At 54.2% G+C, this 114,552-nt stretch carries 108 protein-coding genes, 11 tRNA genes and 1 pseudogene (1 of these 120 cut by a window edge); 61 read left to right on the top strand and 59 right to left on the bottom strand.

Features of this window, described 5'->3' with window-relative positions; translation table 11 throughout:
- The first annotated feature begins 419 nt into the window (after positions 1-419).
- Positions 420-3,119: a cation-transporting P-type ATPase gene (locus tag FD744_RS07605; protein WP_160867889.1), complete on the top strand. Its 2,700-nt coding sequence runs from the start codon at positions 420-422 to the stop codon at positions 3,117-3,119.
- Position 3,120: 1 nt separating this feature from the next.
- Here the strand turns inward: FD744_RS07605 and FD744_RS07600 are convergent, their stop codons facing one another.
- Entirely contained in the window at positions 3,121-4,122 is a 1,002-nt protein-coding gene (locus FD744_RS07600; RefSeq protein WP_160867888.1) for an AI-2E family transporter, read from the bottom strand.
- Between the two features lie 63 nt (positions 4,123-4,185).
- Positions 4,186-5,289, bottom strand: coding sequence for an AI-2E family transporter (locus tag FD744_RS07595; protein ID WP_160867887.1), 1,104 nt, complete (start codon positions 5,287-5,289; stop codon positions 4,186-4,188).
- 182 nt (positions 5,290-5,471) lie between these two features.
- Between FD744_RS07595 and FD744_RS07590 the strand changes: the two genes are divergently transcribed.
- Positions 5,472-5,711 carry a DUF1272 domain-containing protein gene (locus FD744_RS07590; protein ID WP_034828297.1) on the top strand — a complete coding sequence of 80 codons (240 nt, stop codon included), beginning with the start codon at positions 5,472-5,474 and terminating at the stop codon, positions 5,709-5,711.
- On the opposite strand, the gene FD744_RS07585 is transcribed toward FD744_RS07590, so the two are convergent.
- A complete protein-coding gene (locus FD744_RS07585) occupies positions 5,684-5,851 on the bottom strand; it encodes a DUF523 domain-containing protein (RefSeq protein WP_160867886.1) in 168 nt (55 codons plus the stop codon). The two genes, FD744_RS07590 and FD744_RS07585, sit on opposite strands and share 28 nt — an antisense overlap.
- A 214-nt stretch (positions 5,852-6,065) precedes the next feature.
- Between FD744_RS07585 and FD744_RS07580 the strand changes: the two genes are divergently transcribed.
- From FD744_RS07580 to FD744_RS07570, 3 genes are all read left to right on the top strand, one after another.
- On the top strand, positions 6,066-6,554 hold the full coding sequence (locus FD744_RS07580; RefSeq protein ID WP_160867885.1) for a hypothetical protein: 489 nt from the start codon (positions 6,066-6,068) through the stop codon (positions 6,552-6,554).
- A 102-nt stretch (positions 6,555-6,656) separates the two neighbouring features.
- A complete protein-coding gene (locus FD744_RS07575; protein ID WP_160867884.1) occupies positions 6,657-7,157 on the top strand; it encodes an RcnB family protein in 501 nt (166 codons plus the stop codon).
- Between the two features lie 108 nt (positions 7,158-7,265).
- On the top strand, positions 7,266-8,093 hold the full coding sequence (locus FD744_RS07570; protein WP_097117446.1) for a Cof-type HAD-IIB family hydrolase: 828 nt from the start codon (positions 7,266-7,268) through the stop codon (positions 8,091-8,093).
- 159 nt (positions 8,094-8,252) lie between these two features.
- Here the strand turns inward: FD744_RS07570 and FD744_RS07565 are convergent.
- Positions 8,253-9,565 (bottom strand): annotated as a pseudogene (locus tag FD744_RS07565) (iron-containing alcohol dehydrogenase).
- 125 nt (positions 9,566-9,690) lie between these two features.
- On the opposite strand from FD744_RS07565, the gene gntT reads away from it, so the two are divergent.
- Positions 9,691-11,007, top strand: coding sequence for a gluconate transporter (gene gntT / locus FD744_RS07560; protein ID WP_045816524.1), 1,317 nt, complete (start codon positions 9,691-9,693; stop codon positions 11,005-11,007).
- A 47-nt stretch (positions 11,008-11,054) separates the two neighbouring features.
- Here gntT and FD744_RS07555 read toward each other — a convergent pair whose 3' ends face one another.
- Positions 11,055-12,137 (bottom strand): malate/lactate/ureidoglycolate dehydrogenase, encoded by a 1,083-nt coding sequence (locus FD744_RS07555; protein WP_058960811.1) that lies wholly within the window; start codon positions 12,135-12,137, stop codon positions 11,055-11,057.
- 108 nt (positions 12,138-12,245) lie between these two features.
- Positions 12,246-12,491, bottom strand: a complete 246-nt coding sequence (locus tag FD744_RS07550) for a hypothetical protein (protein ID WP_008103719.1) — start codon at positions 12,489-12,491, stop codon at positions 12,246-12,248.
- Positions 12,492-13,490: 999 nt separating this feature from the next.
- Here FD744_RS07550 and pagP point away from each other — a divergent pair.
- The 3 genes from pagP (at position 13,491) to FD744_RS07535 (ending at position 15,161) form a co-directional block, all read left to right on the top strand.
- Positions 13,491-14,012, top strand: coding sequence for a lipid IV(A) palmitoyltransferase PagP (gene pagP, locus FD744_RS07545; RefSeq protein ID WP_082678124.1), 522 nt, complete (start codon positions 13,491-13,493; stop codon positions 14,010-14,012).
- A gap of 150 nt (positions 14,013-14,162) precedes the next feature.
- On the top strand, positions 14,163-14,372 hold the full coding sequence (gene cspE / locus FD744_RS07540) for a transcription antiterminator/RNA stability regulator CspE (RefSeq protein ID WP_034829024.1): 210 nt from the start codon (positions 14,163-14,165) through the stop codon (positions 14,370-14,372).
- A 357-nt stretch (positions 14,373-14,729) separates the two neighbouring features.
- On the top strand, positions 14,730-15,161 hold the full coding sequence (locus tag FD744_RS07535; RefSeq protein ID WP_034829026.1) for a GNAT family N-acetyltransferase: 432 nt from the start codon (positions 14,730-14,732) through the stop codon (positions 15,159-15,161).
- On the opposite strand, the gene FD744_RS07530 is transcribed toward FD744_RS07535, so the two are convergent.
- Entirely contained in the window at positions 15,139-16,494 is a 1,356-nt protein-coding gene (locus FD744_RS07530) for a PLP-dependent aminotransferase family protein (RefSeq protein WP_160867882.1), read from the bottom strand. The genes FD744_RS07535 and FD744_RS07530 overlap by 23 nt on opposite strands.
- Before the next feature lie 135 nt (positions 16,495-16,629).
- Here FD744_RS07530 and FD744_RS07525 point away from each other — a divergent pair, with 135 nt between their 5' ends.
- The 6 genes from FD744_RS07525 (at position 16,630) to tatE (ending at position 21,319) form a co-directional block, all read left to right on the top strand.
- Positions 16,630-17,589, top strand: a complete 960-nt coding sequence (locus tag FD744_RS07525) for an ABC transporter substrate-binding protein (RefSeq protein ID WP_160867881.1) — start codon at positions 16,630-16,632, stop codon at positions 17,587-17,589.
- Between the two features lie 2 nt (positions 17,590-17,591).
- Positions 17,592-18,386 (top strand): deaminated glutathione amidase, encoded by a 795-nt coding sequence (locus FD744_RS07520; RefSeq protein WP_034829032.1) that lies wholly within the window; start codon positions 17,592-17,594, stop codon positions 18,384-18,386.
- Positions 18,387-18,407: 21 nt separating this feature from the next.
- Positions 18,408-19,295 carry an ABC transporter substrate-binding protein gene (locus tag FD744_RS07515; protein ID WP_160867880.1) on the top strand — a complete coding sequence of 296 codons (888 nt, stop codon included), beginning with the start codon at positions 18,408-18,410 and terminating at the stop codon, positions 19,293-19,295.
- Complete coding sequence (locus tag FD744_RS07510; protein WP_160867879.1) at positions 19,292-20,242, top strand: amino acid ABC transporter permease; 951 nt, start codon at positions 19,292-19,294, stop codon at positions 20,240-20,242. Before FD744_RS07515 ends, FD744_RS07510 begins: the two co-directional genes overlap by 4 nt.
- Complete coding sequence (locus FD744_RS07505; protein WP_160867878.1) at positions 20,239-21,009, top strand: amino acid ABC transporter ATP-binding protein; 771 nt, start codon at positions 20,239-20,241, stop codon at positions 21,007-21,009. Before FD744_RS07510 ends, FD744_RS07505 begins: the two co-directional genes overlap by 4 nt.
- A 106-nt stretch (positions 21,010-21,115) precedes the next feature.
- Entirely contained in the window at positions 21,116-21,319 is a 204-nt protein-coding gene (gene tatE, locus FD744_RS07500; RefSeq protein ID WP_034829040.1) for a twin-arginine translocase subunit TatE, read from the top strand.
- Between the two features lie 132 nt (positions 21,320-21,451).
- On the opposite strand, the gene lipA is transcribed toward tatE, so the two are convergent.
- The 13 genes from lipA to leuS all read right to left on the bottom strand — a co-directional run bounded on the left by lipA (position 21,452) and on the right by leuS (position 34,986).
- Complete coding sequence (lipA, locus tag FD744_RS07495; protein ID WP_034829042.1) at positions 21,452-22,417, bottom strand: lipoyl synthase; 966 nt, start codon at positions 22,415-22,417, stop codon at positions 21,452-21,454.
- A 176-nt stretch (positions 22,418-22,593) separates the two neighbouring features.
- Positions 22,594-23,244 (bottom strand): lipoyl(octanoyl) transferase LipB, encoded by a 651-nt coding sequence (lipB, locus tag FD744_RS07490; protein WP_160867877.1) that lies wholly within the window; start codon positions 23,242-23,244, stop codon positions 22,594-22,596.
- 69 nt (positions 23,245-23,313) lie between these two features.
- Positions 23,314-23,577, bottom strand: coding sequence for a DUF493 family protein YbeD (ybeD, locus tag FD744_RS07485; RefSeq protein WP_034829045.1), 264 nt, complete (start codon positions 23,575-23,577; stop codon positions 23,314-23,316).
- 159 nt (positions 23,578-23,736) lie between these two features.
- On the bottom strand, positions 23,737-24,948 hold the full coding sequence (gene dacA, locus FD744_RS07480) for a D-alanyl-D-alanine carboxypeptidase DacA (protein ID WP_034829047.1): 1,212 nt from the start codon (positions 24,946-24,948) through the stop codon (positions 23,737-23,739).
- A gap of 122 nt (positions 24,949-25,070) precedes the next feature.
- Positions 25,071-26,171, bottom strand: a complete 1,101-nt coding sequence (gene rlpA / locus FD744_RS07475) for an endolytic peptidoglycan transglycosylase RlpA (protein ID WP_097117438.1) — start codon at positions 26,169-26,171, stop codon at positions 25,071-25,073.
- 10 nt (positions 26,172-26,181) lie between these two features.
- Entirely contained in the window at positions 26,182-27,294 is a 1,113-nt protein-coding gene (gene mrdB, locus FD744_RS07470) for a peptidoglycan glycosyltransferase MrdB (RefSeq protein ID WP_160868002.1), read from the bottom strand.
- 8 nt (positions 27,295-27,302) lie between these two features.
- Positions 27,303-29,207 carry a peptidoglycan DD-transpeptidase MrdA gene (gene mrdA / locus FD744_RS07465; protein ID WP_160867876.1) on the bottom strand — a complete coding sequence of 635 codons (1,905 nt, stop codon included), beginning with the start codon at positions 29,205-29,207 and terminating at the stop codon, positions 27,303-27,305.
- A 34-nt stretch (positions 29,208-29,241) separates the two neighbouring features.
- The gene (gene rlmH / locus FD744_RS07460; RefSeq protein WP_038648318.1) at positions 29,242-29,712 is read right to left on the bottom strand and encodes a 23S rRNA (pseudouridine(1915)-N(3))-methyltransferase RlmH; all 471 of its coding nucleotides are present in this window, start codon (positions 29,710-29,712) and stop codon (positions 29,242-29,244) included.
- A gap of 3 nt (positions 29,713-29,715) precedes the next feature.
- The gene (gene rsfS, locus FD744_RS07455; protein WP_038648315.1) at positions 29,716-30,033 is read right to left on the bottom strand and encodes a ribosome silencing factor; all 318 of its coding nucleotides are present in this window, start codon (positions 30,031-30,033) and stop codon (positions 29,716-29,718) included.
- 91 nt (positions 30,034-30,124) lie between these two features.
- On the bottom strand, positions 30,125-30,769 hold the full coding sequence (gene nadD, locus FD744_RS07450; RefSeq protein ID WP_097117437.1) for a nicotinate-nucleotide adenylyltransferase: 645 nt from the start codon (positions 30,767-30,769) through the stop codon (positions 30,125-30,127).
- A complete protein-coding gene (gene holA / locus FD744_RS07445; RefSeq protein WP_160867875.1) occupies positions 30,762-31,793 on the bottom strand; it encodes a DNA polymerase III subunit delta in 1,032 nt (343 codons plus the stop codon). Before holA ends, nadD begins: the two co-directional genes overlap by 8 nt.
- Complete coding sequence (gene lptE, locus FD744_RS07440; RefSeq protein ID WP_058960800.1) at positions 31,790-32,389, bottom strand: LPS assembly lipoprotein LptE; 600 nt, start codon at positions 32,387-32,389, stop codon at positions 31,790-31,792. Before lptE ends, holA begins: the two co-directional genes overlap by 4 nt.
- Positions 32,390-32,403: 14 nt before the next feature.
- Entirely contained in the window at positions 32,404-34,986 is a 2,583-nt protein-coding gene (gene leuS / locus FD744_RS07435) for a leucine--tRNA ligase (protein WP_160867874.1), read from the bottom strand.
- Between the two features lie 343 nt (positions 34,987-35,329).
- Between leuS and FD744_RS07430 the strand changes: the two genes are divergently transcribed.
- A complete protein-coding gene (locus FD744_RS07430) occupies positions 35,330-35,812 on the top strand; it encodes a zinc ribbon-containing protein (protein WP_058960798.1) in 483 nt (160 codons plus the stop codon).
- 74 nt (positions 35,813-35,886) lie between these two features.
- Here the strand turns inward: FD744_RS07430 and FD744_RS07425 are convergent, their stop codons facing one another.
- From FD744_RS07425 to miaB, 9 genes are all read right to left on the bottom strand, one after another.
- Positions 35,887-36,612, bottom strand: a complete 726-nt coding sequence (locus FD744_RS07425; RefSeq protein WP_034829065.1) for an amino acid ABC transporter ATP-binding protein — start codon at positions 36,610-36,612, stop codon at positions 35,887-35,889.
- Positions 36,613-37,290 carry a glutamate/aspartate ABC transporter permease GltK gene (gene gltK / locus FD744_RS07420; protein WP_058960797.1) on the bottom strand — a complete coding sequence of 226 codons (678 nt, stop codon included), beginning with the start codon at positions 37,288-37,290 and terminating at the stop codon, positions 36,613-36,615.
- Positions 37,290-38,030, bottom strand: a complete 741-nt coding sequence (locus tag FD744_RS07415; protein WP_034829069.1) for an amino acid ABC transporter permease — start codon at positions 38,028-38,030, stop codon at positions 37,290-37,292. Before FD744_RS07415 ends, gltK begins: the two co-directional genes overlap by 1 nt.
- A 161-nt stretch (positions 38,031-38,191) precedes the next feature.
- Complete coding sequence (locus FD744_RS07410; RefSeq protein ID WP_058960796.1) at positions 38,192-39,085, bottom strand: glutamate/aspartate ABC transporter substrate-binding protein; 894 nt, start codon at positions 39,083-39,085, stop codon at positions 38,192-38,194.
- Positions 39,086-39,524: 439 nt separating this feature from the next.
- Positions 39,525-41,051: an apolipoprotein N-acyltransferase gene (lnt, locus tag FD744_RS07405; RefSeq protein WP_160867873.1), complete on the bottom strand. Its 1,527-nt coding sequence runs from the start codon at positions 41,049-41,051 to the stop codon at positions 39,525-39,527.
- 4 nt (positions 41,052-41,055) lie between these two features.
- Entirely contained in the window at positions 41,056-41,937 is an 882-nt protein-coding gene (corC, locus tag FD744_RS07400) for a CNNM family magnesium/cobalt transport protein CorC (protein ID WP_034829075.1), read from the bottom strand.
- 84 nt (positions 41,938-42,021) lie between these two features.
- Positions 42,022-42,495: an rRNA maturation RNase YbeY gene (gene ybeY / locus FD744_RS07395; RefSeq protein WP_034829084.1), complete on the bottom strand. Its 474-nt coding sequence runs from the start codon at positions 42,493-42,495 to the stop codon at positions 42,022-42,024.
- Positions 42,492-43,565: a PhoH family protein gene (locus FD744_RS07390; RefSeq protein ID WP_160867872.1), complete on the bottom strand. Its 1,074-nt coding sequence runs from the start codon at positions 43,563-43,565 to the stop codon at positions 42,492-42,494. Before FD744_RS07390 ends, ybeY begins: the two co-directional genes overlap by 4 nt.
- Before the next feature lie 205 nt (positions 43,566-43,770).
- Complete coding sequence (miaB, locus tag FD744_RS07385; RefSeq protein ID WP_058960792.1) at positions 43,771-45,195, bottom strand: tRNA (N6-isopentenyl adenosine(37)-C2)-methylthiotransferase MiaB; 1,425 nt, start codon at positions 45,193-45,195, stop codon at positions 43,771-43,773.
- A gap of 169 nt (positions 45,196-45,364) precedes the next feature.
- On the opposite strand from miaB, the gene ubiF reads away from it, so the two are divergent.
- A complete protein-coding gene (gene ubiF, locus FD744_RS07380) occupies positions 45,365-46,537 on the top strand; it encodes a 3-demethoxyubiquinol 3-hydroxylase (RefSeq protein ID WP_160867871.1) in 1,173 nt (390 codons plus the stop codon).
- 86 nt (positions 46,538-46,623) lie between these two features.
- Here the strand turns inward: ubiF and FD744_RS07375 are convergent.
- From FD744_RS07375 to nagB, 13 genes are all read right to left on the bottom strand, one after another.
- Positions 46,624-46,698: transfer RNA gene (locus tag FD744_RS07375), tRNA-Gln, on the bottom strand.
- 27 nt (positions 46,699-46,725) lie between these two features.
- Positions 46,726-46,800: transfer RNA gene (locus FD744_RS07370), tRNA-Gln, on the bottom strand.
- 29 nt (positions 46,801-46,829) lie between these two features.
- A tRNA-Gln gene (locus FD744_RS07365) sits at positions 46,830-46,904 on the bottom strand.
- A gap of 6 nt (positions 46,905-46,910) precedes the next feature.
- Positions 46,911-46,987, bottom strand: a tRNA-Met gene (locus FD744_RS07360).
- A 28-nt stretch (positions 46,988-47,015) separates the two neighbouring features.
- Positions 47,016-47,090: transfer RNA gene (locus FD744_RS07355), tRNA-Gln, on the bottom strand.
- 34 nt (positions 47,091-47,124) lie between these two features.
- Positions 47,125-47,199: transfer RNA gene (locus tag FD744_RS07350), tRNA-Gln, on the bottom strand.
- A gap of 21 nt (positions 47,200-47,220) precedes the next feature.
- Positions 47,221-47,305, bottom strand: a tRNA-Leu gene (locus tag FD744_RS07345).
- Between the two features lie 7 nt (positions 47,306-47,312).
- Positions 47,313-47,389, bottom strand: a tRNA-Met gene (locus tag FD744_RS07340).
- Between the two features lie 215 nt (positions 47,390-47,604).
- Positions 47,605-49,272 (bottom strand): asparagine synthase B, encoded by a 1,668-nt coding sequence (asnB, locus tag FD744_RS07335; protein ID WP_160867870.1) that lies wholly within the window; start codon positions 49,270-49,272, stop codon positions 47,605-47,607.
- Between the two features lie 330 nt (positions 49,273-49,602).
- Entirely contained in the window at positions 49,603-50,355 is a 753-nt protein-coding gene (locus FD744_RS07330) for an HAD-IIA family hydrolase (RefSeq protein WP_034829095.1), read from the bottom strand.
- A gap of 39 nt (positions 50,356-50,394) precedes the next feature.
- Positions 50,395-51,615: an N-acetylglucosamine repressor gene (locus FD744_RS07325; protein ID WP_034829098.1), complete on the bottom strand. Its 1,221-nt coding sequence runs from the start codon at positions 51,613-51,615 to the stop codon at positions 50,395-50,397.
- Positions 51,616-51,622: 7 nt separating this feature from the next.
- Complete coding sequence (gene nagA / locus FD744_RS07320) at positions 51,623-52,771, bottom strand: N-acetylglucosamine-6-phosphate deacetylase (RefSeq protein WP_160867869.1); 1,149 nt, start codon at positions 52,769-52,771, stop codon at positions 51,623-51,625.
- Positions 52,772-52,831: 60 nt separating this feature from the next.
- Positions 52,832-53,632 carry a glucosamine-6-phosphate deaminase gene (gene nagB / locus FD744_RS07315; protein WP_034829102.1) on the bottom strand — a complete coding sequence of 267 codons (801 nt, stop codon included), beginning with the start codon at positions 53,630-53,632 and terminating at the stop codon, positions 52,832-52,834.
- A 342-nt stretch (positions 53,633-53,974) separates the two neighbouring features.
- Here nagB and nagE point away from each other — a divergent pair, with 342 nt between their 5' ends.
- From nagE to FD744_RS07300, 3 genes are all read left to right on the top strand, one after another.
- Positions 53,975-56,011: an N-acetylglucosamine-specific PTS transporter subunit IIBC gene (nagE, locus tag FD744_RS07310; RefSeq protein ID WP_160868001.1), complete on the top strand. Its 2,037-nt coding sequence runs from the start codon at positions 53,975-53,977 to the stop codon at positions 56,009-56,011.
- A 151-nt stretch (positions 56,012-56,162) separates the two neighbouring features.
- Positions 56,163-57,830: a glutamine--tRNA ligase gene (gene glnS, locus FD744_RS07305; RefSeq protein ID WP_038648266.1), complete on the top strand. Its 1,668-nt coding sequence runs from the start codon at positions 56,163-56,165 to the stop codon at positions 57,828-57,830.
- A gap of 234 nt (positions 57,831-58,064) precedes the next feature.
- Positions 58,065-58,460, top strand: a complete 396-nt coding sequence (locus tag FD744_RS07300; RefSeq protein WP_038648263.1) for a hypothetical protein — start codon at positions 58,065-58,067, stop codon at positions 58,458-58,460.
- A 61-nt stretch (positions 58,461-58,521) separates the two neighbouring features.
- Here FD744_RS07300 and fur read toward each other — a convergent pair whose 3' ends face one another.
- The 4 genes from fur to ybfF all read right to left on the bottom strand — a co-directional run bounded on the left by fur (position 58,522) and on the right by ybfF (position 61,201).
- Positions 58,522-58,971: a ferric iron uptake transcriptional regulator gene (fur, locus tag FD744_RS07295; protein WP_058962149.1), complete on the bottom strand. Its 450-nt coding sequence runs from the start codon at positions 58,969-58,971 to the stop codon at positions 58,522-58,524.
- A gap of 355 nt (positions 58,972-59,326) precedes the next feature.
- Positions 59,327-59,857: a flavodoxin FldA gene (gene fldA / locus FD744_RS07290; protein WP_034829111.1), complete on the bottom strand. Its 531-nt coding sequence runs from the start codon at positions 59,855-59,857 to the stop codon at positions 59,327-59,329.
- A gap of 135 nt (positions 59,858-59,992) precedes the next feature.
- The gene (gene ybfE, locus FD744_RS07285) at positions 59,993-60,268 is read right to left on the bottom strand and encodes a LexA regulated protein (RefSeq protein WP_034829114.1); all 276 of its coding nucleotides are present in this window, start codon (positions 60,266-60,268) and stop codon (positions 59,993-59,995) included.
- Positions 60,269-60,436: 168 nt separating this feature from the next.
- On the bottom strand, positions 60,437-61,201 hold the full coding sequence (gene ybfF / locus FD744_RS07280) for an esterase (RefSeq protein WP_097117425.1): 765 nt from the start codon (positions 61,199-61,201) through the stop codon (positions 60,437-60,439).
- Positions 61,202-61,449: 248 nt separating this feature from the next.
- Between ybfF and seqA the strand changes: the two genes are divergently transcribed.
- Both seqA and pgm read left to right on the top strand, forming a co-directional pair.
- The gene (gene seqA, locus FD744_RS07275) at positions 61,450-61,995 is read left to right on the top strand and encodes a replication initiation negative regulator SeqA (protein ID WP_038648252.1); all 546 of its coding nucleotides are present in this window, start codon (positions 61,450-61,452) and stop codon (positions 61,993-61,995) included.
- 25 nt (positions 61,996-62,020) lie between these two features.
- The gene (gene pgm, locus FD744_RS07270; protein ID WP_097117424.1) at positions 62,021-63,661 is read left to right on the top strand and encodes a phosphoglucomutase (alpha-D-glucose-1,6-bisphosphate-dependent); all 1,641 of its coding nucleotides are present in this window, start codon (positions 62,021-62,023) and stop codon (positions 63,659-63,661) included.
- 79 nt (positions 63,662-63,740) lie between these two features.
- Here pgm and kdpE read toward each other — a convergent pair whose 3' ends face one another.
- A complete protein-coding gene (gene kdpE, locus FD744_RS07265) occupies positions 63,741-64,415 on the bottom strand; it encodes a two-component system response regulator KdpE (protein WP_034829121.1) in 675 nt (224 codons plus the stop codon).
- A 245-nt stretch (positions 64,416-64,660) separates the two neighbouring features.
- On the opposite strand from kdpE, the gene FD744_RS07260 reads away from it, so the two are divergent.
- From FD744_RS07260 to nei, 11 genes are all read left to right on the top strand, one after another.
- A complete protein-coding gene (locus FD744_RS07260; RefSeq protein ID WP_160867868.1) occupies positions 64,661-64,861 on the top strand; it encodes a YbfA family protein in 201 nt (66 codons plus the stop codon).
- Positions 64,862-65,014: 153 nt separating this feature from the next.
- On the top strand, positions 65,015-65,971 hold the full coding sequence (locus FD744_RS07255) for a 2-thiouracil desulfurase family protein (protein WP_034829125.1): 957 nt from the start codon (positions 65,015-65,017) through the stop codon (positions 65,969-65,971).
- A 12-nt stretch (positions 65,972-65,983) separates the two neighbouring features.
- The gene (gene phrB / locus FD744_RS07250) at positions 65,984-67,411 is read left to right on the top strand and encodes a deoxyribodipyrimidine photo-lyase (RefSeq protein ID WP_160867867.1); all 1,428 of its coding nucleotides are present in this window, start codon (positions 65,984-65,986) and stop codon (positions 67,409-67,411) included.
- Positions 67,412-67,433: 22 nt separating this feature from the next.
- Positions 67,434-68,177, top strand: coding sequence for a type 2 GTP cyclohydrolase I (locus tag FD744_RS07245; RefSeq protein ID WP_160867866.1), 744 nt, complete (start codon positions 67,434-67,436; stop codon positions 68,175-68,177).
- 150 nt (positions 68,178-68,327) lie between these two features.
- The gene (gene pxpB / locus FD744_RS07240; protein WP_160867865.1) at positions 68,328-68,984 is read left to right on the top strand and encodes a 5-oxoprolinase subunit PxpB; all 657 of its coding nucleotides are present in this window, start codon (positions 68,328-68,330) and stop codon (positions 68,982-68,984) included.
- Entirely contained in the window at positions 68,978-69,910 is a 933-nt protein-coding gene (gene pxpC / locus FD744_RS07235) for a 5-oxoprolinase subunit PxpC (RefSeq protein ID WP_038648230.1), read from the top strand. Before pxpB ends, pxpC begins: the two co-directional genes overlap by 7 nt.
- Positions 69,900-70,637, top strand: coding sequence for a 5-oxoprolinase subunit PxpA (pxpA, locus tag FD744_RS07230; protein WP_160867864.1), 738 nt, complete (start codon positions 69,900-69,902; stop codon positions 70,635-70,637). The genes pxpC and pxpA overlap by 11 nt, the downstream gene beginning before the upstream one ends.
- 57 nt (positions 70,638-70,694) lie before the next feature.
- The gene (locus FD744_RS07225) at positions 70,695-71,423 is read left to right on the top strand and encodes a DUF969 domain-containing protein (RefSeq protein WP_160867863.1); all 729 of its coding nucleotides are present in this window, start codon (positions 70,695-70,697) and stop codon (positions 71,421-71,423) included.
- Entirely contained in the window at positions 71,423-72,439 is a 1,017-nt protein-coding gene (locus FD744_RS07220) for a DUF979 domain-containing protein (RefSeq protein WP_160867862.1), read from the top strand. The genes FD744_RS07225 and FD744_RS07220 overlap by 1 nt, the downstream gene beginning before the upstream one ends.
- 7 nt (positions 72,440-72,446) lie before the next feature.
- Positions 72,447-73,094 (top strand): pyroglutamyl-peptidase I, encoded by a 648-nt coding sequence (pcp, locus tag FD744_RS07215; RefSeq protein WP_058962137.1) that lies wholly within the window; start codon positions 72,447-72,449, stop codon positions 73,092-73,094.
- 11 nt (positions 73,095-73,105) lie between these two features.
- Positions 73,106-73,894 (top strand): endonuclease VIII, encoded by a 789-nt coding sequence (nei, locus tag FD744_RS07210; protein WP_097117417.1) that lies wholly within the window; start codon positions 73,106-73,108, stop codon positions 73,892-73,894.
- A 77-nt stretch (positions 73,895-73,971) separates the two neighbouring features.
- On the opposite strand, the gene FD744_RS07205 is transcribed toward nei, so the two are convergent.
- A complete protein-coding gene (locus tag FD744_RS07205; protein ID WP_034829145.1) occupies positions 73,972-75,255 on the bottom strand; it encodes a citrate synthase in 1,284 nt (427 codons plus the stop codon).
- Between the two features lie 632 nt (positions 75,256-75,887).
- Between FD744_RS07205 and sdhC the strand changes: the two genes are divergently transcribed.
- The 22 genes from sdhC (at position 75,888) to FD744_RS07095 (ending at position 95,643) form a co-directional block, all read left to right on the top strand.
- On the top strand, positions 75,888-76,277 hold the full coding sequence (gene sdhC / locus FD744_RS07200) for a succinate dehydrogenase cytochrome b556 subunit (protein ID WP_034829146.1): 390 nt from the start codon (positions 75,888-75,890) through the stop codon (positions 76,275-76,277).
- Positions 76,271-76,618 (top strand): succinate dehydrogenase membrane anchor subunit, encoded by a 348-nt coding sequence (sdhD, locus tag FD744_RS07195; RefSeq protein ID WP_058962135.1) that lies wholly within the window; start codon positions 76,271-76,273, stop codon positions 76,616-76,618. Before sdhC ends, sdhD begins: the two co-directional genes overlap by 7 nt.
- On the top strand, positions 76,619-78,385 hold the full coding sequence (gene sdhA / locus FD744_RS07190) for a succinate dehydrogenase flavoprotein subunit (protein ID WP_034829148.1): 1,767 nt from the start codon (positions 76,619-76,621) through the stop codon (positions 78,383-78,385).
- 14 nt (positions 78,386-78,399) lie between these two features.
- Positions 78,400-79,116: a succinate dehydrogenase iron-sulfur subunit gene (locus tag FD744_RS07185; protein ID WP_034829149.1), complete on the top strand. Its 717-nt coding sequence runs from the start codon at positions 78,400-78,402 to the stop codon at positions 79,114-79,116.
- Positions 79,117-79,325: 209 nt separating this feature from the next.
- Complete coding sequence (gene sucA / locus FD744_RS07180; RefSeq protein WP_034829150.1) at positions 79,326-82,133, top strand: 2-oxoglutarate dehydrogenase E1 component; 2,808 nt, start codon at positions 79,326-79,328, stop codon at positions 82,131-82,133.
- 15 nt (positions 82,134-82,148) lie between these two features.
- Positions 82,149-83,369: a 2-oxoglutarate dehydrogenase complex dihydrolipoyllysine-residue succinyltransferase gene (gene odhB, locus FD744_RS07175; protein ID WP_034829152.1), complete on the top strand. Its 1,221-nt coding sequence runs from the start codon at positions 82,149-82,151 to the stop codon at positions 83,367-83,369.
- 61 nt (positions 83,370-83,430) lie between these two features.
- On the top strand, positions 83,431-84,597 hold the full coding sequence (sucC, locus tag FD744_RS07170; protein ID WP_097117414.1) for an ADP-forming succinate--CoA ligase subunit beta: 1,167 nt from the start codon (positions 83,431-83,433) through the stop codon (positions 84,595-84,597).
- Positions 84,597-85,472 (top strand): succinate--CoA ligase subunit alpha, encoded by an 876-nt coding sequence (sucD, locus tag FD744_RS07165; protein ID WP_034829155.1) that lies wholly within the window; start codon positions 84,597-84,599, stop codon positions 85,470-85,472. The genes sucC and sucD overlap by 1 nt, the downstream gene beginning before the upstream one ends.
- 702 nt (positions 85,473-86,174) lie before the next feature.
- Positions 86,175-87,746, top strand: coding sequence for a cytochrome ubiquinol oxidase subunit I (gene cydA / locus FD744_RS07160; RefSeq protein WP_160867861.1), 1,572 nt, complete (start codon positions 86,175-86,177; stop codon positions 87,744-87,746).
- A gap of 11 nt (positions 87,747-87,757) precedes the next feature.
- Positions 87,758-88,897 carry a cytochrome d ubiquinol oxidase subunit II gene (gene cydB, locus FD744_RS07155; RefSeq protein ID WP_058962354.1) on the top strand — a complete coding sequence of 380 codons (1,140 nt, stop codon included), beginning with the start codon at positions 87,758-87,760 and terminating at the stop codon, positions 88,895-88,897.
- Positions 88,898-88,912: 15 nt separating this feature from the next.
- Positions 88,913-89,026, top strand: coding sequence for a cytochrome bd-I oxidase subunit CydX (gene cydX / locus FD744_RS07150; RefSeq protein ID WP_058962355.1), 114 nt, complete (start codon positions 88,913-88,915; stop codon positions 89,024-89,026).
- Positions 89,026-89,319, top strand: a complete 294-nt coding sequence (gene ybgE / locus FD744_RS07145; protein ID WP_045833524.1) for a cyd operon protein YbgE — start codon at positions 89,026-89,028, stop codon at positions 89,317-89,319. The genes cydX and ybgE overlap by 1 nt, the downstream gene beginning before the upstream one ends.
- A gap of 177 nt (positions 89,320-89,496) precedes the next feature.
- On the top strand, positions 89,497-89,919 hold the full coding sequence (gene ybgC, locus FD744_RS07140; RefSeq protein WP_202403431.1) for a tol-pal system-associated acyl-CoA thioesterase: 423 nt from the start codon (positions 89,497-89,499) through the stop codon (positions 89,917-89,919).
- Positions 89,916-90,602: a Tol-Pal system protein TolQ gene (gene tolQ / locus FD744_RS07135; protein WP_034829162.1), complete on the top strand. Its 687-nt coding sequence runs from the start codon at positions 89,916-89,918 to the stop codon at positions 90,600-90,602. The genes ybgC and tolQ overlap by 4 nt, the downstream gene beginning before the upstream one ends.
- Before the next feature lie 13 nt (positions 90,603-90,615).
- The gene (gene tolR / locus FD744_RS07130; RefSeq protein WP_034829164.1) at positions 90,616-91,044 is read left to right on the top strand and encodes a colicin uptake protein TolR; all 429 of its coding nucleotides are present in this window, start codon (positions 90,616-90,618) and stop codon (positions 91,042-91,044) included.
- Positions 91,045-91,069: 25 nt separating this feature from the next.
- Complete coding sequence (gene tolA, locus FD744_RS07125) at positions 91,070-92,356, top strand: cell envelope integrity protein TolA (protein WP_160867859.1); 1,287 nt, start codon at positions 91,070-91,072, stop codon at positions 92,354-92,356.
- A 115-nt stretch (positions 92,357-92,471) separates the two neighbouring features.
- Positions 92,472-93,767 (top strand): Tol-Pal system beta propeller repeat protein TolB, encoded by a 1,296-nt coding sequence (gene tolB, locus FD744_RS07120; protein ID WP_160867858.1) that lies wholly within the window; start codon positions 92,472-92,474, stop codon positions 93,765-93,767.
- A gap of 64 nt (positions 93,768-93,831) precedes the next feature.
- On the top strand, positions 93,832-94,347 hold the full coding sequence (gene pal, locus FD744_RS07115) for a peptidoglycan-associated lipoprotein Pal (protein WP_034829168.1): 516 nt from the start codon (positions 93,832-93,834) through the stop codon (positions 94,345-94,347).
- A 9-nt stretch (positions 94,348-94,356) separates the two neighbouring features.
- Positions 94,357-95,166: a cell division protein CpoB gene (gene cpoB, locus FD744_RS07110; RefSeq protein WP_160867857.1), complete on the top strand. Its 810-nt coding sequence runs from the start codon at positions 94,357-94,359 to the stop codon at positions 95,164-95,166.
- A gap of 165 nt (positions 95,167-95,331) precedes the next feature.
- Positions 95,332-95,407, top strand: a tRNA-Lys gene (locus FD744_RS07105).
- Between the two features lie 52 nt (positions 95,408-95,459).
- Positions 95,460-95,535, top strand: a tRNA-Lys gene (locus FD744_RS07100).
- 32 nt (positions 95,536-95,567) lie between these two features.
- Positions 95,568-95,643 (top strand) — tRNA-Lys (locus FD744_RS07095).
- 700 nt (positions 95,644-96,343) lie between these two features.
- Here FD744_RS07095 and FD744_RS07090 read toward each other — a convergent pair.
- Positions 96,344-97,825, bottom strand: coding sequence for an AlkA N-terminal domain-containing protein (locus FD744_RS07090; protein ID WP_160868000.1), 1,482 nt, complete (start codon positions 97,823-97,825; stop codon positions 96,344-96,346).
- Positions 97,826-98,178: 353 nt separating this feature from the next.
- Here FD744_RS07090 and FD744_RS07085 point away from each other — a divergent pair, with 353 nt between their 5' ends.
- The 3 genes from FD744_RS07085 to pnuC all read left to right on the top strand — a co-directional run bounded on the left by FD744_RS07085 (position 98,179) and on the right by pnuC (position 100,621).
- On the top strand, positions 98,179-98,676 hold the full coding sequence (locus FD744_RS07085; RefSeq protein WP_034829173.1) for a methylated-DNA--[protein]-cysteine S-methyltransferase: 498 nt from the start codon (positions 98,179-98,181) through the stop codon (positions 98,674-98,676).
- Positions 98,677-98,811: 135 nt separating this feature from the next.
- On the top strand, positions 98,812-99,873 hold the full coding sequence (nadA, locus tag FD744_RS07080) for a quinolinate synthase NadA (protein ID WP_097117408.1): 1,062 nt from the start codon (positions 98,812-98,814) through the stop codon (positions 99,871-99,873).
- Between the two features lie 25 nt (positions 99,874-99,898).
- The gene (pnuC, locus tag FD744_RS07075; RefSeq protein WP_034829177.1) at positions 99,899-100,621 is read left to right on the top strand and encodes a nicotinamide riboside transporter PnuC; all 723 of its coding nucleotides are present in this window, start codon (positions 99,899-99,901) and stop codon (positions 100,619-100,621) included.
- On the opposite strand, the gene zitB is transcribed toward pnuC, so the two are convergent.
- The 4 genes from zitB to FD744_RS07055 form a co-directional block, all read right to left on the bottom strand.
- Positions 100,615-101,580, bottom strand: coding sequence for a CDF family zinc transporter ZitB (zitB, locus tag FD744_RS07070; protein ID WP_160867856.1), 966 nt, complete (start codon positions 101,578-101,580; stop codon positions 100,615-100,617). The genes pnuC and zitB overlap by 7 nt on opposite strands.
- Complete coding sequence (locus tag FD744_RS07065; RefSeq protein WP_160867855.1) at positions 101,549-104,635, bottom strand: ATP-binding protein; 3,087 nt, start codon at positions 104,633-104,635, stop codon at positions 101,549-101,551. The genes zitB and FD744_RS07065 overlap by 32 nt, the downstream gene beginning before the upstream one ends.
- Complete coding sequence (locus FD744_RS07060) at positions 104,617-105,201, bottom strand: response regulator transcription factor (RefSeq protein ID WP_160867854.1); 585 nt, start codon at positions 105,199-105,201, stop codon at positions 104,617-104,619. Before FD744_RS07060 ends, FD744_RS07065 begins: the two co-directional genes overlap by 19 nt.
- A gap of 103 nt (positions 105,202-105,304) precedes the next feature.
- Complete coding sequence (locus FD744_RS07055; protein ID WP_160867853.1) at positions 105,305-105,664, bottom strand: YbgS-like family protein; 360 nt, start codon at positions 105,662-105,664, stop codon at positions 105,305-105,307.
- A gap of 294 nt (positions 105,665-105,958) precedes the next feature.
- Here FD744_RS07055 and aroG point away from each other — a divergent pair, with 294 nt between their 5' ends.
- A complete protein-coding gene (gene aroG / locus FD744_RS07050) occupies positions 105,959-107,011 on the top strand; it encodes a 3-deoxy-7-phosphoheptulonate synthase AroG (protein ID WP_160867852.1) in 1,053 nt (350 codons plus the stop codon).
- A gap of 63 nt (positions 107,012-107,074) precedes the next feature.
- Here the strand turns inward: aroG and gpmA are convergent, their stop codons facing one another.
- The 6 genes from gpmA to modE form a co-directional block, all read right to left on the bottom strand.
- Complete coding sequence (gpmA, locus tag FD744_RS07045) at positions 107,075-107,827, bottom strand: 2,3-diphosphoglycerate-dependent phosphoglycerate mutase (protein ID WP_034821185.1); 753 nt, start codon at positions 107,825-107,827, stop codon at positions 107,075-107,077.
- A gap of 152 nt (positions 107,828-107,979) precedes the next feature.
- Positions 107,980-109,014: a galactose-1-epimerase gene (gene galM, locus FD744_RS07040; RefSeq protein ID WP_160867851.1), complete on the bottom strand. Its 1,035-nt coding sequence runs from the start codon at positions 109,012-109,014 to the stop codon at positions 107,980-107,982.
- The gene (gene galK, locus FD744_RS07035; protein ID WP_160867850.1) at positions 109,008-110,156 is read right to left on the bottom strand and encodes a galactokinase; all 1,149 of its coding nucleotides are present in this window, start codon (positions 110,154-110,156) and stop codon (positions 109,008-109,010) included. The genes galM and galK overlap by 7 nt, the downstream gene beginning before the upstream one ends.
- Positions 110,157-111,200 carry a galactose-1-phosphate uridylyltransferase gene (gene galT / locus FD744_RS07030; RefSeq protein WP_160867849.1) on the bottom strand — a complete coding sequence of 348 codons (1,044 nt, stop codon included), beginning with the start codon at positions 111,198-111,200 and terminating at the stop codon, positions 110,157-110,159. It abuts the gene before it with no gap.
- 304 nt (positions 111,201-111,504) lie between these two features.
- Complete coding sequence (gene modF / locus FD744_RS07025) at positions 111,505-112,977, bottom strand: molybdate ABC transporter ATP-binding protein ModF (protein ID WP_160867848.1); 1,473 nt, start codon at positions 112,975-112,977, stop codon at positions 111,505-111,507.
- A gap of 76 nt (positions 112,978-113,053) precedes the next feature.
- Positions 113,054-113,836, bottom strand: a complete 783-nt coding sequence (modE, locus tag FD744_RS07020) for a molybdenum-dependent transcriptional regulator (protein WP_160867847.1) — start codon at positions 113,834-113,836, stop codon at positions 113,054-113,056.
- 117 nt (positions 113,837-113,953) lie between these two features.
- Here modE and FD744_RS07015 point away from each other — a divergent pair, with 117 nt between their 5' ends.
- Together FD744_RS07015 and modA are read left to right on the top strand one after the other, a co-directional pair.
- The gene (locus FD744_RS07015; RefSeq protein WP_013508338.1) at positions 113,954-114,112 is read left to right on the top strand and encodes an AcrZ family multidrug efflux pump-associated protein; all 159 of its coding nucleotides are present in this window, start codon (positions 113,954-113,956) and stop codon (positions 114,110-114,112) included.
- Between the two features lie 129 nt (positions 114,113-114,241).
- On the top strand, positions 114,242-114,552 hold the 5' end (the start) of the coding sequence (gene modA, locus FD744_RS07010) for a molybdate ABC transporter substrate-binding protein (RefSeq protein ID WP_160867846.1). Its footprint extends 463 nt past the window's final position; 311 of the gene's 774 nt are visible here — the first part of the coding sequence; its start codon is at positions 114,242-114,244; its stop codon lies off the right edge, out of view.

Genomic DNA, 114,552 nt, shown 5'->3' with positions numbered 1-114,552 from the left:
GCACGAAGGATGTCGCGATGAAAAGGACGAAATGTGAAATTGTTTAGGATAGGTTTAATATTTACCTGAAGGTAAAGTTATTTATGTGATCCTAAGTGTAACGTCATAAAATGTCACCAAGCTGATAGTTAACACAGGAAGCAATCCTGGGTGGAAAAGGGTATTTCATCCTAATCATCTGTTTTAAATGGTTAAATTTATATTCTTTATTGCCGTTTTTTAACGATGAATAAATAACTTTAACCTCCATGAACCATGAGTTGATAAACGGAGTGCTGAATTTTATTAATTCTGATCTTTGAAATGATAATTAACCAAAACATGACCCCGGTCATCACGGTGGCAGTGAAAGTTATTAAAGTAGGCTTTTATTTTCGTTCTCCTTTTTTCATTTTATTGTCAACCGCACGGGGTGAAATATGACCGTTGTTCCTTTCCGTCCAGATCGATCGGATTCATCTGATCGACCCTTATATCAGCTCGACAGTGCCAGCGCTTTTACCCGCTTAAACAGTTCGCCCAGTGGCTTGCAGACCGAGGAGGCGCAGGCGCGTCTGGCGGCTAACGGGCGCAACGTGTTGCCTCAGAAAGCCGAAAAGTCACTGCTGATGCGCTTTCTGGCGCATTTTAAAGATGTACTGATTTACATCCTGCTGGCGGCAGCGGTCATTACCGCGGTGATGGGCCACTGGGTGGATACCTTTGTCATTCTCGGCGTTGCTGTCATCAACGCACTGATTGGATTTATCCAGGAAAGTAACGCCGAGAAGTCATTGAAAAGCATTCAGAACATGCTGTCGAACGAAGCGATGGTATTGCGCGATGGGCGGCAGATCACCGTGCCGACCGAAGAGCTGGTGGTCGGTGACGTGGTGTTGCTGCGTCCTGGCGACAAAATCCCTGCCGATCTGCGCTTGTTCGACGTGCACAATTTGCGGGTGGAAGAAGCCATTCTCACCGGGGAATCCACGGTGGTGTCCAAATTAAGCGATGCGCTGGAAGGCGAAAAGTCGCTCGGCGATCGGCTGAATCTGGCTTATTCCGGTACTACGGTAAGTTCTGGCACTGCCGCAGGTGTGGTGATCGCCACTGGCGGTGATACCGAGTTGGGGCACATCAACGCGATGATCTCCTCCATCGAAGAAGCAAAAACGCCATTGCTGGTGCAGATTGAAAAACTCGGTAAGGCGATTTTCTACATCATTTTGCTGATGATGGCCGCGCTGTTCGTGTTCGGTTATCTGCTGCGCGACATCCCGCTGGCGGAACTGCTGCTGGCGGTGATCAGCCTGGCGGTGGCGGCGGTGCCAGAGGGTTTGCCGGCGATTATCTCGATCATTCTCTCACTTGGCGTGCAGTCGATGGCGCGCAATCATGCCATCATTCGTAAGCTGCCGACGGTAGAAACCCTCGGTGCCATGTCAGTGATCTGCTCGGATAAGACCGGCACGCTGACCATGAACGAAATGACGGTGAAAGCGCTGGTGTTGGCCAACAGTCACTGGCGTATCAGTGGCAACAGCTACGAGCCGAAAGGGGAGTTTTATCTGGAAAGCGGCCAGCGTGATGAGGCGCTGCTCAACGGCTTTTTACAGACGGTAGATATCTGCAACGAGAGCCAACTGAGGCAGGATAATCAGGGGCACTGGGGGATTGTCGGTGGCCCCACCGAGGGCGCGCTCAAGGTGCTGGCGGCGAAAGCGGGCATCAACTCGGAATCCGTGCAGGTGTTGAGTAAGCTGCCGTTTGACTCGGCCTACAAATACATGGCCGTGAGTTGCCTGATTGATGGCAAAGCGTGCCTGTTACTGACTGGCGCACCGGATGTGCTGCTCGCGCTGTGCCAGCAGCAGCAGGGCGCGCAGGGTGCCGAAGCGCTGGATCGCGACTACTGGAACGCCGCGATCACCACTTATGCCAGCGAAGGGCTGCGCACCGTGGCCGCGGCCTGGCGCTGGCTGCCGGAGGGCCAGCAGCAGATCGATCACGCCGATCTGCGCGAGGGCATGATGATGCTGGGTCTGGCGTGCATGATGGATCCGCCGCGTCCGGAAGCGATTACCGCCATACGCGACTGCCAGCAGGCCGGGATTCGCGTCAAAATGATCACCGGCGATCACCCGGAAACGGCGATGGCCATCGGTCAGATGCTAGGCATCGGCAACAGTGACAGCGCCGTCACCGGTTATCAGCTGGAGCACATGGATGATGCGGAACTGGGCAAAGCGGCTCGTGAGTACGACATTTTCGCACGCACCAGCCCGGAACATAAGCTGCGTCTGGTGAAAGCGCTGGCAGTGAGCGGGGAGATCGTCGGGATGACCGGCGATGGCGTGAATGATGCCCCTGCGCTGAAACAGGCCAATGTCGGCATCGCCATGGGCATCAAAGGCACCGAGGTGACCAAAGAGTCGGCGGATATGATTCTGGCGGATGATAACTTCGCGACTATCGCGGCGGCGGTGAAAGAGGGGCGTCGCGTTTACGATAACCTGAAGAAAACCATCCTGTTTGTGATGCCGACCAACCTCGCACAGGGGCTGTTGATCATCATCGCCATTCTGATGGGCAATCTATTACCGCTGACGCCGGTGCAGATTCTCTGGATGAATATGGCGACCTCAGCAACACTCTCATTTGGGCTGGCATTCGAAGCCGCCGAGCGCAATATCATGCGTCGGCCGCCGCGTAACGTGCGCAGCCATGTGATGGATGGATACGCCATCTGGCGAGTGGTTTTTGTCGGCTTACTGATTTCGATTAGCGCCTTTGTACTGGAAGCCTGGTTGCAGCCGCGTGGTTATTCGCCGGAGTTTATCCGCACGGTGCTGTTGCAGATGCTGGTGACTGCCCAGTGGGCATATATGCTCAACTGCCGCAACAGCGAGGGCTTCTCACTGGATAAAGGCTTGCTGAAAAATCGCGGTATCTGGCTGGTGACGCTGGTGCTGGTGGCGCTGCAGGCGATGATTATTTATCTGCCGCTGATGAATACGCTGTTTGGCACCGAGCCACTGCCGATTAAATATTGGTTTATTTCGCTGGCGGTCAGCGCCGGGATATTTGTGCTGGTGGAAATTGAGAAGCATCTGACGCGCGGCTGGCGCGTCGCCCGATAGTTCACGCTGGCTGGCGCAGTGCCAGCCAGACTTTTTTCAGCAGGAAGGTGAGGGGAATCGCCAGTATCGCACCGGTCATACCCAGCAGTGCTTGCCAGAACAGGAAAGCCAGCAGCTGTACGGTCAGGGTGAGATTGAGGCGTTTGCCGAGCATCAGCGGCTCCAGCACCGAACTGAGCAACAGGTTCAGCACCACAAAGAATCCCACCGTCATCAGGCTGGTTTGAGTATCGAACAGGATAAAGGTTTGTATCACCGGCGGAATGGCCGCCAGAAAGGAACCGAGCACCGGAATGTAGTTGAAGATAAACATCAGCACGCCCCACAAAAAGGCGAACTTCAATCCCAGCAGATGCGCCATGCCCCAGACAATCACGCCGCCCAGCAGGCCGGTCAGCGTTTTCACCCGCGCATAAACAATCACACTCTGAATCCCTTCTTCCAGCGCGATAAACAACGCAGTGTGCTGCTTACTGGCGCGCAGGGTGCGTTTCAGCAGCGGCAGCTCAATCAGCATAAACAGCAGCATCAGGAATACCATCAGCCACCACGAAAGCAGGCCGGGGATTAACGACAGTTGATAGGTGACAAAGCGCACCACCGCACCGGCATCGACAAAATTCAGCATCTCATCGGCGGTGAGGGCAATGCCCATCTGGCTCAGAGAGAGCGTCAGGTATTGTAGCTTGGCCGCCACCAGATTGGGTGCCTGACGGCTGAGTTTGATCAGGTCGGGCGCGGAAGCGCTGAGTGACATGATGGTGATGACGATCAGCAACAGCAAAATCACAATCACCAGCAGAGAGGTGAGCGTGCGCGGGATGCCGCGTTGCGCAAGGCGGCTAATCAGCGGATCGAGCATCACGGCAAGAAACATCGCCAGCAGTACCTGGTTGATCAGCGGCGCACCAAGGCGCAGCCCAAACAGCACAAGGGTCAGACATGCGAGCAAAATAAGCGCCTGCGTTAGCGGCGCGAAAGATTTTAACCAACCCTGGTACATCGATGCAGTTCTCCGGTAAACGGGCGGTTGCCGAGTGCAGCAACCGCCTGACAGGGAAACGCCTTACTCGCGAGATTTCCCCTCTTCAATAAACTCTTCGTCGATCTCCTCGACATTGTCACGGTTGTCGCGCCCGGAGAGCAGGTTCCAGCAGGCGATAAACAGCGCGGCAATCAATGGGCCGATGACAAAGCCATTGATACCGTAAACTTCCATGCCGCCCAGCGTCGAGATCAGGATCAAGTAGTCAGGCATTTTGGTGTCTTTTCCGACCAGCAGCGGACGTAAAATGTTGTCTACCAGACCGACGATCACCACAAAGAAGCCGACCAGGAACAGACCTTTCCATATCGCGCTGGTGGCGAAGAAGAAGATCGCCGCAGGCACCCAAACGATGGCGGAACCGACCGCCGGGATCAGCGACAGGAACGCCATCAACGCACCCCACAGCAAGCTGCCGTCAATGCCGGTGAACCAGAAGGCAAGACCGCCCAACACGCCCTGAACTACCGCGACCACCACCGTGCCTTTGACGGTAGCGCGTGAGACGGCGGCAAATTTCACCATCAGGTGATGCTTCACGTAGGTAGAGAGCGGCAGTGCTTCCAGTATCAGATTGACCAGCCATGGGCCATCCTTCAACAGGAAGAACAGCAGATACAGCATCACGCCGAAGCCAACCGTAAAGGTGAACGTTCCTTTACCGATCATGAACACGCTGCCTGCCATGTATTGGCCGCCTTTGAGGGCAAATTCAGACAGTTTCTGCTGAATCTGGCCGGCATTGTTGAGGTTGTGTTCCGCGAGATAACTCTGCGCCCAGTTCGGTAAGTGCTGCATTAATTCGGCAAACACCGTCGGGAACTGTGACGAACTGTTCTGCAGTTTGGTGTACACAGTATTGACTTCAACTACCATCGACGAGGTGATAATCGCTAATGGCGTGAACACGATCAGACAGATGATCGCCAGAGTGGCAAAGGCAGCGAGCCCGTTACGATCGCCCATTTTGCGGCGCAGCAATGACTTCAGCGGATGGAAGATCACCGCCAGAATGGCTGCCCAAAAAATGGCAGAGAAGTATGGTGTCAGCACATCAAAAAAGGCGTAGGTGACTATCGCCAAAATAACAATAAAGAAGCCGAAGTTAAGTCCTTTAATACGCATTCAATTGTCTCGTGAGTAAACGTGGCGATTGAACTATAGAACGTGATTAGCGGAATGTAATGCTTTTAAGCCACGCGTGCGGACATCGGATGTCCCGATTTGTCCTGCTGATGTCTGCAAGCGGGCTGGCGCGTTTGAGGTAACACGGTGATGATGGTGAAAAATCTGACTGGAGATGAACCATGCTGGAACTGCGTCCCAACTGCGAATGCTGTGATAAAGACTTACCGCCGGACTCACCCGATGCGCGCATCTGCTCGTTCGAATGTACCTTTTGTGTCAAGTGTGTGGAAACCACGCTGAATCATCGTTGCCCGAACTGTGAGGGTGAGCTGGTGCGCCGTCCGGTGCGTCCGGCGGCGGCGTTAGCACGCCATCCGGCTTCGACCACGCGTCATTTATCGGCTTCCGCGACACGCTGAATGAGTTCGTCAAGCTGCGCTTCGTTGAAGACTTCGATGCCGTGCTGGCGCAGCAGTGTGCGAGAGATGAGCAACTTATCGCTGCCATTATAACGAACCGTAAATCCCATCAGGCAGGCACTGACTAATATTCTTTCCATGACTCCATCCTTCGGAAATAAATCGCAGCGGTAACGTAATATTCTAACGCTGATATCGAAGTTGAAATAAAAATCCATTAAGCGAGGTAAAGCCTGCGCTATATTTAGCGCGATATTAATCACGATTGTGAATTAATCGAGGTGCTGCAGGATTCTAACGTATTAATGCCGGGTAAATTGATGAATAACGCTGAAGTCTGATTAATGAAAGGGTTTGCCGACGCAGGTTGAAGGGAATGGTATTGATTTAGCAGTGTTTTATCGCCTGGTGGTTGTGTGGTTATCGTTGGGGGCAGGTTCGTTTCTATCACCACGACGGTGCGAAATTTATCAAACCGCTATTCTGGTCAGAGCACAGACCTTATTTGTGCATCAGATCCCTCGCACAGCAGATTATTTTTCTGCGCCATTTTATTTTTACGGTTTTTTCCGAAAAGCAGGGGTTTTTAAAAGAATTTTGCATTTTAAAATGGTATTGTTTATCCGCAATGCTAGTGATGTGGCGTTGTGTGCTTCAGTTTTACCCTCAATTTTAGGGTTTACCCGCTTTATGCAATTTATGGAAATAGCATTCTCCACCCGATCCTCGCGATCGGGTTTCTTTCCTCTCCGCTGTAGTATGAATCCGCTGACTTTAAGACCAGATAATGTCAGAAAAGACACAACCGTTAAGAAATCGATAATTTGCAGTAATTTAATGTAAGTATGCGGTTTTTAAGAGTTTTGGAAATCCTCTTTTGCTTTTGATTGGTGAATAGTGTCTCTCGACGGCGCAGTAACTGCCGTTATCATTGGAGGCAACATCATGAAAAAAACAACATTAAGTCTTATTGCGTCACTTATTGCATGCAGCACACTGTTCTCTTCCGTCTCCTGGGCAGATGGCCCGGGCGACCAGCGCTGGCAGCAGCACGGCGGCGACCAGCGCTGGCAGCAGCATGGCGGCGACCAGCATCAGGATCATGGGCGTGGCCCTGACCATGGCGGCGATCGCGGCCCCGATCATGGCTACAACCGTGGCCCGGACCGTGGCCCGGATCATCATGACCGTTATGCCGACCATCGTGGCCCAGATGGACACCATGACGGCGATCACTTCGCCTGGAACGGCCATGACTTCCGTCGCGGTCACCCGATGCCGCCAGAATTCCGTGGCCCGCACTATCGCGTAGATGACTGGCGTGAACGCCGTTTGCCAGAGCCGCCGCGCGGTGAGTACTGGTCTTACATTGACGGTAATTACGTCCTGATTGCTGCCGCCACTGGCGTGATCACCTCGCTGCTGCTGAACGGCGCATTTAACTAATCTCCCCCACGGATGGCTACGGCCATCCGTGTTTCTATCTGCTTTCTGCCCTCACCAGGTTATTCTCTATGCGACCCTTTTTTCCCTACAACGCGCTAAGGAGTCATGATGACCGTGGTAAAAATGGTGGCAGTAGACAAGGACGGCACCTTTCTCGACGATAAAAAGCAGTACAACCGGGCTCGTTTTCAGGCTTGTTATGAAGAGATGAAACGGCGCGGCATCAAATTTGTGGTCGCCAGTGGCAATCAATATTACCAACTCAAATCCTTCTTCCCCGATATCTCCAGCGAAATTGCCTTCGTCGCCGAAAACGGTGCATGGATCATCGATCGCGATGAAGAGCTGTTCTGCGGCGCATTCAGCCGTGACGATATCGATGCGGTACTCGACACCCTGCACAACGGGCACTACCCGGAATTGCGTTATATCCTCTGCGGACGTGAAAGTGCTTACTACTTCGAAGGTCTCGACGAGAGCTGGCTGGTGAAGATGCGCCACTACTGCCATCGTCTGAAGCCGATTCGCAGCCTCGATGAGGTCGCGGATGACAAACTCTTCAAGTTCGCCCTCAATCTTTCCGATGATTATGTTGAACCGTTAATGGCCGATATCGAACGCCTGCACCAGGGGTCGGCCGCAGCGACCTCCAGCGGCCACGGCTCAGTGGATCTGATTGTGCCGGGTAATCACAAAGGCCATGGGCTCGATCTGCTCGGCAAACGCTGGGGCATCGACCGCAGCGAGATTTTGGTGTTTGGCGATGGCGGTAACGATCTGGAGATGTTGCAGCAATCGGGCTTTAGCTTCGCCATGGCGAATGCACCGCAAAAAGTGAAAGATGCCGCACGCTATGAAGCGCCCAGCAACAATGAAGAGGGCGTGCTGCAGGTGATCGAACAGATGCTGGCGGGCAAACCGCCGTTTAGCCTCTGAGCGTCATCTGACACTTAATTCATTGTTTGCTTAGCCGATGCGCGAGGCGTATGCAGGCGCGGCGAGATGAAGCTGCACGACATTGCGCTGTAAAGTGGCGGGAAAGTCATGTTGTGCGGGTGTGCTTTGGCGCACCCGCACCGTCTAAATCAACCGATGTTATGCAACGTGCCAGGCCGCAGTAATCATCTCGGTGAGGGTGGAGGCATCGTAACTGACCCAGCCGTTTTTACTGTTGGCGCGCGCGACAATCCAGTCAACGTCGGTGGCGTTCAAGGTCGGCCCATCCTGCCAGAACGGCACAATCGCATGCGCCTGCAACCAGGATTTGAGCGCCAGCGCGGGCGGCGCCGGATCGTCCGGTAACAATGCTTGCCCCAGCTGTGTCATCAAACGCTTCTGTTCGGCGTGTTCAGTTTCCGCCAGCACATCAAGGAATGGGAACAGCAAACGTCCACACACTTCTCCGTGATGGAAAGGTTTGATGGCGCCCAGTTCACCGGCAATCCCATGAATCACGCCCAATCCCGCACTGCTCAGGCAGACACCGCCCAGCCAGGAAGCCATCATCATCGCTTCTCGTGCTTCATCACCTTGTGCATCGTCACGATTCAGGTTTGGCCATGCCTGAAAGAACAGCCGCAGCCCATTCAGCGCCGTTTGTTGGGTAAACAGATTGCCTTTGCGCGACAGATACGCTTCAAACAGATGGGTAAAGGCATCAATGGCGCAGGTGGCCAGTACGCTATCTGGTGTGCCCTTGAGCAAATCGGCATCCAGAATTGCCACCTGTGGTACAAACACCGGATGGCGCAACGAGGCTTTCACCTGAATATGCTGCTGATCGGTCACCACGGCGTTTTGCGTCGCCTCACTGCCCGTTCCCGCTGTGGTGGGAATGGCGATCAGCGGCAGAGTGATCGCCTGAACCGGCGTATCACCCACTTTCTCCAGGTAGCGTGCGGTGTTGAGCGGATGCTGCATCATGGCGCTGAAAGCTTTAGCCGCATCCAGCACGCTACCGCCGCCGATCGCCACTACGCGATCCACATGGCCGCGCCAGCGATTCACCCAGGCATCAATTTCATCGGGCGAGGCTTCATGGCTGACAATTTCATAGCCCAGAATCTGGTCATTGAGTGCCGCGCCCAGTCTTTGCCAGGCGGGACCGTTGAGGAAAGAGCGGCCACAAAACAGCAACGTCGGTTGGGGATGGGCAGCCAGCAGCGGCAATAATCGGTCAATGCTGCCACGTCCAAACAGGGTTTGTTGATTACTGTACAACTCGATCAGATTCTCACTCACCTGCATATCCTTTTTTTGAAGGGCATAAAGACCTTAGTGTAACCAAAACCCGTAACGCCTCCGCTGCAAACATTCTGATAACTGCCTGGCAAAAAGTTGATCACCTTCGCAAAACAGAAATTCCCCCTGCGCGGCTGATGCTTTGTGCGCAATGTTACCCTTAACATGATACCCGTAACATTGTGCGACAGACCGCGTGCCTCTCAGCGATGTCACCGAATCGACTGTCCTTTGGGATCAACAAAACAAACCGCTGCCGACATGCTGTCGTGCGCAAAAGTGGAGAAAAATTATGCCATTACTCTATGTGGCGATTGGCGTAGCCTTACTGCTGCTGTTAATGATTCGCTTCAAGCTGAACGGATTTATTGCGCTGATCCTGGTCGCGCTGGCGGTGGGCATGATGCAGGGTATGCCCGTCAACAAAGTGATTGGATCGATCAAAACTGGCGTGGGCGGCACGCTTGGTAGTCTGGCGCTGATCATGGGCTTTGGCGCTATGTTGGGAAAACTGCTGGCTGACTGCGGCGGTGCCCAGCGTATTGCCACCACGCTGATTGCTAAATTTGGTCAAAAACACATTCAGTGGGCGCTGGTCTTAACCGGCTTCACGGTGGGCTTCGCGCTGTTCTATGAAGTGGGCTTTGTGTTGATGCTGCCGCTGGTGTTCAGCATCGCGGCGTCGGCGCGTGTGCCGCTGTTGTACGTCGGCGTGCCGATGGCTGCGGCATTGTCGGTGACGCACGGTTTCCTGCCTCCGCATCCAGGTCCAACGGCGATTGCGACGCTGTTCAACGCCGATATGGGTAAAACGCTGCTGTATGGCACTCTGCTGGGTATTCCGACCGTGATTCTGGCGGGCCCGGTGTATGCGCGCTTCCTGAAAGGCATCGACAAACCGATTCCTGAAGGTTTGTGGAACCCGAAAACCTTTACCGAAGCGGAAATGCCCGGCTTTGGCGTCAGCGTCTGGACGGCGTTAGTGCCGGTAGTGCTGATGGCCTTGCGTGCCGTGGCGGAGATGGTGTTGCCGAAAGGGCATCTGTTGTTGCCGTATGCGGAGTTCTTTGGTGACCCGATTATGGCAACGCTGATTGCAGTGCTGATCGCCATCTTCACCTTTGGTCTGAACCGTGGACGTAGCATGGATGAAGTGATGGGCACCATCACCGACTCGATCAAAATCATCGCCATGATGCTGTTGATCATTGGTGGCGGCGGGGCGTTCAAGCAGGTGCTGGTGGACAGCGGTGTCGATAAATACATCGCGAGTATGATGCACGAGACCAATGTATCGCCGATCTTTATGGCGTGGTCCATCGCGGCGGTGTTGCGTATCGCATTGGGTTCAGCCACCGTGGCGGCGATTACCGCCGGCGGGATCGTTGCACCACTGATTGCCACCAGCGGTGCCAGCCCGGAACTGATGGTGATTGCCGTGGGTTCCGGCAGCGTGATCTTCTCTCACGTCAACGATCCGGGCTTCTGGCTGTTCAAGGAATACTTCAACCTGACCATCGGTGAAACCATCCGCTCCTGGTCCGCGCTGGAAACCATTATTTCGGTGTGTGGTTTGGTCGGCTGTTTGCTGCTGGCTAACGTGATCTGAAGGAAATTAGCTGAGGCGATGTGCCTCAGCTTTCTTATTACTGGGGTCTACTGCGCCAGCGCGCGGAAGGCCGCCAGCTCTTCATCGGACATGCCCGCTTGTAATGCCGCTGCACAAATCTGTTCCCAACTGTTGCTGTCGAGCGGAATCCCCTCGCGATCGCGTTCGATACGATTCTGTTCTTCCCATTCACCTGGCACCTGAATCGGTGCATCGCCGCTTTGTGGCGAGCGTTTTACCCATTCGAGGAACGATTCTGCTTCTTCCTGCATCGCCGGGGCATCAAACGCTTCGGGATTAACGATGATGGTGGTCATGCAGTTGAAAATGGCGTCATGGCTGCTGACCAGCGTGGCATCGTGCGTGGTGCGACCACCGGAAAGCGCACCGCCCAGAATTTCGCACATCGTGGCCAGCGCGTAACCTTTGTGCAGACCGAAGGGCATCAGCGAGCCATAAGGTGCCTGATGCATCACGCCGGGTTCGGTGGTGGGTTGCCCCTGATGATCGATCAGATAACCGGGCGCGACCTGTTGCCCTTTGTTCCATGCCACGCGTGTTTTGCCGTAGGCAATCCCGCTGGTAGCGAAATCGAGCAGCAGCGGTTTGGCATTTTGGCGTGGGAAGATGGCACAGAAGGGGTTGGTGCCAAAACGACGGTCGCTACCGTTAAAGGGCGCAACCATCGGATCACCCATCACGTTGACGAAATGGAAAGAGACGAATCCTGCCGCTGCGCACTGTTCCGCCCAATGACCGATACGACCAATATGGTGGGAATGGTGTAAGCCGACTGCAGCGATACCCAGCTTCGCTGCACGCTCAATACCCAACTGCATCGCCTGATGTGCCGCCACCTGACCAAAGCCGTTATGTCCGTGCAGGGTGAGCACCGCACCGGCATCCTTTTCAATGGTGGTGTGCTGGTTCAGCTGCAGGAATCCCTGCTTCAGTGAACTCATATAGCTCGGGATCATTCCTACGCCGTGTGAATCGTGACCGGCCAGATTGGCGGCCACCAGATGGTCAGCCACTAAACGTGACTCTTCGGCGCTGCTGCCGGCATGTAACCAAATGGCCTGAACAAATTGATGTAACTGGGAAGGGGGAAGTCGGTAAAGGGCACTCACGCGGTCAATCTCCTTGTCATGTTCGATAATGCATCCTGCGCTTAAAGCTATCATTACCGCAAGTGAGTGTTATCAAAAGCAAAGGGCCACAATCTGTGGCCCAAAAACTCAATGCGGCTGTTCAAAGCCCGCTTTCACCATCTGATCGCGCAACGCGCGGGTAATTTCACGGTTCCCACCCGTGACCGGATAAATGACATTGTTGACGACATCGTCAAGGTAATGCTCTTCAAACTCTTGCATGGTGAGTTGGGTGCCACCTTCATCATTAATAGCAATGCTGCCACTGATGTGGTTGCCGTAATCCTTTGCCTTCAGGCTGTAACGCCCCATGCTGGTATTAATCGTGCTCATAAGATCTCCTTGTTACGTAGGCAGTGATAACAATTGAGGCCTGCTAGAGGCGCTGTAAGTTTAGACAGCACGAGCCGGCGGTGCGCAGCGGGAGAGAGAGATAAAATCGCGACATGCGACCCGTCTCGCAGAAATAAAACTGAACGGAAGGCAACGCTCATCACCATGCGTGACAGTGCTCGCACTGCACAGCGAACGCAGAATGATCATCTATACTGGATAACAGGCGCGTTATTTTTCATCACTGAAGGAGCGAACAATGAAAATAATTCTGTGGATTATTGCCATCATTTTTATCGTGGGATTACTGACGATTACGGGTGTATTCAAACTGATTTTTTAGCATGAACAGGCACCTGAGGTGCCTGAATTCTTTATTCTGCCCGGGACGCGGCAAATTCACTCAATGTCAGCATTGCCGGAATCAAGTCCCGCCAGTCAATCGGTTTATCACAACCCGCGCAACACGCACCATGGTGTGGGTTATTTCTATCCTCTTCCACTTTCGGCAATGTGAAATAAAATTTAGCGCAGCCGCAACGTCGACAGCGAATCGTCATTTCAATGTTCCTCCCTCTCCATCCTGGAAAGATGAGATTTATCTTATTCGTCCGCAGAGTTCAATTCATAAAATTAATTAATTTATTTCCAATGTAAATAACCGGCGTTAACTTGCTGAATATTAAGTTGTCTCTGTGCGTGATAATGACGCACTAAGTGCATTAAATGTGCATTTTCCTTGCCTTCTCGACCTATCCCTTTCAATACATAAACCCCAACCTAATTTAAATCATCGGTAAATAATCCGGTAACCCAGACAATACCTGGAGTTTTCAGCCGCTTTTTTAAATACCCTTTTAAGTCGTAGCGCTAATAATCGCCTACTCGCCGAATGACATTCTTAGCGCGGTGGGTTGAATTTAAGAGATGACTTAATAGGATTTTTTTGTGAATCGGCACATTTTATCCGCACTTTTGGGCGGAATTTTGACGTTACCCATGACGTTTTTGGCATCAGCAGTCACAACATCGCAAGCCGTTGAGGCGGGATGGAACACATTTAGCACCAATGTTGAGCAAACCTGGTCGCAGCCACAGCATCATGACTTTTACCTACCCGCTATCACCTGGCATAACCGCTGGACCTATGATGACGAGCATATCGAAAAGTACAACGAGCGGCCGTGGGGTGCAGGGGGCGGTGTCTCTCGTTGGGATGAGAAAGGCAACTGGCATGGGCTCTATGCCATGGTGTTCAAAGACTCGTTCAACAAATGGGAGCCTATCGCTGGCTATGGCTGGGAAGCGACCTGGCGGCCATTGAACGACCAGAATTTCCACATCGGTGCAGGCTACACCGCGGGCGTCACCGCGAGAGATAACTGGCGCTATATCCCGGTTCCACTGGTTTTGCCATTAGCATCAATAGGATATGGGCCAGCCACTTTCCAAATGACTTATATTCCAGGGACTTATAATAACGGCAACGTCTATTTTGCCTGGCTGAGATTCCAGTTTTAGCGTGTGAAAAGCGTCAAAAAGTGTGAAGGGGATGCAAAAAATCAATATTTATCACTTTTTCATCAATTCTCACTGGACAAATGTCACCGCAATTGCTGTACTAGATGCCGACACAGTTTAGTGTCCATTTTTCATGTAAAGGTAATATAGATGTCCAAGATCAAAGGTAACGTTAAGTGGTTTAATGAGTCGAAAGGCTTCGGTTTCATTACTCCAGAAGATGGCAGCAAAGATGTATTCGTACACTTCTCTGCAATCATGAGCAATGGTTTCAAAACTCTGGCTGAAGGTCAGCGTGTAGAGTTCGAAATCACTGACGGCGCTAAAGGCCCATCTGCTGCTAACGTTATCGCTCTGTAAGTTAACAGTTAGAATTTTGAAAACCCGCCTAATGGCGGGTTTTTTTTGTCCTTTTTACATGTGCCACCAGGTCAGGGAATAGCCCAACACGGCCGCCATGGCGACGAAAAGCGCCATCACTTCATTGTAGCTACGTGGAATCAGGTTTTTCATGTGCGCGCCCCAGAGGTGTATTTCACTCAGCATCGCAAAGCCAGGTTAAGCCAACCTTAAGCCGTGATGACAGTCTGATGACAGGGCACATTCTGCGGCGTATTTCACAGAACCTGGCAGTAACATTCTCATAACAATCCTTACTTGCAGCTTTTTACGCAACAACGCTATATAACTGCATGCAAGGACTCATGAGGAGGCAGGATGAATATACGTCAGGCACTGGCAAAAGACAGTTTTGCCCTGAGTGCGCTGTTAACCGAACTGGGTTACAGCGGCACAGAAAAGTTTATTGATACACGTCTGGCGCAGTTATGCAGCCATCCCGACGAAATTTTATTGGTGGCAGAACACGGTAATCAGGTTCTGGGATTTCTCTCTTTGCACTTTATCCCCCAACTGGCGCTGCCCGGTGATTTCGCCCGCATCAGCTATTTTTGCATTGCGGAAGGCGAGCGCAGTAAAGGCAGTGGCCAACAGCTGCTCAGCCATGCCGAACAGCTAGCGCGTGAACGGGGCTGCGATCGCATGGAAGTGCATTGTCACGCTTCCCGCCTTAAAGCCAACCAGTTCTACTCGCGTGAAGGCTATGTGGAATCTCCGCGTTATCACATCAAAGATCTGGGCTCGCTTTAAGTTCACGCCCGGTGGCGATGACCAGCGCGTCAGCAATGCTTTCAAGCTGATCGAACGGGAGCAGCGAAGCACTGACGCGAATAAAGGGCTCGCCGTTGAGGCAACAGCGTTCTCCCGGCAGTACAGCGATGCCGCGTGCTGCCAGGGTGATCATGGCGTACTGCTCTGATTCCACCGGGATCTGTACGCTCAACCCATCTCGCTCTCCCAGTACCACTCCGCGTTTTGCCAGTGCCGCCAGTAACTGCTGGCGACGCTGCGCGTATACGGTCTTCGCCTGTTGAATGCTCTGCTGTGTGGCCTCATCGGTGAGCATCCATGCCACCGCATCCTGCAAGATACGGCTGGTCCAGCTGACACCGAAATTACGCCACGACTGCAGTCGTTTCACCATGTCTGCCGTCGCGGATAACGCCGCCAGGCGCAGATCGGGACCATAGGCTTTGGAAAAAGAATGAACGTGAATGACCCGCTCCGGGAAGTGAAAACCGAGGCTCCAGGCCGGCCAGCGCGACAGATCGCCAATGCCATCATCCTCGACAATCATCGTGGTACTGTTCGCCAGCACCCTTGCTAACTCGGCACTGCGTCGCTGTGTCACGCTGTAGCCGGTGGCCGAATGCGTGCGCGGCTGATAGATAAACATCGCCGGTGATTTTTGCAGATGTGTGGCCAGCGTCGTGGGTATCGGCCCCTGATCATCACAGGGCAGCGGCAAAATTTCTGCGCCGATATTTTCCAGCATATCCAGCAAACGGGTGGCCGTGGGATTTTCAATCACCACCCGATCGCCCGGCGATAGCAGCGTCTGCACAATCAGGTTCATGGCATCAAAACCGCCATCAGTGGCTAACCAGGCTTCCGCCGGATAGGGCCAGCGTGGACTGATGGCCGCTTGCAATTGCGGGGAGATCGCTTCGCGCTGATAGCTGTTTAACTCAGGCGAGGCAATCCCCGCGAGGATCGCCCGTTTAAGATCGGGTAGCAACGCCGGATCGGGTGACGCCATCGCCAGCGCCGCCCGGATGTTCTCGCCGTAGTTACCAATCTTCTCAAAGCGGATGGGGCGTGGCAGTACGCTGTTGCCACACACCCACACGCCACTGCGTCCTTTACCCGCCAGCACTTTCTGCTTCTTCAGTTGCGCCCAGGCAGCAGAAACGGTTGCCGGACTGACGCCCAGCCGCTCTGCCAGTTCGCGCACCGCGGGCATTTGCATGCCAACAGCAATTTGGCCGTCCCGAATTAAGGATGAGGCGGTAAGCGTTATTCCCTTTACCGAAGCATCGTCTATTTGATGGCTAAGCCACTCGACATCTACCGTTTGCGTCATAAGAAAATCATTTGTTCAGTAACAAAGAATTGATTGTTCAGATTAGTATTCGCGTTTTAGACTCAAATTCAAGCACTATTTGCTGAATAAATAAACAGCGCCAGATCTCTGGCCGAAAACGGGGAAAGCACAATTATGGTAACCATCAGACTGGCGGTGCGTGACTGGGATTATTTCACCCCGCTGGCACTCGGCGACATCAAACCGGAAGGCTTCACGTTAGAGATTGACCGCGTGGGCACGCTGGTTGATAACCTCGCGACCAGCGACAAATACGACGCGGGTGAAGTGTCATTCAGCCGCTATGCTCAGGCATGCGCCAGAGGCGATAACGCACTGCTTGGCCTGCCGCACTTCTTGATGCGCGGCTTCCGCCAGCGCTGCATCATCACCACCGCTGACAGCCCAATTACCACGCCCGCTCAGCTGAAAGGCAAGAAAATCGGGGTGACCGGCTGGCAGGATTCTGGCAACACCTGGACGCGCACCGTGCTGCGTGAAGCTGGCGTAGAGATCGATGATGCGTACTGGTTTGCCGGCCGTCTGATCGAAGAGCATCCGATTGTGGATCGCCTCGCGGGATTCGGCCGTCCAGGTCGCATTGAGCCGGCACCGGGTGAGCGCCCGCTGATCGAACTGCTGAAGGCCAGTGAGCTGGATGCGGTGTTCACGCCGTTTATGCCAGAAGGTTTCTTCCTGAAAAATTCTGGCCTGCGTCAATTGCAAAACGACTTTGTGACCGCCGAGCGCGACTACTTTAATCGCGTCGGCTACGTGCCGGGTATCCATCTGCTGGCGATGAAACCGGCACTGGCGGAAATGCATCCCTGGCTGCCGCAGGCGTTAAGCGAAATCATCGATCGTTCGTACCAGATGTGGATGCAGAAACGCGAGAAATACGCCGACACCACACCGTGGCTGCTGGATGATTTGCGACGTACCGCGCAGGAATTACCGGCGGACTGGAATCAAAACGGATTCTCCGCTAACAAAAAGATGATCGCCGATTTTGCTAACGAGCTGTTCCAGCAAGGCTTAACCAAAACATTACTGACGCCGGAAGCGATTTTCCCGGCAGCAGTGCAAGGGGAGTGAAGATGAAAGTTGCAATGGGGCAGTTTGCTGTCAGCCGGGAATGGCAGGAAAACACCGATATCTGCATCGGTTTAATGAACAATGCACTGGCCGGAGGCGCGGATTTACTGGTCCTGCCTGAAGGCGTGCTGGCGCGTGATATTGCCGACCCTGATTTGGTACTGAAAGCCGCACAGCCGTTGGATGGCCCTTTCATCACACAGTTGCTGGCGGTCAGTAAGGGCAACGATTTAACCACCATGATGAGCGTGCACGTGCCGACAGAGGGCAACAAGGCGCTCAACGTGCTGATTGCCATTCGCAACGGTGAACTCATCGCCGCCTACGAAAAGCTGCATCTTTATGATGCGTTTGCGATGCAGGAGTCACAGCGCGTGAATCCAGGCAACGAAATCCCACCGCTGGTGGAAGTGGCGGGGATGAAAGTGGGCCTGATGACCTGCTACGACGTGCGTTTCCCTGAGCTGGCGCGCCGTCTGGTGCTGGACGGTGCTGATGTGCTGGTATTGCCTGCCGCGTGGGTCAAAGGCCCGCTGAAAGAGATGCATTGGGAATTGCTGTGTACGGCACGCGCACTGGAAAACACCTGTTACATGGTGGCCGTGGGCGAATGTGGCCCGCGTAACATCGGCAACAGTCTGGTCATCGATCCTCTCGGCGTGGCGATAGCCAAAGCGCCAGAGTCGGCGGCACTGGTGTTCGCCGACCTCGATCCACAACGTATTGCCTACGCACGTAGCGTACTCCCGGTGCTGGAAAACCGCCGTTTTGCACGTCCTGAACTGAAACCACTTTGATAGATTTTGGGGAACTGGCTCATGAATAAACTCACAACAGCAATAATGTTGGCGCTGGGGCTGACAGTCAGCGCAGTGCAGGCAGCGGAAACTATCCCAACGCAGAAAGTTGATCAGGCGCTGCATGACCGCTTGCCAGCAGAGATTAAAAGCGCTGGAAAAATGATTTCGGTAAACAACGGATCGTTTCCTCCTTATGAGATCGTGAACGGTCCACATTCGATGGACGGCGCCTCAGCCGACCTGACGAATGCTTTGGCTCAATTGCTGGGTGTGAAAATTGAACATGCCACGGTCAGCGGTTTGTCGGGTGTTTTAGCTGGCATTAACTCGGGCCGTTATCAGATGGCGATTGGGCCGATTGGCGACTATCCCGATCGTCAGCAGAAAGTCGACTTCATCGATTTTGTGCAGGAGTTCGTGGTGTTCGGCGTTCAAAAGGGCAATCCAGCGAAAATTAACGGTCTGGAAGACACCTGCGGCAAGCGTATTGCTGTGATGGCAGCCGGTTCAGCTGAGCAGGTGATTCGTAAGCAGTCGGATGCCTGCGTCGCCGCGGGCAAGCCCGCGGTGGTGGTGCAATCCTTTACCGATCAGCCTTCATCGATTCTGGCAGTACGCTCTAAGCGTTCTGATGCATTCTTCTCTTCACAGGCACCGCTGACTTACTTTATCGATCAAGCCAATGGCCAGCTGGAGCTTTCCGGTAAAGGACAGAAAAACGGCTTTGGCGACATTTTCCAGGGCACGGTGGTGCCAAAAGGTTCCAAACTGGGCAACGTAGTACTCGATGCCTATAAAGAGCTGTTCGCCAACGGCACCTACGCGGCGATCATGAAGAAGTGGAAACTCGACGGCAATATCTTGCAGCAGCCGGGTCGTAATCTGGCGCAGGGGACAGCAAAATGAATCCGGTCACCCACAATACGCGAGCCAGGGATAAGGCCAACGTGCAGCAGCGCGATGTCGCTTTCGCCCGCAGTGCGCCCACCTATGGACGCTGGATCTCATGGATTGTGGTACTGGTGGTCGCGGCCAACTTCCTCTGGCTGGTGGCGACCAATCCCAATTTTGAATGGAAAGTAGTGTTGCAGTGGTTCACCGAAGGTTCGGTGATGAAAGGGCTGCAGGTGACGCTCGGGCTGACGGTGGTCTCGATGATCCTCGGTACGCTGCTGGGCCTGCTGCTGGCGGTGTGGCGCCTTTCGGAGAATAAACTGCTGAGCGGTATCTCGTCGCTTTACATCTGGTTTTTCCGGGGTACGCCGCTGCTGGTGCAACTGATCTTTTGGTACAACCTGTCGACGCTGTTTCCGAACATTTCGATTACCGTACCCTGGACGGATATTACCTTCGCCAGCTGGAATACCAACGATCTGATTACGCCGCTGACCGCTGCGTTTGCCGGACTGGCACTGAATGAAGCGGCGTATATGGCGGAGATCATTCGCGCCGGGCTGTTGTCGGTGGAGCAGGGACAGGTGGAAACCACTCAGGCGTTTGGCATGAGCCGCAGCCGTGCATTACGCCGCATTATCATTCCGCAGGCGATGCGATCCATTATTCCTCCGACCGGCAATCAGCTGATCAGTATGATTAAAGCGACCTCGCTGGTCAGCGTAATAGCCATGGGCGATCTGCTTTACTCGGTGCAGGCCGTTTATAACCGCACCTTTGAAATTATCCCGATGCTGATGGTGGCCGTGATTTGGTATCTGCTGATCACTTCGATCCTGAATATTGGGCAGTCAGCGATTGAACGCTACTACGCACGCGGCACCAAACGTACCGTGGTGAATAAACGCCGGACAGACACGGCTGTCGCAGCAACACATCAGCTGAAGGAGGATGTATGAGTGAGATTCAGCCGCTGGTCTCTGCGCGCAATGTCCAGAAGAGTTATGGCGATAACGAGGTATTGAAAGGGATCGATCTGGATGTGTATCCAGGCGAAGTGGTGGTGATTCTCGGGCCATCGGGCTCGGGTAAATCGACCTTCCTGCGCTGCATCAACCATCTGGAAGATATGAATGCCGGTTCCATCATGGTGGGTGACGAGCAGATCGGCTACGAATTGAAGCGCGGAATTCTGCATCGCCTGTCGGCACGGCGGATTGCTCACCAGCGTCAGAAGATCGGCATGGTGTTTCAGCAATTCAACCTCTATCCACACATGACCGTGCTGCAGAACATTATTGAAGCGCCCATTGGTGTGCATAAGTTTCCCCGCCAGGAAGCGTTGCAGCATGCGCGCGAACTGCTGACAACGGTGGGATTGAGTGACAAAGCCGATGCGTGGCCACGCCATCTTTCCGGCGGCCAGCAGCAGCGTGTGGCGATTGCTCGTGCGTTAGCCATCAAACCGGCGTTGATGCTGTTTGATGAGCCGACTTCCGCGCTGGACCCCGAACTCGTGGGAGAGGTGCTGGCGACGATGCGCACGCTGGCCGATCGTGGTCTGACCATGATCGTGGTGACACATGAGATTGGCTTTGCACGTGAGGCGGCGGATCGGGTGGTATTTATGGATGGCGGCGTGGTGGTGGAGCAGGGAACACCGGAGCAGGTGATCGGTAATCCACAGCACCCGCGTACGCAGGCCTTTTTGAGCCGCTTTATTTAATGTTGCGCGGGTGTTGATCGTAATCTGTTACAGATTCCAGTTGTGACAGCTGATAAACTGCGCGTTAATAGTTAAGTCTGTTTTCGCTAAGGTTGAAAGGTAAAGTATGGAAGGTTTCAGCATTGCCAAACTGCTGATCATCGGTGCACTTATTGTACTGCTGTTTGGTACCAACAAGTTACGTTCACTGGGTGGTGATCTGGGTTCCGCCATTAAAGGCTTCAAGAAAGCCATGAAAGACGATGAATCCACCGCAACCAAAAGCACCGCTGAAGAAGCGCCGGCTGAACGCGTGAGCCACAAAGAGTAATCCGACTTCAAACGTCAATAAGTGTAAATGTTTATGACGTTGATAAAAAAACCAGACTGCTTCCAGTCTGGTTTTTGTTTTTTGGCACGGGTGAAAAAAGCCTGGCTGCGGGCGTCACACCCGCAGAACCGATTACTTCACTTCCAGCCCTTTGGCCTGCATATCCGCATGATAAGAAGAACGGACGAATGGGCCACAGGCCGCGTGGGTGAAGCCCATCGCCATGGCTTCCTCTTTCATCTCATCAAACTCTGCCGGGCTCACATAGCGCTGTACCGGCAGGTGGTGGCGGCTTGGCTGTAAATACTGGCCGAGTGTGAGCATGGTGACACCATGACGACGCAGGTCACGCATCACTTCTACGATTTCCGCATTGGTTTCACCCAATCCGACCATCAGGCCAGACTTGGTTGGCACATCAGGATGCGCTTCTTTGAAACGCTCCAGCAGCTTCAGCGACCAGTCGTAGTTGGCGCCAGGGCGTACCTGACGGTAAACGCGTGGCACGTTTTCCATGTTGTGGTTGAACACATCTGGCGGCGTGGCGGTGAGGATTTCCAGCGCACGATCCATACGACCACGAAAGTCAGGCACCAGCGTTTCAATTTTGATGTTAGGGCTTTTTTCGCGAATGGCAGTGATGCAATCAGCAAAGTGCTGAGCCCCGCCGTCGCGAAGATCGTCGCGGTCAACCGAGGTGATCACCACATAACGCAGCGCCATATCGGCAATAGTTTGTGCCAGTTTCAGCGGTTCGTTGGCGTCAGGCATATTTGGACGGCCGTGGGCGACGTCGCAGAATGGGCAACGACGCGTACAAATCGCACCGAGGATCATAAAGGTGGCGGTGCCGTGGTTAAAACATTCAGCGAGGTTAGGGCAGGAGGCCTCTTCACACACCGAGTGCAGACCATTTTTGCGCATGGCGGCTTTGATACCCTGAATGCGGCTGGAATCCGCAGGCAGTTTGATCTTCATCCACTCCGGCTTACGCAGAATCTCTTCACGCTCGACCATCACGGTTTTCACCGGAATCAGCGCCATTTTGTCGGCATCGCGATACTTGACGCCACGTTCCATCTGAATTGGTTTACTCATAAATCTGCAGGTTCCGGTCGGGATTGCGATTTGAAAGCTTCCTCACTCAAACTGAGAACCAGGCTTTCAACTTTATTTGAAAATATGGCAAAAATTATATCATTTCGTCTGCGCATAAGCAGCCGATATGCGAGCGCTAAAGTTACAATTTTGTAAATGAGCACAGACAGTCAAGGTCAGACCCTGGCCTCATTTTGCCATTCAAGCTGGGTGAAACCCGTTAAGCGGGCGAAATGTTGTACCAAACGGGGTTGTACGTCGGCGGTTGTGACGCCCGGCTGCTTTTCACTTAACTGCGTCATGCGCATGCCGGCATAACCGCAGGGATTGATGCGCAGGAAAGGTGCCAGATCCATCGCCACATTTAATGCCAGGCCGTGGAAGGAGCACCCTTTGCGAATGCGAAGGCCTAATGAGCACACTTTGTCATCGCCGATATAAACGCCGGGTGCGTCGGCACGTGCGCGCGCAGCGATACCATAATCCGCCAGGGTGGCGATCACGGTTTCCTCCAGCGCAGTGACCAGCTCTCTGACACCGATTTTGTGACGTTTAATATCAATCAACACGTACATCACCTGTTGCCCAGGCCCGTGATACGTCACCTGGCCGCCACGATCGCTTTGTACCACCGGAATATCGCCCGGCATCAACAGATGTTCGGCTTTGCCTGCCTGGCCCTGGGTAAACACCGGATGATGTTCCACCAGCCAGATTTCATCGGCAGTGCTGCTGTCACGTTGATCGGTAAACTGATGCATCGCATCGGAGACAGGTTGCCAGTCGCGCTGGCCCAGTTGACGAACAAGAAGCGTGTTAGCTGACAAAGCGGAGATCCGGTAGAGAGTGAAGGGCTGAGTATAACGCTGGCAAAGCCGCCTTTGCCAGCGCGGGTATTACAGGACCATGCGCACGATATCAATGTTACCCAGTTCTTCGTACAGGGTTTCTACCTGTTCGATATGCGTTGCGGTGATGGTGATAGAAACCGAATGGTAGTTACCTTTGCTGCTCGGTTTCACTGCCGGGGTATAGTCGCCGGGGGCGTGGCGCTGCACCACTTCAACCACTTGATCAACCAGCTCCGGTTGCGCCAGACCCATTACTTTATAGGTGAAGGGGGTAGGGAATTCGAGCAGTTCATTCAGTTTGGTTTTCATGTTGGCTCCGGTGCTTAAAATTGAGAAGAGAAGCCCTAAGGCCGCCCCTACAACAGGTGATGCATAAAAATCGATAAGGGAGGCTTTCCAGCCTCCCCTATACGTTTGAAACGGGGGTTTCTAATTATATGGTATCAGACAGACGATTTTTCAAGCGTCTTAGCCAAACCAGTGATGGAACATCAGTTTGATGTAATCAATGATACGGCTGAAGAAGCCGCCTTCCTGCACTTCGTTCAGGACCACCAGCGGACGCTGTTCAATGGTTTTGCCATCCAGCTGGAAGTTGATGCTGCCCACCACCTGGTTTTTCTGCAGCGGTGCATGCAGTTCGGTATTGGTCAGTACATAGCTGGCTTTCAGGTCTTTCATACGGCCGCGTGGAATGGTCAGGTAGGCATCTTTTTCAACGCCTAACTGGACACGATCGCTGTTACCAAACCAAACCGGCTCAGAGGCGAACTCTTTGCCTGCTTTCAGAGGTGCGACGGTCTCAAAGAAACGGAAGCCCCAGGTCAGCAGCTTTTTACTTTCGGTTTCACGACCTTTATAGGTGTGACCGCCCATGACGGCAGAGATCAGACGCATCTGGCCTTCAGTGGCAGAAGCCACCAGGTTGTAACCTGCCGCATCAGTGTGACCGGTTTTGATGCCGTCAACGTTCAGGCTGGTATCCCACAGTAAACCATTGCGGTTCATCTGTTTGATATTGTTGAAGGTGAACTCTTTTTCACGGTAGACCGAGTATTCGTCCGGCACATCACGAATCAATGCCTGGCCGATCAGCGCCATATCACGCGCCGAGCTGTACTGGCCTTCAGCATCCAGGCCGTGCACGGTCTGGAAGTGGGTGTTTTTCAGACCCAACGCGCCAACGTAATTATTCATCAGGCTAACAAACGCATCCTGGCTGCCGGCAACGTAATCGGCCATCGCCACACAGGCATCATTCCCTGACTGCAACACGATACCGCGCGTCAGTTGAGAAACCGGTACGCGATCGCCTGGCTTCAGGAACATCAGTGACGAGCCTTTGAACACCGGATTACCGGTGGCCCATGCGTCTTTACCGACGGTGACGATATCATCGTTATGGATTTTGCCTGCTTTGACCGCCTGACCAATCACATAGCTGGTCATCATTTTGGTCAGACTGGCGGGATCGCGGCGCGCATCGGCGTTCTTTTCGGCCAGGACTTTACCTGAGTTGGCATCGATCAGCACATAAGCTTCAGCATCGATTTCCGGGACGCCCGGGATCATCGTCTTAAGGTTAACATCGTCCGCAAAGGCGGCATGGCTGAGAGAAAGGGCGACCAGTGATCCCACTGTCAGGCGTTTCAGAAAACGAGAGGGTTTCAGCGTATTCATGTTAAGGACTACAACATCCGTGGGCTAAGAGTGAAAAAAGTGCCTTACTATAGCAAACGCCCGATCGAGCGACATCTTGCTTTGCAAATCAGTTTCAGCAGTAAAGGTAACTGCCCGTAACATTACGGACGGGCAGTTGTAATAAATGAGCTCATTTGTGCTTCAGTGGTCAGGCGCTGTTGTAACGCAGCGGCTTCCGCCCGGCTGCTGTAACCGCCGAGTTGAATACGATAAACGTTGCCATTGGCTTCCACATTGCCGGGGACGCCAAAACGTTTACCCAGGCTGGTCGCCAGTTGACGGGCGCGCGCCGCATCATTGACCGCACCGACCTGAACGACATAACCACCGGCGGTATGCGTACTCTGAGGTGCAGCGCTGGCTGGAGCAGAAACCGATGCCGCGACAGGCGCAGCGGATGTTGCCTGCACAGGCGTGGCGGCCGGTTCACTGCCTTCCAGTACACCGTTTGCTAAAGGCTGAGGCGCGCCGAGGAAACCGCTGCTCTGCACCGGGGCACCGAGTCCACCGTTACTCTGCAGGGTGCTGTTATCGACTGCGCGAACATCCTGTGGCGCAGGTGCAGGCGTGGTATTGGCGCTGCCACCCATCATCACCATGCCACCGTTAAGATCCGGGCGCGCGGGCAGGGCGTAGCTCTGCTTCGCTACAGTAGTGCCAATGGTGCCGGGGCCGGAAACAGAACCATCCGGTGCGACTTTGATGTAATCCACGCGAACACGGGAATTATTCGAGATATTCAAACGGTCGCCTGCCGCGCGAGACAAGTCAATGATGCGGCCGGGGGTATACGGGCCACGGTCATTAACACGCACCACGATCTGGCGACCATTGGCGAGGTTAGTGACGCGCACATAGCTTGGCAGTGGCAGAGTAGGGTGTGCCGCAGTTAAGGCATCCGGGTCGTAAGCTTCGCCGATCGCTGTGCGATTACCTTGCGCTTCTGCACCGTACCAGGTGGCCAGTCCGACTTCGCTGAAGTTCGAAGGATCCTTGATTACGCGATAATTTTTACCATTAACGCTGTAATCCTGGCTGGTAGAAGGATTGATCGGTTCATAGCGCGGTTCAACGCCTGGGATTTCCACCACCGGGCCATTATAGGCCGGCTGCGGTGGCGCAGTATTATTCTGCTGTTCCGGTGCGGAACAGGCAGCCAGTACCAATGATGCCAGTGCAACCCCAAGCCAATCCTTACGCATGTGCAGCCTCTTAAACGCTTTTAGATAACATTTTTCGATGAGTATGGATCGACATCACGATGCCAAATCCGGCCATTAATACAATCAACGCCGACCCGCCGTAGCTCACCAGCGGCAGCGGAACACCGACCACGGGTAAGATACCACTTACCATACCAATGTTAACGAAAACATAGACGAATAAAATCAACATCAAACCACCGGCCATCACGCGACCAAAGGTGGTTTGCGCGCGCGCCGCAATAATCAGGCCGCGCAAAATCAGCAGCAGATACAGTACCAGTAACACTAATACGCCGACCAGGCCGAGTTCTTCTGCCAGTACCGCAAAGATAAAGTCGGTGTGACGTTCAGGCAAAAACTCCAGCTGTGACTGGGTGCCATGCAGCCAGCCTTTGCCACGTAAACCACCGGATCCAATCGCAATCTTGGACTGAATAATGTGATAACCGGCACCGAGCGGGTCACTCTCTGGATCGAGCAGCATCATCACACGGTCGCGCTGATAGTCATGCATCAGGAAGAACCACAGTACCGGAATAAAGGCCGCCACCAGCAGCACCGCCACGGCAATCAGCTTCCAGCTCATCCCCGACAGGAACAGCACAAACAGGCCGGACGCGGCGATCAGAATCGAGGTGCCGAGGTCAGGCTGTGCCGCCACTAACAGCGTCGGCATGAAGATCAACACCAGCGCAATGCCGGTATTTTTCAGCGTCGGTGGGCAGACATCGCGGTTAATAAAGCGTGCCACCATCAGCGGCACCGCTATTTTGGCTATCTCGGAGGGCTGGAAACGCACAAAGCCGAGATCTAGCCAGCGCTGCGCCCCTTTACTGATATGGCCAAAGGCATCCACCGCCACCAGTAATATCACGCAGACAATGTAGAGATAGGGCGCCCAGCTTTCATACACGCGCGGCGGCACCTGCGCCATCACCAGCATGATAATGATACCCATGGCAATCTGACCGAGCTTACGCTCCATCATGCCGGGATCCTGACCGCTGGCGCTCCAGATGACGATGGCGCTGTAAGCCAGTAGCGCAAGGATGATCAGCATAAACAGGGGATCGATATGGATACGCGTCCAGATCGATCTTTTCTGCGGACTATCGTTCATGGACATCTTTATTCACCTTCGTAGCCAGGCGGCGTCGGTGCGGCTTCAGGCAGCACAGTATTGTTGTCACCTAACATTATGTGGTCGAGAATCTGACGCATCACCGTACCCACTGCCGGGCCAGCACCGCCGTTCTCCAGAATCATGGTCACGGCAACGCGCGGTTTATCGTAAGGCGCGAATGCCGTCATTAACTTATGGTCACGCAAGCGTTCAGCAATTTTGTGCGCGTTATAGGTTTCGTTTTCTTTTAGACCGAATACCTGCGCAGTACCGGATTTCGCAGCGATTTTGTAAGGTGCATCAGCAAAACTTTTGTGCGCCGTCCCGTTCGCGCGGTTGGCCACGCCGTACATGCCATCTTTGGCGATTTCCCAATATCCCGAGTGGATGTCGCCAATCGGCGCATCCGGCGGCTGGCGATACGGCACCATGGCCTGACCTTCACGGGTGGCGCGCAGCAAATGCGGCACTTTGATAATGCCGTCATTAATCAGAATCATCATGGCTTTGTTCATCTGCACCGGCGTTGCAGTCCAGTAACCCTGGCCAATGCCCACCGGAATGGTGTCACCTTGATACCACGGCTTCTTAAAGCGCTTCAGCTTCCACTCACGCGTTGGCATGTTGCCGGGACTTTCCTGCGGCAAATCAATACCGGTGCGATGGCCATAGCCAAATTTGGTCATCCACTCTGACAGGCGATCAATGCCCATGTCGTAGGCGACCTGATAGAAGAAGGTATCGGCAGATTCTTCCAGCGATTTGGTGACATTCAGACGGCCGTGTCCCCATTTTTTCCAGTCGCGATAGCGTTTTTCCGAACCGGGTAACTGCCACCAGCCGGGGTCAAACAGGCTGGTATTGCGGTTAATCACCCCTGCACTCAGCGCAGAGACGGCAACATAAGGTTTCACCGTTGAAGCTGGCGGGTAGGATGCCTGTAACGCGCGGTTATACAGCGGACGGTTCTCATCGCTCAGCAGGGCTTTGTAATCCTTGCTGGAGATGCCATCGACAAACAGATTAGGGTCGTAGCTCGGTGTGGACACCAGCGCCAGAATTTCACCGGTGCGTGGATCGCTGACCACAACGGCGGCACGACTGCCGGCCAACAGGGTTTCGATGTATTGCTGCAGTTTCAGGTCGACGGTCAGATAGATATCGCGACCGGCCTGAGGGGATTGCTCGTGCAACTGGCGGATCACCCGGCCGCGGTTGTTCACTTCAACCTCTTCGTAGCCGGTTTTGCCATGCAGCACATCTTCGTAATAGTTCTCGATGCCCAACTTGCCGATATCATGCGTTGCCGCATAGTTAGGCCATTTACCTTCATCATCGAGGCGTTTAACGTCGCGGTCGTTAATTTTAGAGACGTAGCCCACTACATGCGTCAGCGTCTGACCGTAGGGATAATAGCGGCGCTGATAACCTTTCACTTCCACACCGGGGAAGCGGTACTGATTGACGGCAAAGCGCGCCACCTGCACTTCGTTGAGTGCGGTTTTTACCGGAATGGAGGTGAAACGGCGTGAGCGCTTACGCTCTTTTTCAAAGGCGTCGAGATCGTCGTCCGTCAGATCCAGCACCGGGCGCAGATCCTGCAGCGTCTGCTTCAGGTCATCGACTTTTTCGGGTACCAGTTCAGCCTGGTAAATGGTGCGGTTCAGCGCCAGCGGGACGCCATTGCGATCAAAGATGATGCCGCGGCTGGGCGCAACGGGCACCAGCTTGATGCGGTTCTCATTGGAACGGGTGCTGTAATCGTCAAAACGCAGAATTTGCAGATGATAGAGGTTGACCACCAGCACGCTGGAGAGCAGGAAAATGCCAACAAAAGCCACCAAAGCCCGGCGGACAAAGAGTTTCTGTTCGGCAGTGTAATCGCGAAAGGCGTTGCTCTGTAATTTCATCCGCTGCGTTTATTGTCTGGAGGTTGTCAGGCGTTTATTCACGGTGATAAGGATGATTCGTGGTGATGCTCCAGGCACGATACAGGCTTTCAGCGACCAGCACACGCACCAGCGGATGTGGCAGCGTCAACGTGGACAGCGACCAGCTCTGCTCGGCAGCGGCTTTACAGGCCGGCGCCAGTCCTTCCGGGCCGCCAATCAACAAGCTGACATCGCGGCCATCTTGTTTCCAGCGCTCAAGCTGTTGCGCCAGCTGTGGGGTTTCCCACGGCTGCCCTGGAATATCCAGCGTGACGATGCGGTTGCCTTTGCCGACGGCCGCTAACATCGCTTCACCCTCTTTTTCCAGGATGCGCTTGATGTCCGCGTTCTTGCCGCGTTTACCCGCAGGCACTTCGGTCAGTTCAAACGGCATATCCTTGGGGAAGCGGCGCAGATACTCCATGAAACCGGTCTGAACCCAGTCAGGCATTTTGGTGCCGACGGCCACAAGCTGCAGTTTCAAGGCTTAGCTCCAGAGCTTTTCCAGCTCATACAGCTGGCGGCTCTCTTCCTGCATCACGTGTACGATCACTTCGCCAAGATCAACGACGACCCAATCAGCGGCAGCTTTACCATCGACGCCTAGCGGTTTTAAACCCGCGGCACGGGATTCCTGAACCACGTGATCGGCGATCGAAACCACATGACGCGTCGACGTGCCGGTGCAGATGATCATGCAATCGGTGATGCTCGATTTGCCCTGAACATCAACAGCAATGATGTCCTGGCCTTTAATATCGTCAATCTTATCAATAACGAAATCTTGGAGTGCTTTACCTTGCAAAAGGTTCCCCTTAAAAACAGGTGATTACGAGAAGGCTGAATGCCCGGAAAACATAGCCTAAAATGAAGCGGCGCAGTATAGCACGCAACGATCAACCGCGATATAAGCCAGCGCGATCGATGTAGTCGATAACCGCATCGGGCAGCAGATCGGTGCAGGATTGCCCCAGGTGACGACGCTGGCGTATTTCCGTGGCGGAGATGTCAAACAGCGGCGTATCAGCCAGCCAGATATGGCCTGCCGGTGCTTGATGCAACTGTTCTGCGTGCTGTGCACGATGCGCATCCAGCCACTGCTGCATCTCAGGCGTTTCCATCTGCGTTGCATAGCCCGGTCGCTGGCACACCAACAGATGGCACAGAGAGAGGAGATCCTGCCAGCGATGCCATTTGGCTAACGTTAGCAGAGAATCTTGTCCGATGATAAACCCGAGGGGCTGTTCTGCACCGCGTTCCGCACGGAGTGCTTCAAGGGTTGCCACCGTCCATGACGGCGTATCCCGTTCCAGCTCGCGCGTATCAATATCAAACAGGGGGCGGGTCGCAATCGCGCAGCGCAGCATTTCCACGCGCTGCCGGGCACTGGCTTCAGGCTGTGGCCGATGCGGTGGCACGTTGTTGGGTAGTAGCGTGACCTTTTTCAGCCCTACCTGTTGCGCCAGCGCTTCCACCGGGCGCAGATGGCCAAAGTGGATAGGATCGAAGGTGCCGCCAAACAGCGCGTAAAGTTTAGACATCCGTAAAGCTTAGGGGAAAATCGCGGTGACACAGCAGCAGCGACAAGGTTTCAAGCTGCGGCCAAAGGTTTTGACCGTAATCCTGCTTCATGGTCAGCTCCAGTTCGGCGAGCAGATGGACGGCGCGTTGCAGACGACGTGCATCAAGGCGTTGCAGCGCATCGGTAAACAGTGCGCGACGGTTTTGCCAGATGCGCTGTTGATCCATTAGCGCACGCAAGCCCTGTTTACCCTGATTGCGCTGCAAATGCAGCAGCGTCAGTAAATCACGTTGCAGAGAACGCAGTAAAATCACCCCTTCAGCATCCTCTTTTTCCAGCTGATGCAGGATATGCAGGGCGCGCTTACTTTTGCCCGCCAGCAGGGCATCCACCCAGTGGAAAGGGGTAAAGTGCGCAGCGTCATTCACTGCGTCCTCTACCCGGGGCAGAGTGAGCTTGCCATCCGGCCACAGCAGTGACAGGCGTTCCAGCGCCTGCGCCAGCGCCAGCAGGTTGCCTTCATAGCAGTAGCACAGCAGTTGAATCGCCGCGTCATCAACACTCAACTTCATGGCTTTGGCGCGGCTCGCGACCCAGCGCGGCAGCTGCGTTTGTTCGGGCGTCTGGCAGGGAACCAGCACGGCATGAGCGCTGAGCGCTTTAAACCAGGCGCTGTTTTCCTGCGCTTTGGTCAGTTTTGCCATGCGCAGCACCAGCAGGATATCGCTGTGCAGCAGGCTGGCGAGTTTAACCAGTTGCTCGGCCATCGCTGCATTGGCACCGTTTTCTGGCAGTTGCAGCGTTAAGGTCTGGCGTTGAGTGAACAGGCTGAGTGCCTGACAGCTGGCAAAGATCGCATCCCACTCGGTTTGCGCATCAAGAGTGACACTGAAGTGTTCTTCAAAGCCTTGAGAAGATGAGGCCGCGCGAATGGCATCGGCACTTTCCTGAATCAGCAACGGTTCATTGCCGGTCAGAAAATAACAGGCGCGCAGCCCCTCACGAAGCTGCGCGCTCAGTTGTTCAGGATAAATCCTGATCATTGCAGACTGGTTGCTGACGAAGAGGGCACTTCTGGTGAATTCTCACCTGGTGCGATGATCTCCGGCTGTGGCAACGTGTCTTTGTTGCTTTCCTGCGCGGCATGAACCGTTAACAGTTTACGCACCAGTTGCTCGGCGGCACGCTGGCGCATCTCCTGCACGATCATGTCTTGCTCGGCATCCTTCGCCAGTGCGGCATTCGGGTTGTCGAAGAAAGAACGGTACACGGTGGTGCTGATCGGGTAGATGCCTTTGCCCGGGATCAGAACCTGCGCGGTCACTGTCATCACCAGTGAATACTCAGCAGTGGTGCCGCTGATAAACACTGACGCGGTATCACGCCCCAGCACTTCTGCACCTAAGCGCAGAGTCGGGTATTTGGCACTGGCCTGTTTGCTGTCATTAACAATGGTGACATCATTGATACGCAGTTGTTGGCGCACGGTGCGCGCCATTGGGCCATACGGATCGCCACTCTGGACGATCAGCGTTTTCATCTCGTTAGGCACCATGGTAGTGCCACGCGGGTGAAAACCACAGCCTGCGGTGATCATCACCGCAAGCAGGACAAACAGCCTGATAATCAGTTGTCGCACAGTTCCTCCTGAACTTAACCTACGACCAGGTTAAGCAGTTTGCCAGGGACATAAATCACTTTACGAAGTGTGACGCCTTCCAGATATTTCGCCACAATGTGCTCCTGCGCAGCACGCGCCTGAACCTGCTCCTGCGTAGCATCCGGCGCAACGGTAATCTTGCCGCGCACTTTGCCATTCACCTGTACAACGACCAGCAGTGAATCTTCCACCATCGCGGATTCATCCGCGACCGGCCAGCTGGCTTCATCGACACTACCTTCTCCGCCCAGCGCCTGCCACAGAACATAGCTGGCGTGCGGCGTGAACGGATAGAGCAGACGAACGACCGCCACCAGCGCTTCCTGCATCAGTGCGCGATCTTGATCGCTCTCCTGCGGGGCACGAGTCAGCTTATTCATCAACTCCATGATGGCAGCGATAGCGGTGTTGAATGTCTGGCGACGACCCACGTCATCGGCCACCTTGGCGATGGTTTTGTGCAGATCGCGACGCAGCGCTTTCTGATCGTCGTTCAGTGCATTGAGGTCCAGCGCCACGGTGGCACCTTTCGCTACGTGTTCGTAGGCCAGTTTCCACACGCGCTTCAGGAAGCGGTTCGCACCTTCTACACCCGATTCCTGCCATTCCAGCGTCATTTCTGCTGGTGAAGCAAACATCATGAACAGACGCACGGTATCGGCACCGTAACGTTCAACCATCAGCTGTGGATCGATGCCGTTGTTTTTCGACTTGGACATCTTGCTCATGCCGGCATAAACCACTTCGCGGCCTGCGTTGTCGACAGCCTTAACAATACGACCTTTTTCATCGCGCTCAACGCTAACATCAACCGGAGAAACCCAGTTACGCTCGCCGTTCGCGCCGGTGTAATAGAACGCATCGGCCAGAACCATACCCTGACACAGCAGACGTTTGGCTGGCTCATCAGAGTTCACCAGGCCCGCGTCACGCAGCAGCTTGTGGTAGAAGCGGAAATACATCAGGTGCATGATGGCGTGTTCGATACCACCGACATACTGATCTACCGGCAGCCAGTAGTTCGCAGCGGCAGGATCCAGCATGCCTTCGTTGTAATTGGCACAGGTGTAACGCGCGTAATACCAGGATGATTCCATAAAGGTGTCAAAGGTATCGGTTTCGCGCAGCGCTGGCTGGCCGTTAACTGTGGTTTTCGCCCACTCAGGATCGGCTTTGATCGGGCTGGTGATACCGTCCATCACCACATCTTCTGGCAGAATCACTGGCAGCTGATCTTCTGGCGTTGGCATCACGGTGCCGTCTTCCAGTGTCACCATTGGAATTGGCGCGCCCCAATAACGCTGACGGGACACACCCCAGTCACGCAGACGATAGTTGACTTTACGCACACCGACGCCTTTCGCCGCCAATGCATCAGCAATGGCGTTGAAGCCCGCCTGATGATCCAGACCGTTGAACTCACCCGAGTTGAACAGCGCGCCTTTATCGGTCATCGCCGCTTCGCTCAGATCAGGCGTTGAACCATCCAGATTCAGGATTACTGGTTTGATGTTCAGGTTGTACTTAGTCGCGAACTCCCAGTCACGCTGGTCATGGCCTGGAACAGCCATCACTGCGCCGGTGCCGTATTCCATCAGGACAAAGTTAGCGACCCAGACTGGGATCTCTTCGCCCGTCAGCGGATGGATAGCAAACAGGCCGGTGGCCATGCCTTTCTTCTCCATCGTCGCCATATCTGCTTCAGCCACTTTGGTGGTGCTGCATTCTGCGATGAAGTCAGACAGCGCAGGGTTGCTGGCCGCAGCCTGGCGTGCAAGTGGGTGGCCAGCTGCCACAGCAACGTAGGTGGCACCGAGGAAGGTGTCCGGACGTGTGGTGTAAACCGTTAATTTCTCTTCGCTGTACGCTACATCGAAGGTGATTTCCACGCCCTCAGAACGGCCAATCCAGTTACGCTGCATGGTCTTGACCGTTTCAGGCCAGTCTTCCAGCTTATCCAGATCGTTGAGCAGTTCTTCCGCGTAAGCGGTGATTTTCACGAACCACTGAGGAATCTCTTTGCGCTCAACTTTGGTGTCACAGCGCCAGCAGCAGCCGTCGATAACTTGTTCGTTAGCCAGTACGGTTTGGTCATGCGGGCACCAGTTCACCGCTGAGGTCTTTTTATAGACCATGCCTTTTTCATACAGCTTGGTGAAGAACCACTGTTCCCAGCGATAGTACTCTGGCTGGCAGGTCGCCAATTCGCGGCTCCAGTCATAGCCAAAGCCCAGCAGTTTGAGCTGGTTCTTCATATATTCGATGTTGTCATAAGTCCATGGTGCGGGCGCGGTGTTGTTTTTTACCGCAGCGCCTTCGGCTGGCAGTCCAAACGCATCCCAGCCAATCGGCTGCAGGACATTTTTACCCAGCATGCGCTGATAGCGCGCAATCACATCGCCGATGGTGTAGTTACGCACGTGGCCCATGTGTAGGCGGCCAGAAGGATAGGGCAGCATAGAAAGGCAGTAGTATTTCTCTTTGCCTTCCTGCTCGGTCACTTTAAAGGTTTCGTTTTCGTCCCAGTGCTGTTGGACGCGGGATTCTATCTCTTCCGGGCGGTATTGCTCTTGCATGGCTGCCTGTGGTCCTTTATGAAAATCGTTAACCCTGAATAGTTCACGTCACAGGCAGGCGGCAAAGGTGTGAATACGCTCGCGCTTAACGAAGTAAGCGACGGCGTGAACACGTGCAGCCAACGCACCTGCGACTTGAAGTATGACGGGTTCGCATACATTTAGATCCGCATAGCATACCCATAAGGCTCTTCCTCAACAACATTTCACGCCCCGGCTGAGCGGATTTCTACTCAATGCGCCGCCGCTTTCACCCTTTTGCGATTTACTCCGCTTTCGTCACGGCAAATATGACAGAACAGCTAAACTTACTATCAGCTATTCCCGCGGAAAGGAGAACAAAATGAATAACGTGGCGCAGGAGTATCGTGCAACGATAGCGGCATTAACCCAGCGGCTGGAGCAGGGCGAGCGTGATGTTGATGCCCTGGTCGCTGAGGCACGGCAGGAGTTATTAGCGAAAAAGACGCTGACCTCTTCTGAAGTGAATGAGGTGATGCGGGCGGTCAGGCGTGATTTACATGAGTTCGCGCTCAGCTATCAGGAATCTTCAGATGTGCTCGGTGACTCCGTATTTTTGCGCGTCATTCGCGAGAGCGTATGGAAAGAACTGGCGGATATCACGGACAAAAGCCAGTTAGAGTGGCGCGAGGTGTTTCAGGATCTACGACATCACGGTGTTTATCAAAGCGGTGAAGTGGTGGGGTTGGGTAACCTGGTGTGTGAGAAGTGCGGTTTTACCCGGGCGATCTATACACCGGAGAGCTTAACGCGCTGCCCGGAGTGTGGGCACGATCATTTCCAGCGTCAGCCTTTTGAGCCTTGATTTGCGGAAAATCGCGCCGCTGCGTGATTAATGGGGAAACCCCATCCATACAGCGGCGCAATTGAGAGCGCTAATTAATGCAGGATCTTCGCGAGGAAGTCTTTTGCGCGGTCGGACTGCGGGTTATTAAAGAAGTCATCTTTGTTAGTGTCTTCGACAATTTTCCCTTCATCCATAAAGATCACGCGATTGGCCACTTTGCGCGCAAAGCCCATCTCGTGCGTCACCACCATCATGGTCATGCCTTCGTTCGCCAACTCCACCATGACGTCCAGCACTTCGTTGATCATCTCTGGATCGAGCGCAGATGTCGGTTCGTCAAACAGCATCGCGATGGGGTCCATACAGAGCGCGCGGGCAATCGCTACACGCTGTTGCTGGCCGCCCGAGAGCTGTCCAGGGAACTTCTCCGCATGCGCAGCCAGACCAACACGCGTCAGCAGCTTGAGACCTTTCTCACGCGCAGCGGCTTTATCTCGCTTTAACACTTTGACCTGCGCCAGCACCAGGTTATCGACAATGCTGAGGTGCGGGAACAGTTCGAAGTGCTGGAACACCATACCGACTTTGCTGCGCAGTTGTGCCAGGTTGGTTTTCTTGTTGTTCACTTCGGTACCGTTAACCTGAATGCTGCCTTCCTGCACCGGTTCCAGACCGTTCACCGTTTTAATCAAGGTTGACTTACCTGAGCCGGACGGTCCACAGACCACCACCACTTCACCTTTTTTTACTTCGGTGGAGCAGTCGGTCAGCACCTGAAAGTGACCATACCACTTAGAAACATTTTTCAGGCTAATCATTTAAACCGTCCTCTTTCTTTTCAGATAGCTAACCAACAGCGAAGCGCTCAGGCTGATCACAAAATAGACCAGACCGGCAAACAGAACCATTTCAACCTGGGTACCGTCACGCTCGCCAATCGTCGAGGCGGTACGGAAGAAGTCAGCCAGGCTTAACACATACACCAGCGACGTATCCTGGAACAGCACAATGCCCTGCGTCAGCAGCAGTGGCACCATGGCGCGGAACGCCTGCGGTAGGATGATCAATTTCATTGATTGCCAGTGCGTCATACCCAACGCGAGCGCAGCATTCGACTGTCCGCGTGAGATGCTCTGGATACCCGCTCGGATGATTTCCGAATAATAGGCCGCTTCAAACAGTGCAAAAGCAATCATGGCGGAAATCAGGCGAATGTCAGTTTTGGGGGAAAGTCCCAATACCTGTTGCAGTAATGCAGGCACCACCAGATAGAACCACAGCAGCACCATCACCAGCGGGACGGATCGGAACAGGTTGACGTACAGCTTAGCGAACCAGCGAATCGGCGCGAACGGCGACAGACGCATCACGGCCAGAATGGTGCCCCAGATAATGCCGAACACCACGGCGACGGCGGTAATCTTGAAGGTGATGATCAAGCCATTCCACAAATAGGGCAGGCTGGGAGGAATCGAACTCCAGTCAAACTCGTACATTATTTGCCTCCCAGATTGCCGGGCAGGCGAATTTTACGTTCTACCAAACTCATAATCAGCATGATCACCAGGTTAATACCCACGTAAGCCAGGGTAATGGCGGTGAAAGATTCATAGGCGTGCGCCGAGTAGTCGAGCAACTTACCTGCCTGCGCCGCCATATCCACCAGACCAATGGTCGAAGCGATGGCAGAGTTTTTCACCAGGTTCAGCATTTCCGAGGTCATCGGCGGCACAATCACGCGATAGGCATTCGGCAGCAGCACGTAGCGATAAGTTTGTGGCAGCGTCAGCCCCATCGCCAACCCTGCGTTTTTCTGACCGCGTGGCAATGATTGAATCGCGGCACGTACCTGTTCACAAACGCGCGCAGCAGTGAACAAGCCGAGGCAAATGGTTGAGGAAACGAAGAACTGAATATTGGGGTCCAGTTCTGCTTTAAACCACATCCCCAGTTTTTCGCCAACCAGTTCTGGCGCCACCAGATACCAGAAGAAGAACTGGACGATCAGTGGGATATTACGAAACAGTTCCACGTAGCAGGTACCAATGGTCGACAGCAGTCGATTGGGTACGGTACGCAGAATGCCAAAGAAGGAACCTACCAGGAAGGCGATAATCCAGGCGCAGCAGGAAACCGCAACGGTAACCTGAAATCCGGACCACAGCCAGCCGAGGTAAGTCGTATTGCCGAACGGGGCCTGTTGTAAAAAGATGCCCCAGTTCCAATCGATACCCATAACGAGCTCCGGTAAAAAAAGGGTAGCGAGGCTACCCATAAGATTGTTGAGCGGTGTCTTGCGTCCTGCTTCAGGGGAACGACCTGTTGCAGTCTGTCTGTCCGCACCGCGTGTTCAGCAATCGAGAGGGCAGCCTAACTGCCCTTGTTTTCATTGTTAATTCAGAGTGCTTTATCGTTTGGTGCTTTGAACAGCGCCTGCATGTCAGAAGACAGCTCGAAGTTCATGTTCAGATTCTTCGGTGGGATTGGCTGTTTGAACCAGGTATCGAACCACTTAGCGGCTTCACCCGAGGTCTGCGCTTTCGCGATGGTTTCATCCATCAGCTGTTTGAACTGCGGGTCTTCTTTACGCAGCATACAGCCGTAGGCTTCTTTCGACTGAGGTGTGCCAGTGATCTGCCAGTCGTCTGGTTTCTTCGCTTTAGCACGTTCACCCGCCAGCAGCGCGTCATCCATCATGAAGGCCACGGCACGACCGGTTTCCAGCGTACGGAAAGAATCGCCATGGTCTTTGGCGCTGATGATGCGCATATCCATTTTCTTCTCGTCGTTCAGCTTGTGCAGCAGAACTTCAGAAGTGGTACCAGAGGTCACGACAACGGTTTTGCCTTTCAGGTCCGCGAAATCTTTGATATCGCCACCCTTTTTCACCAGCAGACGCGTACCGATGATGAAGACGGTATCGGAGAATGCGGCTTGCTGCTGACGTTCCAGGTTGTTGGTGGTAGAACCACATTCAAAATCGTAAGTGCCGTTTTGCAGCAGTGGAATACGGTTCTGAGAGGTGATCGGCAGCATTTTTACTTGCAGATCAGGCTTGTTCAGCTTGGCTTTGATCGCCGCTACGATGGCGTTTGAGTAGTCTTGTGAATAGCCAACCACTTTTTGCTGGTTGTCGTAGTAAGAAAAGGGAACTGATGACTCACGATGCCCAACGACGATCACGCCGCTATCATTAATTTTTTTCAGGGTGCCGGTGAGATCTTCCGCCTGGGCCGCTCCCGCTGCTGCTCCCAACAGCAGAAGAGATAATGCCACTTTGCGTGTCTGCATGTTCCTACTCCTTTGAATGGATGTTGCGCAGAACATAAACTGCGCAGATTGTGATGTTGTGTGTATTTCGTGCTGCTTTTTTAGTTATCCCTTAGCGCAACTGCGCGCAGGATAGTGATTAACATAGCGAATTGTTAACGCAATGAAACAAAAAAGTTTGTTTTTTGCGAGCCGCTCCGCACCATTAAGAGGCAATAAAAAGCCATTGCGCCGTTTCGGTGCGTGTCAGTGCCAAATAATAGTGCGTGAACATGGCATTACGCTGACAAAACGCTGATGTTGAGAAAATCACTGAAATAAATAGCAATGATCGTGCCAGCACGGTGAAATGCGTGAAAAAGCCAGCAGAGAATCTGGTAAAGCGTAGCCGATGGGAGCGGAAAACAGCGCAAAAAAAAGGCGAAGTGAGCACTTCGCCTGTCAGAATGTGATCGGAGTGTCAGTGGCGGCGACGAATAATCGCCAGGACGATGCCGATTAACGTCAGAATCCATACCGGCCAGATGCCTGCTTTGGCATAAGGGGTCTCACCAGTGGTGGGTGTTACCCTGGCTTCCAGCACGTCACGCGTGAACTGCGGGATCTCTTTTTCAACCTCGCCGTTGGCATTCACCACCGCCGTGACACCGTTATTGGTGGATCGCAACAGCGGACGGCCCAATTCCAGTGCACGCATACGCGCCATCTGGAAATGCTGCCAGGGGCCGATGGAGTGACCAAACCAGGCGTCGTTAGATACGGTCAGCAGGAAGTTGGTATTAGGACGGAAGTTGGCTCGTACCTGCTCGCCCAACACAATCTCGTAGCAGATGGCGCTGGTAAGATCATAACCCGCCACCTTCAACTGCGGCTGTACATAGGCACCACGGCTAAACGACGACATTGGCAGATCGAAGAACGGCGCCAGCGGACGCAGCAGATCTTCCAGCGGCACAAACTCCCCGAACGGCACCAGATGGTTTTTCTGATATCGGTTATGGCTTTGATAGCTGTAAGGCTGCTCGCCGCCCAGCACAATCACGGAGTTGTAATCGTGGTAGCGGTTATCCCCTTCAACGCGTGAATCGACAATCCCGGTAATTAGCGAGCTGCCGCGCTCGCGCAGTTCGGCATCCAGCGCTTTGAGGAACGGCTGCTGATTGCTTTCAAGGTCGGTAATCGCCGATTCCGGCCAGATAATGATGGGCGCTTTGCCCATATAAGGCTGGCTGTAAGAGGTGTACACACGCAACGTATTAAGCAACTGCTGTGGGTTCCACTTCATCGACTGGGGAATGTTGCCTTGCACCATCGCCACGTCCACGCTGCGTTCCGGCAGCGGCTGATACCACTGCAACATGCGCAGTGGCCATGGCAGCAGCAACAATACCGCGGCCGCCACCAGGCTCTTCACCGTACGATGATAAAGCGCATGCACCAGCAGACCGGCGATCACCATTAACAGGAAAGTGATGGTTTCAACGCCCGCCAGCGGCGCAAGGCCTTTGAGCGGACCGTCGATCTGGCTGTAGCCGAACTGCAGCCACGGGAATCCGGTCAGGATCCAGCCACGCAGAAATTCGCTGATTTGCCACAATGCCGGTGCCGCCAGCACCAGACGCCACAAGGTCGCACGTGGCCACAGGCGATTAAGCACCGCCGCAAACAGCATCGGATAAATCGCCAGGTAAGCGGCCAGCAATATCACCAGGAAGACGTTAACCGGGCCAGGCATACCACCAAAGGTGGCGATGCTGACGTAAACCCAGTTAATGCCACTGCCGAACAGCCCAAAGCCCCAGACGAAGCCAATCGCGGCGGCTTGAGGGCTGCGGCGATCCAGTAGCAACAGTTGCAGTCCCGCCAGGGAAACTAATGCGGCAGGCCAAAAATCATAGGGAGAAAAGGAAAGGGTGCCAACGGCACCCGCAATCAAAGCCAGCAGCAGGCGAACCCGCTGCTGCGAGTAGAGAGAGGCTAAAGCCATAAAATTATTCGTCTTCCAGTTGCGGTTGTGGAGAGTCTTCCGGAATTTTCACATGCACCTGGATGATACGGCGGCTGTCGGCCATCGCGACTTTGAATTGGTAACCATCAATGTCGATGCTCTCACCGCGCGCGGGAAGGTGGCCGAATCCCTGCATCACCAGACCGCCAATGGTATCCACTTCATCATCACTGAAGCTGGTACCAAATACCTCGTTAAAATCCTCGATAGGCGCAAGCGCACGTACGGTATAGGTATGGCGGTTTAACTGACGGATATCACGATCTTCTTCATCGTCATATTCATCTTCAATTTCACCGACAATCAATTCGAGGATATCTTCAATCGTGACTAGCCCGGAAACGCCACCGAATTCGTCAATGACAATCGCCATATGATAGCGCTGGGAACGGAACTCTTTCAGCATGCGGTCAACACGCTTACTTTCAGGCACGACAACGGCGGTGCGCAGCACTTTCTCAATGCTGAAAGGTTCAGACGCGCTGCTCATAAACGGCAGCAGGTCTTTGGCCATCAAAATGCCTTCGACGTGGTCTTTATCTTCGCTGATCACCGGGAAGCGTGAGTGGGCGGAATCAATAATGACCGCAAGGCACTCTTCAAGGCTTTGGTTGCGTTTAAGGGTGATCATCTGGGAGCGCGGGATCATGATGTCACGCACGCGCTGCTCGGCAATATCCAGCACCCCTTCGAGCATGTCGCGGGTGTCCTGGTCGATCAGCTCTTTTTGCTCAGAATCGCGGATCAGTCCCAGTAGCTCATCACGGTTTTTGGGTTCACCGTGAAAAAGTTGGTTAATTAACAGGGAGAAAAATCCCTTTTTACTACTGGGTGCGTCGCTGTTTTGAGAATGGTCGTCGCTCATGGCGTTTTTATTTCGTTCTCTCTGGTGAGGGAAAGGAACTGCTGGCATCCGCGCCAGCAGCGCAATAACCTGAACCTAAGGGGATCAGGCGTCTTCTTTCTCCGAAATGTACGGGTCAGGATAACCAAGAGCAAGCATTATCTCGGTCTCCAGCGCCTCCATTTCTTCGGCTTCTTCATCTTCAATATGGTCATAGCCCAGCAGGTGTAGCGTGCCGTGGACTACCATATGCGCCCAGTGGGCTTCAACGGTTTTGCCTTGTTCTTCCGCTTCTTGCTCAACAACCTGACGACAAATAATCAGATCGCCCAGCAGTGGCAGCTCAATCCCTGGTGGCGCTTCAAACGGGAAAGAGAGCACGTTGGTCGGCTTATCCTTACCGCGATAAGTCAGATTAAGCTCATGACTTTCTGCTTCATCCACCAGACGGATGGTGACTTCACTTTCCGGCTGGAAAGGCGTCACGGCGGCTTCGAGCCAGCGCTGGAAAGCAGGTTCGGCTGGCAGGCCATTTTCATCGGCACAGGCCAACTGTAAATCTAAAATCACCGCGCTCATGAAGGCTCCTGCGGGCTGGATGGGGCGGCAAGTTGAGACGCTAGCGTTTCACGCTTGCGCTCTTCTGCCAGTTTGTCACGGCGCTTCTGATCGGCTTCTTCCCACGCTTCATAAGCATTCACGATGCGTGCGACAACCGGATGACGCACCACGTCTTCGCTGTGGAAAAAGTTAAAACTGATTTCATCGACTTCCGCCAAAACCTCAATGGCATGACGCAGGCCGGATTTGGTGCTGCGCGGCAGGTCAATCTGTGTGACGTCACCGGTGATCACCGCTTTGGAGTTGAAACCGATACGTGTCAGAAACATCTTCATCTGCTCGATGGTGGTGTTCTGACTTTCATCGAGAATCACAAAGGCGTCATTGAGTGTGCGGCCGCGCATGTAAGCGAGCGGAGCCACTTCAATCACATTGCGCTCCATCAGCTTTTCCACGCGCTCAAAGCCGAGCATTTCAAACAAGGCATCGTAGAGCGGACGCAGGTAAGGATCGACTTTCTGGCTCAGGTCACCCGGCAGGAAGCCCAGTTTTTCGCCGGCCTCTACCGCAGGGCGCGTCAGCAAAATACGGCGGATTTCCTGACGTTCCAGGGCATCAACGGCAGCGGCCACCGCCAGATAGGTTTTACCGGTACCGGCTGGACCCACACCGAAGGTGATGTCATGGTCGAGGATATTAGCCACATACTGCGCCTGGTTTGGCGTACGGGGTTTAATCACACCGCGCTTGGTTTTGATGTGAATCGCCTTACCAAACTCCGGCACGCTTTCGGCGGTTTGCTCCAGTACACGGCTCTCTTTGATCGCCAGATGCACCTGGTCCGGTTCAATATCCGGGATTTGGCCACGCACTGGCGCAGTACTCACGTACAGGTCACGCAGAATGTTGATGGCTGCGTCAACGCTGAGCGATCGGCCCACCAGTTTGAAATGGTTGTCCCGGCGGTTGATTTCGACACCGAGGCGTTTTTCCAGCTGCTTCACATTGTCATCAAACGGACCGCACAGGCTCATCAGTCGGCGGTTATCAGCCGGTTCAAGGACGATTTCACGAGTTTCGATATTCAAATGAATCCTTTGGGTCACTCAGGGCCAGTTGAAGAAGGTGTATCCAATGCTCCATCACAGATTGAGCATCTATACGGAATTATTTATGGGGCAAGGCCCGGCTGCAAGTTACAGAAGCGATATTTGGGCGTTGCAGGTGGAATGCAAGGGGCGCGGGATGAAACAGGCGGCAGCACCTTGTGCACTGCCGCGCAAAGTTGGAGTATCAAGGCTGGTAAAGACCGACACCGATGTCATTTTCACGGCGCGTGCGGGCTATCACCGCATCGGGGCTGAGGCTGACACGCAATGCCATTTCATCTTCAGTGCGGATCAGTTTGCCACGCAGCGAGTTGGCATGGACATCGACAATTTCCACGTCAACAAACTTACCGATCATCTCAACAGGCGCTTCGAAGTTCACCACGCGGTTGTTGTCGGTGCGTCCGGTCAGTTCCATGACATTTTTACGTGAGATGCCTTCTACCAGCACACGCTGTGTGGTGCCGAGCATGCGGCGGCTCCACGCCATCGCCTGCTGATTGAGGCGATCCTGCAGAATATACAGGCGCTGCTTTTTCTCTTCTTCCGAAACATCGTCAGGCAAATCAGCGGCAGGCGTACCTGGACGGGCCGAGTAGATAAAGCTGAAGCTGACATCGAAATTCACGTCGCCCACCAGTTTCATCGTCTGCTCAAAATCCTGCTGCGTTTCGCCAGGGAAACCAATGATGAAGTCTGAACTCATCTGAATATCAGGACGTGCTTTCTGCAGCTTGCGGACGATGGCTTTATATTCCAGCGCGGTGTGCGCACGCTTCATCAGCGTCAGGATACGATCGGCACCGCTCTGAACGGGCAAGTGCAGGAAGCTCGCCAGCTCTGGCGTGTCACGGTAGACATCAATAATGTCATCAGTGAATTCAATCGGATGGCTGGTGGTAAAGCGGATGCGGTCGATGCCATCAATGGCCGCCACCAGACGCAACAGTTCCGCGAAGCTGCAGAGCTGGTCATCAAAGGTCGTGCCGCGATAGGCGTTGACGTTTTGGCCCAGTAAATTCACTTCTCGCACGCCCTGCGCAGCCAGTTGCGCGATTTCCAACAGAATATCGTCACATGGACGGCTCACTTCCTCGCCTCGGGTGTAAGGCACCACGCAGAAAGTACAGTATTTGTTACAGCCTTCCATAATGGAGACAAAGGCCGTCGGGCCTTCTGCACGCGGTTCTGGCAGACGGTCAAATTTCTCGATTTCCGGGAAGCTGATGTCAATCACCGGGCTTTTCGTCCCGCGCACCTGATTCAGCATCTCTGGCAAGCGATGCAGCGTCTGTGGACCAAATACAATATCCACGCAATTGGCGCGTTCACGCAGGCGTTCACCTTCCTGCGAAGCGACACAGCCGCCGACGCCAATAATCACGTCAGGATTTATCGCTTTCAATTTCTTCCAGCGTCCTAACAGCGCGAAAACCTTCTCCTGCGCCTTCTCACGGATCGAGCAGGTGTTGAGCAGCAGGACATCCGCCTCTTCAGCGTCCTCGGTCAGGGTGTAACCGTGCGTGCTGTTCAGCAGATCGGCCATCTTTGATGAATCGTACTCATTCATCTGACAGCCCCAGGTTTTAATATGCAGTTTTTTGGTCATCGAACTAGCCATTGATTCAGAGCAGGGAAGTGCAGGGCGCGTATTGTAATGCTTTGCTGCTGTTGTGACCAGCACAGCAGGGTCTGAGATTGTGCAGCAAATTTCCGGTACACTTTATCTATCAACGTGATGACGTGAGCTATCACGACAAGCAGAAGGATTAGAGTCAATGCAGGATTCACATTTTGATGTGGTGGTGGTGGGCGGCGGTATGGTCGGTGCCGCGCTGGCTTGTGGACTGGCACAGCAGAAATTTCGTGTGGCGGTGATTGAACGTGCCGAACCCGCTGCGTTTGATGCAGAAAGCCCGCCCGATGTCCGCATTTCCGCGATTGGAGCCTCGTCGGTAGCACTGCTGCGTCAGTTGAATGTGTGGGAACGCGTGCTGGCGATGCGCTGTGCGCCTTATCGCAAGCTCGAAACCTGGGAGTGGCAAAGTGCACATGTGACCTTTGATGCTGCCTCGCTGGGCTTGCCAGAGCTGGGATATATGGTGGAAAACAGCGTGCTGCAACGTGCGCTGTGGGAAAAGATGCAGGAAGAGGGGATCACGCTGATTTGTCCCGCCAGCCTGCAGCAGCTTCAATCGCATCGTGGCGGCTGGCAGGTCCAGCTGGATAATGGTACCACGCTGGATACGCGGCTGGTGGTTGGCGCGGATGGCGCCAACTCGCGCGTGCGCCAGCTGGCGGGAATTGGCGTCCGTGGCTGGCAATACGCGCAGTCCTGCATGCTGATTAGCGTCGAATGTGAGCATGATGCGGGAGATTCGACCTGGCAGCAATTTACGCCAGAGGGGCCACGTGCTTTTCTGCCGCTGTTTGATCGCCACGCTTCTCTGGTGTGGTATGACGCACCGGCGCGTATTCGCCAGCTACAGGCAATGCCATTGTCACAGCTTGAAAAAGAGATTCACGCCCACTTCCCGGCACGCGTTGGGCGGGTTCAGGTCAAGAAAGCAGCCTCATTCCCGTTGGTTCGTCGCCACGCGACGCGCTATGTTTTGCCTGGATTGGCGCTGGTGGGGGATGCAGCACACACCATCAATCCCCTTGCCGGACAGGGCGTAAACCTCGGGTATCGCGATGTTGATGCGTTGATCAATACGTTGGTGGAGGCGCGCAGCCAGGCTCAGTTATGGTCATCGGATGCGGTGTTAAAGCGCTATCATCGTCAACGCTATAACGATAATTTGCTAATGCAGGGTGGGATGGATCTGTTCTATTTTGCCTTTAGCAACACGCTGGCCCCATTGCGTTTTGTGCGTAATCTGGGATTGATTGCAGCGGAGAATGCCGGAGCGCTGAAACGTAAGGCGCTGAAGTACGCGTTGGGCTTATAGATGGCAGAGCGTCGCAGGGCGCTCCTGGCATTTTCCCGGATGCAGAAAACAATAAAGCCCGCAAAAGCGGGCTTTATTGTGCAATTTGGCTGGGGTGCAGGGATTCGAACCCCGGAATGCTGGTATCAGAAACCAGAGCCTTACCGCTTGGCGACACCCCAATAATGCGTTTTCAAATTGTCTTTAATTGGCTGGGGTGCAGGGATTCGAACCCCGGAATGCTGGTATCAGAAACCAGAGCCTTACCGCTTGGCGACACCCCAATTAATGGCGTTACAAATTATCTTTAATATGGCTGGGGTGCAGGGATTCGAACCCCGGAATGCTGGTATCAGAAACCAGAGCCTTACCGCTTGGCGACACCCCAAAAATTTGGTGGCTACGACGGGATTTGAACCTGTGACCCCATCATTATGAGTGATGTGCTCTAACCAGCTGAGCTACGTAGCCTGAGTTTACTGCTTACTGCATCCGATAATGGCTGGGATACCTGGATTCGAACCAGGGAATGCCGGTATCAAAAACCGGTGCCTTACCGCTTGGCGATATCCCATTTGTCGACTCGCATCCACGAGTAAATATCGGATTGGCTGGGGTACCTGGATTCGAACCAGGGAATGCCGGTATCAAAAACCGGTGCCTTACCGCTTGGCGATACCCCATCCGGCTGCCGAAGACTGAAATGGTGCGGGAGGCGAGACTTGAACTCGCACACCTTGCGGCGCCAGAACCTAAATCTGGTGCGTCTACCAATTTCGCCACTCCCGCGAAAAGATGGTGGCTACGACGGGATTTGAACCTGTGACCCCATCATTATGAGTGATGTGCTCTAACCAGCTGAGCTACGTAGCCATCTTTTTTCGCTAACCTTCATCGGCGTTGCGGGGCGCATTATGCGTATTGAGCTTTGTAGCGTCAACAAGTTTTTTGCCGTTTTTTGCCTTAAAACGCCTGTTTGACTGGCTTGTAACCAGGGTGGCGATTTATTCAGCAGTTTTCTATCGTCACATCGACGATGAAAACAAAAAGGGGCCTTTACAGACCCCTTATCCTACTCATTCACAAGCTTATTTGTAGGCGGACTGATGCACGCCGACAGCACGACCAGATGGGTCATCCATGTTTTTGAAAGCTTCATCCCACTCAATCGCTTTGGCAGATGAACAGGCAACAGATGGACCGCCCGGAACACACTCTGCTGCACTGGCAATCGGGAACAGCTCTTCAAAGATTTCGCGGTACAAATACGCTTCTTTCGAGTTCGGCGTGTTGTACGGGAAACGGAAGTGCGCGGTAGACAACTGCTGATCGGTGATCTGCTTCGCGGCCACTTCTTTCAGGCTATCGATCCAGCTGTAGCCTACGCCATCAGAGAACTGCTCTTTCTGACGCCATGCCACGCTTTCCGGCAGGTAAGAAGAGAAGCATTCACGCAGAATGTGTTTCTCCATTTTGCCGTTGCTGCCGCACATTTTGTCTTCCGGGTTGATGCGCATCGCCACATCAAGGAATTTCTTATCGAGGAACGGTACGCGCGCTTCAACGCCCCATGCCGACATCGCTTTGTTGGCACGCGCACAGTCAAACATGTGCAGCGCCAGCAGTTTACGCACGTTCTCTTCGTGGAATTCCTGAGCGTTAGGTGCTTTGTGGAAATACAGGTAACCACCAAACACTTCGTCCGCACCTTCACCAGACAGCACCATTTTGATGCCCATTGCCTTGATTTTACGCGACATCAAATACATCGGCGTAGAGGCGCGAATGGTGGTGACGTCATAGGTTTCGATGTGGTAAATCACATCGCGAATCGCATCCAGACCTTCCTGCACGGTGAAGTGAATCTCGTGGTGCACGGTGCCCAGATGTTCCGCCACTGATTTGGCCGCTTTCAGATCAGGTGAGCCTTCCAAACCTACCGCAAAAGAGTGCAGCTGTGGCCACCAGGCATCACTTTTATCTTCATCTTCCACACGTTTTGCCGCAAAGCGCTTCGTCACGGCAGAAATGATAGAGGAGTCGAGGCCGCCAGACAGCAGCACGCCATAAGGCACGTCAGACATCAGGTGGCTTTTCACTGACTCTTCCAGTGCATGCTTCAGGCCCGCAGCGTCAGTGGTGTTCTCAGCAACGGCAGCGAAATCCATCCAGTCACGCTGCCAGTAACGACGGATTTCGCCATCGCTGCTGCACAAGAAGCTTCCCGGCGGGAATTCTTTGATGGTGCGGCAAACCGGCACCAGCGCTTTCATTTCAGAGGCGACAAACAGGTTGCCGTGCTCATCGTTGCCCATGTACAGCGGGATAATCCCGATGTGGTCACGGCCAATCAGATACTGCTGCTTCACGCTGTCCCACAGAATAAAGGCGAACATACCTTGCAGATCATCGAGGAAATCGAGACCTTTTTCTTGATACAGCGCGAGGATCACTTCGCAGTCAGAACCGGTCTGGAACGCATAACGATCGCTCAGTTCAGCACGCAAAGCCTGATGGTTGTAGATCTCACCGTTCACGGCCAGTACGTGGGTGTGGTCAGCGTTGTACAGCGGCTGTGCGCCGTTGTTGACGTCAACAATCGACAGGCGCTCATGCACCAGAATGGCTTTGTCATCGGCATACACGCCAGACCAATCCGGTCCACGGTGACGCATCAGACGGGAACACTCCAGCGCTTTCTTGCGCAGTTCAACAGGATCGGATTTCAGATCCAGCACACCAAAAATCGAACACATAACTGACTCCTGATCTCACCTTGCGGCGATGTTATTTCTACGTTTGTCCGGCAGCCTTGACTGCTTGATGTATAAGAAAATGCGCTATCAGGTGGTGTTAACGCAAGTTAAATTGCGATATTTTGATAAAAAGATTGTTGTGATGGCTTAAAAATTGAATTTCATCTAATTAAATGTCAATTAAATTAGATGGCGTCTAATGAATTGGCGTTTTGGATGATTTCCTGCGCAATTAACGGTGCACAGAATCATAATAAAGGGATGTAAAAACAAACGCCCTGCTCACACGACGTGCGGGCAGGGCGATAAGTAAACGCGATAAGAGAAGGTTTAGAACAGGTCGATATCGGCCACTGAAGGGTAAATCCAGTCAGGGCGGAAAGGCATCGCATCAATGTCACTCAGCGTCGAAACCCCGGAGAGCACCAGAATGGTTTCCAGGCCCGCCTGGAATCCGGCCAGAATATCGGTGCGCAGGTTATCGCCGACAATCACCGTCTCTTCCGAGTGGGCATGCATCTTATTTAGCGCAGCACGCATGATATACGGGCTCGGCTTACCGACGTAAAACGGTTTGCGACCGGAGATGGTTTCGATACCGGCGCAGAGTGCACCGCAGGCTGGCACAAAACCGCGTGCGTGGGTATCCGGGTTGGTGGCGATAAAGCGTGCGCCATTAGCCACAAAGAAAGCCGCTTTATGCATCATTTCCCAGTTAAAGGAGCGCGTCTCCCCAACAATCACAAAATCGGGATTCACATCGGTGATGGTAAATCCGGCTTTATACAGTTCGTGAATCAGCGCGCCTTCGCCAATCACGTAGGCTTTTTTGCCTTCCTGACGACGCAGGAAATCGGCTGTCGCCATCGCCGAGGTATAGAACACTGAATCCGGTACCTCGACACCCGCATTGGCAAAACGGTTTGCCAGATCCTGAGCGGTTTGCGACGGATAGTTGGTCAGCACCACCAGCGGCATCTCTTTTTCAAGGATGCGCTGCAGAAACTCATTCGCGCCTTTCACGGCGGTGTTGTCGTGCATCAACACGCCGTCGATGTCACAGATTACGCTTTTGATGGTCATATTGGCTTCCGGTCGGGCCCGCCAGACGGCAGGCTTCAATTATTCTTCCAGCAGATGCTGCAGCAAAATACCATTCAGCATCGCACGTTTCGCCAGGGCAAAGGCGCCAATAGCGGAACGGTGATCCAGTTCGGAACGCACCACCGGCAGGTTTTTACGGAAGGCATTCAGCGCCTGGGTATTAATGCAGCCTTCAATCGCCGGGAACAGCACTTTGTCTGCGTCGGTGATTTCCCCCGCCAATACCACCTTTTGTGGGTTGAACAGGTTAATGGCAATCGCAATCGCTTTCCCGAGATAACGCCCTACATACTCAATCACTTCGCAGGCCAGCGCATCGCCCTGGTTGGCGGCACGGCAAATTTGCGGCATCAGGCAGTTATCCAGCGTCAGCGTGCTGGGATAGCCCTGGTTGAGCAAATGGCGCACGCGATTTTCAATCGCGCCATTGGCGGCAATCGTTTCCAGACAGCCAAAGTTACCGCAGTGGCAGCGCTCACCCAATGGATCGACCTGGATGTGGCCAATTTCGCCCACGTTGCCGTTGCTGCCGAGGAAAATATGGCCGTTAGCGATGATGCCCGCGCCGGTACCGCGATGTAAACGCACCAGTATGGAGTCTGCACAGTCACGACTTGCACCGAAATAGTGCTCCGCCAGCGCCAGACTACGGATATCGTGACCGACAAAGCTGGTGACGTTAAAGCGTTTCTGCAAGCTGGATACCAGCGGCCAGTGGCTGACAGCGATGTGCGGCATATAGCGAATAATGCCGTTAATCGGGTCCACCAGGCCTGGCAGAATCACCGCGATCGCGATTAATTCATGAATCTTGCGTTGATGCGCCGCCATAAATGCCGTGATGGCATTGAACAGCGCATTCTCCAGCGTTTCCTGGGTGCGCTCAGGCAGGGGATAATCTTCCTGCGCCAGCGATTTTCCGCTCAGATCGAATAATGTCAGCGTGGCATCATTGCGTCCTAAGCGAACGCCGATGGTATGAAAATGGCGAGTTTCGGTAATGATGGAAATGGCGCGGCGACCACCGGTAGAGGCTTGTTGCTCTACCTCTTTGATCAGGCCGCGCTCAATAAGCTGGCGGGTAATTTTCGTGACGCTGGCGGGCGCAAGCTGGCTGAGATCGGCAATCTGTATACGCGATATCGGCCCTTGTTGATCAATTAGCCGGTAAACGGCTGCACTATTGAGTTGTTTGACAAGATCGACATTTCCTATTTGAGTCTGGCCGCCAGTGGTCATTCAGTACTTACTCGCTGAGGACGTCGTCTCCATTGACTAACGTCTTAGTGATTTGATAATCGCGGGTAAAGACAGTGAGGTTAGCGACTTTTCCTGCTGTCACTGAACCCAGCTGTTTTTCCACACCCATTGCCTGGGCCGGGTAGAGCGTTGCCATGCGCAAAGCTTCATCCAGCGCGATACCGCAATGTTCTACGCTGTTTTGCACCGCTTCAATCATGGTGAGCGCAGAACCGCTTAAGGTACCGTTTCCGTCAACGCAAAGGCCGTCGCGATAGTATATTGTTTTGCCTGCAAAAATGAATTTATCAATTGACGCGCCAGCGGGTGCGGTCGCATCCGTTACCAACACCAGCTTGTCACCTTTGATGCGCTTTGCATTACGCACGTTAGCGTAGTGGACATGTAAACCATCCGCAATGATGCCGCAGTATACATCAGGTGAATCAAACAGCGCACCGATCAGACCAGGTTCACGCCCTGCAAAGGTTGGCATGGCATTATAAAGGTGAGTGGCAAAAGAGACACCCGCACTAAAGCCCGCTTTGGCTTCTTCATAAGTGGCGTTTGAATGGCCCGCAGAAACAATAATGCCGGCATTGCGCAGCTTGCCAATCACCTCGGCACCGGCATTTTCTGGCGCCAGCGTCACTTTGGTGATCACGTCTGCGTTGGCGCAAAGAAAATCGACCATCTCCGCATCGGGCAGACGAATCAAATCTGGATTATGGGTACCTTTTTTGGCTTTGTTCAGCCATGGACCTTCCAGGTGCAGACCTAACGCCTGATTAGGGTGTTTGGCCAGATAGGCGCGCATGGTTTCGACGGCACGCTTCATCAAAGCATTGGTGCTGGTGATCAGCGTTGGCAGATAGCTGGTGCAGCCTGATTTTTCGTTGGCACGCTGCATGATTTCCAGCGTTTCCACGCTCAGCGCATCGATATCATCGTTAAACTGCACGCCGCCGCAGCCGTTTAACTGCAAATCAATAAATCCGGGAGCGATAAACGCACCAGCCACATCCTGCTGTGTCATCGTTGCATCAAGCGCATCTCGTGGGCACACGCGCTCAATCAGGCCATCTGCAATCACCACTGCATGATTGTCCAGAATTTCATGACCGGTAAAAATCCGGCCGTTCACTAATGCGTACATCGTTTTTCTCTCCCGGCTAAGCCTGCCGCCTTTAGGCAGCAGGTTTTTCACAACGTGTTCTCACACACCTTTCATATTTTCCGCTTCCATTTCGCGGAAATATTTCACGGTTTTCACTTTCAGTTCCATGGTGGCCGGTTCGTCACACACCACCACAGATTTCGCATGCAGCTGCAGACAGCTGATGGTCCACATGTGGTTAACGTTACCTTCTACGGCAGCCTGCAACGCCTGCGCTTTCAGATGACCCGTCACCAGAATCATCACTTCTTCAGCATCCAGCAACGTGCCCACACCTACGGTCAGGGCGTATTTTGGCACCTGATCCACATCACCATTAAAGAAGCGCGAGTTAGCGATACGGGTATCGTGCGTCAGGGTTTTAATGCGGGTGCGGGAAGAGAGTGAAGAAGCCGGCTCATTAAAGGCAATGTGTCCGTCGTTGCCTACGCCGCCCATAAACAGATTAATTTTACCGTAAGAGCGAATCTTCTCTTCGTACTGGCGACATTCTGCGTCAATATCTGGCGCATTGCCATTCAGAAGATTGATATTTTCTGGTTGGATATCAACGTGATCGAAAAAGTTGCGGTACATGAAGCTGTGGTAGCTTTCCGGATGCTCTTTTGGCAGGCCCACGTATTCGTCCATATTGAACGTCACCACATGCTTGAAACTAACCTGGCCCGCTTTGTGCATATCAATCAGGTGCTTGTAAGCTTCCAGTGGCGTACCACCGGTTGGCAAGCCCAGCACGAAGGGACGTTCTGCGCTAGGCTTAAACGCATTAATGCGGTTAACAATGTGGCGTGCAGCCCATTTACCCACCTGGGTCGGTGTGGCCAAAGGGATCAGTCTCATGTCTTCACCTCAATTAAGATTAGGAAAATGTTGTCGCCGATGCTGGTTTAGGTTGCTGCCATTAAGCGTAATCGGTTTAAGCGTAACCAGCAGGGAAAAGTGCGACCTGATATTTTTCATCATAAAATAAGTTTGTGGTGGTGGCTAGCATTTCGCAGTGATAAACGTCCATTATGGTGATTAAAGTCACAGTTACTGTGGTTTTAATTTGCGAGGCGAATTAATTTATCTTTACACTGCGCCTCGTGGTGAAAGATGTCATCAAGGTACCGAGCGTAGGGATAATAAAATCAACCCGCGCTACGGCAAACGCCAGTCTCATAGGGGGAGAAAAAGGTGAGTATTTTAGGATATCTGCAAAAGGTCGGCCGCGCGCTTATGGTGCCGGTAGCGACACTGCCGGCAGCGGCAATCTTGATGGGGGTAGGGTATTGGATTGATCCAGACAGCTGGGGTGCAGGCAATGCGCTGGCCGCTCTGCTGATCAAGTCCGGTTCTGCCATTATCGAAAATATGTCAGTGCTGTTTGCCATCGGTGTGGCTTACGGTATGTCCAAAGATAAAGATGGTGCGGCCGCGTTAACCGGCTTCGTGGGCTTCCTGGTGGTGACGACACTCTGTTCACCTGCCGCAGTAGCGATGATTCAGAAGATTCCGGTCGATCAGGTGCCTGCTGCCTTCGGCAAGATCAACAACCAGTTCGTGGGTATTCTGGTCGGTATTCTCTCCGCTGAAGTGTATAACCGCTTTAGCCATGTTGAGTTGCCCAAAGCGCTGTCGTTCTTCAGCGGGCGCCGTTTGGTGCCGATCCTTGTCTCATTCCTGATGATCGTTGTGGCGTTTATCCTGATGTACATCTGGCCAATCATCTTCGGCGGCCTGGTGAACTTCGGTGAGCACATTCAGAAAATGGGCTCGGTGGGCGCAGGCGTGTACGCCTTCTTTAACCGCTTGCTGATTCCGGTCGGTCTGCATCACGCACTGAACTCCGTATTCTGGTTTGACGTGGCAGGCATTAACGATATTCCCAAGTTCCTTGGCGGTGCACAATCAATCGCGAATGGCACGGGTATCCCGGGCATCACCGGTCGCTATCAGGCGGGCTTCTTCCCGATCATGATGTTTGGCTTGCCGGGTGCAGCATTGGCTATCTTCCACTGCGCACGTCCAGAAAACCGCGCGAAAGTCGGCGGTATTATGCTGGCTGCGGCCTTCGCGGCCTTCTTCACGGGGATCACTGAACCGCTGGAATTCTCCTTCATGTTCGTGGCACCGGTGTTGTATGTGATCCATGCCGTATTGACTGGTATCTCGGTATTTATTGCTGCGAGCATGCACTGGATTGCAGGCTTCGGCTTCAGTGCCGGTTTGGTGGATATGGTGTTGTCAACGCGTAACCCGCTGGCGGTGAATTGGTGGATGCTGATTCCACAAGGTCTGGTGTTCTTCGCCATCTACTATGTGGTGTTCCGTTTCACTATTCAGAAATTCAACCTGATGACGCCGGGTCGTGAATTGTCTGCGGGCGATGAAACTGACGGCTACGACGTCAACGTTGATCACAGCGGTAACGGTGAAAGCCAGACCGAATCACTGGCACGTCGTTACATTGCCGCCATCGGCGGTTCAGACAACCTGACCAACATCGATGCCTGCATTACTCGTCTGCGTCTGAACGTCAAAGACTCAGCCCAGGTGAATGAAGGCGTGGCGAAACGTTTGGGTGCGTCTGGTGTGATTCGTTTGAACAAGCAGAGCGTGCAGGTGATTGTCGGCACTCAGGCTGAAAGCATTGCCTCCGCTATGAAAACGGTATTGAGCAAAGGCCCGGTTGCTGCGGCTTCCGCTCCTGCTGCCGCTCCTGCTGCCGCTGCGCCGGTCGCGACTAAACCCCAGGCTGTGCTGAACACTGGAAAAGCGGTGATTGCTACGCTGGTGGCACCGGTGACCGGTGAGATTGTCGCGCTCGACGCGGTGCCGGATGAGGCGTTCGCCAGCAAAGCGGTGGGCGATGGTCTGGCAATCAAACCAACCGACAAAACCGTGGTGGCACCCATTGCCGGTACCGTGGTGAAAATCTTCAACACCAACCATGCGTTCTGTCTGGAAGCCGCTAACGGCGTTGAGATCGTGGTGCACATGGGCCTGGACACCGTGGCGCTGGAAGGAAAAGGCTTCACACGTCTGGTAGAAGAGGGAGCAACCGTCACTGCCGGTCAGCCGATTCTGGAGATGGATCTGGACTTCCTCAACGCCAACGCGCGCTCAATGATTAGCCCGGTGGTGGTCAGCAACAGCGATGATTTCGCCGGACTGAATCTGCTGGCCAGCGGTTCAGTGGTTGCAGGTGTGACACCGTTGTATGAAGTGAAAAACTAAGTCCTTGTGATTTAGCCAGAAGGCAGGAAGCAATTCCTGCCTTTTTTGTTTTAAAACGACCAACAAACGGTTGTTTCCCTCCTGCGCTTTGTGGATCATACTCCGTTACTTCGTGGTACAAATCACCCGCTATTGTTTTGAGGATTTTGAGATGAGTGAGGCTGAAGCCCGCCCAACGAACTTTATTCGTCAGATCATCGACGAAGATTTGGCGAGCGGTAAGCACAGCAGTGTGCATACCCGTTTCCCGCCTGAGCCCAATGGTTATCTGCATATTGGCCATGCGAAATCTATCTGCCTGAACTTTGGTATCGCCCAAGATTATCAAGGACAGTGCAACCTGCGTTTTGACGATACTAACCCGGTGAAAGAAGACCTGGAGTTCGTTGAATCCATCAAGCGTGACGTGCAATGGCTGGGCTTTGAGTGGAGCGGCAACATTCGTTACTCCTCAGACTATTTCGACCAACTGTTTAACTACGCCGTTGAGCTGATCAATAAAGGTCTGGCTTACGTTGATGAGTTGTCTGCGGAAGAGATCCGTGAATATCGCGGCACCCTGACTGCGCCGGGTAAAAACAGCCCGTACCGCGACCGCAGCGTGGAAGAGAACCTCGCGCTGTTCCAGAAAATGCGTGATGGCGGTTTCGAGGAAGGTAAAGCTTGTCTGCGTGCTAAAATCGACATGGCATCCAGCTTTATCGTGATGCGCGATCCGGTGCTGTACCGTATTAAGTTTGCCGATCACCATCAGACCGGCAGCAAGTGGTGCATCTACCCGATGTACGACTTCACGCACTGCATTTCGGATGCGATCGAAGGCATTACCCACTCACTGTGTACCCTGGAGTTCCAGGACAACCGTCGCCTCTACGATTGGGTGCTGGACAACATCACCATTCCGCAGCATCCGCGCCAGTACGAATTCTCGCGGCTGAATCTGGAATACGCGGTGATGTCGAAGCGCAAGCTGACGCAGTTGGTCACCGAGAAAGTGGTGGAAGGCTGGGATGATCCCCGCATGCTGACCGTTTCAGGTCTGCGCCGTCGCGGTTACAGCGCGGCCTCGATTCGTGAATTCTGCCGCCGCATCGGCGTGACAAAACAGGACAATATCGTTGAGATGGCGTCGCTGGAATCCTGTATTCGTGACGATCTCAATGAGAACGCACCACGCGCGATGGCGGTACTTGACCCGTTGAAAGTGGTGATCGAAAACCTGCCCGCCGGCCACGAAGAAACGCTGACCATGCCTAATCATCCAAACAAGCCGGAGATGGGCACGCGTGAAGTGTCGTTCAGCCGTGAAGTGTGGATCGATCGCGCTGACTTCCGTGAAGAAGCCAACAAACAGTACAAACGTTTGGTTCTGGGCAAAGAAGTGCGTCTGCGCAATGCTTATGTGATTCGTGCTGAGCGTGTGGCGAAAGACGAAGAGGGTAACATTACCTGCATCTATGCCACTTGTGATGTTGACACCCTGAGCAAGGATCCGGCGGATGGTCGCAAAGTGAAAGGTGTGATCCACTGGGTTTCCGCCATTCATGGACTGCCAGCTGAGTTCCGTCTTTACGACCGTCTGTTCAGCGTGCCAAACCCCGCGGCGGCTGAGGATTTCCTCACCACCATTAACCCGAACTCGCTGGAGATCAAACAGGGCTTCGTGGAGTCTGGTTTGCGTGAAGCGGCCACTACCGCAGCTTATCAGTTTGAACGTGAAGGTTATTTCTGTGCCGATAGCGTCTACTCACAGCCGGGTAAATTGGTGTTTAACCGCACGGTTGGACTGCGCGATACCTTCGCGAAGATTGGCGAGTAATATCTTTCGTCGATAGCACAATATGATCATGAAAGGGCGAGCAATCGCCCTTTTTTATTGCCTGTAATTCGCCACGGGCAACCAATTATGCTGAAGGCGGCAAGCTGAGCTTGTTGTCTATTTTGCGACAATTCTGACTTTAGCAAAATTAACCCATTTGCGAGTGTGAAAAATTGTATTTCAGGTAGGCTATGCGCTCTAAATAGAGCTCTGCGGGTTATCAAAGGAAAAAAAATGACAAGTCTCGCCCTGGAAGCTAAGCATAGTGTGGTGGTATTACATCAGCTTATTGAACGTGTTTTTAACCAGGTAGAAGGCAGTGATGACAGCATGGAACTGCTTTTGTCACACTTTCACCCGGATTTCAAAATGGTGACGCCGCTGGGTAAGCAGCTGGATCTGAATGAGACCGAAGTGCTGTTTCGCAAACTGCACGGTCAGCGGGAAGGGCTGCGCATTGCCACCAGTGAGCATGCCATCATTTCTCAACAGAGCCAGGAAGTGACGATTCAGTATCGTGAACTGCAGATGTTGAACGGCACCCATCAAACGCGCATCTCTTTGGCTGTGCTGGATTGCAGCACCACCATTCCTCGCTGGCGCTACCTCCACGAGACCTTTATCGCTTGATAACAGGCATAAAAAAACCGGTGACCAGCACCGGTTTTTTTATATTGCATAGCACACTCAATTACTTATCGTGGAGCGTCTCGTCTTCGCGGCAGTCTCCCAGTGCACAGTGGCCGTACAAGTAAAGGCTGTGGTTACTGAGTTTGATGCCATGGCGAGTGGCAATCTCACGCTGACGCGTTTCGATTGATTCATCGCTGAATTCGATCACTTTGCCACAATCCAGGCAGATCAAGTGGTCATGGTGATGCTGCTGAGTTAGTTCGAATACGGATTTGCCGCCTTCGAAGTTATGACGGGTGACGATACCCGCGTCATCAAACTGGTTAAGAACGCGATATACCGTTGCCAGGCCAATCTCTTCGCCCATATCGATCAGGCGCTTATACAAATCTTCCGCACTGACGTGATGGGACTCGGGGCCCGGTCCCTGAAGCACTTCCAAAATTTTCAATCTTGGCAGAGTGACTTTCAGGCCAGCCTTCTTCAATGCGGAGTTGTTGTCAGTCATTCGGATATTGTCCTGTTACTTTGCATGTCACTTACGGCGCAGGGGCCTTGAATGTTTAGGTCACGCGTATTCTCATTTGCGTCTCATTATAGAACTCAAGCAGTGAAATGAAAACCGGGGTATCGCGCAAATCAACAAAAGTCGTAAGGATAAACATCGCCTACGTCAGCGCGGAACGGTGTGATTTGGGTTTCCATTTCACTCAGCCTCAGTCAACAATCAGAGGAATAAGCGGATGACCATTGCGGGTATTCTACAGATTTGCGGGGAAAAGTTAAAAAACCGTAGCTATTATTTTTATAGGAAATTCCTTTGTCCCAATGTGAGCCAGCGCTCACATTGGGGAGGCGAGGCATCAGGCTTCGATGATCTCTTTTAACTGCAGCTCATCAAAGATCTGTTTCACCCAGGCATCAACACGTTCATTGGTCAGCTCAGGTTGACGGTCTTCGTCAATCGCCAGGCCGAGGAAGTGTTTGTCATCGGCCAGACCTTTTGAGGCTTCAAAATGATAGCCCTCAGTCGGCCAGTGGCCCACAATCACCGCGCCATTTGGCTCAATGATGTCGCGAATCGTGCCCATCGCATCACAGAAATATTCTGCGTAGTCTTCCTGGTCGCCACAACCAAACAGCGCCACCAGTTTGCCATTAAAGTCGATCTCTTCCAGCGTAGGGAAGAAGTCATCCCAGTCACACTGTGCTTCGCCGTAATACCAGGTAGGAATGCCCAGCAGCAGGATGTCGAACGCTGCGAGATCTTCTTTAGTGCTCTTAGCAATGTCATGCACTTCGGCGACATCTTTACCCAGTTGTTTCTGGATCATTTTTGCAATGTTTTCAGTGTTGCCGGTATCGCTGCCGAAGAAAATGCCTACGATTGCCATGGGTTAAGTAACCTCTTAAAGCCTGATTGTGAAAGTAAGTCAATTGACTGCACATGTTAGCGAATGATAGCAGACCGTTGAAAAGGGCGGAACGAGTAAAGCCTGAACTTTGTGTTCCTGCGTGCGGTCAGCGCGCTAAGACAGTTTGAGTTGCGCCAGCAGCATTTGTTCAATCAATTCGCTGCGGCTGATGTTTTGTTGCTCGGCCAGCGTGTTCAGGGCGTCAACCGCTTCGCTGGACATTTTCAGCTCAACACGACGCAGCCCTCGCACTTTATCGCGCTTGAGCTGGTTGCGTTTGTTGATACGCAACTGTTCGTCACGTGTCAGCAGGCTGGTTTTGGGTCGACCAGGACGCCGCTCGTCTGCAAAAAGATCAAGCGTGGTACGGTCTGTCTGTTCTTTTGCCATGATTTGTGAAACTGAGTGGGCGCGAACGGCGGAAAGGCGCTGCGCGATTTATACATTATCGGCCCGACCGCGGCGAAAAAATCATCCGCGGCAAATTTTTAGCGCGACATCATACTCCAGCGCCATCCGCGACGCCAACCCTAAACCGCATACGGCAAGCTTTTGCTTTTACAGGTTAAAAAAGCGACGAACTGCGCGCAAAACCGCATCAGGTTTTTCAGCATGTACCCAATGACCGGCCCCGCTAATCACGTGTGCGTGTGCCTGCGGGAACTGGCGCAGCAGTGCATCGCGGTGCTGATTGTCGAGGTAAGGAGAATCGCCACCGCGGATAAACAAGGCGGGATGTGGCCAGGCGGGAACTTCTTCCCAGCCAGAAATCGTGGTGTAGTTGTCCCACAGCACCGGCACGTTAAAGCGCCACTCGCCCTCGACAAAGGACTTGAGGATAAACTGAATTACCCCCTCTTCAGTGACATGTTGACGCATCACCTCGGCCGCTTCGCTACGACGCGTTACACCCGCGGCGGTGACGGCGCGAATACCGGCAAAGATTTCATCGTGGCGGCGGGTTTGGTAATCCACGGGCGCGATATCGATCAGCACCATCTTCTCAATACGTTCGGGGGCCACTGCGCTCAATGCCATGGCGATCTTACCGCCCATCGAGTGGCCTATCACGCCAGCGCGTTCAATCTGGTGTGCATCCAGCGTCTCCACGATATCTTGCGCCATGGCGTGATAATTCATCACCTCACTGCGCTCAGATAAACCATGGTTGCGTACGTCCACTTGTAGCGTGGGGCGAGCATCCCGTACGCCGCGTGCCAGCACGCCAAGGTTATCCAGGCTGCCAAACAGGCCATGAATTAACAGAATCGGGGACGCTTCAGGGGGAGATTGTTCAGTTTGCAGACGGGCGTTCAAAATCATGGCTAAAGTTCTTACGGTTGTGACCTTGGCTTAGGGTATCATGGATTCACCTGTCCAGGAGCCAGCCGGCCAGGCATTAGGGCATATTCCGACTTTTGCCCTGAAACGACGCCAGCGCTATCGGCTGCCACGGATTTAACTTTATAATCCTTATGTTAGAGCCCGCTCACGTTTTGCACAGCTCGATTTTGCTAAGGCCGTTGCAATAATGCGTGGTTCTGTCATTTGCCAGAATTGTACGGAATAAGATGAAAACGATTGAAGTTGACGAAGAACTCTACCGTTATATTGCCAGCCACACGCAGCACATTGGTGAAAGCGCCTCCGATATTTTGCGCCGCATGCTGAAGTTTACCGCGGGCCAGACCGCACCGACTGCACCTGTCGCTGCGGCTTCGGCTTCGGTCAAGGAAGCGCAGCCAGTGCGCAGCGAAGCGCGTCCTCAGGATCGCGTACGCGCCGTGCGTGAACTGCTGCTCTCTGATGAGTATGCTGAGCAGAATAAGGCGGTTAATCGCTTTATGCTGGTACTGTCAACGCTCTATCGTCTTGATCCAGCAGCCTTTGCTGATGCGACTGCCTCGCTGCAGGGCCGCACTCGCGTCTATTTTGCGGGTGACGAGCACACACTGCTGCAAAATGGCACCCATACTAAGCCGAAGCACGTTCCCGGCACACCGTACTGGGTGATCACCAATACCAATACAGGCCGCAAATGCAGCATGGTGGAACACATCATGCTGGCGATGCAGTTCCCTCAGGAACTGACAGAGAAAGTTCGCGGCACCATTTAAACTGAAGCGTCAGGGAGAAGCGCCAATGGCCAATCACCCCCGTGCCGGGCAGCCTGCCCAGCAGAGCGATTTGATTAACGTTGCACAATTAACCTCGCAGTATTACGTCCTGAAGCCCGATACGGCTAACCCGGACCATGCGGTGAAATTTGGCACTTCTGGCCACCGCGGCAGCGCGGGACGCCAAAGCTTCAATGAAGTGCACATTCTGGCGATTGCGCAAGCCATCGCAGAAGAGCGCAAAAAGAATGGCATCACCGGTCCGTGCTACGTGGGTAAAGATACTCACGCACTGTCTGAGCCGGCGATTCTGTCGGTGCTGGAAGTGCTGGCGGCGAACGGTGTAGATGTGATCGTGCAGCAGGATAATGGCTACACGCCAACGCCGGCGATCTCCAACGCCATTCTGGAACACAACAAACGCGGTGGCGCGCAGGCGGACGGTATCGTCATCACGCCTTCACACAACCCGCCAGAAGATGGTGGCATCAAGTACAACCCGCCAAACGGCGGTCCGGCTGATACCAACGTCACCAAAGTGGTCGAAGACCGTGCCAACCAGCTGATCAAAGGCGAGCTGAAAGACGTGAAGCGTCTGCCGCTGGATCAGGCCTGGGCAAGCGGCCATATCGTTGAGCAGGATCTGATTCAGCCCTATGTTGAAGGTCTGGCTGAAGTCATTGACTTCCCGGCAATCCAGAAAGCGGGCCTGAAAATCGGCGTTGATCCATTAGGTGGCTCCGGTATCGCTTACTGGCAGCGTATTGCTGAGCACTATAAGTTGGATCTGACCATTGTTAATGATGCGGTCGATCAGACCTTCCGTTTCATGCATCTGGATAAAGATGGCGTGGTGCGTATGGACTGTTCGTCTGAGTGCGCGATGGCGGGTCTGCTGGCGTACAAAGATAAGTTCGATCTGGCGTTCGGTAACGACCCGGATTACGACCGTCACGGCATCGTCACGCCTGCGGGCCTGATGAACCCGAACCATTATCTGGCCGTGGCCATCAATTACCTGTTCCAGCATCGCCCGCAGTGGGGCAAAGATGTGGCTGTGGGTAAAACCCTGGTCTCCAGCGCAATGATTGACCGTGTGGTCAATGACATTGGTCGCAAGCTGGTTGAAGTGCCGGTTGGTTTCAAATGGTTTGTTGATGGCCTGTTTGATGGCAGCTTCGGTTTCGGCGGAGAAGAGAGCGCGGGTGCTTCCTTCCTGCGCTTCGATGGCTCAGCCTGGTCAACCGATAAAGACGGCATCATCCTGTGCCTGCTGGCAGCCGAAATCACTGCGGTGACCGGCAAGAACCCGCAGCAGCACTATGACGAACTGGCAGCACGCTTCGGCGCGCCAAGCTATAACCGTCTGCAGGCGCCGGCGACCTCAGCGCAAAAAGCGGCACTGTCTAAGCTGTCACCGGAAATGGTGAGTGCTGACACGCTGGCGGGCGATCCGATTACTGCACGTCTGACCGCTGCACCGGGTAACGGCGCATCAATCGGTGGTCTGAAAGTGATGACCGAAAACGGCTGGTTTGCTGCGCGTCCGTCAGGCACCGAAGACGCTTACAAAATCTACTGTGAAAGCTTCCTTGGTGCTGAGCATCGCCAGCAGATCGAGAAAGAAGCGGTAGAGATTGTTAGCGAAGTGCTGAAAAACGCGTAATTAAACGTCGAGGCGCGCTATGTGCGCCTTTTCACGCGTTTTCCATGGAACGACCCACGTGACAACATGGGTCGTTTTTTTATGGCATAAACCGATAGCCGATACCGGTTTCGGTCAGCAGATGGCTGGGTTGGGTGGGATTGCTTTCCAGCTTCTGACGAAGATGTCCCATATAAATGCGCAGATAGTGGCTGTGCTCCACCGCATTCGGCCCCCACACCTGATTCAGCAACTGACGCTGCGTCAGCACTTTTCCGGCATTGTTCAGCAACAAACTCAGCAGGCGAAACTCGGTGGGCGTCAGGTGAATTTCCTGTTCATTACGCAGCACGCGGCGCGCAGCCAGATCGACACTCACTTCACCAAATTTCACGATCGGTTCAGGCTGGCTGCTTTGGTGGCGACGTAACGCCACGCGCACGCGGGCCAGCAACTCGCCAATACCAAACGGCTTAGTCAGATAGTCATCGGCACCGGCATCCAGCGCATCGATTTTGTCCTGCTCATCACTGCGTGCAGACAGTACGATCACCGGCATACTGCTCCACTGGCGTACTTCGCGGATAAAGTCGTTGCCGTCACCATCCGGCAGCCCAAGATCGAGGATCACTAAATCCGGCTTTCGTGTCGCTGCTTCAATCAGCCCGCGCTGTAATTGCTCCGCTTCCACAATTTTCAGACCTTCGCTTTCCAGCGCCAGGCGCACGAAACGGCGAATCTCTTTTTCATCTTCAACAATCAAGATGGTCGTCACGCTGACTCCTGCCACAGGTAAAGTTAACACGGCACTTTATCAAGAATTGGTCACCGCGTCCGTCATGATGTTTGTAACGGTGCAATATCCATATTTTTACAATTATGTAACTTACTTTCAGCTTAAGCCGTAAAGCACAAAAAAAGACCAAAATTAGTGGTCGGATGAGTAGTAAAATTACACAACCAGGCGTAATATCTGAGGCAGATCACATTTCAACGCAAAAATTACCCCAGGAGGCAATCATGTATCAGGCATATCCACTCTATAAAATCGTGTTGCGCCGTTTTCTGGCGGTATTGGTCGGCATACTTGCCTTGCCCGTCATGCTGTTCCACCAGGATCGTGCCCGTTTCTATAGCTATCTGCACCGCGTCTGGTGTAAGACCAGCACCAAGCCAGTCTGGCTGGCGCAGACAGAAGCGATAGGCAGCATCCACTGGTAAGCGTTTCAACGACTCCTTTAAAACCCGGCAGCTTCAATCAAGCGCCGGGTTTTTTTATTCTAAACTTTATCTCTATTCCCAGGTTACCCGCTGTTAACCCTCGCCGTTTCAGCTACACTTAAACCTCTACAAGATTTTGGAGGTTGTACAAGTATGAGCGAAAAAATTCCTGTCGGTATTAGTGCTTGCCTGCTCGGGGATAAGGTCCGTTTTGACGGTGGCCACAAGCGTTTCGCTTTTGCAACTGAAGAACTGACTCCCTTTATCCGCTTTGAACCGGTGTGTCCGGAAATGGCAATTGGCTTGCCCACGCCGCGTCCCGCACTGCGTCTGGTCAAAGAGTCGGATGATCAAATCCATCTTTGTTTCAGTAAAGATGGCGGGCAAGAGGTGACCGATGAGATGGAACGCTGGTCGGCCGATCGTGTGAAATCGCTGCATCACCTTTGCGGCTATATTCTCTGCGCAAAATCACCCAGCTGCGGTCTTGAGCGCGTGCGCGTCTATCAGCCCGATACCAATGACAATCGCAAAGCGGGCACCGGCGTATTCACTGCCTTTCTGCAAAAAGAGATGCCATGGCTGCCTTTAGAGGAAGATGGCCGTTTACATGATGATGCTATCCGCGAAAACTTTATGGGCCGCGTGTATGCGCTGCATGAGTTCAATGAAATGTGGCGGAGCGGTTTAACCCGCCACAAGCTGATCGCCTTCCATAGTCGATACAAGTTGCTGCTGCTGTCGCATGCGCAGGATGAGTATCGCGAGATGGGACGCTTTGTGGCCGCGATGGAGCAGTGGGATTCGTTGGATGATTACGCCTATGAATACCGGATTCGCCTGATGCATTTGATGTCCCACCAGGCTTCGCGCCGTAATCACACCAATGTGCTGATGCATGTACAGGGCTACTTCCGCCCGCAGTTGTCCTCACCACAGCGCCAGGAACTGGCGCAGCTAATCGATCGTTATCGTACTGGCGTCCAGCCGTTGTTAGTTCCTATCACCATGCTGAAACACTATATGGCGGAATATCCGCATCCGTGGCTGGCGCAGCAACGTTACTTTGATCCTTACCCGGAAGCGCTGCGTCTGCGCTACGGACAATAATTTCGGAGCATTATGACCACCCACTTAGTCTGGTTGCGAAACGATCTGCGCATTAATGACAACACTGCGCTGGCTGCTGCCTGCCGCGACAGCCATGCGAGGGTGCTGGCGCTGTTTATTGCCACGCCTAAACAGTGGCAGCAACACCATATGGCACCGAGGCAGGCGGCTTTTATTCATCAGAATCTGTGTTCGTTGCAAGATTCACTGGCCGAGCGCGGTATTCCGTTGCATTACCATCAGTGCGATGACTTTGCTGCTTCTGTGGATTACCTGAGTGCGTTTTGCGACCAGCATCAGGTGGATGAGCTTTATTACAACTACCAGTATGAAATTAATGAGCGCGAACGCGATGCGACCGCCGAAAAGCGTCTCGATGCCCAGGGCGTAATTTGTCAGGGCTTTGATGACAGCCTGCTATTGCCTCCCGGTAGCGTGCAGACCGGCAATCACACCATGTTTAAAGTCTTCACGCCGTTCAGCCGCGCCTTTGTCCGTCGACTGCATCAGGGGTTACCGGAGTGTCATCATGCACCGAAAGCGCGCCGTGATGCGCCGATCAGTGCGGGTAAGAAAATCCCTGCTTTTGATTATCCGCAGGAAGATTTCGATGCATCGCTGTTCCCGGCTGGGGAAGAGGCAGCGCTGAAGCAATTGCGCCATTTCGGCAAACAATCGGTGCAGCACTATCCCGACGTGCGCGATTTACCGGCACTAGATGGCACCAGCCGCTTATCGCCTTATCTGGCGATTGGGGTGCTGTCTCCGCGCCAATGTTTGCATCGTATTCTGAAAGAACACCCAGATGCACTGAACGAGGGTAAAGCCTTTACCTGGCTTAATGAACTGATCTGGCGCGAGTTTTACCGTCATCTGATGGTGGCCTTTCCAGCGTTGTGCAAGCACCAGCCGTTTGTGGAGTGGACGCGCAACGTCAGCTGGCAGAAAAACGAGGCGCATCTCACTGCGTGGCAGCAGGGCAAAACCGGCTATCCCATCGTCGATGCGGCAATGCGCCAACTCAACACACTGGGCTGGATGCACAATCGCCTGCGCATGATTGTTGCCAGCTTTCTGGTAAAAGACCTGCTGATCGACTGGCATGACGGTGAACGCTACTTCATGCAGCAACTGATCGATGGCGATCTGGCGGCCAACAACGGTGGCTGGCAGTGGGCGGCCTCAACGGGCACCGACGCGGCACCGTACTTTCGCATATTCAATCCTACGACTCAGGGGGAACGCTTTGACGAAAAAGGCGAATTTATCCGTCAGTGGCTGCCAGAGCTGAAAGACGTGCCAGAGAGTGATATTCATCAACCACAGGTTTGGGCGAAGAAAAATAATAAGAAACTCGATTATCCCGCACCAATCGTGGAACATAAGGACGCACGTAAAAAGACACTAGACGCCTTCGAGCGCGCGCGCAGCGCGGCCTGAGGCGGTCAGGGAGCCCTACTAAATGAATCATGTCGAGTTAGAACACATTGTTAATCAGCAGCTGAACACCAGCGCCTTCAGTGACTATGCGCCCAATGGTTTGCAGGTGGAAGGTCGCGCGGAAGTGAAAACTGTCATCACGGGCGTGACCGCCTGTCAGGCGCTGCTCGATGAAGCGGTCAAGCGCAATGCTGACGCTATCCTGGTCCATCACGGTTATTTCTGGAAGAGCGAATCGCCGCTGATTAAAGGAATGAAACGCCAGCGTCTGCATACGCTGCTGGTCAATGATATCAACCTGTATGGCTGGCACCTGCCGCTCGATGCACATCCACAGCTCGGCAACAATGCACAGCTGGCAAAGTTGTTTGATATTGAAGTGAAAGGGGAAATTCAGCCGTTAGTGCCATGGGGCGAGCTGGCTGAACCGTTGAGCGGTGAAGCGCTGGCGGCGAAAATCGCCGAACGCTTAGGTCGTAAACCGTTGCACTGTGGTGATAATGCCCCGGCACTGATCAAACGCGTCGCCTGGTGCAGTGGCGGCGGACAGGGCTTTATCGATAGCGCGGCCGCTTTTGGCGTGGATGCCTTCATCAGCGGTGAAGTTTCTGAGCAAACCATTCACAGCGCACGTGAACAAGGCCTGCACTTTTTCGCCGCCGGGCATCATGCCACCGAGCGCGCCGGTATTAAAGCGCTGGGCGAATGGCTGGCGCAGAGCTATGGCCTCGATGTGACCTTTATTGATATCGATAATCCTGCCTGATTTCTCTCTCTCCGCGTCCTTAACCCACGTTAAGGACGCAAATCTGTTGACACATCTCTGTCACTTTCGCATAACTTATTGACTTTCATTATAAGCAAAGCGATTTGTGGACATTTTTTGTCCGCGCTAATCATGACCGGGAGGTGGATTTTGCAACGAGCACGTTGTTATCTACTGGGTGAGCGAGCGGTGGTACTGGAGCTGGAACCCCCCGTTTCACTCGCCAGCCAGCAGCGCATCTGGGGACTGTGCCAGCGCCTGCAGCACAATGAACAGGTTCAGGAAGTGATTCCGGGGATGAATAACCTGACGCTGCTACTGCGCGATCCGCAATTGAATGCACTGGATGCCATCGAGCGTCTTCAGCGCTGGTGGGAAGAGAGTGAAGAACAGATCCCTGAATCACGTCGGGTGGAGATTCCGGTGGTGTACGGTGGCGCGGGTGGCCCCGATCTGCAAGTGGTGGCAGATGGCGCCAGCATGACGCCAAAGCAGGTGGTTGAACTGCACAGCAGTGTTGATTACGTGGTCTATTTTATCGGCTTCCAGCCTGGTTTTCCCTATCTCGGCGGCTTAGATGAACGTCTGCACACGCCGCGGCGTGCTGAACCGCGTGTCATCGTGCCCAGCGGCTCGGTAGGCATCGGTGGCAGTCAGACCGGTATTTATCCCTTGGCCGCACCTGGCGGTTGGCAGCTAATTGGCCATACGCCCGTCAGCCTGTTTGACCCCTTACAACACCCGCCGACACTGCTGCGCCCCGGTGACAGCGTGCGCTTTGTGCCGCAACAGGAGGGCGTATGTTAAACATTCTACGCGCCGGATTGATGACCTCGATTCAGGATCAGGGCCGTACCGGCTGGCGGCAATATGGCATCAGCGTTAGCGGCGCTCTCGATCAACCTTCAATGCGCACCGCCAATATGCTGGTGGGCAACCCGGAAGAGAGTGCGGTATTAGAGATTGTGCTTGGCCAGTTTAAAGCGGAATTTAAACGTGACGGCTGGTTTGCACTCACTGGGGCAGGTTGTAATGCCGATCTGGATGGCAAACCGGTGTGGACTGGCTGGCGCTTACCGGTGAAAAAAGGCCAGGTCTTATCACTGGCGATGCCGGTGCGCGGTATGCGTAGCTATCTGGCAGTCAATGGTGGTTTCGCCATTGATGAGATGCTCGGCTCGCACAGTACCGATCTCAAAGCGGCTTTTGGCGGTTTCCAGGGCCGTAAGCTGCAGGATGGCGATCAGCTACCGTTGGGCAAACCCTCCCGCACCTTCAAAGGCAAAGCGGGCGTTCGTCAGTTGTTGTGGGGCAACCGCATTCGCGCCTTACCGGGCCCGGAGTACAACGAGTTCACCCGCGAAGCCCAGGAAGGTTTCTGGCGCAGCCCGTGGAAGCTGAGTCCGCAGAGCAATCGTATGGGTTACCGCATGCAGGGGCGTCAATTGCAGCGTAAAGCCACGCGTGATTTGTTGTCACATGGGTTAGTGCCCGGCGTGGTGCAGGTGCCGCCTAATGGCCAACCGATTGTGCTGATGGCCGATGCGCAAACTACCGGCGGTTATCCGCGTATCGCTTGTGTTATCGAAGCTGACCTGTATCAACTGGCGCAGATTCGCCTCGGTGAACCGATTCACTTTATCCATTGCACACTGGAAGAAGCGCTGTTGGCGAAACAGCATCAACAGCGCTCCTTTGACCAAATTGCCTGGGGGCTTGCGCATGAAGATTGATCTTAACGCTGACCTGGGCGAAGGCAGCGCCAGCGATCAGGAACTGCTGACGCTGGTGAGTTCGGCCAACATCGCCTGTGGTTTTCACGCCGGTGATGCGCAAACCATGCTGCAATCGGTGCGCTGGGCCAAAGCCTCTGGTGTGGCGATCGGCGCCCACCCGAGCTTTCCGGATCGCGAGAACTTTGGTCGCACCGCGATGCAACTGCCACCGGAAACGGTGTATGCGCAGATGATCTATCAGATCGGTGCATTAAAGAGCATCGCCGAAAGTGAAGGTGAGCGTTTAGTGCATGTGAAGCCGCACGGCATGCTTTACAACCAGGCGGCGGCGGATGCCACGCTCGCCGACGCGATTGCCCGCGCGGTGAAGGCGATCGATCCCGCATTGATTCTGGTCGGTCTGGCGGGCAGTGCTTCCATCAAGGCGGCTGCGCATCATGGCTTGCGCACGCGAGAAGAGGTATTCGCCGACCGTGGTTATCTGGCAACCGGCGCACTGGTGCCGCGCAGCCAGCCAGGCGCGATGATTGAAGAAGCCGAGCAGGCGCTGGCGCAAACGCTCACTATGGTGCAGCAGCGTCAGGTGCAGAGTATCAGCGGTGAATGGGTGCCGGTGAATGCAGAAACCGTGTGTCTGCATGGTGATGGCGCACACGCGCTGCAATTTGCGCGCACGTTGCGTGCGGCTTTTGCTAACCATCAAATTACTGTGACCAGCGCATAACAAATAACAACTCGCCCGATCTGTATCGGGCTTTTTATTTCTGATGAGGGGAAAAACATGGATAACGTGGTCAATCTCTGGCCGTTACTCGGCATTGCCGCCATCGTTCTGGGATTCGTGTTGCGCTTTAACCCGGTGCTGGTGGTGATTGTTGCCGGTTTTGTGACCGGCCTGGCCGCGCATCTGCCGCTGGCCGATATTCTGGAGAAACTTGGTTCCGGCTTCCTGAACACCCGAAACCTGCCGCTGATTTTGCTGCTGCCGCTGGCCGTGATCGGTTTGCTGGAGCGCCACGGTTTGAAGGAGCGCGCACAAAGCTGGATCGCGCAGATCAAAACCGCGACGGCGGGCCGTTTGCTGATTGTCTATCTGTTCGTGCGTGAAATCACCGCAGCACTCGGTTTAACCAGCCTCGGAGGTCATCCGCAGATGGTGCGTCCACTGCTGGCACCGATGGCAGAAGGCGCCACAGAAAACCGCTATAGTGAAGTGCCCGATGAAGTGCGCCATCGCTTGCGCGCCATGTCGGCAGCCACCGATAACGTCGGGCTGTTCTTTGGTGAAGATATCTTTGTCGCATTCGGCGCGATTATCTTCATGCACAACTTTATGCAGGAGTCGGCAGGCATTAGCACCGAGCCGCTGCATATCGCCTTGTGGGGTATTCCCACCGCACTCTGTGCCTTCCTGATCCATTCGGCGCGACTGGTGCGCCTTGACCGCCAGCTGGCGCGTGAATTGGGTGCCATTAATCAGCAGGCGTTGCACGCCAAAGGCGGGAAATAATGTTTCAGCAACAATATCTGATGTGGCTGGCAGGTGTAATCCTGCTGGTGGTCGCCGTTCTCTCCTGGCGTGATGCGGCTAACCCAAGACGCTTTACCACCGGTTTATTCTGGGCGCTGTATGGCCTGATGTTCCTGATTGGTGATGGTGCTTATCAACTGATGGGGCAGTGGGCAGGCGATGCCGCTGCGGGTAAACGCATGCTGCACATTGGCGTCGGCATTGCGGTGGTGTTGATGGCATTAATTGCCGGTTTCGGCGGCGTGCGTCTCGGCAGCTATCATCAGCGAAGCGATCAGCAGAAGCGCGAAAGTGCGCAGCGTTTGCGTAATAAGCTGTTTTTGCCCGCGCTGGCGATTCCGGTGGTCACCGTGATTGGTGTTCTGGCGTTTAACAACATCCCTGGCTTGCAAGATGCTGTGTTTGGCCCGGGTAATCATTCAACGCTGGTGACCCTGTTCTCGATGATGGTCGGCTGCGTGCTGGGCTGGATCATCGCGCTGCAAATCACCCATGAAAAACCGCTGCAGTCGATGCAGGAAACTCGCCGCCTGCTGGATGCGGTGGGTTGGGCATTTATTCTGCCGCAAATTCTTGCCACGCTCGGTCTGTTATTCACCAGCGCGGGCGTCGGCACTGCGATTTCACATCTTACTGAACAGTATCTGGCAGTGGACAATCGCCTGATTGCGGTTGCGGTGTATGCGATTGGCATGGCGCTGTTAACCATGGTGATGGGCAATGCGTTTGCCGCTTTCCCGATAGTGACGGCTGGCATCGGGATTCCTATTCTGGTGCTGCAACACGGCGGCAATCCGGCGGTCATGGCGGCAATTGGCATGTTTTCTGGCTATTGCGGCACCTTGATGACGCCGATGGCGGCGAACTTCAACATCGTACCCGCGCGCTTACTGGAGTTGCCGGATCGAAACGGGGTGATCAAGGCTCAGGTGCCAACCGGTGTGCTACTGTTGGTGGTAAACGTATTCCTGCTCTACTTCCTGATGTTCTTATGAGGTCGCAATGAAAACGGTATTGATGACGGCGTTTGAGCCGTTCGGTGGCGAAACCATTAACCCTTCATGGGAAGCGGTGCGCAGTTTTGACGGTAAAGAGATTGCCGGAGCCCGAATTGTGGTGCGCCAGCTACCCGTGGTGTTTGCCACCTGCGGAAAGGTGCTAACGCAAGCGCTGGATGAGATTCAACCTGACCGAGTATTGTGCGTGGGCCAGGCCGGTGGGCGTGTTGATATCACCGTCGAACGTGTGGCGATCAACGTGGATGATGCGCGTATTCCCGACAACGATCAGCAGCAGCCAATCGACCAGCCCATCGTGATGGATGGACCTGCCGCCTATTTTTCCACCTTACCGATTAAAGCGATGGTTGCAGCACTGCGCGAAGTGGGTGTGCCGGCCTCGGTATCGCAAACGGCCGGCACATTTACCTGTAATCACGTGATGTACAGCCTGTTGCACTGGCTGAAGACCACCAACAGTCCGGCGCGCGGGGGCTTTATTCATATCCCCTATATGCCTGAACAGGCGGTGAACCATCCCGGCGTCGCCAGTATGGCGACGGCCAGCGTGATCCTGGCGCTGGAAACCTCGTTGCAGGTGATGCTGAGCACTGAAAATGACATCCGCGTGGTCGGTGGATCGACGCATTAACAGGAGAAGTTATGCCTGAAGGACCGGAGATCCGCCGTGCGGCGGATCAACTGGCAGCGGCGATGGAAGGCAGGCCACTCACTGATGTGTGGTTTGCCTTTCCTGAATTGAAAACCTACGAACCAGCACTAATGGGTGAAACCATTACGGCTTTTGAAACACGTGGCAAAGCACTGCTGACGCATTTTTCGAATGGCTTAATTCTCTATAGCCATAATCAATTGTACGGCGTGTGGCGTGTGGTGCCGACCGGCACTGAACCCAACACTTCGCGGCAGTTGCGCGTGCGGTTGGCAAACGCCGAACAGACCATCCTGCTCTACAGTGCCTCGGATATTGAACTGCTCAATGCAGATACCGTCGGCGCACATCCCTTTCTGCAGCGCGTGGGGCCTGATGTGCTCGATGCCACTTTAACGGTGGCAGAGGTGCGTGAGCGGCTGCTATCGCCACGTTTTCGTCGCCGTCAGTTCAGCGGATTGTTACTCGATCAGGCCTTTCTGGCGGGATTGGGTAACTATTTGCGTGTGGAGATTTTATGGCATGCCGGATTGCTGGCGTCGCATCGGGCACAGGATCTCACTGAGGCACAGCTCAATGCATTAAGTGAGGCGATGCTGGCGGTGCCACGGTTGTCGTATCAGATGCGCGGCAGTATGAAGAAATACCATGCCGATGCGGCGTTTCGCTTTGAGGTGTTTCATCGCCAGGGCAAGAGATGTCGGCGCTGCGGCACGCTGATTGAGAAGGGCACGCTATCGTCGCGGCCATTTTACTGGTGCCCGGGATGTCAGTTTTGACGCCATAATGCGATCAATAAAAAAGCTGCCATCTCAATGAAATGGCAGCCTTTCTTTCACACTCATTTAGCTGTGGATTACTTTTTCAGCGCCGAGTTAAATGGACGCTCGGTGTAACCGGTGTACAGCTGACGTGGACGCGCAATCTTCATGCCTTCGTCGTGCATCTCTTTCCAGTGTGCAATCCAACCCACGGTACGCGCCATCGCGAAGATCACGGTAAACATGGAAGAAGGAATACCCATCGCTTTCAGAATAATGCCAGAGTAGAAATCGACGTTTGGATAGAGTTTACGCTCGATGAAGTACGGGTCGTTCAGCGCGATATGTTCCAGCTCCATCGCCACTTCCAGCAGGTCATCTTTCATACCCAACTCATTCAGCACTTCGTGACAGGTTTCACGCATCACGGTGGCGCGAGGGTCATAGTTTTTGTAAACACGGTGACCGAAGCCCATCAGACGGAACGAATCGTTTTTGTCTTTCGCGCGACGTACGAATTCTGGGATGTGCTCAACGGTGCTGATCTCTTCCAGCATACGCAGGGTAGCTTCGTTGGCGCCACCGTGTGCCGGTCCCCACAGTGAAGCGATACCCGCAGCGATACAGGCAAATGGGTTTGCACCAGAAGAACCGGCGGTACGCACGGTTGAGGTAGAGGCGTTCTGCTCATGATCAGCATGCAGAATCAGAATACGGTCCATGGCGCGTTCCAGTACCGGGTTCACTTTGTACTCTTCACACGGTGTGGCGAACATCATATGCAGGAAGTTGCCTGCGTAGGACAGGTCGTTACGTGGGTAAACGAACGGCTGGCCAATCGAATATTTGTAGCACATCGCTGCCATGGTCGGCATTTTGGACAGCAGGCGGAAGGCAGCGATTTCACGGTGACGTTCAATGTTGACGTCTAAGGAGTCGTGATAGAACGCCGCCAGGGCGCCAGTGACACCACACATTACCGCCATCGGATGCGAGTCGCGGCGGAAGCCATGGAACAGTCGGGTGATTTGCTCGTGGATCATGGTGTGGCGGGTAACGGTGGTGCGGAATTCTTCAAACTGGGCTTGGGTCGGAGCTTCTCCATTCAGCAGGATGTAACACACTTCGAGGTAGTTGGAGTGGGTTGCCAGTTCGGAAATCGGGAAGCCGCGGTGTAACAGAATGCCTTCATCACCATCAATAAAAGTGATTTTAGATTCGCATGACGCAGTAGAGGTGAAACCGGGATCGAAAGTGAACAGGCCGTGATTGCCAAGTGTGCGGACATCAACAACGTCTTGTCCCAGCGTACCTTGCATCACATCCAGTTCAACGGAAGCATTATCTTGTAGGGTTAGCGTCACTTTTTTATCTGTCATTTTTCGTCTCCATAGCGCCTTAGTAGGTAAGGATCTTAGACACCAGAATAGCCTTCATGTTGTATAAAACCACAATCTTCACAGTATCACTCTGCGGTAACGTTTGTCGTGCAGGGTTACAGGGAGATGTATTAGGGCCAGTCGGTGGCGTTCGGGCATGACATGCTGAACAGCGCGGATGTTAAAGATCCTGTCACGACATAACTTCTTGGTAACCAATAACCTGATGCTTTGTGTTGCTCGTAAAGGCAATGTTACATAACTTGAGCTTAGGGGAAAGTGTATCCCCATAACTTTTGTGCATCATAGGGCTTTAATGCGTTTGTTTGTAACTGAAATGTTGATCTTTTGTCAAATCAGATAATTAAAAATGTATGAATTGTGAAATTCGTGAGTCGGATCACTGTTCAGCCTAAATGTGACCAAAGAGATTGTAGGGGAATTGTAATCAGAATGTGATCCTCCTATACTGCCGCCAGGTCTCCGGAATACCCTGACACCAGGAGCCACCCAGCGTTTTTTTCGCTTCACTTAACACTGGATGTTGCTTTTTTGGTGGCGGTTGCAGTCTGAACACGCGCTGTGCTCTGATGCGACTCAGGTCCGGAGGAAGCAAAATAAAAAAGAGCTGTGTGGGCAAAACCGTGAAAAAACAAAGACCTGTTAACTTGGATCTCTCGACGATCCGGTTTCCCGTTACTGCAATATCGTCCATTCTCCACCGCGTCTCCGGCGTGATCACCTTTGTCGCTCTCGGAATACTGCTCTGGTTACTGGGTCTCTCTCTCTCTTCTCCTGAAGGCTTCCAGCAAGCGGCTTCCATCATGGACAGCTTCTTCGCCAAATTCATCATGTGGGGCATCCTGACTGCGCTGGCGTACCACGTCGTGGGCGGTATTCGTCATATGCTGGCTGATTTTGGCTTTATGGAAGAAACCCTGCAGGTGGGAACCCGTTCCGCGCAAGCGGCTTTTGGTATCACTGTCGTGCTCTCAATTTTGGCTGGAGTCCTCGTATGGTAAGCAATGCTTCTGCATTAGGACGCAACGGTATTCATGACTGGCTGTTACTGCGTGCTGCTGCAATCTTAATGACGCTCTACATCATCTACCTCCTTGGTTTTGTGGTTATGACCGGCACCCTGACCTATGACGCCTGGCACGGCTTCTTCGCCTCTGCCTTCACGAAAGTGTTTACGATACTGACGCTGTTCTCGATTCTGGTCCACGGCTGGATTGGCATGTGGCAGGTCCTGACCGATTACGTTAAACCAGTAGCAACCCGCTTGCTGCTGCAGTTTGTGATTGTGGTCGCGCTGTTGTCGTATGCCGTTTATGGAATCGTTGTTGTGTGGGGTGTGTAAATGAGTTTGCCAGTCAGAGAATTTGATGCCGTGGTGATCGGCGCGGGTGGCGCGGGAATGCGCGCGGCTCTGCAAATCTCCCAATCGGGCCAGACTTGTGCCCTGTTATCCAAAGTTTTCCCAACCCGTTCTCATACCGTATCGGCGCAGGGCGGTATTACCGTTGCGCTGGGTAACACCCATGAAGATAACTGGGAATGGCATATGTACGATACCGTCAAAGGCTCCGACTATATCGGTGACCAGGACGCGATCGAGTATATGTGTCACGTCGGTCCGGAAGCGATTCTGGAACTGGAACACATGGGTCTGCCTTTCTCCCGTCTTGATGACGGCCGCGTATATCAGCGTCCGTTTGGTGGTCAGTCGAAGAACTTCGGCGGTGAGCAGGCGGCGCGTACCGCTGCGGCAGCCGACCGTACTGGCCACGCACTGCTGCATACCCTGTATCAGCAGAACCTGAAAAACAAAACCACCATCTTCTCCGAATGGTATGCGCTGGATCTGGTGAAAAATGAAGACGGTGCGATTGTCGGCTGTACCGCTATCTGCATGGAAACCGGTGAAACCGTTTACTTCAAAGCGAAAGCGACCATTCTGGCAACGGGCGGTGCTGGCCGTATTTACCAGTCCACCACTAACGCGCACATCAACACCGGTGACGGCGTAGGTATGGCGCTGCGTGCCGGTGTGCCGGTGCAGGATATGGAAATGTGGCAGTTCCACCCAACCGGTATCGCCGGTGCGGGTGTGCTGGTAACTGAAGGTTGCCGTGGTGAAGGTGGATACCTGCTGAACAAACACGGCGAACGCTTCATGGAGCGTTATGCGCCAAACGCCAAAGACCTGGCAGGTCGTGACGTGGTCGCACGCTCCATGATGGTGGAAATTCGTGAAGGCCGTGGTTGTGACGGTCCATGGGGCCCGCACATCAAGCTGAAACTCGATCATCTGGGCGCAGAAGTTTTGGAATCGCGTCTGCCGGGTATCCTTGAGCTGTCGCGTACCTTTGCGCACGTCGATCCGATTAAAGAGCCGATTCCGGTTATTCCAACCTGCCACTACATGATGGGCGGCGTGCCGACCAAAGTGACCGGTCAGGCGCTGCGCGTGAACGAGCAGGGTGAAGACGAAGTGATTCCGGGCCTGTTCGCGGTAGGCGAAATTGCTTGTGTATCAGTACACGGCGCTAACCGTCTTGGCGGTAACTCGTTGCTCGACCTGGTGGTATTTGGCCGCGCGGCGGGTGTGCACCTGCTGGAGTGTCTGGAAGAGCAGGGTGAACTGCGCGAAGCCACGCAGGAAAACATTGATGCCGCCATGGCGCGCTTCAACCGCTGGGAAAACAACACCACGGGTGAAGATCCGGTTGAAATCCGTAAAGCGTTGCAGCGTTGCATGCAGAACAACTTCTCGGTATTCCGCGAAGGTGATGCGATGCGTGAAGGTCTGGAAGAGCTGAAAGTGATTCGTGAACGCCTGAAGTCAGCGCGTCTTGATGACCGTTCGCCAGATTTCAACACCCAACGTATCGAGTGCCTTGAGCTGGATAACCTGATGGAAACCGCGTACGCCACGGCGGTCGCTGCAAACTTCCGTACCGAAAGCCGTGGCGCACACAGCCGCTTCGACTACCCGGAACGTGATGATGCTAACTGGCTGTGTCACAGCCTCTATGTTCCGCAAACGGAAAGCATGACGCGCCGTGAGGTGAACATGCAACCGAAACTGCGTGCGGCCTTCCCGCCGAAAGCGCGTACCTACTAATTGCGGAGATCATCATGAGACTCGAATTTTCTATCTATCGTTACAACCCGGAAGTCGATGACAAACCGCGTATGCAGGAATACACGCTGGAGTCAGAAGACGGTCGTGACATGATGTTGCTGGACGCGTTGATTCGTCTGAAAGAGAAGGACCCAACGCTGGCCTTCCGTCGCTCATGCCGTGAAGGTGTTTGCGGTTCTGACGGCCTCAACATGAACGGTAAAAACGGTCTGGCCTGCATCACGCCAGTCTCCGCGCTGGGTAATGGCACGAAGAAAATTGTTATCCGTCCACTGCCTGGTTTGCCGGTGATCCGCGACCTCGTCGTTGATATGGGACAATTCTATACGCAGTATGAGAAGATTAAGCCTTTCCTGTTGAATAATGGGGAAAATCCGCCAGCACGCGAGCATCTGCAGACCCCGGCAGACCGTGAGCACCTGGATGGATTGTACGAGTGTATTCTGTGCGCTTGCTGCTCGACCTCGTGCCCATCGTTCTGGTGGAACCCGGACAAGTTCATCGGTCCGGCAGGTTTGTTAGCCGCTTACCGTTTCCTGATCGACAGCCGCGATACCGAAACCGATGCGCGTCTGGACAATCTGAACGATGCTTTCAGTGTATTCCGCTGTCACAGCATCATGAACTGTGTGAGCGTGTGCCCGAAAGGACTAAACCCGACGCGCGCTATCGGCCATATTAAGTCGATGCTGCTGCAACGCGGGGCGTAACACACTGAAGTCACTGTCCGGGAACTTAAGGTTCCCGGCAGTTTACGGAAGCCTTTATAAGCGCGGTACTGACCACGCTTATAAAGGTTCCCTTACGGGCCAGGCGCCGGTTGCGCACAGGTTCGTATCGCTGAACTCACTACGGCAAGCCGCGAAAGCGGCAACAAATGAAACCTCATAAAAAGCAGATTAATGCTTAAGGGATCACAATGCAGAACAGCGCGATGAAACCCTGGCTGGACTCCTCCTGGCTGGCCGGCGCGAACCAATCCTACATAGAGCAACTCTATGAGGATTTCCTGACCGATCCTGACTCAGTTGATGAAATGTGGCGCGAGCTGTTCCAACAGCTGCCCGGCACTGGCGTGAAACCTGAGCAGTTTCACTCCACCACGCGTGATTACTTCCGCCGCCTGGCAAAAGATGCGACCCGCTACACATCCTCAGTCACCGATCCGGCTACTAATTCCAAACAGGTTAAAGTGCTGCAGCTGATCAATGCGTTCCGCTTCCGCGGCCATCAGCACGCTAACCTCGATCCGCTCGGCCTGTGGAAACAGGATCGGGTGGCGGATCTGGATCCGGCTTATCACGATCTCACCGACGCCGATTTTCAGGAAAGCTTTAACGTAGGTTCCTTTGCCATTGGTAAAGAGACCATGAAGCTGGCTGATCTGTTCGCGGCGCTGCAGCAGACCTATTGTGGCTCGATTGGTGCAGAGTACATGCACATCAACAACACCGATGAGAAACGCTGGATTCAGCAGCGTCTGGAATCGGTGGTCGGCCATGCGTCATTCAGCAGCGACGAGAAAAAAGGTTTCCTGAAAGAGCTGACTGCGGCTGAAGGTCTGGAAAAATACCTTGGCGCGAAATTCCCGGGTGCAAAACGCTTCTCACTGGAAGGCGGTGATGCACTGGTGCCGATGCTGCGCGAAATGATTCGCCATGCAGGCAAAAGCGGTACGCGTGAAGTGGTACTGGGGATGGCGCACCGTGGTCGTCTCAACGTCCTGATCAACGTACTGGGTAAAAAGCCACAGGATCTGTTTGACGAATTCTCCGGCAAACACAAAGAGCACCTCGGCACCGGCGACGTGAAGTACCACATGGGCTTCTCGTCTGACGTTGAAACCGAAGGTGGTTTAGTGCACCTGGCGCTGGCGTTTAACCCGTCACACCTCGAAATCGTAAGCCCAGTGGTCATGGGTTCGGTGCGTGCACGTCTGGATCGTCTGGCTGAGCCAAGCAGCAACAAAGTTCTGCCGATCACCATCCACGGTGATGCGGCGGTGATCGGCCAGGGCGTGGTGCAGGAAACCCTGAACATGTCTGCGGCGCGCGGTTACGAAGTGGGCGGTACCGTTCGCATCGTGATTAACAACCAGGTAGGTTTCACCACCTCGAACCCGAAAGATGCGCGTTCAACGCCTTACTGCACCGACATCGGCAAAATGGTTCTGGCGCCAATCTTCCACGTGAATGCGGACGATCCAGAAGCGGTGGCCTTCGTGACTCGCCTGGCGCTGGATTATCGCAACACCTTTAAACGCGACGTGTTTATCGATCTGGTGTGCTACCGCCGTCACGGCCATAACGAAGCGGATGAGCCAAGTGCAACCCAGCCGCTGATGTACCAGAAAATCAAGAAACACCCAACGCCACGTAAGATCTACGCCGATCAGCTGGAAAGCGAAGGTGTGGCGACGTTAGAAGATGCGACCGAACTGGTCAATCTCTACCGTGATGCGTTGGATGAAGGCGAATGCGTGGTGCCAGAATGGCGTCCGATGAGCCTGCACTCCTTCACATGGTCGCCGTACCTGAACCACGAGTGGGATGAAAACTATCCTGCCACGGTTGAGTACAAACGCCTGCAAGAGCTGGCGCGCCGCATCAGCAGCGTACCGGAAGCCGTCGAAGTGCAGTCGCGCGTGGCTAAGATTTACAATGACCGTAAAGAGATGGCGGAAGGCAACAAGCCATTTGACTGGGGCGGCGCGGAAAACCTGGCGTACGCGACCTTGGTTGATGAAGGCATTCCTGTTCGTCTGTCGGGTGAAGACTCCGGCCGCGGCACCTTCTTCCACCGTCATGCGGTGATCCACAACCAAACCAACGGCTCAACCTATACCCCGCTGCACCATGTCCATAACGGGCAGGGTCAGTTCAAGGTCTGGGATTCCGTGCTGTCAGAAGAAGCGGTACTGGCCTTTGAATACGGCTATGCCACCGCAGAACCGCGCGTGCTGACCATTTGGGAAGCGCAGTTCGGTGACTTCGCCAACGGTGCTCAGGTGGTGATCGACCAGTTCATCAGCTCCGGCGAGCAGAAGTGGGGCCGTATGTGTGGCCTCGTGATGCTGCTGCCACACGGTTATGAAGGTCAGGGGCCAGAGCACTCCTCTGCGCGTCTGGAGCGCTATCTGCAACTCTGTGCTGAACAGAACATGCAGGTATGCGTGCCATCAACGCCAGCACAGGTTTACCACATGCTGCGTCGTCAAGCGCTGCGCGGTATGCGCCGCCCGCTGATTGTGATGTCACCGAAATCGCTGCTGCGCCATCCACTGGCGGTCTCCAGCCTGGAAGAGCTGGCCAATGGTAGCTTCCAGCCAGCGATTGGCGAGATTGACGATCTGGATCCGAAACAAGTGAAACGCGTGGTGATGTGTTCCGGTAAGGTTTATTACGATCTGCTGGAACAGCGTCGCAAGAATGAGCAGACCGATGTCGCCATCGTGCGTATCGAACAGCTCTATCCGTTCCCGCACAAAGTGGTGCAGGACGTATTGAAAAATTATGCGCATGTGCAGGATTTCGTCTGGTGTCAGGAAGAGCCACTGAACCAGGGCGCATGGTATTGCAGTCAGCATCATTTCCGCGAAGTGGTTCCCTTCGGTGCGTCACTGCGTTACGCAGGTCGTCCGGCTTCTGCTTCACCAGCCGTGGGCTACATGTCCGTACATCAACAACAGCAGCAAGACCTGGTTAACGACGCGCTGAACCTTGGTTAATTAAAAGGAAAGAAAATGAGTAGCGTAGAAATTCTGGTTCCCGATTTGCCTGAATCCGTAGCGGATGCAACGGTTGCAACCTGGCACAAAAAACCCGGCGATGCGGTCAGTCGCGATGAAGTACTGGTTGAGATTGAAACGGACAAAGTTGTGCTTGAAGTGCCTGCTTCAGCAGACGGTGTACTGGAAGCGATTCTGGAAGACGAAGGCGCTACGGTGCTCTCGCGCCAGCTGTTAGGCCGCCTGGTGGAAGGCAACAGCGGTGGTAAAGAGACCTCTGCGAAAGTAGAAACGAAAGAAGCGACACCAGAACAGCGTAAAACCGCGTCTCTGGAAGAAGAGAGCAACGATGCGCTGAGCCCAGCGGTTCGTCGCCTGATCGCTGAAAACAACCTCGACGCGAGCCAGATTAAAGGCACCGGTGTGGGTGGTCGTCTGACGCGTGAAGATGTTGAGAAGCATGTCGCGAAGAAAGCTGACGGCGCGAAAGCGGCGCCTGCAGCAGCGGCTGCAGCACCTCAGGCTGCTGTGGCTAACCGCAGCGAAAAACGCGTACCAATGACGCGTCTGCGTAAGCGTGTGGCTGAGCGTCTGCTGGAAGCGAAAAACAGCACCGCGATGCTGACCACTTTCAACGAAATCAACATGAAGCCGATCATGGATCTGCGCAAGCAGTACGGCGACGCGTTTGAGAAACGTCACGGTGTGCGTCTGGGCTTCATGTCCTTCTACATCAAAGCGGTGGTTGAAGCCCTGAAACGCTATCCAGAAGTGAACGCTTCTATCGATGGCGAAGATGTGGTTTACCACAACTACTTCGACGTCAGCATCGCGGTATCTACCCCGCGCGGCCTGGTAACCCCAGTGCTGAAAGATGTTGATGCGTTGAGCATGGCTGACATCGAGAAGAAAATTAAAGAACTGGCGGTGAAAGGCCGTGACGGTAAGCTGACGGTTGACGAGCTGACCGGCGGTAACTTCACCATCACCAACGGCGGTGTGTTCGGTTCCCTGATGTCTACCCCGATCATCAACCCACCGCAGAGCGCGATTCTGGGCATGCACGCGATCAAAGAGCGCCCGATGGCGGTCAATGGTCAGGTTGTGATCCTGCCAATGATGTATCTGGCACTCTCTTATGACCACCGTCTGATCGATGGCCGTGAATCCGTGGGCTATCTGGTCGCGGTGAAAGAGATGCTGGAAGATCCGGCACGTCTGCTGCTGGACGTCTAATTTTCGCCGGGCGCATCGCACAACGGTGCGCCCAAACTCATATCTGAATGGATAGAACATCATGAACTTACATGAATACCAGGCGAAGCAGTTGTTTGCTCGCTATGGCATGCCAGCTCCAACTGGTTACGCCTGCGCTACGCCACGTGAAGCAGAAGAAGCCGCCTCTAAAATTGGCGCAGGTCCGTGGGTAGTAAAATGTCAGGTACATGCCGGTGGCCGCGGTAAAGCGGGTGGCGTGAAAGTGGTGAACAGCAAGGAAGATATCCGTGCATTTGCTGAGCATTGGTTGGGCAAGCGTCTGGTGACCTACCAAACTGATGCTGATGGCCAGCCGGTAAACCAGATTCTGGTTGAAGCCGCGACTGACATCGACCAGGAACTCTATCTGGGTGCGGTAGTTGACCGTGCTACCCGTCGCGTGATCTTCATGGCTTCAACTGAAGGCGGCGTGGAAATCGAGAAAGTGGCGGAAGAAACCCCGCACCTGATCCACAAAATGGCATTGGATCCGCTGGCCGGACCTCAGCCATACCAGGGTCGTGAGTTGGCGTTCAAACTGGGCCTGTCCGGTAAGCAAGTTAGCCAGTTCACCAAAATCTTCATGGGTCTGGCGACCATGTTCCTGGAACGCGATCTGGCGATGGTTGAGATCAACCCGCTGGTGATCACCAAGCAGGGCGACCTGATCTGCCTCGATGGCAAGCTGGGCGCCGACGGTAACGCATTGTTCCGTCAGCCTGAGTTGCGTGAAATGCGCGATCCAAGCCAGGAAGATCCACGTGAAGCACACGCAACACAGTGGGAACTGAACTACGTTGCGCTGGATGGCAACATCGGCTGTATGGTGAACGGTGCCGGTCTGGCAATGGGTACCATGGACATCGTGAAACACCACGGTGGCCAGCCAGCTAACTTCCTTGATGTCGGCGGCGGCGCGACCAAAGAGCGCGTAACCGAAGCCTTCAAAATCATCCTGTCTGATGATGCCGTTAAAGCGGTATTCGTTAACATCTTCGGCGGCATCGTGCGTTGCGACCTGATCGCAGACGGCATCATCGGTGCAGTTGCAGAAGTGGGTGTGAACGTGCCAGTGGTGGTACGTCTGGAAGGTAACAACGCCGAGCTGGGCGCGCAGAAACTGGCGGACAGCGGTCTGAACATCATTGCAGCAACCAGCCTGACAGACGCTGCGCAGCGTGTTGTTGCTGCCGCGGAGGGTAAATAATGTCCATTCTTATCGACAAAAACACCAAAGTCATTTGCCAGGGTTTCACCGGTGGCCAGGGGACTTTCCACTCTGAGCAGGCTTTGGCCTATGGTACGCAACTGGTTGGCGGTGTAACGCCAGGCAAAGGCGGCACCACACATCTCGGTCTGCCAGTGTTCAACACCGTGCGTGAAGCAGTAGAAGCCACTGGCGCCACTGCTACCGTGATCTACGTTCCAGCCCCGTTCTGCAAAGACGGTATCCTGGAAGCGATTGATGCAGGCATCAAACTGATCATCACCATCACCGAAGGCATCCCAACGCTGGATATGCTGACCGTGAAAGTGAAGCTGGATGAAGCTGGCGTGCGCATGATTGGCCCGAACTGCCCAGGTGTGATCACCCCAGGCGAATGTAAGATCGGTATCATGCCAGGTCACATTCACCAGCCAGGCCGCGTAGGTATCGTGTCTCGTTCAGGCACCCTGACCTATGAAGCGGTTAAGCAGACCACTGACATCGGCTATGGCCAGTCAACCTGCGTGGGCATCGGTGGTGACCCGATCCCAGGCTCTAACTTCATCGATATCCTGAAAATGTTCCAGGACGATCCACAGACCGAAGTGATCGTGATGATCGGTGAGATCGGTGGTAGCGCTGAAGAAGAAGCCGCAGCCTTCATTAAAGAGCACGTGACCAAGCCGGTTGTCGGCTACATCGCGGGTGTAACTGCACCGAAAGGCAAACGTATGGGCCACGCAGGCGCCATCATTGCTGGTGGTAAAGGCACCGCTGACGAGAAATTCGCCGCGCTGGAAGCGGCCGGTGTGAAAACCGTACGCAGCCTGGCTGACATTGGCGACGCCGTTAAAGCAGTTCTGCCAATCAAATAAGTCATCACTGTTGATGCGCATGAAGCCACCTTCGGGTGGCTTTTTTTATGTCTGAAAGAGAGGGGTAGCCAGTGGCAACAGCGCCCTGTGCAGAGTCACACAAAAAGCAGGGAAAAACCGTAACGGAGATAAAATCTGCGGCTATGCTTACTGAGTTGGTAAGGTAAAGATAGGAAAATGTGCGTGATCTCACAGGGGAAATTAAACCTGAGTATCCGGTATTAACGTTAAAAAAATACGGGAGAAGTAATTATTTCCGTAATTGCATCACGCGTTCATGACAACTAATTAACAACAACGCTAACACTACATATCTGAAAAAATATTGTCTTAATCCAGATCAATAAAGGGTGAGATATAACAAACTTTACTGCTGGCATCACGCACGACAAACGGTATAAATTGCGCTGCATCAATTCAGTCTTTTCCGCGAATTTTCAGGAGTTTGAGCCAGGCGTTGTTAGCGCAATTCTGCCGCCTTCTTGCATCACACTCCTGCTCGAAACAGATTGAAGCGATCGGTTTTTCGGGAAATTTTCAACACTGTTACTCACTCATTTCGGGCTACAGATTTCTCTGTTCTGTCAGTAATAAAACTGGAATCAATAATCAGTCGTTCCTGGATCTTATTCTGCACGTCAATGTTCGTTGTTTACCGTTGTCAGCCGCAGAGTAAATTCATGCGAGGAGCAAGGAGTCATCATGTTAGATATTGTCGAGCTGTCGCGTTTACAGTTTGCCCTGACGGCGATGTACCATTTCCTGTTCGTCCCCTTAACGCTGGGTATGGCGTTTTTGTTGGCGATCATGGAAACCGTATATGTCCTGACGGGTAAGCAAATTTATAAAGACATGACCAAGTTCTGGGGCAAGTTGTTCGGTATCAACTTTGCGCTGGGTGTCGCAACCGGTCTCACCATGGAGTTTCAGTTCGGGACCAACTGGTCATATTACTCCCATTACGTCGGCGATATCTTTGGTGCGCCGCTCGCCATTGAAGGCTTGATGGCGTTCTTCCTTGAATCCACCTTTGTCGGTCTGTTCTTCTTCGGTTGGGATCGCCTTGGCAAAGTCCAGCACCTGGCGGTAACCTGGCTGGTGGCGCTCGGTTCTAACATGTCTGCGTTGTGGATTCTGGTGGCGAACGGCTGGATGCAAAACCCGATCGCATCCGAATTTAATTTCGAAACCATGCGCATGGAGATGGTGAGCTTCTCCGAGCTGGTGCTCAACCCGGTTGCGCAGGTGAAATTTGTCCACACTGTGGCGGCAGGTTACACCGCTGGCGCGATGTTTGTGCTGGGTATCAGTGCCTGGTATCTGCTGAAAGGCCGCGATGTGGCTTTCGCTAAGCGCTCATTCGGTATTGCAGCCAGCTTTGGCATGGCCGCGATTCTGTCCGTTATCGTGCTGGGTGATGAATCCGGTTATGAAATGGGTGACGTACAGAAAACCAAACTCGCAGCGATTGAAGCCGAGTGGGAAACGCAGCCTGCACCTGCGGCCTTCACGCTGTTTGGTATTCCCGATCAGGATTCGAAGGAGAACAAGTACGCGATTCAAATCCCGTATTTGCTCGGGCTAATTGCGACGCGATCGGTGGATACGCCGGTCACCGGTCTGAAAGATCTGCTGTCGCAACATGAAGTGCGCATCCGCAACGGCATGAAAGCCTACGCGTTGCTGAATGAACTGCGCGCGGGCAGTAAAGATCCTGCGGTGCGTAGCCAATTCGAAGCCAGCAAACAGGATCTCGGTTATGGCTTGCTGCTGAAGCGCTACACCCCGGATGTGGCGAATGCGACTGAAGCGCAGATTCAGAAAGCGACACAGGATTCGATTCCACGTGTGGCTCCGCTCTATTTCGCCTTCCGCATCATGGTGCTGTGTGGCGTGTTGCTGCTGGGTATTATCGCTCTGTCATTCCTGAGTGTGATTCGCAACCGCATTGGTAAGAGCCGTTGGCTGCTCAAGGCGGCGCTGTACGGTATTCCGCTGCCATGGATTGCCATTGAATCGGGCTGGTTTGTTGCAGAGTACGGCCGTCAGCCTTGGGCGATTGGTGAAGTGTTGCCAACCGCCGTAGCGAACTCCTCACTGACCGTTGGCGATCTGCTGTTCTCAATGATTCTGATTTGCGGTCTCTACACCATTTTCCTGGTGGCGGAAATGTACCTGATGTTCAAGTTCGCCCGTCTGGGTCCTAGCAGCCTGAAGACTGGCCGCTACCATCATGAGACCGTGAAAGCGGCTGCTCAGCCCGTTCGTGGATAAGGAGAGCAACCATGTTTGATTATGAAGTATTGCGCTTTGTCTGGTGGTTGCTGATTGGCGTGCTGCTAATTGGCTTTGCGGTTACCGACGGGTTTGATATGGGGGTCGGTATGCTGACGCGCATCCTTGGCCGTACCGATACCGAACGACGTATCATGATTAACAGCATCGCCCCGCACTGGGACGGCAACCAGGTATGGCTGATCACCGCGGGTGGCGCGCTGTTTGCCGCCTGGCCAATGGTTTACGCCGCCGCGTTTTCCGGCTTCTATGTGGCGATGATTCTGGTGCTGGCTTCGCTGTTCTTCCGCCCGGTGGGTTTTGACTACCGTTCGAAGATTGAGGACATGCGCTGGCGCAACACCTGGGACTGGGGCATTTTCATCGGCAGCTTTGTACCACCACTGGTGATTGGCGTGGCCTTCGGCAACTTGCTGCAGGGCGTACCTTTCCATGCGGATGAGTATCTGCGTCTGTTCTACACCGGTAACTTCTTCCAGTTACTCAATCCGTTTGGCTTGCTGGCGGGTGTGATCAGCGTCGCGATGATCCTGACACAGGGTGCGACCTATCTGCAGATGCGTACCAACGGCGATCTGCACCTGCGAGCGCGCGGCACCGCGCAAATCAGTGCGCTGGTGATGATGGTGTGCTTCGTATTAGCCGGTGTGTGGGTGAAATACGGAATAGATGGCTATGTGGTGAAAAGCGTCATCGATCATCACGCTGCATCCAACCCGCTGGGCAAAGAAGTGGTGCGTGAAGCCGGTGCGTGGATGGTGAACTTTGAACAGACGCCAATCCTGTGGCTGTTCCCGCTGCTTGGCGTGGTGCTGCCGCTGCTGACCGTGCTCTGTTCGCGCATGGAGAAGGGCGCCTGGGCGTTTGTCTTTTCTTCATTGACGCTGGCATGCGTCATCATGACTGCAGGCATCGCGATGTTCCCGTTCATTATGCCTTCCAGCACCGTGCCGGGCACTAGCCTGACCATGTGGGATGCCACCTCAAGCCTGCTGACGTTGAAAGTGATGACCTTCGCCGCCATCATCTTTGTCCCGATTATCCTCGCCTATACCGCGTGGTGTTATTACAAGATGTTTGGCCGTATCACCAAAGAACACATTGAGAGCAATACGCACTCCCTGTACTGATTAAGGAGATTGAGCATGTGGTATTTTGCCTGGATTCTTGGCACTTTGCTGGCCTGTGCGTTTGGCGTGATCACGGCGCTGGCGATTGAGCAAGCAGAAGAGAGTGGCGCAAAGGATAAACAACACTGATGCGCACACTGATTCAGACGCTGTATCGTCTGATGGACAAGGGCCCGTTACGGGCCCTTTCGCTGATACTGGCGCTGTGGCTGGCGGGCTGTGTTATCTGGCAACCGTCACGCTTTGCCGCCCGCACGAGCGACTTAGCCATCTGGCATGGATTATTGATGATTTGGGCGGTGTGCACCGGCGTGATTCATGGTACGGGCTTCCGTCCATTGCAAACGCGCTGGCGAGCCGTGTTTTCACCGTTGCCTGCGATGATCGTACTAATTCTGGGAATCTATTGGTTCTATCATTGAGTCCCCGAGGCTGTTTTTATCCGCTTTATTCGGGCGCTGACGTGAGTTTATGTCAGCGCCTGGTCAAGAAATATCCTGAAATTCCTTCCAGTTGTTAACGTGTGATAATTATTTTCTCCTGGCTCTGGCGGACCATTCCCAAGCCGATCTCACTTGCGTATAGTAGCAACGTTTAAAATGAGACCGGGATGTAGAGTGAGTACAACGCTGTTTCGCTGGCCGGTTCGGGTCTACTACGAAGACACCGACGCCGGTGGTGTGGTTTACCACGCCAGTTATCTTGCTTTCTATGAACGAGCACGTACCGAGATGTTGCGCCAGCACCATTTCAATCAACAAGCCCTGTTAGAAGAACAGGTGGCGTTTGTGGTACGACGCATGACGATAGACTTTGTTGCCGCAGCACGTCTTGACGATCTTCTGGATATCCAGAGTGAAGTGACCGCCATGACTCGCGCCACCATGACGTTCTCGCAGCGTATCGTGAATGCAGAAGGCAAAGTGCTGAATGAAGCAGAAGTCCTGATTACCTGCATCAACCCACATCTAATGAAGCCGATTGCGCTTCCCAAGTCTATTGTCGCGGAGTTCAAGCAGTGACTGACATGAATGTTCTTGATTTGTTCCTGAAGGCGAGCCTTCTGGTCAAACTTATCATGTTGATTTTGATCGGCTTTTCTATTGCCTCATGGGCGATCATTATTCAGCGCACGCGCATCCTGAATGCGGCGGGTCGCGAAGCCGAAGCCTTTGAAGATAAGTTCTGGTCAGGCATCGAGTTATCGCGCCTGTATCAGGAAAGCCAGGGACGCCGCGATGAGCTGGGCGGATCTGAGCAAATTTTCTATTCGGGCTTCAAAGAGTTTGCCCGTTTGCACCGTGCTAACAACCACGCGCCAGAAGCGGTGGTCGAGGGAGCCAGCCGTGCGATGCGCATCTCAATGAACCGTGAGCTGGAAGCGCTGGAAAACCACATTCCTTTCCTTGGCACCGTTGGTTCCATCAGCCCGTATATCGGTCTGTTCGGTACGGTGTGGGGGATCATGCACGCCTTTATCGCGCTTGGCGCGGTGAAACAGGCGACGTTGCAGATGGTTGCGCCGGGTATTGCCGAAGCGCTGATCGCCACTGCCATCGGTTTGTTCGCGGCCATTCCTGCCGTTATGGCGTATAACCGTCTGAACCAGCGCGTCAACAAGCTGGAGCAGGGCTACGACAACTTTATGGAAGAGTTCACGGCTATCCTGCATCGTCAGGCTTTCTCCACCGACAACACGAAGTAAGTCGAGGTTAACGATGGCCAGAACCCGTGGTCGCGGGCGCCGCGACCTTAAGTCGGAAATCAACATAGTTCCACTGCTGGACGTACTGTTGGTGTTGCTGCTCATCTTCATGGCAACTGCGCCGATTATTACGCAAAGCGTGGAAGTGGACCTGCCTGATGCGACCGACTCGAAAACGGTCTCAACGGATGATAATCCCCCGGTCATTGTTGAAGTGGCTGGCGTCGGGCAATACAGCCTGGTGGTGGATCACGATCGTATGACGCAGCTGCCGCCGGAACAGGTGGTAAGCGAAGCACAGCGCCGCATTGAAGCCAATCCAAAGACGGTATTCCTGATTGGTGGCGCGAAGGATGTGCCTTACGACGAAATCATCAAGGCGTTGAACCTGTTACATCAGGCAGGCGTGAAATCTGTCGGTTTGATGACACAGCCGATTTAAAGCGAACCGTTTTTGGGATCCGAGAGTGTCGAAGGTAACCGAGCAGAACGACAAGTTAAAACGCGCGATAATCATTTCGGTGATTCTGCACATCGTGCTGATCGCCCTGCTGATCTGGAGCTCGTTTAACGAAAAGATCGAATCCAGCGGCGGTGGCGGCGGCAGTGACATTGATGCCGTGATGGTCGATTCCGGCGCGGTGGTTGAACAGTACAACCGCCAGCAGAATCAGCAACGCGACAGCCAACGTGCTGAACAGCAGCGCCAGAAACAATCACAGCAGCAGGCTGAAGAGTTACAGCAGAAGCAAGCCGCTGAGCAGCAGCGTCTAAAAGAGCTGGAAAAAGAGCGTTTGCAGGCGCAGCAGGAAGCCAAAGAGCAGGCCAAACAGCAAGCTGAGCAACAGAAAGCCGCTGAAGCGGCCGCGAAGCAGGCGCAGGATCAGCAGAAAGCTGCAGAAGCGGCTGCCGCAAAAGCTAAGGCCGACGCCAAAGCTGAAGCGGATGCGCAAGCTAAAGCGGCGGCAGATGCCAAAGCCAAAGCGGTAGAAGAGGCGAAGCAGGCTGCAGCGGACGCGAAGAAGAAAGCGGACGAACAGGCCAAAGCAGCGGCTGCTGAAGCGGCGAAAGAGAAAGCGGTAGAGCAAGCCAAAGCCGCCGCCGAAGCGAAAGCGCAAGCTGCCGCCGAGGCCAAAGCGCAGGCTGCAGCTGATGCGAAGGCGAAAGCCGCTCAGGAAGCCAAAGAGGCTAAAGAGCAAGCTGCCGCAGAAGCAAAAGAGAAAGCCGCTGAGGCAGCGAAAGAGAAAGCGGCTGCCGATGCGAAAGCGAAAGCGGATGCTGCCGCGAAAGCGAAAGCTGATGCAGCAGCCAAAGCGAAAGCAGCCGCAGATGCTAAAAAGAAAGCCGCTTCTGAAGCTGCCAAGAATGAAAGTGATGTTGATGACCTGTTAGGTGGCCTCTCGTCCGGTAAGAATGCACCGAAAAGTGGCACGGCTTCTGGCGGTGCGGCAGGGCAGGGGAATCAGAAGAAAGCGGGTGCATCAGGCGCTGAGATTAACTCTTACATGGGCCAGGTCGTTGGTGCGATTCAAAGTCGCTTCTACGATGCGGATACCTTTAAGGGTAAAGAGTGTAATCTGCGTATCAAATTGGCACCTGACGGTTTGCTGATTGATGTCAAAGCAGAAGGTGGCGACCCGGCATTGTGCCAGGCTGCAATCACCGCCGCGAAGCAGGCTCGAATTCCTAAGCCGCCATCGCAAGCGGTGTATGAAGTGTTTAAAAACGCCCCAATGCGTTTCAAACCGGAATAATGCAGTAACTCACGGCAGGTTGAACTAAGGTTAGCTTGCCGTAATTTATGAACACTCGTGTTTTTCAGGAACTGTGCGAATTATCGTGGACTCAGGTTCAGATAAGGGAGAAAAGATGAAGCAGGCACTTCGTGTAACCTTAGGTTTTTTTGTACTGCTGTGGGCAGCCATGCTGCACGCAGAAGTGCGCATTGAAATTACGCAGGGCGTGAACACCGCACGTCCAATTGGTGTGGTGCCGTTCAAATGGGCTGGCCCAGGCGCGGCGCCAGAAGACATTGGCGGCATCGTCGCGGCTGACTTGCGCAATAGCGGTAAATTCAACCCGCTGGATCGTTCACGTCTGCCACAGCAGCCGACCAGCGCGCAGGAAGTGCAACCTGCTGCCTGGAGCGCATTGGGTATTGATGCGGTTGTCGTGGGCCAGGTCACGCCAAACCCGGACGGTAGCTACCAGATCGCTTACCAGCTGGTGGACACCGGCGGTGCACCGGGCACGGTGCTGGCGCAGAACTCTTACAAAGTCACTAAGCAATGGCTGCGTTATGCAGGCCACACCGCCAGTGATGAAGTGTTTGAGAAGCTGACTGGTATCAAAGGCGCATTCCGTACGCGTATCGCGTATGTGGTGCAAACCAACGGCGGTCAGTTCCCGTATGAACTGCGCGTATCAGACTACGATGGCTACAACCAGTTTACCGTACACCGTTCACCAGAACCATTGATGTCACCGGCCTGGTCTCCAGACGGCAGCAAAGTGGCCTACGTGACCTTTGAAAGTGGTAAGTCGGCGTTAGTGGTACAAACGCTGGCAAACGGTGCCATCCGTCAGGTGGCTTCTTACCCGCGCCATAACGGTGCACCGGCCTTCTCGCCGGATGGTTCAAAACTGGCGTTCGCGCTGTCTAAAACTGGCAGCCTGAACTTGTACGTGATGGATCTGGCCTCAGGTCAGACGCGTCAGGTGACCGACGGTCGCTACAACAGCACCGAACCGACCTGGTTCCCGGATAGCCAGACACTGGCCTATACCTCGGATCAGGCAGGTGCGCCTCAGATTTATAAAGTGGGTATCAACGGCGGTGCGCCACAACGTATTACCTGGGAAGGTTCTCAGAACCAGGATGCGGATGTGTCAACTGACGGCAAAACCATGGTGATGATCAGCAGCGCCGGTGGCGCTCAGCATGTCGCCAAACAGGATCTGGTAACGGGAGCCGTTCAAACAATAACGGACACGTTCCTGGATGAGACGCCAAGTCTGGCGCCTAACGGCACGATGGTAATCTATAGCTCTACTCAGGGGATGGGTTCCGTGTTGCAGTTGGTTTCAACAGATGGGCGTTTCAAAGCGCGTCTTCCGGCAACTGATGGACAGGTCAAATTCCCTGCCTGGTCGCCGTATCTGTAATGCATGAGTCCCCTGCATAGCGGGGGATGACAATGTATAGCAAACAAAATAATAGGATAAAGAAATGCAACTGAACAAAGTGCTGAAGGGTTTGATGCTGGCTCTGCCGGTAATCGCGGTAGCTGCATGTAGCTCGCACAAAAACAACAACAACGACCAGACTGGTATGGGCGCAGACAACGGCGCTTACGGTGCTGGCCAGAACGGTAACATGTCTTCTGATGAGCAAGCGCGTCTGCAGATGCAGCAGCTGCAGCAGAACAACATCGTTTACTTCGGTCTGGACAAGTATGACGTGGCTTCTGACTATGCTCAGATGCTGGATCAGCACGCAGCATTCCTGCGCGGCAACCCGTCTTACAAAGTCACCATCGAAGGTCACGCGGATGAGCGCGGTACCCCAGAGTACAACATCGCCCTGGGCGAACGTCGTGCTAGCGCAGTGAAAATGTACCTGCAGGGTAAAGGCGTTTCTGCTGACCAGATGTCTATCGTTTCTTACGGTAAAGAAAAACCAGCTGTACTGGGTCATGACGAAGCGGCTTACGCTAAAAACCGTCGTGCCGTACTGGTTTACTAAGAGCATGACATGATGAGTAACTTCAGACTTCATCTATTGAGTCTGTCGTTACTGGTTGGCGTAGCGGCCCCCTGGGCCGCTAATGCCCAGGCGTCAATCAGTAGCGTTGGCTCAGGCTCGGTCGAAGACCGTGTCACCAATCTTGAACGTATCTCCAATGCCCAGGCTCAGCTTCTGCAGCAGTTGCAGCAGCAGATGAGTGACAACCAAAGCGATATCGATTCGCTGCGCGGCCAAATCCAGCAGAACAGCTATCAACTTAATCAGGTGATTGAGCGCCAGAAGCAGCTCTATCAGCAGATCGATACGTTGAGCAGCGGTAATGCGGGGGCACAGGCGAGCGGTGACGGTGATGCCGCAGCGGCGGGCGCAGGTGCAGCAGCGGGAAACGCTGATGCAGGTGGTAGCAATGCCAGTGGAAGTTCCGCTGCCCCTGCACAAACCGGCGATGCGAATACCGATTACAATGCGGCAGTTGCGCTGATTCTTGAGAAGAAACAGTTCGATCAGGCCATCACGGCCCTGCAGGCGTGGGTGAAGAAGTATCCTGACTCCACCTACCAGCCCAATGCCAATTACTGGCTCGGTCAGTTGTATTACAACAAGGGCAAGAAAGATGATGCCGCTTATTATTTTGCCACTGTGGTAAAGAATTACGCGAAATCGCCGAAAGCCCCGGAAGCGCTGTTTAAGGTTGGCGTGATCATGCAAGAGAAGAACGATATGGCGAAAGCCAAAGCGGTCTATCAACAAGTGATCAAACAATTCCCGACCAGCGAATCTGCCAAGCTGGCGCAAAAGCGTCTGGCTGGGATGTAATTTGTGCAGCAGAGACCGGATTTCGTATGATTTCTGGTCTTGCAGCATGAAAGGTAAGCAATTGAGTGATTTGGTGATAAATAAGGGTTGCGCCCTCCCGCTAAATCAGTAATATATGCCGCCGTTGCCCGGGCAGTTTAACAAAGCGTCCGGCAGCCTGAAGATGGGTCGTTAGCTCAGTTGGTAGAGCAGTTGACTTTTAATCAATTGGTCGCAGGTTCGAATCCTGCACGACCCACCATCTTAACCTGCTGTATGTTAGATGTTTTCTTCAGAAGCTTCACAACCTTGATGGGTCGTTAGCTCAGTTGGTAGAGCAGTTGACTTTTAATCAATTGGTCGCAGGTTCGAATCCTGCACGACCCACCATCAAGTTTAAAGTTGTAAGCCGCTCCTCGAGCGGGTCGTTAGCTCAGTTGGTAGAGCAGTTGACTTTTAATCAATTGGTCGCAGGTTCGAATCCTGCACGACCCACCACTATGTAGAAAGGCGCCCTAAAGGCGCCTTTTTGCTTTTCTGCGTTTCTCAAATCTTCACTTCTCAAAAATTTTAGCTGAACTTGCTATGAGCCCGTGCGTCAGCCCGTCAAGGCGGACGGATCGCGAAGGAATCTCACATCCCTGTGGATCGGCCTCGCCATCCCTGGCTCGGACGCTTCGCTCTCCCGCTCCCGCCTTGCCGGACTTGTGTGGCTTTAGTTAATGCTTTTAAAAAACCGCAGAGATGTGCCATGAAGGCGGCAATAAGGGGCGGTGGAGTAAAGCTTGTGGCGCAGGGATGCGCCACCAGAGCCTACAGGGATGTATTCACGGCGTCTTTACGTAACCGCCCCTTATTGCTGACTGAAACGCACTGTCGTTGTTTTGCTTGTGGCTTGAGTGTGAAATCAATGGCCCGAACCATGGCTCGGACGCTTCGCTCTTCCGCTCCCGCCTTGCCGGACTTGTTTGGCTTTGGTTAATGCTTTTAAAAAACCGCAGAGATGTGCCATGAAGGCGGCAATAAGGGGCGGTGGAGTAAAGCTTGTGGCGCAGGGATGCGCCACCAGAGCCTACAGGGATGTATTTACGGCGTCTTTACGCAACCGCCCCTTATTGCCGACTGGAACGCACTGTCGTTGTTTACTAGCAGCTAGAATGCACGACAGATGACCCCCATTCCCAAAACGTACGCTCAGTCATGCCTTTTTCTCTTTCTCAGCCGATTTCTCAGGCGTCAAACTCTTCCAGATATGCAGCACCGCATAGCTGCGCCATGGGCGCCAGACCTGTGATAACTGCTCTGCCACTTTGGCACTCACCCCACCGAGGTTATTACGAATCGCAATATCCTCTTTAGGGAACGCATCCGGCCAGCGCAGGGCGCGCATGGCGATATAACTCGCCGTCCATGGCCCTACGCCTTTCAATGCCAGCAGCTGCTGCTGAACCACGTCAGGATTCACCGCGCCATTAAAGCGCAGCGCACCGGAGGCGCATGCCTGTGCCAGCGCCTGAATCGCCTGCGAGCGAGCGCTCACAATACCGAGGCTAGCAATATCATCAATGGTTGCGCTAGCGAGGGATTCCGCCGTCGGAGGCAGGCGAGAAAGTTCCGGCCATGGCGTCACTAATGGCTCGCCAAACCGCTGCGCCACGCGGCTGCTTAGCGTGGTGGCCGCTTTCACCGTCACCTGCTGGCCAAGAATTGCGCGCACCCCCAACTCAAAGCCGTCAAACGCTCCAGGAACGCGCAATCCCGGATAACGTGTCAGACTGTCAGCTAATAGCGGATCCTGGCTTAGCTGCTCGCTGATGCGCTGTGGTTGGGCATCGAGATCAAACAGGTCGCGCAGGCGACGCAGCAGGGCAGGCAAAACCGGGGTTAAGGTAGTAGTGAACTGCACCTTGAGTGCCTGCTTCTCCGGCAAATGGCTGACGCGTACCCAGCCCCGACAGTTCCCCAGCGCCACGGTGCGGTGATAAGCACCATCACTGACCCACTCTGCCTCTTTCATCACACGCTGCTGAAGAAAATCCAGAATGGCATCCCAGTCATAAGGGGGGCGATAACTCAAACGCAGCTCTGCGCTCTCCTGCACCGTGGTCATGCTCTCTGGTTGACTCTGTTTGCGCAGACGCGAAGGCGTCATACGGTAACGAGTCTGAAATACATCATTAAAGCGGCGCAAACTGCGAAAGCCGCTGGCGTAGGCGATTTCGGTGACGGGCAACGAAGTCTCAGTCAGAAGTTGCTTCGCCAGCAGCATGCGCCGCGTTTGGCGCAGCTCCAATGGTGACACGCCCAACTCCTGCTGGATCACGCGGCGAAGCTGGCGCTCACTCAGGTCAAACTCGCCGGCGATGTCGGCCAGTGTCTCTTGCTCTTCCAGCAGGCCTTCTTCAATACGACGAATCAAGCGATCGGCGATGCGGTGATGACTATCGACCGGGGCGAAGCCCGGCGCTAACTCAGGACGGCAGCGCAGGCAGGGTCTGAAATGCGCTTTCTCGGCGGCTTCGGCGCTGCCAAAAAACAGGCAGTTCTTCTGCATCGGCGCTTTCACCGGACAAATGGGCCGACAGTAAATGCCGGTCGAGGTCACGCCAACAAAGAACACGCCGTCGAAACGACTGTCGCGCGAGGTCAGCGCCTGGTATGCAATCTCGGGATCAAACATCATCGTCTCCAGCAAATAAACCGCATATACCATCCAGAATTCAAAGCTCAGAAGCGGTTGGTTGCGCTCGTTCCCCTGAATCACTGACTTAAGTCAGCTCAGAGAGAAGATGAACCTCCTGAAGAAGGTTCCCCCTTCGGGCCAGCACAAGCGCTGTGCAAATCGACTGATCGGTTCGTCACTCGTTTGCCGCCTTCTTGCGCCTTGCATTGTTTTGGGTATCGTCGCGCAAGTGGCAAAGCAAAACTCGCTGCTTTCGGACAGCTAACCAGTTTATGCTCATGACCGAAAACAGCCAGTTTATCGCGGCAGAAGTGCGATAATGACACACTGATTTATGCCGGAGGTGCCTTATGTATCATGCCAAAATCATTCCCACGCCAGTTGGTGAGCTGACGTTGATTGCGACTGATAACGGGTTATCAGCGATTCTGTGGGAAAACGAAGGCTCGCAACGCGTGCCGCTGAAACCCATCAGCCGTAACGATCAGCATCCGATTCTGTGTGAGGCGGAGCGCCAGCTGCGTGAATACTTCGCCGGAGAGCGTCAGCAATTCGACATGCCTTACGATACGGTCGGCACTGAATTCCAGAAAAAAGTCTGGCAAGCGCTGCTCACCATTCCGTTTGGTGAAACCCGTAGCTATCAGCAAATCGCGGAACAGATCGGCAACCCGAAAGCCATGCGCGCGGTGGGAGCGGCCAACGGTAAAAATCCTCTGTCGATCATGGCGCCCTGCCATCGGGTGATTGGCAGCAACGGTAAGCTCACTGGTTTCGCGGGCGGTCTGGCGGTCAAAGCGTTCTTGCTGGAACTGGAAAACCCGCAGAAATCGTTAGGTGGCTTGTAAACCGCATAAAAAAGAGACGACACTCTCGCGCAATTCCGCTATCGTGTTTAGCATATAAAACACGATAGCGGTTTTGATGCCGCATCATCGCTGTAACAGGCGATTTTGTTAAATTGAGAAAACGAGAGCCGTGTCATGAGTCTGATGTTCGATCCTGAAAGCGCGATTTATCCCTTTCCGCCGAAACCGGCGCGTCTCAGCCAGGATGAAAAATCCCACTACATCTCTGAAATCAAACGCTTATTAAAAGAGCGCGATGCGGTGCTGGTCGCGCATTACTACACCGATCCTGAAATTCAGGCGCTGGCGGAAGAGACCGGCGGCTGCGTCTCGGACTCACTGGAAATGGCGCGCTTCGGCAGCACGCATCCGGCAAAAACGCTGCTGGTGGCGGGCGTGCGTTTTATGGGCGAAACCGCCAAAATTCTCAGCCCGGAAAAAACCGTGTTGATGCCGACGCTGCATGCAGAGTGTTCACTCGATCTTGGTTGCCCAATTGAGGAGTTCAATCGCTTCTGTGATGAACATCCGGACCGCACGGTGGTGGTGTACGCCAACACCTCGGCCGCCGTCAAAGCGCGCGCGGATTGGGTTGTCACCTCCAGTATTGCGGTTGAGCTGATTGAACATCTCGACAGCCTTGGTGAGAAAATTATCTGGGCACCGGATCGCCATCTGGGCCGTTACGTCACCCAACAGACCAAAGCAGACGTGCTGTGCTGGCAGGGCGCGTGCATCGTGCATGACGAGTTCAAAACTCAGGCCCTGCAGCGCATGAAAACGCTCTATCCGGAGGCAGCGATCCTCGTGCATCCGGAATCCCCGCAGGCGATCGTCGATCTGGCGGATGCCGTGGGCTCCACCAGCCAGCTGATTCAGGCGGCGAAAAACCTGCCGCATCCGCAAATGATCGTTGCCACCGATCGCGGCATCTTCTACAAGATGCAGCAGGCGGTGCCGGACAAAGAACTGCTGGAAGCGCCGACGGCAGGTGAGGGCGCGACCTGTCGCAGCTGCGCGCACTGTCCGTGGATGGCGATGAATGGCCTGAAAGCCATTGCCGAAGGGCTGGAGCACGGCGGCAGCGAGCATGAAATCCATGTCGATGATGCGCTGCGCGAAGCCGCATTGATACCGCTTAACCGCATGCTAGACTTTGCAGCACAACTCAAACTCAAGGTGAAAGGGAACGCGTAAGGCGGCTTTCATACAGGTGCAGATCATGGACTTCTTCAGCACACAAAATATTTTGGTTCACATTCCTATTGGCGTGGGTGGCTACGACCTGTCATGGATCGAGGCGGTGGGCACCATTGCGGGTCTGCTGTGTATCTGGCTCGCCAGCCAGGAAAAGATCATCAACTACTTCTTCGGGCTGATTAACGTCACCTTGTTTGCGGTGATCTTCTTCCAGATTCAGCTGTATGCCAGCTTACTGCTGCAGCTGTTCTTCTTTGTCGCCAATGTTTACGGCTGGTACGCGTGGAGTCGACAAAACACCGCCAATGAAGCCGCACTGAAAATTCGCTGGCTGCCGTTGCCGAAGGCGCTTGGCTGGGGCGCGGCGTGCGTCATCGCCATTGCGCTGATGACGCTGTATATCGATCCGGTGTTCGCGTTTCTGACCAAAATCGCCGTCGGTATCATGCAGAGTCTCGGCCTGAACGTGACGATGCCGCAACTGCAGCCGGATGCCTTCCCGTTCTGGGATTCCTGCATGATGGTGCTGTCGATTGTGGCGATGATTCTGATGACGCGGAAATATGTCGAGAACTGGCTGCTGTGGGTGGTGATCAACGTAATTAGTGTGATGATCTTTGCGCGTCAGGGCGTGTATGCGATGTCGCTGGAATACGCGATTCTGACGTTGATCGCGCTTAACGGTTCCCGCTTGTGGATGCAAAGTGCGCGCGAACACGGGTCGCGCGCGCTGTCGAATCAGTGATGGTGATGGGCGTGACCATCCAGCGTGAGATGTTCATGTGAGTGATGATGAGAGCTCTGCTCCGCGCAGAGTTCGCAATCATGACCGGTACATGGCTGGTACTCCATCTGCACAGTGGCGTGCGCAATCTGATAGTGCTCATGCAAATACTGATGAATACGCACCAGCAGCCCGTCATGATCGTAAGGTGGAATCACCTGCACATGTAATGTCAGCACCGGCTTCTCTCCCACCTGCCACACATGTATATGATGCACATTGCGCACTTCCGCGATGTTGCGTGTCAACTCGCGTGCCAGTTTATCCACGTTAATCCCGCTCGGTGCGCCTTCCAGCAGCTCATGCAGACTTTCCCGCAGCAACGACCACGCGCTACGCACCACCAATAGCGAAACCAGCAATGACAGAATCGGGTCGATCGGCGTCCAGCCGGTCAGCATGATAATGATAGCGGCAACAATCGCGCCAACGGAGCCGAGCAGATCGCCCAGCACATGCAGCGCCGCCGCACGTACGTTGAGATTTTTTTCTTCACTGCCACGATGTAACAGCCAGAAAGAGAGCAGATTAGCCAGCAAACCGGCAATCGCAATCCCCAGCATCAATCCGCCAGCAACCGGCTGTGGTTGATAGAAACGGCGCAGCGCTTCCCAGACAATCAGTACCGTAATCACCAGCAGCGCAATGGCATTCACAAAGGCGGCAAGTGTGGTGAGGCGCAGCAAGCCAAAGGTGTGGCGGGCGCTGGGTTTGCGCTGAGCAAACTGCACGGCCAGCAGCGCCATCAACAGCGCAGCGGCGTCAGTGAGCATATGTCCGGCATCCGCCAGCAGCGCCAGCGAACCCGATACCACGCCACCAATCACTTCGGCAATCATAAACAGCGCGGTGACGCCAAACGCCGCCGCCAGACGCGTACGATTGCCGTTATGCGCGCCGTGAGAATGAGTGTGTGCCATAACTTTCCAGTTGTTCCAGTAACCTGTTCGTTAATGATATCAGTAAATTGAGGGCATCATCGTCCAGACGCTGCTGTTTTGCCTGATCGGTGAGCTGCTGACAGTATTCGGCAATCTCATCCATGCCGAGCAACAGCCAGCTGCCTTTCATGCGGTGTGCGGCACGCTCGACAGCGGGCCAGTCATGCTCGACGCTGGCCGCCAGTAGCGCATCGCGATCCTGTTGCAACGTGCGTTGCAATGTCTGGCAAATGCGCGGGATAAAGGCCTCATTGTGCTGGGCCAGAATCATTAAACTGTCGGGCAGCTGTCGGAGAGGATCGCGCACCGTGCGTGCCAGCAGAGCCGCGAGATCATCCAGCTCAATCGGTTTCAACAACAGCGCTTCGTCTTCTTGCAACGCTACCTTCAGCAGTTGCACGTCGGCGGAGCAGAGTACGCGCAGTGCTGGTTTGCTGCGTCGCTGCTGGCGGCGGCGTAAGATGCGCAGCAGTGTTAATCCATCCGGGCGTGGCATCATCTGGTCAATCAACAGCACATCAAACGGCTGAAGCGCATCGGCGCGCAACAGGCTACGCCCCTCTTCGAACACCTGCGCCGTGATAGCGAATCGAGCCAGCTGCTGCTGCAAAACCAACAGATTGGTGGGATGGTCATCAACAATCGCCACGCGCAGATGCGGATAGCGCGGCCAGGCAGCATGGCGTTCGGTGGGCGCATCCTCACAGAGGTCGAGCGGCAATATCACCTTCACTGTGGTGCCTTGTTCTGGCGCAGAAGTCAGCGTTAACTGGCCGCCCATACGTTGCACGATCTCGCGGCAGATAAACAAACCCAGCCCGCTACCCTGCACCGCATGGCTTTTGCCCGACGGTGCCTGATACCAGGGTTCAAACAGCTGCGCTTGTTCGCTGAGTGGAATACCGCTGCCGCTGTCGGCGACCGTTAACTGAATCTGATCGGTGACGGCGAGCGACAGCCTGACTTCACCCTGGCGCGTGAATTTCAGCGCGTTGGCCACCAGATTATTCACCACCTGCTGCAGGCGATCGCCATCCAGCATCACGCGCGTCGGCAAGGGCGTGAGCGCCTCAACCAACAATATCGGACCGGATTCGCGCATCAAAGGGTGATAGAACTGCAGCTGTTGCTGCAGCCAATCTGCCAGATGGAGCGGATGCGGTGCCAGGCGAAAACTCTGATTCTCAATGCGTGCATGGTCTTGCAGATCGTTCAGCAGCGCCATCAGCGAGCGCGCACTGCTGTGCATCAGTGTCAAACGCTCGCTAGGATGCTGCTGCTGTTCGAGTTCCAGCAGGCCGAGAATCGCCTGCATTGGCGTGCGCAATTCGTGGCTGGCAGTGGCAAGGAACTGGCTTTTGGCGGCGTTAGCGCGCTCTGCTTGTTCACGCTGCAGGCGATCGCGCCGCTGTTGCAGGTAGCGGCGCAGCAGCAGCACTAACAGCAGCAAAATGATCATCCCGGCCGCCATCAAAATCATCAGCGGCACATTGCGCATCGCCATAGTGGTGCCGGGTTGGGGCGGCTGCGACCAGTTAATGCGCATCTGATTAAGCGTATCCGCTGGGATTTGCTGGAGTGCATGATCCAGCACCCCCTGGAGTTGCGGCTGATCCTGGCTTACCTGAGGTGCCAGCGGCCAGGCAACATCGCTGGCGGCAAAGGCTAAATGGACACGATTATCCGCGTGGTTGGCCATGCGCCAGCGTGCAGACAGGACATTATCCACCAGTGCATCAATCTGACCGCTGTTCAGGGCTTGCCAGAGCTGGGCACGGTCATCGAACAGTTGGGGCGTGATGTTCTCAGGCAGCAGCCGTTGCGCCAGATCGGCGCGCAGCACGCCCACTCGCTGATGTTGCAGGGATTGCCAGCTCATCGGCTGCTGCGTATTAAGCGTGTAAATCCCCCAAATCGCGCGCCACACTGGCAATGTGTTGCTGCTGGTATCGTCGCCGTTCAGGGGTTGTAGCAAATTCAGCATTACCTGATGTTGCTGCATCAACGTCTGCGCCTGTTGGGGATTGCTCACCCAGCGCGGGGTGAAACGCAGCCCGGTGCTTTGGCTTAACGCATTAAGCAGATCAATACCAAAGCCGCGAGCATTGCCGTTGCCATCGCGATAGCTCCAGGGGGCATTGTCCACCTCTGCGGCATAAGGAATCTCGCTCTGTGCGGCCAGCCATTGTTTCTCAGCAGCCGACAGCATCAGCGTTTGCGTATCCTGATAACGCAGCAAAGGCGGGCTCCAGCGCTGTTGCACGCGATTACTGAACTCAGCGGGCAGCAGGCGCAACTGGGTATTGAGCCAGTGGATCAGCGTGGGATCGCGCGCCAGCGCCCGCAGCGACAGTTCACCGGCGCCGGGATCGGCGGTGATCTGGTAAATCTGTCCGTGCTGCAGTTGATTCAGCAGAAAGCCGGCGCTGGTTTCATCCGCCACCAGATAGTCGCTCTGCTGATTGAGCAGTGCATACAGTGCCTGCAAATCGCCCGGCAGGCTGTGCCAGCGATGGTTTTGCACAAAGGCATCGGGCAGTTGCGCCAGTGTGGCTTGCGCGATGGTGAGCTGGGCATTTTCGCTGTTGAACATCACCGCGCGTTGATTATCACGATTGCGGTAAATGCGGATCGGGCTGTTAACCCAGCTGTCGCTGACCAGGATGTTTTCCGGCAGCTGCGCATGTTCGTTGCTCAACACGAAATCGACGTCACCGCGCTTCAGTGCCGCCAGCTGCTGGGAACGATCGGCGTAACTTTGCAGGCTAAAGCGCGTGCCGGTGAGTTGGCTCAGCGCGCTAAGGTAATCGGCATCAATCCCCCAGATACGATCGCCAATGCGCATTGCCCAGGGCGCACTATTCTGCGCCGGGACGGCAACGCGTAAGGTCGGTTGCGGCCATGGCTCGACATGCGGTGCGGGCATCATGGCGGGGAGCATGACGCTGCTGGCGGGCTGTAAGTCAGCGCGAGCCGTTAAGCTGATCAACAGCAGACACAGCCACAAGATGACTTTCACTGTTGGGCTTTCCACAATTCAGCCAGCTCTACCACCGACTGCACGCCGGTTTTCTCCAAAATGTTTTTCTTGTGGGTGCTGACGGTTTTATTGCTGATATGCAGCTGCTCGCCAATCTGCAAATTAGACAGCCCGCGCACCAGCAGTGCGACGATTTGCTGCTCTTTCTCGGTGAGCGGCAGCTCGATACGCTCGGGCAGCGGCGGAAAAGCTTGCTGCCCGCCGAGCACCGCCAGAATCGCACTCAGCAATTGCGCCATGCTCTGGCTTTTTACCACATAGCCCGCCGCACCAAGCGACACGGCACTCAGCAAGGTGTGGCGACTCTGCTGTGCGGAATAGATTAACACCGGGCAATTTTGATCGCGGGCGCGCAGACGGCGCAATAATTCGAGGCCATCGCTATCCGGCAAGCCGATATCGAGCAGGATGAGATCAAATTGATGCTGCTGTAAAAGCTGGCGCGCTTCAGCTTCAGTCGCGGCGGCGTGCAGTTTTACCGGGATAGGGGAGTGGACGCAGGCCGCTTCCAGCGCGACTTCAACTAACGGATGGTCATCAATAAGCAGCAGTGAAGCCATGAAACAGTTCCTCTGAATTTCATGGCTTCAGCATAGCGGAAAAGCCTGCACGGAAATAGAAAGGGAGAGCCAGCGCTCTCCCTTTATGTGATCGGATAACCCGTTATTGGGTCGTGCCGTCCGTTTTGTGTTTCACATGGCCGCCACCTTTTTTGGTATCGACCTTTTTATTCATATCCGGACATTTACCGTCTTTGCACATAGAATTTTTGTGCATTTGCTCAGCTGACATATTGCCAGTGCTGGTGCCAGATGTCGCTGCGCTGTTGGTGTTCATGCTGCCATTATTAATTTTGCTATTGTCCACATTATTGGGTGGCAGATTCTGTTTCGCGCCGCCTGCCGCCGCGCCAGCTTCTGCTGAGGCATTCGCGTCACCGTTGTTACTGTCCGCAGCCATTGCCGCGCCGCTACCCAGGGTCATCGCTGCCGTCAGAAAGATAATTGCAAACTTATTCATCATTATGCTCCTTTAATCGATGGAGAGTTGCCGTCAAACACCACGGGTGTTGAGTGACGAAAATAACGTACCGTGACGGAATATAATTCCATCGTTAACGCTTCGCTTAAAAATTAAATAGCGCAAGAACCTCATTCCTCAGTGCTTACGTTTAAAAAGCTTAGTTCATGGGCGTATAAATGCAAATTTCACAAAAGCATTTACGTGAGCGTGGAATTTACACTCGCAGCCTGAAGGGATACATTTAACGGGTTGCGCCCGGCGAACGCGGGGCCAGAAATTTGAATGGAATTATGTATGGATTATCAGAACGACGATTTACGCATCAGAGAAATCAAAGAATTATTACCGCCTGTTGCTTTGCTCGAAAAATTCCCCGCTACCAATAAAGCCGCTGAAACCGTTGCTCAGGCACGTCAGGCGATTCACCGCATTCTGCACGGTCAGGACGATCGTCTGCTGGTGGTGATCGGTCCTTGCTCAATCCACGATACCGAAGCCGCTAAAGAGTATGCGAGCCGTCTGCTGACGCTGCGTGACGAGTTGAAAGGCGAGCTGGAAGTGGTCATGCGTGTTTATTTCGAAAAACCGCGTACCACGGTGGGCTGGAAAGGGCTGATCAACGATCCGTTTATGGATGGCAGCTTCCAGATCAACGATGGCCTGCGTCTGGCGCGTAAGCTACTGGTGGATATCAACGACATCGGTCTGCCAGCGGCAGGTGAATTCCTGGATATGATCACTCCGCAGTACATGGCAGATTTGATGAGCTGGGGCGCGATTGGTGCGCGTACCACCGAATCCCAGGTGCATCGTGAACTCTCTTCCGGTTTATCTTGCCCGGTCGGCTTCAAAAACGGCACCGATGGCACCATCAAAGTGGCCATCGACGCGATTGGTGCCGCCAGCGCGCCGCATTGCTTCCTCTCCGTCACCAAATTCGGTCATTCGGCGATTGTCGAAACCAGCGGTAACGAAGATTGCCATATCATTCTGCGCGGCGGCAAAGAGCCGAACTACAGCGCAGAACACGTGGCAGCGGTGAAAACCGGTCTGGAGAAAGCGGGCTTGCGTCCGCAGGTGATGATCGACTTTAGCCATGCCAACAGCAGCAAGCAGTTCCAGCGTCAGATGGTGGTCGCTGATGATGTGGCGCAGCAGATCGCGGGCGGTGAGCAGGCGATTACTGGCGTGATGATCGAGAGCCACCTGGTGGAAGGGAATCAGAGCCTCGACAGCGGTAAAGAGCTGGTTTATGGCCAGAGCGTCACCGATGCCTGCATCGGCTGGGAAGACACCGAGAAAGCCTTGCGTCAACTGGCGCAGGCGATCAAACAACGCCGCGGCTAATTGCTTAACGCGCAATAAAAAAGGCCAGACTCGCGTCTGGCCTTTTTGTTTTTAAGCCGGGAATTACTTGGCTTTACCCTGGTTAGCAACGGCTGCAGCTTTCGCGGCAATCTCGTCGGCATCACCCAGGTAGTAACGCTTCAGCGGTTTGAAGTTCTCATCGAACTCATACACCAACGGCACGCCAGTTGGGATGTTCAGTTCGAGGATTTCATCTTCGCTCAGGTTATCGAGGTATTTTACCAACGCACGCAGTGAGTTACCGTGTGCTGCAATGATCACTTTCTCACCGCTTTTGATGCGCGGCAGAATGCTTTCATTCCAGTAAGGAATAACACGTTCGATGGTCAGTGCCAGGCTCTCGGTGGTTGGCAGCTGTGCGTCGGTCAGTGATGCGTAACGTGGGTCGTGGCCCGGGAAACGCTCATCCGCACGATCCAGTTCTGGTGGAGTGATGGCAAAGCCACGACGCCACTGTTTTACCTGATCGTCGCCGTATTTGGCGGCGGTTTCAGCTTTATCCAGACCCTGCAGCGCACCGTAGTGACGCTCGTTCAGACGCCAGGTTTTCTCAACCGGCAGCCACGCCTGATCCAGCTCATCCAGCACGTTCCACAGGGTGTGGATGGCACGTTTCAGCACGGAGGTATAGGCGAAATCAAACACGAAACCTTCTTTCTTCAGCAGCTGACCGGCTGCTTTGGCTTCAGTGCGACCTTTGTCTGACAGATCCACGTCATACCATCCGGTGAAGCGGTTTTCCTGGTTCCACTGGCTTTCGCCGTGTCGCACCAGAACCAGCTTAGTTACGGCCATAGCTTAACTCCTTAATGCTTGATGTTTCGATGATTATAGAAACCGGCTGCGGCCACCTGAAAAGCGGCACACTGATAGCGCCATACCATAGCGGAAAACAACGCACGGCGTAAGCCTGTCGCTGACGCAGTGCGCGTTTTTCATCCGCTGGCTTACTGCGGGGTGAAGCGATAACGCGTCACAGACTGCCAGCGATCGCCGGGTTGCAGCCAGCAATCAGGCTGCGGCCACTCGGTATGGTTGGGCGAATCCGGTAAAAATTCACTCTCCAACGCGATGCCCTGGAAAGCAGTATAGCTGCCCTGTTCACGGGCGCGTGTTCCATCCAGATAGTTGCCGGAGTAAAACTGCAGCGCCGGTGCGGCGGTAAACACGGTCAGCGCCAGCTTGCCATCGGCCGACCACAGTTCGGCGGCGGGCTGAGTGCTGTCGCCAGCGGTGCTGAGCAGAAACGCGTGGTCATAGCCTTTCACCGCTTTTTGATCGTCATCGGCGAGGAAGTCATCCATCACACACTTCGGTTGATTGAAATCGAAGCTGGTGCCGGCCACGGCTTTCAGTGGCGCGTTAGGGATGCCTTCACTATCGACCGGTAAGTAACGATCCGCGTGCAGTTGTAAGCGATGCTGGCGTGCATCGCCATGATGCGCGTCAAGATTGAAGTAAGCATGGTTGGTGAGGTTCACCGGGCAGGGCTTGTCGGTCTGCGCGTCATAGCTGATCGACAGGCAGTTATCATCGTCAAGATGGTAAATCACATCGGCAATCAGGTTGCCGGGAAAACCCTGATCGCCATCGGGTGAATCGATACGATAATGCACTTCGGTTTCGCTCTGACTAACGATCTGCCAGCGGCGTTTATCGAAGCCTTCCGGGCCGCCGTGCAGCTGATGCGCGCCCTGATTGGCCGCCAGCAGCAGCTTCAGTGACTTAAGCTCAGCCGAGGCAATGCGGTTAGCGTAACGGCCAACCGTGGCACCGAGATAAGCATCCTGATGCAGATAATCCGATGGTGTCGCGCAGCCGAGCAGCGCTTCACGTACGCTGCCATCCTGCATCGGCACGCGCGCGGAGAGCCAGGTCGCGCCCCAATCCATAAAAGTGACCACCATGCCGTTGCGATTGCGCAGCACGGTCATGCGCCACGGTTGCCCGTCTGGCGCATGAGAGTTGACGTCGCTTACCATTGGCCTGCTCCTGCTGACGCTTTGCACACGTAAAAGGTTTCTTTGATGCCGGTCTGCGCCTCATATTTTTCGGCAACCGCGGCTTTCACCTGATCCACCAGTTCGGTGGGCATCAGTGCCACGATGCAGCCGCCAAAGCCGCCGCCGGTCATACGCACCCCGCCACGCGGACCGATTTCAGCCTTAACGATCTCAACCAGCTGATCGATAGGCGGTACGGTGATTTCGAAATCATCACGCATCGAGGCGTGGGATTCAGCCATCAGTTCACCCATGCGCTTCAGATCGCCACTGCTCAGCGCATCGGCGGCTTCCAGCGTACGGGCATTTTCGGTGATGACATGGCGCACACGTTTTGCCACCAGCGCATCCAGCTGCGATTCCGACGCGGCAAACTCTTCCAGCGTGACATCGCGCAGCGCCGGTTTGTTGAAGAAGCGTGCACCGGTTTCGCACTGCTCACGGCGGGTGTTGTACTCGCTGCCCACCAGGCTGCGGCGGAAGTTGGAGTTGATGATCACCACCGCGACATCTTCCGGCATCGAGACGGCGCGTGTGCCGAGTGTGCGGCAGTCCAGCAGCATGGCGTGATCGGGCTGACCCAGCGCAGAAATCAGCTGGTCCATGATGCCGCAGTTGCAACCAACGAAATGGTTTTCCGCTTCCTGACCGTTAACCGCAATCGCAGCGCCGTCCAGCTTGAGCTGATAGAGCTGCTGGAACACGGTGCCGACCGCCACTTCCAGTGACGCCGATGAACTCAGGCCCGCACCCTGTGGCACGTTGCCGCTGATCACCAGATCGGCACCGCCAAAGCTGGCATCACGCTTCTGCAGATGTTTCACCACACCGCGCACGTAGTTGGCCCACATCGGCTCTTTCAACGCTTCAATCGGCGCATCCAGCGAGAAGCTATCTTGTTGATTGTCATAATCAACCGCGACCACGCGCACCTGGCGGTCGTCACGTTTGGCGCAGGCAATCACCGTCTGGTAATCAATGGCGCACGGCAGCACGAAGCCGTCGTTGTAATCGGTGTGCTCACCAATCAGATTCACGCGGCCCGGCGCCTGAATGCTGTGCGTCGGTTGATAGCCAAAGGTGTCAGCGAAAACCTGTTGAGTAGTAGACTTTAATGACATTTATTGCGCCTCGCGGAAATGGATATCGCTGACAGAACGCAGACGTTCTGCTGCCTGTTCCGCCGTTAAATCACGTTGGGTTTCGGCCAGCATTTCGTAGCCAACCATAAATTTACGTACCGTGGCCGAACGCAGCAGCGGCGGATAGAAGTGAGCATGCAACTGCCAGTGCTCGTTGGCTTCACCGTTAAAGGGCGCGCCATGCCAGCCCATTGAGTAAGGGAAGGAGCACTGGAACAGGTTGTCATAGCGGCTGGTGAGCTGTTTAAGCGCCAGCGCCAGATCGCTGCGCTGAGCAGCGGTCAAATCTGTGATGCGTTTGATATGGGCTTTTGGCAGCAGCAGGGTTTCAAACGGCCACGCGGCCCACCATGGCACCACGGCCAGCCAGTGTTCGGTTTCTACCACGGTGCGGCTGCCATCTTTCAGCTCGCGTGCGGCGTAATCCACCAGCATCGGCGAACCTTTTTCGTCAAAGTAGCGGCGCTGATTATCATCTTCTTTTTGCGCTTCATTGGGCAGAAAACTGTTAGCCCAGATCTGGCCGTGCGGATGGGGATTTGAGCAGCCCATCGCTGCGCCTTTGTTCTCAAACACCTGCACCCATGGATAGTGCTGACCGAGATCGGCGGTCTGCTCTTGCCAGGTGCGCACAATATCTTCCAGTCCACTGAGCGGCAGTTCCGGCAGCGTTTTACTGTGGTCAGGTGAGAAGCAAATAACCCGGCTGGTGCCGCGTGCGCTCTCACAGCGCATCAGCAGATCGTCGCTTTGCGGCGCATCGGGTGTATCGGTCATCAGCGCGGCAAAGTCGTTGGTGAAAACATAGGTGGTTTTATAATCGGGGTTTTTATCCCCGGTGATGCGGGTGTTGCCGGCACACAGGAAGCAATCAGGATCATGCGCAGGCAGTTGTTCCAGCGCAGGCGTTTCCTGCGCACCCTGCCACGGACGCTTGGCACGATGCGGTGAGACCAACACCCACTGATCGATCAATGGGTTATAACGGCGATGCGGATGATCAACCGGATTAAATTTTTCCATAACGAGTCCTGGTAAACGGCAAACGGATCAAAATCACTGCGATCAAGGTAGCACAAAGGCGGGCCCCAAAGCGTGATCCAGTCTGGATAAATGGTATCGTTTACACAAGGTGACGATTCTCATTTTGTGGGGTTATAGCGCGCGTTTGCTGAAATACCAGGCGGGTAAATGGTAGCGGTTACATCGGCTATTCAATGAGGTGCATATCAATGCGCACACGACAATGTAAAAGGGTTTAGCTGAAGACCGGATTGAAGCATAAATATGCCCCTACGATGCAGGGGCGGGGTTGATGACGACGAGGTTATCGCAAATCATCCTGCTGGAATCCGTATCCCACATCCTGCTTCACAAAGCTCAGGCGATGAGTAATGCACTGCGGCGCATCTTCGGCGTGGTGTGAGACAAACAGCAACTGCGTTCGTCCTTCACCAATCAGCACATCAACAAAGCGGCGCACCAGCTGGCGGTTAATTGGATCGAGCCCCTGCAGCGGCTCGTCCAGAATGAGCAGGGTAGGATGTTTGACCAGCGCACGCGCAATCAGCACCAGGCGCTGCTGGCCCCATGACAAACCGTGGAACGGCGCATCGGCCAGATGATTGTCCATGCCCAGTAAGGCCAGCCACTGGCGCGCCAGCGCTTTCTGCCGATCCGAAGCGGGCTGATACAAACCAATCGAATCAAAAAAGCCGGACAGCACCACGGTGCGCACGTTACAGCTGACACGATAATCGAGATGCAAGCTGCTGCTGACGTAGCCAATATGCTGCTTGATGTCCCAAATGGTTTCACCGCTGCCGCGACGGATACCAAACAGGGTTAAGTCGTTGCTGTAGCCTTGCGGATGATCGCCGGTCACCAGACTCAGCAGAGTGGATTTACCCGCGCCGTTGGGCCCCACAATTTGCCAGTGCTCGCTGGGATTCACCTGCCAGCTCAGCCCGTCGATCACCGCTTTATCGTTATACGACACCACACCATTACGCAGAACAACACGCGGCGCATCTTCCGCCAGTTGTGGTAACTGATCCGGCGCATCCGCTTCTGGCAACGCCATGCCGTCGAGTTTCTCACTGTGTGCCAGTTGCGCCACCAGTGCTTCTGCCAGTATCTCCTGGCGTTTGCCGACGTGGGTCAGGGTGCACTCGGCCAGCACACCGACCTGTTGCACAAAGTCAGGAATATCGTCAAAGCGGTTGAGCACCAGCACCACGGTAAAGCCATGCTGGTGCAGATCGCTCAGCGTCTCCGCCAGGCTGGCGCGTGAGGCAACATCTAATCCATCGAAAGGCTCATCAAGAATCAACAAATCCGGCTGCGCCATCAGCGCCTGGCACAGCAGGGTTTTGCGGGTTTCGCCGGTGGAGAGGTATTTGAAGCGGCGATCGAGCAGATAGGTGATGCCAAACTGCTGGGCCAGCGCCTGACAACGCGCCTCATCCTTCACTTCATCCTGAATGATCTGTGCGGCGGTGCGGCCAGTATCGTCTTCGCCTTCACTCAGCAGATCGGTGTTGTTGCGTTCCCACTCCTGCGCCACTAGCTTTTGCAACTGCTCCAGCGAGAGGCGCGTGCGACGCTGAAAGTCCTGGGTAACCGCGCCTTTACCCGGCGAGAGCTCACCAGAAAGTGCGCGCGCCAGGGAGGATTTACCGCTGCCGTTGGCGCCGACGAAGGCCCAGCTTTCGCCGCTTTTGAGAGTCAGATCGTTGAGGGACAGTGCTCGGGTGTCGCTAAGGTGAAATATGCCTTGCGAAATTTGCAATGAAGCCATGATTCATTCCGTTTTATGCATCGTGTTACTCAGTTGTAGCGAGCGACGCAGACGAAGTCAAATCATGGCCTGGATTTCAGAGCAGTGTGGCGATGATGGCGTGTTCCGCATTAAAACTGGCGGTCACGCTGCTGCCAGGCTGCAGATTCTGCTGTTGCACCTGCGCGTTGTTCACCGTCGCGCACAGGGTTTCACCGCTCGGCAATGTCATCAACACTTCGCTGACCTGTTCACCCGGCTCAATGGCGCTGATCGTTACCTGCAATTGATTATCGCTGTTTACCGCATCCCGGCTCACCTGAATCCACGGCGCTTTGATCAGCACCAGCACCTCTTTGCCGCTGTCGAGTTGCAAACGTTCGGCACTGCGTTCGGTGATTGCCACCTGCAAACGCGTGACGCCATCGGCCAGTTGAACCTCAATGTGCTGCTGCACCTGATGGTGATCGCGCGCCATCACCGTGCCAAATAGCTGATTACGTGCGCTGGTTTGCAGGGAGAAACGCGCAATCGCCGCCAGTAAACTGTCGAGCGGCAGGCTGTCGTTTTGCAGCGCATCAAAAGCTTTCTGCTGGATCTGCTCCATCAGGTGAAACAGCTGAATCAGACGCTCGCCATAGCGTGTCAGCTGCGCACCTCCGCCGCCTTTGCCTCCGGTGGCGCGGTCGACTAAGGTTTGATCAGCCATTTGGTTCATATCGTTGATGGCGTCCCAGGCACTTTTGTAGCTGATGCCAGCCAATTTAGCGCCCTGGCTGATGGAGCCGGTTTCCTGCACGCGTTTCAGCAGTTCGATGCGGCGTGGGTCGGCAAACAGCTTCTGCTGAAGACGAATGTGAAGAGAAAGTTCTGCCTGCATGTCAGCTCCTTAAGTGAGTACGACAAGTGTAAGGCCAAAAGTAAAAGCACGAAAAGGGCAGTGCGTTTTTTTCCCTAACCGTTACAATCACTTTTTTATTTTCTGCGTGAGGTTTCCATGCTGGAACTGCTTAAAAGCCTGGCTGTGGCTGTCATCATGGTGCCAATTGTGATGGCCATTATGCTCGGTCTGATTTACGGCCTGGGTGAAGTGTTCAACGTCATCTCCAAATTTGGCCGCCGCGACGATCGTCCTGCCAACAGCTCGCAACACTGATTTTACAAGCGCCCGCACTCAGCGGGCGTTTTTTCTTTAACTTCCCCTCAATCCTGCCGATATTAAGTTCATGACAGCATTTGTCCCTGCGTTGTATTATCGAATATATAACGTAACAAGGAGTAAAAAATGCTGAAAATCAATTACCGCTGGGCTGCTGTTACCGTACTGACTGTTTCCATGGCCAGTCACGCCGTGGCGGCAGAGAAGATCACCGTGTTTGCTGCGGCATCGTTAACCAATGCGATGCAGGATATTGCCACGCAATATCAGAAAAAGAGCGGCGTTGAAGTGGTATCGTCCTTCGCCTCTTCATCCACTTTGGCACGCCAGATTGAACAGGGCGCGCCGGCCGATCTGTTTATCTCTGCTGATCAGCAGTGGATGGACTATGCGGTGGATAAAAAGAGTGTGGTGGAAAACACCCGCTACACCTTGTT

Origin of the sequence: Pantoea sp. Taur, from assembly GCF_009830025.1 — a bacterium.
GTDB classification, from domain to species: Bacteria; Pseudomonadota; Gammaproteobacteria; order Enterobacterales; family Enterobacteriaceae; genus Pantoea; species Pantoea communis.
The sequence above is the reverse complement of the archived record's forward strand: the minus strand, read 5'-3'. Positions and strand labels throughout refer to the sequence as shown.

What these genes read in the sequence shown, in the direction of transcription:
- FD744_RS07605 (WP_160867889.1), top strand. Translation starts at nt 420, where the DNA reads ATGACCGTTGTTCCTTTCCGTCCAGATCGATCGGATTCATCTGATCGA.
- FD744_RS07600 (WP_160867888.1), bottom strand. Translation starts at nt 4,122, where the DNA reads ATGTACCAGGGTTGGTTAAAATCTTTCGCGCCGCTAACGCAGGCGCTT.
- FD744_RS07595 (WP_160867887.1), bottom strand. Translation starts at nt 5,289, where the DNA reads ATGCGTATTAAAGGACTTAACTTCGGCTTCTTTATTGTTATTTTGGCG.
- FD744_RS07590 (WP_034828297.1), top strand. Translation starts at nt 5,472, where the DNA reads ATGCTGGAACTGCGTCCCAACTGCGAATGCTGTGATAAAGACTTACCG.
- FD744_RS07585 (WP_160867886.1), bottom strand. Translation starts at nt 5,851, where the DNA reads ATGGAAAGAATATTAGTCAGTGCCTGCCTGATGGGATTTACGGTTCGT.
- FD744_RS07575 (WP_160867884.1), top strand. Translation starts at nt 6,657, where the DNA reads ATGAAAAAAACAACATTAAGTCTTATTGCGTCACTTATTGCATGCAGC.
- FD744_RS07570 (WP_097117446.1), top strand. Translation starts at nt 7,266, where the DNA reads ATGACCGTGGTAAAAATGGTGGCAGTAGACAAGGACGGCACCTTTCTC.
- gntT (WP_045816524.1), top strand. Translation starts at nt 9,691, where the DNA reads ATGCCATTACTCTATGTGGCGATTGGCGTAGCCTTACTGCTGCTGTTA.
- FD744_RS07550 (WP_008103719.1), bottom strand. Translation starts at nt 12,491, where the DNA reads ATGAGCACGATTAATACCAGCATGGGGCGTTACAGCCTGAAGGCAAAG.
- pagP (WP_082678124.1), top strand. Translation starts at nt 13,491, where the DNA reads ATGACGTTTTTGGCATCAGCAGTCACAACATCGCAAGCCGTTGAGGCG.
- cspE (WP_034829024.1), top strand. Translation starts at nt 14,163, where the DNA reads ATGTCCAAGATCAAAGGTAACGTTAAGTGGTTTAATGAGTCGAAAGGC.
- FD744_RS07535 (WP_034829026.1), top strand. Translation starts at nt 14,730, where the DNA reads ATGAATATACGTCAGGCACTGGCAAAAGACAGTTTTGCCCTGAGTGCG.
- FD744_RS07530 (WP_160867882.1), bottom strand. Translation starts at nt 16,494, where the DNA reads ATGACGCAAACGGTAGATGTCGAGTGGCTTAGCCATCAAATAGACGAT.
- FD744_RS07525 (WP_160867881.1), top strand. Translation starts at nt 16,630, where the DNA reads ATGGTAACCATCAGACTGGCGGTGCGTGACTGGGATTATTTCACCCCG.
- FD744_RS07520 (WP_034829032.1), top strand. Translation starts at nt 17,592, where the DNA reads ATGAAAGTTGCAATGGGGCAGTTTGCTGTCAGCCGGGAATGGCAGGAA.
- FD744_RS07515 (WP_160867880.1), top strand. Translation starts at nt 18,408, where the DNA reads ATGAATAAACTCACAACAGCAATAATGTTGGCGCTGGGGCTGACAGTC.
- FD744_RS07510 (WP_160867879.1), top strand. Translation starts at nt 19,292, where the DNA reads ATGAATCCGGTCACCCACAATACGCGAGCCAGGGATAAGGCCAACGTG.
- FD744_RS07505 (WP_160867878.1), top strand. Translation starts at nt 20,239, where the DNA reads ATGAGTGAGATTCAGCCGCTGGTCTCTGCGCGCAATGTCCAGAAGAGT.
- tatE (WP_034829040.1), top strand. Translation starts at nt 21,116, where the DNA reads ATGGAAGGTTTCAGCATTGCCAAACTGCTGATCATCGGTGCACTTATT.
- lipA (WP_034829042.1), bottom strand. Translation starts at nt 22,417, where the DNA reads ATGAGTAAACCAATTCAGATGGAACGTGGCGTCAAGTATCGCGATGCC.
- ybeD (WP_034829045.1), bottom strand. Translation starts at nt 23,577, where the DNA reads ATGAAAACCAAACTGAATGAACTGCTCGAATTCCCTACCCCCTTCACC.
- dacA (WP_034829047.1), bottom strand. Translation starts at nt 24,948, where the DNA reads ATGAATACGCTGAAACCCTCTCGTTTTCTGAAACGCCTGACAGTGGGA.
- rlpA (WP_097117438.1), bottom strand. Translation starts at nt 26,171, where the DNA reads ATGCGTAAGGATTGGCTTGGGGTTGCACTGGCATCATTGGTACTGGCT.
- mrdB (WP_160868002.1), bottom strand. Translation starts at nt 27,294, where the DNA reads ATGAACGATAGTCCGCAGAAAAGATCGATCTGGACGCGTATCCATATC.
- mrdA (WP_160867876.1), bottom strand. Translation starts at nt 29,207, where the DNA reads ATGAAATTACAGAGCAACGCCTTTCGCGATTACACTGCCGAACAGAAA.
- nadD (WP_097117437.1), bottom strand. Translation starts at nt 30,769, where the DNA reads ATGTCTAAACTTTACGCGCTGTTTGGCGGCACCTTCGATCCTATCCAC.
- holA (WP_160867875.1), bottom strand. Translation starts at nt 31,793, where the DNA reads ATGATCAGGATTTATCCTGAACAACTGAGCGCGCAGCTTCGTGAGGGG.
- leuS (WP_160867874.1), bottom strand. Translation starts at nt 34,986, where the DNA reads ATGCAAGAGCAATACCGCCCGGAAGAGATAGAATCCCGCGTCCAACAG.
- FD744_RS07430 (WP_058960798.1), top strand. Translation starts at nt 35,330, where the DNA reads ATGAATAACGTGGCGCAGGAGTATCGTGCAACGATAGCGGCATTAACC.
- FD744_RS07425 (WP_034829065.1), bottom strand. Translation starts at nt 36,612, where the DNA reads ATGATTAGCCTGAAAAATGTTTCTAAGTGGTATGGTCACTTTCAGGTG.
- gltK (WP_058960797.1), bottom strand. Translation starts at nt 37,290, where the DNA reads ATGTACGAGTTTGACTGGAGTTCGATTCCTCCCAGCCTGCCCTATTTG.
- FD744_RS07415 (WP_034829069.1), bottom strand. Translation starts at nt 38,030, where the DNA reads ATGGGTATCGATTGGAACTGGGGCATCTTTTTACAACAGGCCCCGTTC.
- FD744_RS07410 (WP_058960796.1), bottom strand. Translation starts at nt 39,085, where the DNA reads ATGCAGACACGCAAAGTGGCATTATCTCTTCTGCTGTTGGGAGCAGCA.
- lnt (WP_160867873.1), bottom strand. Translation starts at nt 41,051, where the DNA reads ATGGCTTTAGCCTCTCTCTACTCGCAGCAGCGGGTTCGCCTGCTGCTG.
- corC (WP_034829075.1), bottom strand. Translation starts at nt 41,937, where the DNA reads ATGAGCGACGACCATTCTCAAAACAGCGACGCACCCAGTAGTAAAAAG.
- ybeY (WP_034829084.1), bottom strand. Translation starts at nt 42,495, where the DNA reads ATGAGCGCGGTGATTTTAGATTTACAGTTGGCCTGTGCCGATGAAAAT.
- miaB (WP_058960792.1), bottom strand. Translation starts at nt 45,195, where the DNA reads ATGACCAAAAAACTGCATATTAAAACCTGGGGCTGTCAGATGAATGAG.
- ubiF (WP_160867871.1), top strand. Translation starts at nt 45,365, where the DNA reads ATGCAGGATTCACATTTTGATGTGGTGGTGGTGGGCGGCGGTATGGTC.
- asnB (WP_160867870.1), bottom strand. Translation starts at nt 49,272, where the DNA reads ATGTGTTCGATTTTTGGTGTGCTGGATCTGAAATCCGATCCTGTTGAA.
- FD744_RS07330 (WP_034829095.1), bottom strand. Translation starts at nt 50,355, where the DNA reads ATGACCATCAAAAGCGTAATCTGTGACATCGACGGCGTGTTGATGCAC.
- FD744_RS07325 (WP_034829098.1), bottom strand. Translation starts at nt 51,615, where the DNA reads ATGACCACTGGCGGCCAGACTCAAATAGGAAATGTCGATCTTGTCAAA.
- nagA (WP_160867869.1), bottom strand. Translation starts at nt 52,771, where the DNA reads ATGTACGCATTAGTGAACGGCCGGATTTTTACCGGTCATGAAATTCTG.
- nagB (WP_034829102.1), bottom strand. Translation starts at nt 53,632, where the DNA reads ATGAGACTGATCCCTTTGGCCACACCGACCCAGGTGGGTAAATGGGCT.
- glnS (WP_038648266.1), top strand. Translation starts at nt 56,163, where the DNA reads ATGAGTGAGGCTGAAGCCCGCCCAACGAACTTTATTCGTCAGATCATC.
- FD744_RS07300 (WP_038648263.1), top strand. Translation starts at nt 58,065, where the DNA reads ATGACAAGTCTCGCCCTGGAAGCTAAGCATAGTGTGGTGGTATTACAT.
- fur (WP_058962149.1), bottom strand. Translation starts at nt 58,971, where the DNA reads ATGACTGACAACAACTCCGCATTGAAGAAGGCTGGCCTGAAAGTCACT.
- fldA (WP_034829111.1), bottom strand. Translation starts at nt 59,857, where the DNA reads ATGGCAATCGTAGGCATTTTCTTCGGCAGCGATACCGGCAACACTGAA.
- ybfE (WP_034829114.1), bottom strand. Translation starts at nt 60,268, where the DNA reads ATGGCAAAAGAACAGACAGACCGTACCACGCTTGATCTTTTTGCAGAC.
- ybfF (WP_097117425.1), bottom strand. Translation starts at nt 61,201, where the DNA reads ATGATTTTGAACGCCCGTCTGCAAACTGAACAATCTCCCCCTGAAGCG.
- seqA (WP_038648252.1), top strand. Translation starts at nt 61,450, where the DNA reads ATGAAAACGATTGAAGTTGACGAAGAACTCTACCGTTATATTGCCAGC.
- pgm (WP_097117424.1), top strand. Translation starts at nt 62,021, where the DNA reads ATGGCCAATCACCCCCGTGCCGGGCAGCCTGCCCAGCAGAGCGATTTG.
- FD744_RS07260 (WP_160867868.1), top strand. Translation starts at nt 64,661, where the DNA reads ATGTATCAGGCATATCCACTCTATAAAATCGTGTTGCGCCGTTTTCTG.
- FD744_RS07255 (WP_034829125.1), top strand. Translation starts at nt 65,015, where the DNA reads ATGAGCGAAAAAATTCCTGTCGGTATTAGTGCTTGCCTGCTCGGGGAT.
- phrB (WP_160867867.1), top strand. Translation starts at nt 65,984, where the DNA reads ATGACCACCCACTTAGTCTGGTTGCGAAACGATCTGCGCATTAATGAC.
- FD744_RS07245 (WP_160867866.1), top strand. Translation starts at nt 67,434, where the DNA reads ATGAATCATGTCGAGTTAGAACACATTGTTAATCAGCAGCTGAACACC.
- pxpC (WP_038648230.1), top strand. Translation starts at nt 68,978, where the DNA reads ATGTTAAACATTCTACGCGCCGGATTGATGACCTCGATTCAGGATCAG.
- pxpA (WP_160867864.1), top strand. Translation starts at nt 69,900, where the DNA reads ATGAAGATTGATCTTAACGCTGACCTGGGCGAAGGCAGCGCCAGCGAT.
- FD744_RS07225 (WP_160867863.1), top strand. Translation starts at nt 70,695, where the DNA reads ATGGATAACGTGGTCAATCTCTGGCCGTTACTCGGCATTGCCGCCATC.
- FD744_RS07220 (WP_160867862.1), top strand. Translation starts at nt 71,423, where the DNA reads ATGTTTCAGCAACAATATCTGATGTGGCTGGCAGGTGTAATCCTGCTG.
- pcp (WP_058962137.1), top strand. Translation starts at nt 72,447, where the DNA reads ATGAAAACGGTATTGATGACGGCGTTTGAGCCGTTCGGTGGCGAAACC.
- nei (WP_097117417.1), top strand. Translation starts at nt 73,106, where the DNA reads ATGCCTGAAGGACCGGAGATCCGCCGTGCGGCGGATCAACTGGCAGCG.
- FD744_RS07205 (WP_034829145.1), bottom strand. Translation starts at nt 75,255, where the DNA reads ATGACAGATAAAAAAGTGACGCTAACCCTACAAGATAATGCTTCCGTT.
- sdhD (WP_058962135.1), top strand. Translation starts at nt 76,271, where the DNA reads ATGGTAAGCAATGCTTCTGCATTAGGACGCAACGGTATTCATGACTGG.
- sdhA (WP_034829148.1), top strand. Translation starts at nt 76,619, where the DNA reads ATGAGTTTGCCAGTCAGAGAATTTGATGCCGTGGTGATCGGCGCGGGT.
- FD744_RS07185 (WP_034829149.1), top strand. Translation starts at nt 78,400, where the DNA reads ATGAGACTCGAATTTTCTATCTATCGTTACAACCCGGAAGTCGATGAC.
- sucA (WP_034829150.1), top strand. Translation starts at nt 79,326, where the DNA reads ATGCAGAACAGCGCGATGAAACCCTGGCTGGACTCCTCCTGGCTGGCC.
- odhB (WP_034829152.1), top strand. Translation starts at nt 82,149, where the DNA reads ATGAGTAGCGTAGAAATTCTGGTTCCCGATTTGCCTGAATCCGTAGCG.
- sucC (WP_097117414.1), top strand. Translation starts at nt 83,431, where the DNA reads ATGAACTTACATGAATACCAGGCGAAGCAGTTGTTTGCTCGCTATGGC.
- sucD (WP_034829155.1), top strand. Translation starts at nt 84,597, where the DNA reads ATGTCCATTCTTATCGACAAAAACACCAAAGTCATTTGCCAGGGTTTC.
- cydA (WP_160867861.1), top strand. Translation starts at nt 86,175, where the DNA reads ATGTTAGATATTGTCGAGCTGTCGCGTTTACAGTTTGCCCTGACGGCG.
- cydB (WP_058962354.1), top strand. Translation starts at nt 87,758, where the DNA reads ATGTTTGATTATGAAGTATTGCGCTTTGTCTGGTGGTTGCTGATTGGC.
- cydX (WP_058962355.1), top strand. Translation starts at nt 88,913, where the DNA reads ATGTGGTATTTTGCCTGGATTCTTGGCACTTTGCTGGCCTGTGCGTTT.
- ybgE (WP_045833524.1), top strand. Translation starts at nt 89,026, where the DNA reads ATGCGCACACTGATTCAGACGCTGTATCGTCTGATGGACAAGGGCCCG.
- ybgC (WP_202403431.1), top strand. Translation starts at nt 89,497, where the DNA reads ATGAGACCGGGATGTAGAGTGAGTACAACGCTGTTTCGCTGGCCGGTT.
- tolR (WP_034829164.1), top strand. Translation starts at nt 90,616, where the DNA reads ATGGCCAGAACCCGTGGTCGCGGGCGCCGCGACCTTAAGTCGGAAATC.
- tolB (WP_160867858.1), top strand. Translation starts at nt 92,472, where the DNA reads ATGAAGCAGGCACTTCGTGTAACCTTAGGTTTTTTTGTACTGCTGTGG.
- pal (WP_034829168.1), top strand. Translation starts at nt 93,832, where the DNA reads ATGCAACTGAACAAAGTGCTGAAGGGTTTGATGCTGGCTCTGCCGGTA.
- cpoB (WP_160867857.1), top strand. Translation starts at nt 94,357, where the DNA reads ATGATGAGTAACTTCAGACTTCATCTATTGAGTCTGTCGTTACTGGTT.
- FD744_RS07090 (WP_160868000.1), bottom strand. Translation starts at nt 97,825, where the DNA reads ATGTTTGATCCCGAGATTGCATACCAGGCGCTGACCTCGCGCGACAGT.
- FD744_RS07085 (WP_034829173.1), top strand. Translation starts at nt 98,179, where the DNA reads ATGTATCATGCCAAAATCATTCCCACGCCAGTTGGTGAGCTGACGTTG.
- nadA (WP_097117408.1), top strand. Translation starts at nt 98,812, where the DNA reads ATGAGTCTGATGTTCGATCCTGAAAGCGCGATTTATCCCTTTCCGCCG.
- pnuC (WP_034829177.1), top strand. Translation starts at nt 99,899, where the DNA reads ATGGACTTCTTCAGCACACAAAATATTTTGGTTCACATTCCTATTGGC.
- zitB (WP_160867856.1), bottom strand. Translation starts at nt 101,580, where the DNA reads ATGGCACACACTCATTCTCACGGCGCGCATAACGGCAATCGTACGCGT.
- FD744_RS07060 (WP_160867854.1), bottom strand. Translation starts at nt 105,201, where the DNA reads ATGGCTTCACTGCTGCTTATTGATGACCATCCGTTAGTTGAAGTCGCG.
- FD744_RS07055 (WP_160867853.1), bottom strand. Translation starts at nt 105,664, where the DNA reads ATGATGAATAAGTTTGCAATTATCTTTCTGACGGCAGCGATGACCCTG.
- aroG (WP_160867852.1), top strand. Translation starts at nt 105,959, where the DNA reads ATGGATTATCAGAACGACGATTTACGCATCAGAGAAATCAAAGAATTA.
- gpmA (WP_034821185.1), bottom strand. Translation starts at nt 107,827, where the DNA reads ATGGCCGTAACTAAGCTGGTTCTGGTGCGACACGGCGAAAGCCAGTGG.
- galM (WP_160867851.1), bottom strand. Translation starts at nt 109,014, where the DNA reads ATGGTAAGCGACGTCAACTCTCATGCGCCAGACGGGCAACCGTGGCGC.
- galK (WP_160867850.1), bottom strand. Translation starts at nt 110,156, where the DNA reads ATGTCATTAAAGTCTACTACTCAACAGGTTTTCGCTGACACCTTTGGC.
- galT (WP_160867849.1), bottom strand. Translation starts at nt 111,200, where the DNA reads ATGGAAAAATTTAATCCGGTTGATCATCCGCATCGCCGTTATAACCCA.
- modF (WP_160867848.1), bottom strand. Translation starts at nt 112,977, where the DNA reads ATGGCTTCATTGCAAATTTCGCAAGGCATATTTCACCTTAGCGACACC.
- modE (WP_160867847.1), bottom strand. Translation starts at nt 113,836, where the DNA reads ATGCAGGCAGAACTTTCTCTTCACATTCGTCTTCAGCAGAAGCTGTTT.
- FD744_RS07015 (WP_013508338.1), top strand. Translation starts at nt 113,954, where the DNA reads ATGCTGGAACTGCTTAAAAGCCTGGCTGTGGCTGTCATCATGGTGCCA.